The following is a 111798-nucleotide window of genomic DNA, read 5'->3' on the forward strand; positions in this document are numbered from 1 at the left end:
GGGTTGCCGGCCAGGTCCCGGATGCCGCTGGTCCCGCCCATGAGGGTCACGGTGTACCGCGTCTTGGCGGCGAGGGTCTCCTGGGGGTCAAGGATCCACTGGTTGGTGGTGCCGTTGCGGTAGGCCGTTGCTGCCACCACGGCGCCGGTGGCCGGGTTCTTCAGGGTGAACGTGGTGGTGTTAACGCCCTGGACCGCCTCGCTGAAGGTGGCGCTGATGCTGCTGCTCCTGCGGACCAGGAGGGCGTTGCTGCCCGGCGAGTAGCTGGTGACGGTGGGCGCGGGGCCAGTTGTGAACGTCCAGCTGGTGGACGCCAGCGGGGTGCCTGCGGCATCGCGGATGGCCGAGGCTCCTCCTGTCAGGATTGCGGTGTAGCTGGCATCGGGGGCAAGGCTTGCTGCCGGGTCAAGGGTGGCGGCCAGGGTGGTGGCGTTGTACGTGACGGTGGCCGCGATGCTGTTGCCGGCTGCATTCCTGAGCACGAACGTCCCGGCGCTCACGCCCTGAACAGCGGTGCTGAAGGTGGCCGTGACGTTCGTTCCAGCCGCCACGGCGGTGGCCTTGGCGGCCGGTGAAACAGACGTGACAGCGGGTGCAGGGGCAGGCGCAGGTGCAGGTGCCGTTGCGCCGGTGTACAGCAGGCGGTTCGGGGTTCCCGCGGAGGCGCCGGCGATGACGCCGGACGTGGCATTGGCTACCAGTGCCGCTGCTACGTCGGCCGGTGCCAGGGCAGGGTTCTGCGACAGCAGGACGGCGGCTGCTCCGGCGGTGTGCGGCGCGGCCATGGAGGTTCCGGACATGGATGCGGTGGCGGTGGTGGAGGTGTAGTAGTCGGAGGTGATGCCGACGCCGGGCGCATACAGGTCCACGCAGGACCCGAAGTTGGAGAACGAGGCCTGCTTGTCGGCGGAGTCGCTGGCTGCCACCGTGACAGCCCCGGGGACGCGGGCGGGCGAAGCGGTGCAGGCATCCACGGCGGAGTTTCCTGCGGCAACCACTGTGGTGACGCCGTCGTCAAGAACTGCCTGGATGGCGGCGTCCACGGTGCTGCTGGCCGCTCCGCCCAGGCTGAGGTTTGCCACGGCGGGGGTTCCGGCCGCATGGTTGGCGGCGATCCAGTCCAGGCCGGCCACCACGTCCGAGTTGTAGCCGGACCCGCTGCAGTCGAGCACCCTCACGGGCACCAGCGTGGCGCTCTTGGCGACGCCATACGTGGCTCCGGCCACGGTTCCGGCCACGTGGGTGCCGTGGCCGTTGCAGTCGGTGGTGCCGTTGCCGTCCGCCACCGCTGTCCAGCCTGCCGCAACCCGGCCACCGAAGTCGGTGTGCGATGCCAGGATGCCGGTGTCCACCACGTAGGCGGTCACCCCGGCGCCCGCCGCGGTCCACGAGTACGAACCGGAGAGCGGAAGGGTCCGCTGGTCTGCGCGGTCCAGGCCCCAGGGGGCGGGCTGCTCGGTCCCGGAAACCTTGACGGGGGCGTCGGGCTCCACGGACAGCACCTTCCCGGACCTGGCAAGGGCTGCCGCCTGCGCGGGGTTGGCCGTGACGACGGCGCCGCGGACTGCATGCTCGAAGGTACGGCCGACGGCGAGGCCCTGGCCGCGCAGCCCGGACACCTCGGCTGCGAGGTCGGCAGTGGCGGCGTACTGCACGATGTAACGGCCGGTTGCGGCGGCGGGGGCAGGAGCAGCAGCCGCCGGCAGGGACACGGTGGAAAGGCCGACGGCGGAGAGCAGCGCCGTGAGGGCCGGCAGCACGAAGAATCGGGTACGAATTTTGGGGTCCTTGTGGTGGCGGGGCAAGGGGGGATACCAAAAGGATAGGAGCCGGAAGCACACGGCTTCCGGCTCCTTGGATGATCCTTCGCGAACCCTCGGCGATTCCTGCGGACCGGTGGTTATCGCTGGCTTTCCACCGTGTTGGAGCCGGCCGCCACGTGGTTACGCCAACTGTGCTCGGGTTCGAAACCCAGCAGGCGCCGCGCCTTGTCTATGGACAGCATCGTTTCGTGCTCTCCCAGGTCCTTGGTGACCTTGACGCCGGGAAAGACCTCTTCCGCCAGGCTGGCGCTTGACCGGCTCATCACCGTGTCAGCGTTGGCGATGATGAAGGCTTCGAACCCTGGTTTGGCGTTCTCCAGCGCACGTACCACGGCCTGCGCGCCGTCCCTGCCGTCGATATAGCCCCACAGGTTCCACTTCCGCAGCGTCGCGTCGGCGTCGAAGGAGGGGAATTTGGCGTAGTCGGCCTCGTCCATGACGTTGGAGAACCGCAGGCCGGTGATGCTCAGTTCGGGGTCCCACCGCGTCATCTCCACAGCCATCTGCTCCTCCAGCGTCTTCACCAGCGAGTAGGTGCTTTCCGGCCGCGGCGGGTACTCCTCATCCACCGGGATGTAGGGCGGGTCGATGTCGAACGGCAGCCCCAGGACCGTCTCGCTGGAAGCGTACACCACCTTCTTGATGCCGGCGCGCCGCGCCGCCTGGAAGACGTTGTAGGTGGACAGCATGTTGTTTTCGAAGGTGGCTGCGTCCGGAAGGATGCCCGGGGCGGGAATGGCACCCAGGTGCACCACGGCGTCGAACCCGTCATGCCGGTCATCAACGCCCAGCAGCGCGTCCACCACCTGGCCGTAGTTGCGCAGGTCAACCACCAGCAGTTCCGGGCTGCGGGCACCCGCACGGTCCAGGGTGAGGACCTGGTGGCCGTCGCCTGTCAGCCGGCGCACCACGTGCCGCCCCAGTTTTCCGCTTCCGCCTGTAACGGCAATTCTCATCACTGTTTCCTTTTGCTCGAGTGCGTTCACCGTGCGGTGTTTTCGGTCAGGACGGGGGTTGCGGGGCTGCAAGGAACTTTTCGACGGCGGCGATTGCCAGTGCAGTTATCCCGCCCGGGTCCCCGCTGCCGTTGACGGACACAAGAATGCCCCGGCCCGCGTACACCGAGACTACTTCATGCGTCTGGCGGTGGTAGAGGTCCAGCCGGCGCCTGAAGACGTCGATGGTGTCATCCGTGCGCCCCTGCTCCAGGGCGCGGCGGTGCATCCGCTGCTCCAGTTCCTCGTCGGGCGCCTGCAGTTCGATCACGGCGTCCAGCGCATGCCCCTGTGCCTCAAGCATGCGGTCGAGCTCCAGTACCTGTTGAGCTGTCCGCGGATAGCCGTCCAGCAGGAACCCGTGCATCGCGTCGCTTTCGAGGAGACGGTTCTTGACCAGCGCGTTGGTGAGGTGGTCCGGTACGAAATGGCCGTCATCCAGGTACCGGGCGGCCTGGTTCCCCAGGTCGGTCTGTTGGCTGACGTTGCTCCGGAAAATATCCCCGGTGGAAACGGCAGGGACCCGGAAGTGCCGCGCGAGGTGTTCGGCCTGGGTTCCCTTGCCGGACCCTGGTGGTCCAATGATGAGCAGCCTGGTCATGTTCCTGTCCCTCCGCCGCTGAGCAGCCCTTGGTCCCGCGGCCAGCCCGCAGCAGCACCGGCGCCTGCTTCATTGTGCCGGTATGCCCGGCCCCGCGCCAGCCTTTTGCCCGCTCCGGGGCAGCCATATATGACGCTTTGGGCGGCACGGGGATGTATATACTTCTGGTTATCGGTTTAGCAGCAGGCCGTTGGAAAGTTCGTCGATCCAGCGACCATCACCGGCTCCCCGCCCAGTTGCGGGGCGTTGGCGTGTTGCCGGCTCGTTTTGACCTGAGCGAATGGCACCAGAAAATCGTGGCCAGCGAGTCAACAGCAAAAACCGATACATCCATCACTGAGCACCTGCATGAACTTGTCCTCAACAGCTCCGACGTTGAGGACTTCCTTAATGAACTGGCACAGGTCTCCGCACGCAATCTCTCCGAGCCCGGCGACGAAATGCTGTGCGCCATCACCCTCCTCCGGCAACGCAAGGCCGCCACGGTCGCCAGCAGCAGCCCGGATGCAAAGTCCATCGGACGGCTTGAACACAGGTACAGCGACACCCCGGGCCTCACGGCTTCCACGGCCCAGGAGATCGTGCACGCTCCGGACCTCACCGCGGATGGCCGCTGGCCTGAGTACGCCGCCGCCTCGACTGCCGACGGGATCCGCTCCGTGGCGGCGGTTCCGTTCCGGCTTGAGGGGGAAACCAAGGCATCGCTGCTGCTGTACTCCCGCCGCCCGCACCGGTTCGAGGGCCGCGTGCTGAAGTTTGCCGAGGATTTCGTCAGCCAGACCTCGCTGGCGCTCCGCCTTGCGGTGCGGTTCGCGCACTACAGCGAAACGGCCGCGAACCTTCGGGCCACCCTTGAGTCCCGCACGGTCATTGACATGGCTGTCGGCATCATCATGGCCCAGAACCGGTGCAGCCAGCAGGAAGCCTTCGACATCCTGAAGACCGCTTCCAGCACCCGGAACACCAAGTTGCATGATGTGGCCGCCGCGGTCGTCAACGCCCTGGGCCAGGGCCCGGCGCGCACGCATTACGACGGCTAGTGGCCATCTTTTGCTTCGGTCATGCCGGCAGCGTTCCCGCAGGTAGACTGGTGCCAACTTTTCGCCGGGGGGCTTGATGGAACAGCAGCGTGTTTGCCTTGTCGTGGAGGATGACGACGATATCCGCGGACTGATCGAAGTGGTCCTGTCGCGCGCGGGCTTTGAGGTCAGGATGGTGGGCACGGGGGCCGAGGCCATTGCCGCCGCGGCTGATCCCGCCATCGCCCTGGTGACCCTGGACGTTGGGCTGCCGGATATGGACGGGTACGTGGTGGCCCGCGCCATCCGCGCCCTTACCAGCGCGCCCCTGCTGTTCCTCACGGCCCGTTCCGAGCAGGACGACGTGCTGGCCGGCATGGCATCGGGGGCCGCGGGGTACCTCACCAAGCCTTTCCGTCCGCAGGAGCTCAGGGAGCTCGCCGTACAACTGGTGACACCGCCGCCGGTTTCCCAGGAGCCGCACATAACGGGCAAACCCGCCTGCTAAGTTCGCCTCCTGGAAATGAGGCATGACACCTCAGCGGACCGCGGTGGTGAGCAAACGGCGACGGCGGCATACCGTCGTCGCCGTTTGTCCGCTTGACCCCTACTTCGAAAGGAAGGCCAGCAGCGCTTCGTTGACCTCCGCGGCGTGCGTCCAGAGCAGGCCGTGCGGTGCACCCTCGATCTCCACGTACTCGGCACTCGGCAGGGCCTTGGCGAACAGCCGGCCGGTGGAATCGATGGGCAGGATGTTGTCAGCGGTGCCGTGCAGGATCAGCGCCGGAACATCGATCTTGGGGATGTCCTGGCGGAAATCCGTAAGCCAGGTGGGCTGCGCTGCAACAGAAGCATGCGCTCCGGCGCCGGCAGCCAGGTTCCAGCTGGCGTTGACGGCTTCCTGGCTGAGCCGCGGGGTGCCCAGGAAGGTGTCGGAGTTGTAGAAGTTCTTGAAGAATTCGGTGAAGAAGGCGTAGCGGTCGGCGGTGACCGCTTCCTTGAGGCCGTCAAACACGTCCTGCGGGACGCCGTCGGGGTTGTCATCGGTCTTGAGCAGGAAGGGCTCCAGGGACCCGAGGAACGCCGCGCGGGCCACGCGGGCCGAGCCGTACGTACCGAGGTAGCGGCCCACCTCTCCCGTGCCCATGGAGAAGCCCACCAGCACCACGTTGTTCAGGTCCAGGGTGTTGAGCAGGGTGTTGAGGTCCGCTGCGAAGGTGTCGTAGTCGTAGCCCTCGGTGGGCTTGCTGGATTTTCCGAAGCCTCGGCGGTCATAGGTGATGACACGGTACCCGGCATCCAGGAGGGCGGCGGTCTGCTTTTCCCAGGATGATCCGTCCAGCGGGTAGCCATGGATCAGCACGACGGGCTGGCCGGAGCCGTGGTCCTCGTAGTAGAGCTCGATGTCAGTGCTGTTCTCGGTACCTACGGTAATGAAAGCCATGGAGGCAAGTTCCTTTCGAGACTGATCTGATCGGAGCGGTCCGGCGGAACGCCGGGCCCTGCACCTCCTACTCTAGGGGGCGGCCCCCGCTCCAGCAGCCTCGATTCGTCGCGCCGTTCGGTGCCCGCGGCGGCCTGGATGCGCTGCTGTGAAGTAGCGTGACACTATATGCGCATGAATGCAGATAGTAATGCTTGCTCACTGAAGGCGGACAGCCAGTACGTGGAATTGGCCGTGGAGGTCTTTGCCATGCTGGCGGACGCCACCAGGGTGCGGATCATTTTGGCCCTCCGTGACGGCGAGATGGCGGTGGGTGCCCTGGCGGACGTGGTGGGCAAGTCCCCCGCCGCCGTGTCCCAGCACCTGGCCAAGATGCGGCTGGCAAGAATGGTTTCCACGCGGCAGGACGGGACCCGGGTGCTCTACCGGCTGGAAAATGAACACGCGCGGCAGTTGGTGGCGGACGCCATCTTCCAGGCCGAGCATGCACTCGGCGGCGAACCTGCCCACCACCGCGCTCCCCACAAGCAGGTCCCCCACGACCAGGGCTTCGTCCACACCGGACAGGGGAACGCGTCGTGACCGGCCCGCACCGCGGGTCAACGCACGCCCACGGCCACCCGCACGGGACGGACCACGGCGACCACGACCACGACCACGACCACGAGCATCATCACCACACCGGCTTCAAGGGCTGGCTGATGGAGCTCTTCGTTCCGCACACGCATGACGCCGCAGATTCCATTGACGATGCCATGGAGGCCAGCACCGAGGGCATCAGGGCGCTGAAGATCAGCATGTTCGTCCTGCTGGCCACGACGGCGCTGCAGTTCCTGGTGGTCCTGTTGAGCAGTTCGGTGGCCCTGCTCGCGGACACCATCCACAACTTCTCGGACGCCCTGACCGCGGTGCCCCTGTGGGTGGCCTTCATCCTGGGACGCAGGGCCGCCACCCGCCGCTACACGTATGGCTACGGCAGGGCTGAGGATTTGGCCGGACTGTTCATCGTGGCCGTGGTGGCCCTCTCCGCAGTGGTGGCCGGCTGGCAGTCCGTGGACCGGCTGATCCATCCCCAGCCGCTGCAAAACCTCGGCTGGGTCATCGCCGCCGGCCTGATCGGCTTCGCCGGGAATGAGGCCGTGGCAATCTACCGCATCCGGGTTGGCCGCAGGATCGGTTCCGCGGCGCTCGTGGCGGACGGTGTGCATGCCAGGACGGATGGCTTCACCTCGCTCGCCGTGGTCATCGGAGCGGTGGGGGTCATGCTGGGTTTCCCGCTGGCTGATCCGATCGTCGGGTTGATCATCTCCGCTGCCATCATGGTCCTGCTGTGGGGAACGGTCCGCAGCATTGGGCGCCGGCTCATGGATGGCATCGAGCCGGACCTGGTGTCGCGTGCCGAAGCCGCGCTGGAGGCTACGCCGGGCGTCCTGGCAGTCCGGCACCTGCAGCTGCGGTGGTCCGGGCACCGGTTGCAGGGCTCGGCACGGATTGATGTGGCGGACACGGAATTGTCCCGGGCGGAAGCGGTCCTTGAAAGCGCCGAACACCGACTGCGTCATGCACTGCCCAAGCTGGACCACGTGCTCCTGGTTCCAGGCACCCGGCGCTAAAGGCCGCCAACGCAGAAGTGACCCGGCCGGGCAGCGCCGGCCGGGTCACTTCCCGGGTTTTGCTTTGAGGCTTCTAGGCCCGCGCAGCCTTGCCGGGCAGGGCCAGCTTGAAGACCTTGGCCCAGGACGAACCCACCTGCTTCAGCAGCGGGCCGGTGGTGTACTTCAGGCCATAGCGCTGGCAGATCTCGCGGACCTTGGGCGCCACCTCGGCGTACCGGTTGGAGGGCAGGTCGGGGAAAAGGTGGTGCTCGATCTGGTGCGAGAGGTTGCCGGTCATGAGGTGCATGAACTTGGAGCCCGAGATGTTCGCCGAGCCGATCATCTGCCGCACGTACCAGTCACCGCGGGTTTCGCCGTCAACCATCTCTTCGGTGAAGGTGTCGGTTCCTTCCGGGAAATGGCCGCAGAAGATAACCGCGTGGGCCCACACATTGCGGACGGCGTTGGCAGTGATCGTGCCGAACAGCGCCTGCTTGCCGGATCCGGTCAGCATGGCGACGGCAGGAGTGGCCGCGTAGTCCTTGGTGAACTGGGTAACGACTTTCTTGCCCAGCGCCTTGAGGTCCTTGAGCAGGGCTTCCTTGGACTTGGTGCCTTCCTTGTACTCGGTCAGCTCGAGGTCGTAGATGGCGATGCCCCACTCGAAAACCGGCGCCAGGATGGCATTGAACAGCGGGTTGGCCAGGTTGATGGGCTTCCACGGCTGGTTCTCGTCCATGCGCAGAAGGTTGTATCCGACGTCGTTGTCCTTGCCCACCACGTTGGTCCAGCGGTGGTGCAGGTCATTGTGGGTGTGCTGCCAGGACCGCGAGGGCGTGACGAAGTCCCATTCCCAGGTGGTGGAGTGGATGTCCGGGTCCCGCATCCAGTCCCACTGGCCGTGCAGGATGTTGTGGCCCAGCTCCATGTTTTCCAGGATCTTGGCCAGGCTCAGCAGGGTGGTGCCGGTAACCCAGGCGGCTTTGTTCTTGCTGACCAGGAGGGCGGCGCGGCCGGAAATCTCCAGGCCGCGCTGGATCTTGATCATCCGGCGGATGTAGGCAGCATCCTCGGCCCCGCGCTTGGCCAGGACCTCGTCCCGGATGGCGTCCAGTTCGCGGCCGAGTTCAGCTACCTGCTCGTCGCTGAGGTGTGCGGCGGCCGGCGGGCGGACGGTGGGGCTGCCGGATTCGGCGAGTTTGCCCGGGCGCGTCCGTGAGGTGCCGGCGCTGGCTCCTCCGGCGGCCGTGGTCTTTGTGGGTGAGATGACAGTCATACGGTACTGCTCCTCAGAGTTCGAGGTTGACGGGTCCGGCGGCTGCCGAGACACACGTTTGGATAAGTTGGCCTGGTTCGCCATGGATTTCCCCGGTCCGCAGGTCGCGGACCTGGCCGGCCAGGAGCGGTGTGAGGCAGCTGTGGCAGATGCCCATCCGGCAGCCGCTGGGCATCAGCACCCCGGCGTCCTCGCCGATGTCCAGGATGGGGGTGTCGCCGTCGGCCTCCACCTCCCGGTCCGAGGCTTCGAAGGTGACCAAGCCGCCGTCGTGCCCTACACCGGCGTTGAAGGTGGTGTTGAAGCGCTCGATCATGAGGTTGCCGGCGTCTCCGGCAACGGCGACGTCGGTCCCCGGCGACCGGGTGGTCAGCGCAGCGCGCTTCCAGAGGGCCTCGGCGTCGTCCAGGAAGCTGTCCGGACCGCAGGCGTAGGCAGCCCGGTCCTTCCAGTCGGGGCAGATTTCGTCCAGCTCCTTGGTGCTGGAGAAGTCCATCCGCCCCTGTTCACCGGTGTACCAGTGGGCCAGGCGGAAGTTGGGGAACTGGTCCGCGAGTTCGGCCAGCTCTTCACGGAACAGGCTGTCCCCGGGCGTGCGGGCCGAGTGGACCAGCACGACGTCGGCATCCGGACGCCGCGGAACAAGGGTGCGGATCATGGACATCACCGGAGTGATGCCGCTGCCCGCCGTGACCATCAGCAGGGGCCGGGGGTGCTCGGGAAGCACGAAGTCGCCCTGCGGCGGGGCAAGGAACAGGACGTCGCCCGGCCGGGTGGTGCGCACCAGCGTGCCGGAGACTGCGCCGACGTCCGTGACGGTGATAGCCGGGTCCTTGCCTGCAGGGGCGCTCAGGGAGTAGGACCGCCAGTGGCGGACGCCATCGAGTTCGACGCCGATGCGCGCCCACTGACCGGCAAGGTGCGCCTTCCAGCCGCGGCCGGGGCGGAAGAAGATGGTGGCCGACTGGGCCGTCTCCTGGACCACGCGGGTGACCACGCCGCGCAGTTGCCTGGCTGAGTAGACAGGGTTGAATAGTGCCAGAATGTCTTCCGGCGCCAAAGGGGTGGTAAGCACTGAGGCCGCCTGGGCCAGCTGACGTAGCCGGATCATACGGTTAAGCCTAGAGCGGTGCGAGCCATATATCTCTCTCTCCGTCATATGACCGTTCCGCAGTCACACACTAGTTAAGGGCGCGAAGCCCCCACGCCGCACTATAAGAGTAACGGTTCGGTCTCACAAATTGTTCCCGCACCTGGTTTCCGCACCTTATTGGCGGCTCCAGCCCAGGGCCGGGGCGACGTGCCCGGCGATGTTTCCCAGCAGCTTGGCGTTGAAGTCCACGCCCAGTTGGTTGGGAACGGTCAGCAGCAGGGTGTCCGCTGCCTGCACTGCCGCATCGGCTGCGAGTTGTTCCGCCAGGAGGTCCGGCGCGCCCACGTAGCTCTTGCCGAACCTGGCAGTCAGTCCGTCGATAACGCCCACCTGGTCGCGGCCGTCACGAAGGGCGCTGCCGGCGAAGTAGTAGTTGTCCTCCTCATCCACGATGGGAAGGACGCTGCGGCTGACCGAAACACGCGGGGCATGGGTATGTCCTGCTGCCGCCCACGCGTCCCTGAACAGCTGGATCTGTTCGGCCTGGAGTTCATGGAAGGGGACACCGGTGTCCTCGGTGAGCAGTGTGGAGCTCATCAGGTTCATGCCCAGTTCCGCGGCCCAGACGGCGGTCTTCCTGCTGCCGGCGCCCCACCAGATCCGTTCCGCGAGGCCCGGGGACTGGGGCTGGACGGGGAGGAGGCCGGTGGCGCCGCCGGCGTACCTGGGGTCCGCCTCAGCCATGCCGGCACCCGTAATGGCCTTGCGGAAGACGGCGGTGTGGCGCCGGGCCATGTCGGCGTCGGTCTCCCCCGGCTGCGGCCGGTAGCCGAATGCCGACGCGCCTTCCCGGGCCGGCTCGGGTGACCCGCGGCTGATGCCCAACTGCAGCCTGCCACCGCTGATCAGGTCTGCCGCTGCAGCCTCCTCCGCCATGTACAGGGGATTTTCGTAGCGCATGTCGATGACGCCGGTGCCAATTTCGATCCGGCGGGTGCGGGCTGCGATGGCTGACAGGAGCGGGAAAGGTGATGCCTGCTGCCTGGCGAAGTGGTGGACCCGGAAGAATGCCCCGTCCACGCCGAGTTCTTCAGCGGCAACCGCCAGTTCGATCCCCTGGAGCAGGGCGTCCGCCGCCGTCCTGGTGCGCGAGCCCTGGCCGGGGCCCCAGTGGCCGAATGAAAGGAATCCTATGCGCTGCATACCTTGCCCAACTGTCCGGATACCGGTGGCATTCCCGGCTGGAAAGATGGCTCCGTGGGCATACCGGAGGAAACCGTCAGTATTTTCAAGGCCATTGTGTTGTTCGTGCTGGCCGCGGCAGCGGAGATCGGCGGCGCCTGGCTGGTGTGGCAGTCCGTCCGCGAAGGCAGGGACTGGTGGTGGGCCGGACTTGGCGTGGCCGCGCTCGGCGCCTACGGCTTCGTGGCCACCCTGCAGCCGGACGCGCACTTCGGCCGGATCCTGGCGGCCTATGGCGGGGTGTTTGTGGCAGGTTCCCTGGCATGGGGCATGGTCTTTGACGGCTTCCGCCCCGACAGGTGGGATATCACAGGCTCCCTGTTTTGCCTGCTGGGTGTTGCCGTGATCATGTTTGCCCCGCGGAGCGGCGGCTAAACTGGCCCGGTGACCAACAGTGAGCAGCCGCCCGGCCCGCCCCCGCGCGGAAAAATGGCCGAACGGCTGCTCCCCGGCGGCGAGGAACCGGACCCCCGCTTCACGCTTGCCAACGAGCGCACCTTCCTCGCCTGGATCCGCACGTCGCTGGCGCTGCTGGCAGGCGGCATTGCCGTTGAGGCGTTCACGTCCGGACTTTTTGTTGAGCCTGTCCGTAAAGGCCTTGCGGTCCTCCTGTTGCTGCTGGGCATGATGCTCAGCGGTGGTGCCGCGGTGCGGTGGCTTCGGGTGGAGCGGAGCATGCGCACCAGGGCCCCGCTGCCCCTGCCGTTTTTTGTGCCCCTGTTGGCCGGGGCAGGCGCGTTGGCTGCCGCCGTCGTCCTGGTCTTTATCCTCTGGCGCTGAGCCTGTGGCAGCCCATGCTCCCAGCCCCCACGGCGATCCCGGCCTCCAGCCCGAGCGGACCGCCCTGGCATGGGGCCGCACCATGCTGGCGCTGGTGACGGCGAGCGCCTTCTTCCTGCGCTGGCTACCCGGCTACGGGTTACCCATCCTGATGCTGCCGGCGATTTCCGGCGGCGCCGCCCTTGCCATCTACCTCACGCAGCGCCGCCGGTACCGGGCCAGGTCCCATGGCCTGGCAGGCGAAAGCATCGAAGCGGACCTGCCTGCCGTGCTCTGGACCGCTCTCGCCGGAGTGGTCCTTGGCGGACTTGGCATTGTTGTGGTCCTGATCAGTCCGTAGAACACAGCCAGCCCCTGGAACACAGCCGGTTCCTAGAACATCGGCAGGACGAAGCCGGCCAGGAGCGCTACCGAGCCGATCGCCGTCAGGCAGCGGCCCAGGACCGAGGCTGTCCTGCCGGCTTCCTCCGGCGCGGTGGTCTGCCACTGCGTTGGGCGCTTGGGGTGGTAATAGATGGGGAGGGTGTCTCCCGCCGCCATGTCCCTGATGTCGTAGGGAGACATGGGGGCGTTGTGGACCTGGTGCTTCCGGTCGAACCAGCGGAACCCCACGCCGGTGGAATCGGAGTACACCACGGCCTCGGCCACGTCCCAGGGGTGCACAAAGCGGCGGAGGAAGCCGGTGTAGAAAAGCAGTCCCAGCCCGGCGGGCAGGCACAACCAGGTGAGCACTTCCAGGATGGGACCTGCCATATCGAGCGCAGTGGGCATGAAGTTGATGGTACCGCGCGGGGACTGGTGGCTTCAGCACCTGATCCGTACGCTGAAGGTGACCGGTCCGGAGTTAGGGGAAGCCATGAATGATCAGGACATTTTGACGCACATCCAGGCCCTGGTGGAGGAGGAGCACTCGCTGCGCGAGGGATCGGGCAGCGGGCAGGCCCCGGACCCGGCGCGGTTGAAGTACGTGGAAGAAAGCCTGGACCAGTGCTGGGACCTGCTGCGCCAGCGCCGGGCCAAGAAGGATTCCGGGGAGAACCCGAACGACGCCGAGGCCCGCCCCATCAGCGAGGTTGAGGGCTACCGGCAGTAATGCGTATTGCAGTAGCGCAGATCATCAGCGGCGCAGACACCGCCGCCAACCTTGAACTGATGTGGGACTACGCCGCGCAGGCCAGTAATGCGGACGCGCAGTTGGTTGTGTTTCCCGAAGCGACGATGCGCGCGTTCGGGCACTCCCTCAGGGACATAGCCGAGCCCCTCGACGGCCCGTGGGCCAGCGAGGTCCGCAGGATGGCCCGGGAGCTGGAGATCACGATTGTGGCCGGCATGTTCACGCCGGGGAAGGACGGCCGCGTCCGCAACACGCTGCTGGTCACCGGACCCGGTGTGGATGCTTCCTACGACAAGATCCACCTCTTCGATGCCTTTGGGTTCACGGAGTCCAAGACAGTGGACGCAGGGGAAGGGCCGGTTACGTTCGAACTCGACCGGACCGTCTTCGGCCTTGCCACCTGCTACGACGTGCGCTTTCCCGGCCTGTTCACGGCAAACGCGAACGCGGGGGCGCAGGTGAACATCGTGTGCGCTTCCTGGGGCGCCGGGGAGGGCAAGGCCGAGCAGTGGGACCTGCTGGTTCGCGCACGGGCGCTGGACAGCACCGCGTTCGTGATTGCCTGCGGCCAAGGGGATCCCGAAACCGTCGGCGCTGGTCCCGCCGGAACAGCACCCACGGGAATCGGCCACAGCGCGGTTGTGACCCCACTCGGCAAACCGCTGGTGACCCTTGGCGGAAAACCCGAACTCGCCGTCGTCGATATTGACCCCGCCACGGTGGCCGACGTACGGGCCAACCTGCCGGTCCTGGCCAACGCGCGCAGGTTCTGACCCTGTGAGCTGCCGTTTATAGCTCTGAAACAGAAGGCCAAGCAGGGTACGACGGCGTTTCTCACCTTAGGTGCGCTGCGTCGCCCGTGCCGGCGGGGAAGTTTTGGGAAGGTGCCAGCGTGGGTGGCTCCGGCCAGAGAAGCCGTTTACATTCCCGAAACATACCGGATACGTGAACTTCACGCGGGAGCGATTTGTGTAACGTGCCTGCAACTTTAAGCGGCATTGACTGAAACACGCGACGCCAAAAATGGATCCCGGGGGAAATGCTTGGGGCCAAAACGGGCCCCGGACCAAGATCACGTTGCGAAGGGACCCACCGGTGGAAATCACTGCCCAACACGTCTGGCTGATGATTTCGGCCGCCATGGTACTGCTGATGACCCCTGGGCTCGGCCTCTTCTACGGCGGCATGACCCGCGCCAAGGCCGCGCTGAACATGATCATGATGAGCTTCATCTCCGCCGGGATCGTGGGCGTGGTGTGGGTTCTCTGGGGTTACTCCATGACTACCGGAGACGGCATCCTGGGGCTCTTCGGCAATCCCTTCACGAGTTTCGGCCTGCAGAACCTGATGGGCTCGCCGGACCTCCTCAAGGCCGGTTACAGCGCCACCTTCGCCATCATCACCGTGGCCCTGATCAGCGGCGCCATCGCCGACCGCGCGAAGTTCAGCGCATGGGCACTGTTCGTTCCCGTGTGGATCACCCTGATCTACTGCCCTCTCGCCTACATGATCTGGGGTGGCGGGCTGATGAGTGCAGGCGGGGCCGTCTCCGCAATCTTCGGCCAGGTCATCGATTTCGCCGGTGGCGCCGTGGTGGAAATCAGTTCAGGAACTGCCGCGCTGGTGCTGGCCATCATCGTGGGCCAGCGCCACGGCTTCGCTAAGGACCCCAATCACCGCCCCCACAACCTGCCCTTCATCATGCTGGGCGCGGCCATCCTGTGGTTCGGCTGGTTTGGCTTCAATGGCGGCGCCGCAACCAGCGCTGAACAGGCCGGCCTCATCTGGATCAACACGCTGGTGGCCCCCGCCGCGGCCATGCTCACCTGGCTCATCACCGAAAAGATCCGCCACGGGCACCCCACCTCCCTGGGCGCCGCCTCCGGCGTTGTGGCCGGCCTTGTGGCCATCACCCCTTCCTGCGCCAACGTCAGCCCGGTGGCAGCAATCGGCCTGGGCTTGGTGGCGGGAGCGGCATGCTGCGTATTCGTGGACCTCAAGTACCGGTTCGGCCTTGATGACTCCCTGGACGTGGTGGGCGTCCACCTGGGGGCGGGCCTCATTGGCACCCTGTCCCTGGGATTCATCGCCCTCCCCGTGAACGGCCAGGGCGGCGGCCTCTTCTACGGCGGCGGTGTCCAGCAGCTCATCGCCCAGACAGCCGCCGTCGTCATCACCCTGCTGCTGTCCGGACTTGGCACGGCGGTCATTGCGCGGGTCATCAACAAGGCGGTGGGCTTCCGCGTCAGCCACGAGGCCGAGACCGCCGGCGTGGACCTGTCCGAGCACGCCGAGACCGCCTACGCGTTCGGCGAGATCGGAGCAGGCTTCAACCCCCTGCGCCAGGCAGCTGCGCACATCCCAACCGCTGCTGCTCCCGCGGAGCGGCACGCCCGGGAAGACTCCTTCGCGTAGCTTCCGCAGCCGCGGCCTAAGGATCTAGTCCGCAAGGATTTTGTAAAGCGCCCGGCGGGTTTCGTCCATCTTCTCGATCGCAGCAGCACGCTGTTCCTGGGTCACGCCGGTGCGGAACTGATGGATGGCGCCCAGGAGCTTGCCGATGCTTTGGTGGAAGTCCCTGTCGGCGCTGTCCGGTTCGGCGTTCCAGGCGTTCTCCATCTCCTCGGCATGCTCTGCCACATAGGCCCTGCCTGCGTCCGTGAGTGCGAACTCGGTGCCGCGGCCTTCACTGAGCGCCTCGATCAGGCCCTCATCCACCAACTGCTGGAGCGTGGGGTAAATGGATCCCGGGCTTGGCCGCCACATTCCGCCGGTCTTTGCGGCGATGGTCTTGATCAGTCCGTAACCATTGGATGGCGCCTCCGCAAGGAGCGAGAGGATGGCTGCACGGACATCGCCCCGGCTGGCCCGCCGGCCGCCCCGCCCGAAACCCGGGCCAAAGCCCGGCCCGAATCCGGGTCCGAAACCAGGTCCAAAACCAGGTCCGAAACCGGGACCAAAGCCCGGACCCCGGTGCCCGTGCGGTCCCCTGTGGCCCCTCCCCCGTTCGAAGCGGCCCTTGCCGAATTCCGGGCCGGGATTCCTGTCATCAAATATGCCTTTCATGGTGGCATGGTCCTTTCGTTTTCAGAAGCTCGCTGTTTTGTTCAGCGATAGTTAACGATATGTCGGTAACTATCGCTTGGTCAATGGTTTGGTGTGACCAAATCCTGACCTTCCGCCACTGTTTCGGCCCTTGGCAGGGGCGTATCCTGTTCCCACCTCACAGGACGAGGGCTGAGGAATGGTGAAGAAGCGGAAGCGCAGGGGCGGTTTTGGCGCGGCCCTGGGACGGGTCCTGGGGTTCCTTGCAGCGAGCGTCATGTGCGGCGTGCTGGCAGCCAGCTTGGTGGTTCCGGCTGTGGCAGCCGCCGGGATGGGCGTCAGTTCCTCCATTGGCTTCTTCGAAAGCCTGCCGGCGGAATTGACGGTGCAGCCGCCGTCGCAGGCTACGAAGGTCCTGACCGCCGATGGGCAACCGATCGCCACGTTTTACGCGGAGAACCGTGTGCGGGTACCGCTGGACCAGATGTCGCCCTTCATCAAGACCGGCATTGTCGCCATCGAGGACAGCAGGTTTTACGACCATGCGGGTGTTGACCCGCAGGGGATCCTGCGGGCGATGGTGTCCAACCTGACCAAGGGCGGCGAGCAGGGCGCCTCGACCATCACCCAGCAGTACGTCACCAACGTCCTGAACGAGGCACAGCTCTCACAGGACAGGCCGGACGCGGTGGTGCTGAACGGGCAGAAGACCCTTGGCGACAAACTGCGGGAAATGAAGCTCGCCATCACGCTGGAGAAGAAGTACACCAAGGACCAGATCCTTGAGGGTTACCTCAACATCGTGTTCTTCAGCAGCAACGCCTACGGAATTGAAGCCGCGGCACGCTACTTCTTCAGCACCAGCGCGAAAGACCTCACCCTTCCCCAGGCAGCCTTGCTGGCCGGGCTGGTCAACAGCCCAACCCTGTACAACCCGGCCACCAACCCGGACAAGTCCATTGTGCGCCGCAACCAGGTCCTGTCCGAGATGCTGCGCCTGCGCAAGATCACCCAGGCCCAGCATGACGAGGCCGTGGCCGCTCCGATTGAATTGAAGATCACGCCCCAGCAGCAGGGTTGCGCCAATGCGGCCATCGCGCCGTACTTCTGCGATTACATCTCGCACCTGATCCTCAACAATCCTGCCTACGGCCCGACGGAACCTGAGCGGGAACGAAGGCTGTACCGGGGTGGGCTCACTATCGTCACCACCCTGGACAGCAGGCTTCAGGCCGCCGCACAGGCCCAGGTTGACGGAACCGCAGGCGCAAATCCTGACCGGTGGGCAGCTTCGCTGCTAACCATCCAGCCCGGCAGCGGCAAGATCCTGGCGATGGCCCAAAACACGGTGTTCCTTCCGCAACCCGGCAAGTTCGACACCAACCTCAACTTCAACGTGGATGCCAAGGACGCCCAGGGCAACGACCTGAACGGCGCCGGAGGTTTCCAGCCCGGGTCCACCATGAAGCCCTTCACCTTTGCGGAGTGGCTGAACGAGGGAAAGTCGATCACCGCCGAAGTGGACGCCTCACGCCGCGTCTATCCCCTGGGGTTCCCGTGGAAGGACAGCTGCGGAAAGGTGCTGGGAGCCTACAGCACCGCGCAGGCAAACCCCGCCCTTGGTGCTGCCGACGACCTGCAGAATGCCGAGGACGGCTTCTACCGGCCGATGCCCGTCAACTACGGCCTGTACAACTCGATCAATACCGCCACCTTCGCCGCGGCGGCACAGCTGGACTTCTGCGGCATCCAGAAAATGGTGGATGCCGTCGGGCTGCACAGTGGCCTCGACAGCACCCCGGTCAACATGCACCAGCTGGGCAACCTGCTGGGCGGAACCGGCGTTGCCCCCCTTACCCTTGCCAATGCCTTTGCCACTTTCGCCACGGACGGCCGCTTCTGCGCACCCATTGGACTGGTTGATGTCACGGATGCAGCCGGGGCGAAGCTGCCCGCCCAGGCCCCGGACTGCCACGATGCCGTCAAACCGGACGTAGCCCGCGGCGTCAACTCGGTACTGCAGGATGTCCTGAAGAAGGGCTCCGGTGTCTGGATCAACCCGAAGGTCCATGACAAGGTCCCCACCGCAGCCAAGACCGGGACCTCGAACAACAACGGTTCCACCTGGGTGGTGGGATACACCACCGGCATGGTCACCGCTTCCTTCTTCGGGGATGCCCTGGAAGGCCAAAAGCGGCCAGGACAAAACGTGACCATCAACGGCACCTTCTACCCCCGGCTGGACGGATACATGATCGCCGGTCCACAGTGGGCCAACTACATGCTCAAGGTGGCGCCGCTTTATCCCGCAACCCCGTTCGCGCCGCCTCCCGCTTCGATGATTGGTCCCAGCCCTACCCCGAAGCCGTAGGCCCTGGCTTCAGCGGAGCGGCAGACCTCAGGGGTCCGACAGCGACAGCCACCCAAAAGCCCTATGTGGAAAACCAGCTGACCGCCGTTAACTGTCCCCCCATCTGCCAGTCGGCTCCATGAGCAGTGGAACCCTTATTCCTGGCCCGTCCCCTTCCATAACCGCTTCCACCAGGAACGCTGGGGCTCCGGTTCGGCGGGAACTTCCACACTCCGCGCCGCACGCCGGCTGCGCCAGCGCTCCACCTCCTCCTCCACGTCACGGGTCTTGGTGACCACCGGCGGCCCGCCCTGCAGCTGGCGGCGGGCATCGATCACGCGCCGGTTGAAATCCTGAAGGAGGTCCCGGACCTGCTGCTCGGTGTACTGGGTATCCAGCTTGGCTTCGAGCTCAGCGTCCTCGCCGCGGAGCAGGATGGCAGCCGGGCCCAGGCCGCTGATATGTTCCCGCTGGATCAGCCCCTTGACCCACCAGTCGGGATCGTACGAGTCCCCCAGGCCGGGGATCGGTTTGCCCGCGTACTTGAGGTTGTCGAACTTGCCCTGTGCCATGGCGTCCCGGACCAGGTACTCGGCGCGGGCGGCATCACTGACTTTCCTCCGCTTCTCACGCTCCCTCTCGTCGAGGGCGTCCAGCGCGGCTTCCTCCTCGGCACTGATGCCGGCGCCGCGGAATGAACGGAGCTCCACTGCCCTCTCCAGGCGCTTCCGGAAATCCCCTGTCCCGCCGCTCATTGCTGCCACCGCCTTCCCTCGGCCTGAACCACCTTCCAGTATTTCAACGGGCGGCTTCCTTGTTCAACGGCAAAGGTGGGCGGACGACGGCGGGACGTCCCGCCGTCGTCCGCCCACCAGATGCTGTGGCGGGAGTTCGTCGTGGCAACCGTGCAGTCAGGCGTGGGCGTGCTCGGCGAGGATGCCGTCGATCTGGCCCACGGCTCCCTTCAGGCCCTCCTCCATGCCCATGGCCACCATCTGCTCCAACTGCTCCTCGGATTCAAAGGACGATTGGATGGTCATGCGGGTACGCTCCCCCAGCGGCTCCAACGTGACCGTGGCGTGGGTGACGCCCAGGTCGCCGGTGGGATTGCCGTCGTCGTCCGCGAACCCGTCGTCGAACTGCAGCGTCCGCGGGGCATCAATCGCTGTGAATTCCCACCAGCCGTGGGCCTTCTCCCCCTCCGGGCCGGTCATGTAGTAGTTGGCACGGCCGCCGGGGACGAATTCCAGTTTGTGGAATGTGGCCGGCCAGGTGGGTGGGCCCCACCAGCGCTCCAGCTGGCGGGGGTCCTCCCACAGCTGCCACACACGATCGACGCCGGCGTCGAACTCTGCGACCAGGGTGAGGGTCAGCGCCTCCGGGTTCTTGTCCATAGTGATGACTGCCATGGCAATGCCTTCCTAACCTTCAGCGAGAATGTCTGCCATCCTGGCGGCGCGCTGCCGCCAGATTTGTTCATATTCGTCGAGCAGCTGCCGGGCTTTCCGCAGTCCTTCATGATTGCCCCGCACGATCTGCTCCCTTCCGCGTTTTTCCTTGGCGACCAGGGATGCCCGCTCCAACACCGCCACATGCTTCTGGACGGCCGCAAAACTCATGGCATAAAGCGCTGCCAGGCCGGAAACGGAGTACTCGCCGACAGTCACCCGGCGGACGATGTCCCGCCTGGTGGAATCGGCGAACGCCTGGAAGAGGCGGTCCAGTTCAGTCTCAGTCAGCGTATCTACAACCATTTGGTTGTAGATTAGCCCTCAGTTGGAAGTGCGTCAATGGTCCTGCCGTGGGCACCCCGGCCGTGCCGGTATCTTGAAGGCCATGAGCATCTTCCTCGCCGGGGCGGGCCCGGATCCGCTGGCATTCCAGGAGGTCTTCGACCGGTTCGCACTCGACGTCCGGGAACATGCCGGCCGCCGGACTCCCCGCATCGCCGTAGCCGTGGACCAACGCGGCGGCAACCTGCAGGAACTCGTGGCCGCCTGCGCCGAACCCCTCCAGGCCAGGATCGAGTGCGACATTGCTGCCGTACCGCTTCCAGACGGCAAGCCTGCCGACCCCGGCGCTTTCGCGAAAGTCAATGCGGTGGTGGTGGGCGGCGGTCTCACACCGGCCTATTGGGAGGCCCTGCACCCCGCGGCCGCAACGATACGGCGCCTGGTTGCCGGCGGCGCACCCTATCTGGGGTTTTCCGCCGGCGCCATGGTGGCACCCCGGCGGGCGTTGGTTGGCGGATACAAGGTCAACGGAGTGGAAGTTTGCGGCGAAGAGTGCTCGGAGGGCCTGGACTCAGTGGATATCCGCGAGGGTCTGGGGCTGGCCGGGTTTTCCGTGGATGTCCATGCCGCCCAGGCCGGGACCCTGAGCCGTGCCGTGGGCGCCGTGGCAGCTGGCCTGGTGGAAAGGGCGGTGGCCATTGACGAGCAAACAGCCGTGGTTTTAGCGGCCTTGGGCGACGGGGACTACGACGTCATCGGCAGCGGCCACTGCTGGGACGTTCACCGAAGCGGAGGGACCGCCGTCGTATCCGTAAGATCTGCACACTGACCGGACCGGAATCAGGTTGGCAACCTGCCGGCTACGAGTCGAAGTGCGTGCGGACGCTGGTGCCGGACAACTGCTCAATCAGTTCCTTGGCAACATCCCGGAGCTTACGGTTGCGGTTGCTTGAGACCTTGGTGAGGATCTCCATCGCCTCTTCCTGCGAGCATCGGTTCTGCGCCATGATCACGCCGCAGGCCAGATTGATGGCGGTCCTGCTCTCAAGGGCGGCTTCCAGGTCCTCGGCCCGGTTTTCGCTCGTGTTGATGCGCACGGAGAGCTGCATGGTGTTGTGGGCGGCACCAGCGAAACCAACTGCCTTATCGTATACATCAGCGGTGAACGCGTGGGGTTTGGCGGCGAAAAAGTTCAACGCCGCCCTTGCATCACCGGTTATCACCAACGGCACGCCAAGGCTGCTGCGCACGCTGTGCTCGGCCAGCTTCTTGTTGAAGTCCGGCCATCTCGGGTCTTCTGCGACGTCGTCAATCATGATCGGAGTCATCTCCCGGAGGGCACGGACGCAAGGCCCGTCGCCCAACAGCTGCTCTATGTGGTCGAGCTCCAGCGCACGGTCGCTGCTGCCGGCTGCAGTGGCAGGACGCCGCCGGACTTTGAGGGTGACAGCACACTCGATCGTGTCGTTCGCAGCTTCGGAGACCGCTGCGGCAGCCATGCCCGACAGCCCGGACAGGAAATCCACAATGCCCTCCGCGCCCACCAGGATTTCCTGCAGCTGACGGACCGACTCGTTATCTGCTGATGTCGACATGCTGCAATCCTACTGTTGCAGCCAAGCGGCGCGTGGAGACGCCAAGTGGTTAACATATGCTGGAGAGATGCCCCAGCACCTGCCCATTGACGAGCTCAGCATTGTGATTGCTCGGATTCAGGGATTGTTGCTGACAGAGGAAAAGGTGGGCACCGCGGTCAGCCTCCTGGCGCGGGCCGCCAAGGAGTCAGTCCCGGGCACCATCGGTGCTGGCGTGTCCCTGCTTGACTCCCGGGGCCGGCGGACCAGCAGCGGCTACACCGACGGGGTGGTGGAACAGGCTGACGCCGAACAGTACCGCCATGGCGAAGGTCCCTGCCTGACAGCCTGGGCGGCAGAGATTCCCGTCCTGGTCCAGGACCTCCACGACGACATGCGGTGGCCGCTATGGCGGGACTCGGTGCGGGAACTGCCCATCCGGTCAGTGGTGAGTGCACCGTTGATGGCCGGCAAGGAAGCGATCGGCGCCCTCAAACTGTATGCCGCCACACCGTCCGGCTACGACGAAACCAGCGTGCGGCTGATTCAACTGTTCGCCGGGCCGGCCGCGACCCTTCTGTCGCACGTCCAAGGAAGCGAAGCTCCGCGCAAAATGACGGAAGGGCTGCAGACTTCGCTCCACAGCAGGGATGTCATCAACCGCGCCTGCGGTGTGGTGATGGAACGCCTGGGCACGACGCACAAGGCGGCGCTGCAACAGCTGATGAACCAGGCGCGGAACGAGCGCACCACCCTGCTGAACATCAGCGAATCCATTCTGGCCGGGACGCCGGCGTCCGGGATTTAGGCAGCGCGGATGGGTTTCGATCCACACGAACCGGAACAAAGGCGCCGGCTCCGTGCAGCCCTCAGGGCAGCGGATATCTCCGTGTCGGAGCTGTGGTTGAAGTACTTTGGCATGTCCGGAGACGCAGGCGAATATGAGGTGGAGGCCTACCTGCAGGGCCTTCTCTCGCTGCCGCCGATCCAGCGCGACCTGCTGGCGCTTGCGGCGAACGAGTTGATTGACGAGCGGCCGCGGCCGCGTGCGCCCTACTCCAATGACTTCACATCCAGGCCGGAGGCCGCGGAAGAGGATGCGGATGGGGATGCGGAAGGGGATGACGACGGCGGCAGCGAACCAGGCGCCGCCGCGCCAAGCTCCTGAAGCAGCATCAGTGAGACGGGCATCAAACCCTGTTCGGAATCCCCTTTACAGGCGTAGTGTCGAATAAAGGATCACTGGCGCAACTAGGGATTGAGGCCTTATGGCCAACAACGATGCAGTCACCACCGCAGACCAGTATCAGGATTTATTGCTCAACACCCCGGAATTTTCGCAGTTCCTCCTGGGCCTTGCGACCATATCCGCGTCGCAGCTGGGGGGAGACGGGACGCCGGTGGCATGTACGGTCACCGTGGAGCGCGACGGCGCCCTGTCCACGTTTGCCTACAGCAGCGAAGAGGGCCGCCGGCTGGACGAGACCCAGTACGCCTTTGGCATAGGCCCATGCCTCGCCGCGCTCAGGGAGCAGCGCAGCGTATTGATCGACGACCTGCAGCTTGACCAGAGGTGGGCACCGTACACCTATGCCGTTGCAAAGCTGGGTGTGCGCTCGGTTTTGGCGGTACCCATCCGCACGGAGCCCCTTTCCCAAGCGGCCCTCAATTGCTACGCGCATGCTGTCCATGCCTTCGCCGCCGAGACCGTCAAGCTGGTGGAGGACCAGGCGGCGTCGATGTCCCGCATCCTTCGGCTCGCCCTGCGGCTCCACGCCCCCGAGGTCTTTTCCGAGGACCTGCGGGCCGCACTGAAGTCGCGCGCGGTGGTTGACGCGGCCATTGCGCTGGTTATGCTCCAGGCCCGCGGCGGCCGGGACGGCGCACTGGACCTCCTCCAGGCCGCTGCCGCATCCGGCAACCGCCGGATCCAGGAGATTGCGCGGGAGATCGTGGCGAGGGGCAGCCTTAATGCCGATCCGGGTGGGGGTAAAAGATGAATGCCGAATGGACCGGCGGCCGGACCAGCTGATCGAAGCCGACGAGCAACGGCGTGGAGCAGCACTGCGCTTCCGTAACGCCGGAGTGGACTGTGCGCCCGCTCACAAGTGATGAGAATCACTCGCAATAATAGGGCATTTTGGTTGAGCAGGCACTTTCGTCATGGGCACTATGGAAGGGCAGGGCCGGACACATCGGCCCTTGACATCCTGGTGACGCAACGAGGCCCACCGGTGAGCACCGGCCACCGATCCTCTGAGCGCGGACAGGCCAATTGACCGGACGCAGCGCCGGCTTGATACAGGAAAGTCTGAACAATGACGTTTAATACTGCCGAATCCGTGACCCTGAAGATCTGGGACCGTACCTCACTCCACGAGACCCTCGATTCCGCGGTCAGCGACCTGTCGTCGCGCCACAACACCACCACCTGCCGCATCGATGTCACGTGCAGCGGGCCCAACACCTTCACCCTGAGTGTGCGCGGCGACGAGGCGGCACTGGCCCTCTAGGCACTCCCACCACCAAGGGGCGCGGACGACGCCGGGGAACCACCCGCCGTCGTCCGCGCTTTTTTTGCTGCCCCGCGGGGACGGGGGCCCTGACCGCACAACCTGGCGCAGCTCGCCGCCGCGGAACGGCGTAGCATTCGTGAGGTACGCGCAGCAGGACGGGGAGGAAACATGGATACCCAGCAAAAGCCCGGCCGGTTCAACCTCGGGTCCCTGGCAGTGCCGATCATCCAGGCACCGATGGCAGGCGGGCCCTCCACACCTCAGCTCGCGGCGGCTGCCACTGCCGCCGGCGGCCTCGGCTTCCTCGCGGCCGGATACAAGACCGCCGCGGCGATGCGCTCCGAGATTGAGACGGTGCGCTCACTCACCAGCCGGGCGTTCGGGGTCAACCTGTTCGTTCCCCAGCCGTCGGTCATCAGCCCGGCGTCCCTTCAGCAGTACGCGGCGTCCCTGGCACCTGACGCCGAGCGCTTCGGTGTCAGCCTGGGCGAGCCACGGCATGACCATGACGACTGGGACAAAAAGCTCGAGGTCCTGCTGGAGCTCGCGCCGGCCGTTGTGTCCTTCACCTTCGACGTTCCCGCTACCGGCGTGGTCCAGGCCCTCCAAAAGCAGGGTGTGTATGTGGTCGCCACGGTGACGGACCGCGGCGAAGCGCTTCAGGCGCTTGAGGCAGGCGCCGACGCCCTGTGCGTCCAGGGCCCGGAAGCCGGCGGCCACCGCGGGACGTTCAAGGCGGATGTTCCGCCTCCCGAGGTGCCCCTGCATGGCATCCTCGAAGAGCTCTCCGACCTTGAGGTGCCGCTCATCGCGGCCGGCGGGATTGCCACGCCCGATGACACGCGGGCTGCCCTCGCCGTGGGTGCCGCGGCGGTCCAGGCCGGAACCGCCTTCCTCCGCGCGGATGAAGCGGGAACCAAGGCGGCGCACCGGGCCGCGTTGTCGTCATCGGAGCGGTTCACCACCACCGCCGTCACCCGCGCCTTCTCGGGCCGCAACGCCCGCGGCCTCTACAACGAATTCATGCGCCGCCACGACCCCGATGCCCCCTACGGCTACCCGGAGATCCACCACCTGACCACTCCCCTGCGGGCAGCGGCTGCAGCCGCCGGCGAGCCGGACTGGCTGAACCTGTGGGCCGGCATCAACTACCGGCATGCCGTGGACGGCCCCGCGGCGGCGATCCTCAAGAGCCTCGCCCCGTAGCGGGTTGATGCTTCTGCCACGGCTGCTGCTTCTGCCACGGACGACGGCGGGCCGGCCCCTTTCGGAGCCGGCCCGCCGCGCGGGGGTGGTGCTTTAGAGGGTGGCGGTGTCGATCACGAAGCGGTAGCGGACGTCCGAGGCAAGGACGCGCTCGTAGGCTTCGTTGATCTTCTCAGCCGGGATGACCTCGACCTCGGCGCCCAGGCCGTGCTCGGCGCAGAAGTTGAGCATCTCCTGGGTCTCGCGGATGCCGCCGATCATGGAACCGGCGAAGGAGCGGCGGCCGCCGATCAGTGCGAACGCATTGACGGGAAGCGGCTCGGCAGGAGCACCAACGTTGACCAGTGCGCCGTCAAGCTTCAGCAGGCCGAGGTAGGAGCTGATGTCGATTGAAGCGCTGACCGTGTTGATGATGAGGTCGAAGGAGCCGGCGAGCACCTCAAACGTGGCGGGATCGCTGGTGGCGAAGTAGCTGTCAGCGCCCAGGCGCAGGCCGTCTTCCTGCTTCTTCAGCGACTGGGACAGGACAGTCACGTCGGCGCCCATGGCGTGGGCGAGCTTGACGGCCATGTGGCCCAGGCCGCCGAGGCCGACGACGGCGACCTTCTTGCCGGGACCGGCGCCCCAGTGCCGCAGCGGTGAGTAGGTGGTGATGCCGGCGCACAGCAGCGGTGCGGCGACATCGAGTTCGATGCCCTCGGGGATGGTCACCACGAAGTCCTCGGTCACCACAACGTGGGTGGAGTAGCCGCCCTGGGTGATGGTGCCGTCGCGGTCAACGGTGCCGTACGTGCCAACGTTGCCCTTGAGGCAGTACTGTTCCTCGCCCTTCTGGCAGTTGGCGCACTCCTTGCAGGAGTTGACCATGCAGCCAACACCAACACGGTCGCCAACGGCATGCTTGGTCACCGCGGAGCCCACCTCTGTAACGATGCCCGCGATTTCGTGGCCGGGAACCAGCGGGTACTGCTGCCGGCCCCAGTCGCCGCGGACAGTGTGGATGTCCGAGTGGCAGATGCCGGCGAACTTGATGTCGATCATGACGTCGTGGGGACCCACCTCGCGGCGCTCAATGGTGGTTGCCACCAGGTCCTCCGTGGCGGACGGGGATGCATAAGCCTTGACGGTAGTCATGGTTCTCCTGTGATCTGTTGGGGGATAACTGAAATGCTACCGGGGTTGTTCGGATCAAACCCCGGAAAAGGTGGGGCCAGCGTGGCCCTGTTGTACCTGGTCTTGGCAGTCCTACCCTCTGCAGCCTGGCCAAGCCGGGTGAAACGTCAGGGCCGGAGGAGCACCTTGATGGCGCGGCGTTCGTCCATGGCCTTGTACGCCTCTGCTGCCTGGTCCAAGGGGAGTTCGAGGTCGAACACCTTTCCGGGGTTGATGTCGCCACGGAGGATCAGGTCGATCAGCTCGGGAAGGTACTGCCGGACCGGAGCGGGACCGCCGTGCAGGTGGACGTGCGAGTAGAACAGGTCCCGGCCTGGCAGCGCCACGTCATGGGAGACACCGACGAAGCCCACATGGCCGCCGGCACGGGTGGCGTGGATTGCCTGCAGCATGGATTCCTGCGTGCCAACGGCCTCGATGACCGAGTGTGCGCCGAGCCCGCCCGTGAGTTCCTTGATCTTCTTCACGCCTGCGTCCCCGCGCTCCTCGACGATGTCGGTGGCGCCGAATTCGCGGGCCAGGGCCTGCCGGTCGGCGTGGCGGGACATGGCAATGATGCGTTCGGCGCCCATCTGCTGTGCGGCCAGGATCCCCAAAAGCCCCACGGCGCCGTCGCCCACCACCGCCACGGTTTTGCCTGGTCCCGCTTCGGCCGCCTTGGCGGCAAACCATCCCGTGCCCAGGACATCGGAGGCGGCAAGCAGCGACGGAACCATGCCGGCGTCGGGCATCTCCGGCGTGGCCACCAGGGTGCCGTCCGCCAGCGGGACGCGCAGGTACTCAGCCTGCGCACCGCCCACGCCCTGCCGGTGGACGCAGCCGCTTTGGTAGCCGGAGCGGCAGATCTCACAGGTGTTGTCCGAGGCGAAGAAGGAGCCAACCACGAATTGGCCGGGGCGGACATTCTTCACGTCGGCGCCCACTTCTTCGACGATTCCCACGTATTCGTGGCCCATCGGCATGGGTTTGGCCAGTTTGTCTGCGCCCCGGTAGGGCCAGAGGTCGGACCCGCAGACACAGGCGGCAACGAGTTTGATGACCGCGTCGCTGGGCTGCCTGATGGCGGGTTTGTCACGGTCCTCGACGCGCACGTCTCCGGGGGCGTGCATGATGGCTGCGCGCATGCTGGGTCCTCCAAGGGGTGGAAAGCTGAAAACGGACAATCCCATCAAACCCGGCCCGGTGAACGTTAGCGAGGGCCCTGCTGTAACTGGTTCTGGCAGAACCTCCTTAGGGCGATGCCGATGGTCGTAACGTGGTCCCCATGGATAACCGAGCCGAGGTCCGACAGTTCCTGTCCTCCCGCCGTGGGCGCATCACCCCTGAGCAGGCCGGCATTGAACCGTACGGCGGCCGGCGGCGCGTACCGGGGCTGCGCCGCGAGGAGGTGGCCCGGCTGGCGGGCGTCAGCGTGGACTATTACACCCGGCTGGAACGCGGGAACCTCAGCGGCGTTTCGGACAGTGTCCTGGATGCCATTGCCGGTGCCCTGGAACTGGACCGCGCGGAACACGACCACCTCTACGACCTGGCCCGGGCGGCCAACACGTCGGGCCGGAAGAGGGCTGCGGGCGCAGGCGGGTCCTCGCCCTCGAAAGTGCGGCCCGAGCTGCAGTACCTCCTGGACACCATCACCGGGGCACCTGCGTTCATCGGCAACAACCGGATGGACATCGTGGCCGCCAACACCCTGGGCTACGCCCTCTACTCGGACATGTACCGTGCCCCGTCACGGCCGGCCAACCACTCCCGGTTCATCTTCCTTGACCCCCGGGCCCACAACTTCTACACCGACTGGGACCGGGCCGCCAACACCAATGTGGCCATCCTCCGCCGCGAGGCGGGCCGCAACCCGCATGACAAGGGCATCGCCGAACTCATCGGTGAGCTGTCCATGCGGAGTGACGAGTTCCGCACGCTCTGGGCAGCGCACAACGTCCGCCGCCACTACGCGGGGACCAAGTTCTTCCAGCACCCCGTGGTGGGCCTCCTGGAACTGAACTACCAGGTCCTGGGCCTGGAAGAGGACCCCGGGCACACGCTCACCGTGTATCCCGCCACTCCCGGCAGCCCTTCCGAGGAGGCCCTCAAGCTCCTGGCCTCCTGGGCGGCCACCGAAAAGATCGCGGACATGGCCCAGGGCCAAGTCCGCGCCTAGGCCACAGGGCTTCACCGGCCGCCGGCCTTCGCCCGCGCCTTGCCGTCCAGTCACATTAACCTCCGTTGCGGTTCGTGGCTCCGCGTTGCCTGGCTTGTCCCCATTGGTCCGCGTTTGTCGGCCGGATGGCGCCATAAGTAGCGCCGTTTCGCAGCGTTTAGCCTCCATTGCGTGCTGCTGGCCAACGCCCTGCGGACCGTGCTTGAGTGTTTTCACGGCACCGGCCAGGCCGTAAGCACCAGCCCAAAGCGCGGGCACGCCGCCGCGCCGACGGCCCCACCCACCTCACACGTCCACCCGGGCACACACCCCGGGGGCCGTCGTCGTACCCGGAATCTTTCCCCGAAAGGAACACCATGTCCTTCCCAGCACCCCCGCCCCACTCCAGCCCCGGCTCCCCGGCATTCACCCGCCGCCGTGCGCTGGGCGCACTTCTGGCGATTCCCGCCGTCGGCCTGCTGTCCGCCTGCGGCGGGACCGCCACCGCAGGCGGCGCCCGCATCAGCCAGGGCGCCCTGGAACCGCTGGCTGCCTCGGTGCCCGCCGGGACCACCATCAAGGTGGGCGATCCCAGCATCAAAGTGGCGCTGGAACTGTCCGGCCTGATCAAGGACCTGGACGGCTTCACGGTGGAGTTCGCCAACATCTCCGGCGGCCCGCAGACAACCGAGGCGTTCCGGGCGAACGCCCTGGACGTGGGGTCCGTGGCGGACATCCCGCCCATCCACGCCACCTGGACCGGCCTCGACGTCCGCATCATCGCCGCGGGCTACCGCCAGGATGCCGTGAACCATCCCATTTATGAGCTGGGCGTCGCCCCGGGAGCGGGCATCAGCCGCCTGGAAGACCTGCGCGGCAAGAAAGTGGCCTACAGCCCGGGCCAGGCGCAGGGTGCGCTGGTGCTGCGGATCCTGGACAAGGCCGGGCTCAGGCAGGAGGACGTCAAGCTGGTGGAGCTGCCCAGCACCGGGGACGCCTACGCCACGGCACTCGCCAGCAAACAGGTGGACGCCGCTCCCCTGGGCGGGGTCCAGATCAAGCGCTACCTGGCCAAGTACAAGGCCGACGGCGCCACCACCATCCGCCACGGGCTGCGCGATGATCCCAGCCTCCTCTACTCCCCCGCCAAGGTCCTGGCCGATCCGGCCAAGGCCGCCGCCCTGGCCGCCTACGTGAAGGTCTGGGGCAAGGCGCAGCGCTGGATCGAAGACCACCCGGCGCAGTGGCTTGACGGCTACTACGTCAAGGACCAGGGGCTGTCCCGCGAGGACGGCCAATACCTGATCGATGCCACCGGCAAGCGCGACCTGCCCACCGCCTGGACCGAAGCGATCGCCAGGCACCAGGAAACCATCGACCTCCTGGCCCGCGAGCAGAAGAAGCCGCAGCTGACGGCGGCCGACCTGTACGACAGCAGGTTTGAAGCCCTCGCCGGCACGGCATTTGCGCCCGCCGGAAAGGCAGGTGCCGCATGAGCGCCGTACTGGACCGGCCCGTGGTGGCAGCCCACCAGGATCCGGCACCGGCAGGGCGGCCGGATGTGCGGCCCGCAGGGAAGCGGCTGGGGCCCGGACGACGCCGGCAGCTCGCCTGGGTGGGCCCGTCCGCCTTGCTGCTGCTGTGGACAGTCTCTTCCGCAACAGGGCTCCTGGACCCGCGCATCCTTTCCGAACCCTGGACCGTGGTGGCCACCGCCGGTGAGCTCATCGCGGACGGCCGGCTCCAGGAGAACCTGGCCATTTCCGCCCAGCGCGCCGGCCTGGGGCTCTTCTTCGGCATCCTGGTGGGCGCCGTCCTGGCGCTCCTGTCCGGGCTGAGCCGGGTGGGTGAGGCCCTCATCGACGGGCCCGTGCAGATCAAGCGCGCCATCCCCGGCCTGGCCCTGATCCCGCTGCTGATCCTGTGGTTCGGCATCGACGAGACCATGAAGGTCCTCACCATCACCCTGGGCGTCTTTGTCCCGGTGTACCTGCAGACGCATGCGGGCCTGCGCGGCATCGACCTGCGCTTCGTGGAGCTCGCACAGACCGTGGGGCTCAGCCGGGCCGGCTTCATCCGCAAGGTGGTCCTCCCCGGTGCCCTGCCCGGGTTCTTCCTGGGCCTGCGCTTCGCCGTGACCGGCGCCTGGGTGTCCCTGGTGGTGGTGGAGCAGATCAACGCCACCAGCGGCATCGGCTACATGATGGAGCTCGCCCGCACCTACGGCCAGACCAACATCATCGTCCTGGGCTTGGCCGTCTACGGCATCCTTGGCCTCCTCTCCGACGGCATTGTCCGCTTCATCGAACGAAAGGCCCTCTCATGGCAGCGCACCCTGGCGGGCTGACCGCCATCGGCCCCGCACGTCCCGTACGTTCCGCCGTTTCCGTCCGGGACCTGGTCCGGGGATTCGGCCCGAAGGGAGTCCTGAACGGCGTTGACCTGGACATCGCCCCCGGCGAGTTCGTGGCCCTGCTGGGACCCAGCGGCTGCGGCAAAAGCACCCTGCTGCGCGCCCTGGCCGGCCTGGACCACGACGTCCGGGGCAGCGGCGTGATCAGCGTCCCGGACCGCGTCTCCGTGGTTTTCCAGGACTCGCGGCTCCTGCCCTGGGACAGCGTGCTGGGCAATGTCACCCTGGGCGTCCGGGAGCACGACGCCGAAGCCCGCGCCCGCAAGGCCCTCGCCGAAGTGGGGCTCGCCGGACGTGAAAAAGCATGGCCGCACCAGCTGTCCGGCGGCGAACAGCAGCGCGTGGCGCTGGCCCGTTCACTGGTCCGCGAACCCCAGCTGCTGCTGGCCGACGAGCCGTTCGGCGCCCTGGATGCGCTGACCCGGATCAGGATGCACGGGCTGCTCCAGGACCTGGTGGCCGCGCACCGCCCAGCCGTCCTGCTGGTCACGCACGACGTGGACGAGGCCATCGCGCTTGCAGACCGGATCGTGGTCCTGGACCACGGCCGCATCGCCACCGTCCGCCCGGTAACGCCGGAGATCCGCTCCTCCGCCGATGCGGCCGGGCATGAAGCCCTCCGCCGCGGCCTCCTCACCGATCTTGGCGTCGTCGGCGCCACCCACTGAACCACCAGACCCGAAGGACTACCCATGACTTCCAATAACCCTCCCCGGCGCCGGCTCCACCTGAACGCGTTCCTGATGAGCACCGGCCACCACGAGGCCTCATGGCGGCTGCCGGAAAGCGATCCGCAGGCCAGCACGGATATTGGGCACTACAAGTTGCTCGCCCAGACTGCCGAGCGCGGCAAGCTGGACTCCATCTTCTTTGCCGACTCCCCCGTCCTGTTCGGCGAGGTGGGCCGCCGTCCTGCCGGCAAGCTCGAGCCCACGGTGCTGCTGACGGCGATCGCCGGCGCCACCGAACGGATCGGGCTGATCGCCACCGCGTCCACCACCTACAACGAGCCCTTCAACCTGGCCCGCCGCTTCGCGTCCGTGGACTGGGCCAGCGGCGGACGGGCAGGGTGGAACGTGGTGACCACGGCCGGCCCGGACGCCGCCCGCAACTTCGGCGTGGACGACCAGCCCGCCCACGCTGTCCGGTACGAGCGCGCCGCAGAGTTCATCGAGGTGGCGCAGAAGCTGTGGGACAGCTGGCAGGACGACGCCGTGCTGGCCGACAAGGCCGAAGGCGTGTGGGGTGACGCGGACAAGATCCGGGCCATCGACCACGAGGGCAGGCACTTCAAGGTCCGCGGTCCCCTGAACGTTCCCCGCTCACCGCAGGGGCACCCGCTGATCGTCCAGGCGGGCTCGTCCGAGGACGGCAAGGACCTCGCTGCCCGGTACGCGGATGCCGTCTTTACCGCCCACCAGACCCTTGCCGATGCGCAGGAGTTCTACCGCGACCTGAAGGCCCGCACCGCGGCCGCCGGCCGTGATCCGGAGGCCATCAAGATCCTGCCGGGCATCGTGCCGGTCATTGGTGCCACAGCGGAGGAAGCCCAGGAGCTGGAGCGCGAGCTGGACCGGCTGATCAAACCCGAATACGCCCGGATCCAGCTGGCCAAGACCCTGCGCGTGGACCCGGAGGACCTCCCGCTGGACCGGCAGCTGCCGGACAACCTGCCCAGCGAGGATGAGATCGAGGGCGCCAAGAGCCGCTACACCCTGATCGTCCAGCTGGCGCGCCGGGAGCAGCTCACCGTGCGGCAGCTGATCGGCCGCCTGGGCGGCGGCCGCGGGCACCGCACCTTCACCGGCACCCCGGTGCAGGTGGCGGACGCCATCCAGGAATGGTTCGACGGCGGAGCGGCGGACGGCTTCAACATCATGCCGCCGGTGCTCCCGTCCGGGCTGGAAACCTTCGTGGACCAGGTGGTGCCCATCCTGCAGGAGCGCGGCCTGTTCCGCACCGAATACACAGGCCGGACCCTGCGGGAGCACTACGGCCTGCCACGGCCGGCCAACCGGTACGCGGGGGCGTCCGCCGCCGGCCTTGCCTCGATTGGATCCGCGTTCTGACTGCCGGGATCCATGAGACGGTGCCCCAGGCCGTGTGATACGAGGGCCCGGGAGGGGTAGTCCCTAGACTGGCAGTGAACATTAAGGCCAGGACTGGACGAAGGAGCAGGACATGAGCGGTGTAATCGTTGTAGGTGTGGACGCCAGCCCGTCCGCACGGAAGGCTGCGGAAGTGGCGCTGGGGCTGGCGGAGTCGCTGGGAGCGACACTCCATGTGGTGACCGCCTTTGAAATGGAGAACGCCGAAACCTTCGGGGTGGGCTCGGACAAGGTGCGCATCTCCAACGCGGACAGCTCGGAGATGGTGGCAAAGTCGCTCGGCGCCTCGCGGCCGGGAGTGGAGATTACCCACTTCGCTGCCCGCGGCAAGCCGGCCGATTCCCTCATCAAAGAAGCCATCCGCCTGGATGCCCGGCTGATCGTGGTGGGCAACCGCAGGATGCGCGGCATCGGCCGGCTCCTGGGCAGCGTCGCCAACAGTGTGGCGCACAATGCCCCCTGCGATGTCTACATCGCGAACACGTACGAGGACTGACCTGCCCCACACACAAGGAGGGCGGACGACGGCGGGAACTCCCGGCGTCGTCCGCCCTCCTTCTGCGCAACGGTGAGTTACGCCCCGTACTCCTCATCGGTCACGTGGCGGAGCCAGGTGACAACCTGTCCGTTCCCGTCGGCTTCCTGCATGGCGAGGTGTGCCATGAACCGCTCAGGGGTGGCCCCGTGCCAGTGCTCCTCGCCGGGTTCGATGTAGACCACATCGCCGGGGCGGATTTCCTGGACCTCGCCGCCGCGGCGGGCCACCAGGCCGATGCCGTCCGTCACGTAAAGGGTCTGGCCCATGGGGTGGTGGTGCCAGGCGGTCCGGGCGCCGGGCGCGAACCGGACGTGCGCGCAGCCAATGGCTGACTGTTCATCCGGATTCCGGATCCCGTCGATCTGGACCGTACCCGTGAACCATTCCTTGGGCCCGGCCGCCGTCTGGCCGCCGCTCTGGGTGTACTTCATGTTCTCCTCCTGGTGGTTCGGGTAGATGGGAAGGTGTGCGTTGGTCATGCTGTCTGCCCGGGGCCGGCAGGCGTGGCCCGGGACGTCACGAAGGCCAGGACGGACGCCGCCGCAAGGACCGCTGCGGCCACCAGGAAGGTGACGCGGTAGCCGGCCCAGTCGAACAGCACTCCGCCCAGCGTGGATCCGATGGCGATTGATGTTTGGATGACGGCCACCATCAGGCCGCCGCCCGCCTCCGCGTTGTGGGGCATCGCCTTCGCAATCCAGCTCCACCAGCCCACCGGCGCGGACGTGGACATCAGGCCCCACAGGCCCAGGAGAACCACGACGGCGGCGATCCACCCGCCGGAGGGAACGAGCGCTGCGGCAAGGACCGCCATGAGCGCCGGAATAAAGACCAGCGTCCGGTACAGTCCGGTGCCGAGAAACCGGCCGATCAGCAGGGTGCCTGCAAATCCCGCCGCACCGATGACCAGCAACACCAGGGACACCATGCCCGCATCGACGCGGGTCACCGTTTCCAGGAACGGGCGGACGTAGGTGAACAGGACGAACTGCCCCATGAAGAAGGCGCCGCAGGCGGCCATGCCCCAGGCAATCGGCCGGCTCTTGAACGCGGCGAAGATCCCGAAGATGTTTCCCGCTGCACGCGCGTGCCTTTGGACGTTCATGGACGGCAGGCTGATCCACTGCCAGAGAAGCGCGAGCACGGCCACCGGCACCAGGCAGAAGAACGCCCCGCGCCAGCCGATGACGGAGCCAAGGTAGCTTCCCAGCGGTGCAGCCAGCACGGTTGCGAGGGCGTTGCCGCCGTTGAAGATGGCCAGGGCCCGCGCCACCTGGTGGGCCGGCACCAGCCGCATGGCGGTGGCTGCCGACATGGACCAGAACCCCCCGATCACCACGCCGATGAGGGCGCGGCCGATCATGAAGAGCAGGTACCCCGGGGCCGTGGCCACCAGCGCCGCGGAGGCGGCCATCAGCGCCGTCAGGCCCAGCAGCAGGGTCTTGCGGTTCATGCCGCCGGCCAGAGTGGACACGGACAGGCTGGTCAGGACGGCCAGCACGCCGGAGACCGCGATGCCCTGTCCCACCATGCCCTCGGAAACCTGCAGTTCCGAGGCCATCGGCGTGAGCAGGCTGACCGGCATGAACTCGGAGGCGATCAGCGCGAAGACGCACAGCGACATCGCGAAGACGCCTCCCCAGTGGGCCTGCTGGTGCCCGGGGATGCCTGGTCGCTGCTGCCCGCTGGTGTTGATGACGGTTGTTTCGGAGGCCATAGCCTCCATCAAAGCGCGCTTCCGAAGCCCTAGCGAGGGCCCTGCTGAAACGGGTCTTGGCAGACCCCCCTTACCGCAGCACAGCTGACGACGGGGCCTCCCGCCGCCCTCCCGTGGCCGCCACCGGGGGCTGCGGCTTGTACACCCAGGCCACCAGCACCACAGAGATGATCATTAGCAGGAACCAAGCCACGAGTTTTTCAAGGCCCACCGGGTGCCAGCCGTCCACCTGGCTGGGGTAGAGCCAGGCGCCGGACCAGGTGGCGATGTTCTCGGCGAGCCAGATGAACAGCGCCACCAGCAGGAAAGAGACCGGCAGCGGCATGTGGAACTCCCGGCGGAACACGCGGAAGTGCATGACGCACCGGCCGTAGATGAGCACGACGGCGGCGAGCAGCACCCAGCGCAGGTCCCAGATGTAGTGGTGGGTGAAGAAGTTGGCGTAGATCGCGGCGGCGAGGACGGCGGTGATCCAGCGCCGGGGGTAGGCGGCGAACTTCAGGTCGAACAGCCGGTAGACGCGCACCATGTACGAGCCCACGGCGGCATACATGAACCCGCTGAAGAGCGGCACGGCCCCGATGCGCAGGAAGCCTTGGGCATCGTAGGACCACGAACCCACGTCCGTCTTGAACAGTTCCATGACGGTCCCCACCAGATGGAACAGGACGATGACCCGCAGTTCCCGCAGGGTTTCCAGCTTGAACGCCACCATCAGGATTTGGATGACGACGGCGGCGATCGTCAGGAAGTCGTTGCGCGCCAGGCCGGCAGTGTCCGGATACCAGATCCTGGCGGCCATGAGCACTGCCAGGAGCGCCGCGCCGAAGATGCAGGCCCAGCCCTGCTTGAGGCCAAAGACCACGAACTCAGTGAGTCTTGTTTTGCCGCCGCCGGCCGGAGCAGTTGCCAGGAACCTCCTGGCCCGTTCGTCGATCCGCTGCTCCACCGGTGGTGAACCGCGTCTGGGGCTAGGCACTGATCCCCTGGCGCTGGCTTGGCCGGGTGTTCCTCTTCAGGTCCCTGTCGAGTTCGCGCAGGCAGTAGTTCTTGAACCAGTACCTGATGCCCCGCGGCAGCCGCGGGTAGGCAACGGCCAGGATGCGAAAGGTGCGGTTGAAGCGCCGTTCGTGCCGGTCGCTCCAGCCGAGGCCGAAGTCTTTCCGCAACTGGTGGGGAAGGAGTCCGGCGGTGAGGAACCTGGCAGGGGGGATGATGGCCCGGTACCACAGGGCTGTGTGCTTGGGAAACAGCAGGCCGCGTCCAACGCGGACCCCGGGGGCCTCCGCGTGCAGGGTGGAGACGTGTTCGGCCCAGTAGCGGCCGAACTCCGTCCTGTCCTTGGGCCACATGCCCGGCGGAAGCTGCAGCGCGGTGCCGATCCGCGCGTAGTCCAGGTACATGGCGTCGGCAGCTGCATCGTCCAGCGGGCCGTAGATCTTCTCGATGATGGTCAGAGCGGTGTCGTAGAGTGTGGCTACCACCCAGAGCTGCAGTTCCGGATCATAGGCGTTGTACCCGGCGGACGTTTTGTCCGCAGTGCCGTGCACCGGAACATGAGCCCGGTTAACCCTGCGGCGGACCTCGTTAACCTGGGCGTCGTTTCCATAGACGACCGCGTAGACATACGTCAGTGTGCCTTTGAGCCTGTTGACGGGGCGCTCAGTGAACGTGCTGTGTTCCGCCACGCCCCGGCCAATGGCCGGATTGGCAAGCTGCAGCAGTATGGCCCGCCCTGCCCCAGCAAGCAGGATGCCTTCCGCCCGGTAGTCGGAAAATTCCTGCACCATGTCAACAGGGTACCGTCACGGCAGGACGGCAGGACCGGTCCTTTGGCCCGTTGACAAGGGGCCAGGCCCACGTATCGTCCGGTCAGCGGTTTACCGGCCGCAGCGAGGTGATCATTCTCTTGATGTCCGCGTACTCGGCCGTGTCCCGGTATTTCCGCGCCAGCTCAAGGTACGGCAGTGACTGGTCGCCGGGTGTCGCGTTGATTTCCGGGTCGTAGGAGGCGCCGAACATGGCAGCGTTGGGCGGCCACCGGAAAAACTGGAAGATGGGGCAGGCGTCGGGACCACTCGGCGGAGGGCCGGACGTAATGCCGTAGCCGGCCGCCGGGGTGCGGTACATGCCCGGCGCCGCGGCGTTTGCGCGGGTCTCGAACACGAACTGCGGCACCACTCCGCCCTGGACCAGTACCGGGATGTCCGCGCTGTCCAGGACTTCATACGGGTACCTCTCGGTACACGTGGAGCCGGTGGCCATGTTGGTCCGCAGCGTGGCCATCACCTTTCCGGCCTGGTTCCGCACCTCCGCAAAGGCCCCTCCGCCCTCCGCCAACTCCCCTGCCGGATCCTTGACGCTCCAGGCGGCAGGTAAGTCGAACGCCATGGCGCCATCCGCCGTCGTGAACGTGGTCCAGGCAGCCGCGGCAGAACCGGCCGCAGAAGTGCCGGGCGCGGCTGTTGGTGTGGAAGGGACGCTCGACGGCGTCGGCCCGGCGGCCGTACCGGTGGCCGTTGCTGACGTGGCGGCAGAGCCCGCCGTGGATGGCGAGGGCTGTGGACTTCCCGGCTGCGGTGAGCAGCCGGCCAGGAACAGCATTGCCAGGGCCGCTGCCGAAAACGCCGTGATGAGCCTGCGCACCACACCCTCCTTTGGGCCTGCCGATGACCCTTCAAGTGTGGCGCGCCGGCCCCGGGCGGGGGAGGGCCGGAGGACCTGCTTCTCCCCTCTCCCGCCGCGGACGCCTTACCGCTCTACCAGCGACACATCCCGTACTGCGCCCTTGTCCGCGGACAGGGCCATGGCGGCGTAGGCGCGCAGTGCAGCGGAGACCTGGCGGTCCCGGTCCTTGGGCTTGTAGCCGCCGTTGACCTCCAGCTTCTCGCGGCGTTCGGCCAGGATCTCGTCCGAGACCTCAAGCTGCATGGAACGCTGCGAGATGTTGATGCTGATGATGTCACCGTCCTCCACCAGGGCGATGGCGCCGCCGGAGGCAGCCTCCGGCGAGATGTGCCCGATCGACAGGCCGGACGTGCCGCCGGAGAAACGGCCATCAGTGATGAGGGCGCACTTCTTGCCCAGGCCGCGGCCCTTGAGGAACGACGTCGGGTAGAGCATTTCCTGCATGCCGGGACCGCCGCGGGGGCCTTCGTAACGGATGACCACCACGTCGCCTTCCTTGACGGTCTTGTTCAGGATCTTCTCCACGGCTTCATCCTGGGACTCGCACACCACGGCCGGGCCCGAGAAGGTCCAGATGGACTCGTCCACGCCGGCGGTCTTCACCACGGCGCCGTCCACTGCGACGTTGCCACGGAGCACGGCCAGGCCGCCGTCCTTGGAGTAGGCGTGCTCCACCGAGCGGATGCAGCCTTCTGCGGCGTCGGTGTCCAGGGAGGTCCACTCGTTCGACTGGGAGAACGCGGTGGAGGAACGGACGCCGCCGGGAGCGGCGTGCCACAGGGCCTTTGCTTCCTCGGTGGCTTTGCCGCCCCGGATGTCCCAGTCATCCAGCCAGCCGTCCAGGTTATCGGAGTGCACGGAGTGGACGTCCTTGTGCAGGAGGCCGCCTCGGTTCAGCTCGCCCAGCAGGGCGGGGATGCCGCCGGCGCGGTGCACGTCCTCCATGTAGTAGGTCTTGTCCTTGGCCACGTTCGGAGCCACCTTGGCCAGGCAGGGCACCTGGCGGGACTTGGCATCCATCTCGGCCAGGCCGTAGTCCACGCCGGCCTCCTGGGCGGCGGCCAGCAGGTGCAGGATGGTGTTGGTGGAGCCGCCCATGGAGATGTCCAGGGCCATGGCGTTATCGAAGGCCTTCGCGGTGGCGATGGAGCGCGGCAGCACGGAGTCGTCGTCGCCGTCGTAGTAGCGCTTCACCAGCTCGACGACGGTGGCACCGGCCTTCTCGTACAGGGCCTTGCGTGCGGTATGGGTGGCGAGCACGGACCCGTTGCCCGGCAGGGACAGGCCGATGGCCTCGGTGAGGCAGTTCATTGAGTTGGCGGTGAACATGCCGGAGCAGGAGCCGCAGGTGGGGCAGGCGTTCTCTTCGATGAGGTTGATGTCGGCATCGGAGATGGACTCGTCCACGGCATCGGCAATCGCGTTCACCAGGTCCAGGGAGCGGACGGAGCCGTCGGACAGGGTCACGCGCCCTGCTTCCATGGGGCCGCCGGAGACGAAGACCACGGGGATGTTCAGGCGCAGCGCGGCCATGAGCATGCCGGGGGTGATCTTGTCGCAGTTGGAGATGCATACCAGGGCGTCGGCGCAGTGTGCGTTGACCATGTACTCCACGGAGTCGGCGATCAGGTCGCGGGACGGCAGCGAGTAGAGCATGCCGCTGTGGCCCATGGCGATGCCGTCGTCCACGGCGATGGTGTTGAACTCGCGCGGCACGGCGCCGGCGGCGAGGATCGCGTCGGAGACGATCCGGCCCACGGGGGCGAGGTGGGTGTGGCCGGGGACGAACTCGGTGAAGGAGTTGGCCACGGCGATGATCGGCTTTCCGATGTCCGAGTTGGCGACGCCGGAAGCGCGCAGCAGTGCGCGGGCGCCGGCCATGTTGCGGCCATGGGTGACTGTTTTAGAGCGAAGTGCAGGCATGCCTACCATCCTGCGGGCTCATGGGCCGGGGTGGAAGACGCTCTTGATACTAGTAGTAGGAGTACCAGAGTAATAGTATTTCCGGGTGAGTGATCCCGGACGGCGCAAGGAACTTGGCCTCTTCCTGCGCGCCCGCCGCGACCAGGCGCTGCGGGCCGACTATGGCCTGCCGCCGATCGGCCGCTCGCGCGACCGGGGATTGCGCCGCGAGGAGGTGGCTTTCCTCTCCGGTGTCAGCGTCACCTGGTACACCTGGCTGGAGCAGGGCAGGGACATCAGCCCCTCCCGCCAGGTCCTGGAGGCCGTCAGCCGTGCGCTGCATCTTTCCACCACCGGCCTTGGCTATGTCCTGTCCCTGGGCGGGTATGCGTCCGCGGCGCCCTCGGGCCCCGCCGCCGATACTGCTCCGCCCCACATCCAGCGGCTGCTGGATGCACTTGATCCCAATCCGTCCTTTGCCCTGTTCCCGGACTGGGGCGTAGCCGGCTGGAACAAGGCCTATGCCGCGCTGTACCCCAACATCGCCACCGTGCCCCCGGCGGACCGGAACCTGCTGTGGCTGGTGTTCACCGACCCCTACGTCCGGGACCTGCTCCCGGACTGGGACACCACCAGCAAGCGTTTCCTTGCCGAATTCCGCGCCGAAACCGGACAGCGGCTGGGTGATCCGGACATCCAGTACCAGGTGGAACGGCTCAAGGAGGCAAGCCCCGAGTTCCGCCAGGGCTGGGACCTGTACGACATCCTGGGCTTCGAATCCCGCGAGCGGCTCTTCCACCACCCCGCCGTCGGAGTCCTCCAGCTGGAACACCACCAGGTGTCGCCTTCGGACCGGCCGGACCTGCACATCGTTGTCTACACGCCCGCCCCGGGCAGCGGCGCCGCAGCCCAGATGCAGTCCCTGATGACCACGGCTGACCAGTCGTAAACAACCGAAAGCGGCCGGCGGCGGGAACTCCCGCCGTCGGCCGCTTTCCTCGCCCGGGACGCTTGCCCCGGGCGCTACCCCAGGACGCTAGGCCAGCACCCCCTGCCGCACCAAGGCGGGCTGGAACTGTGCACCCGCGCCCGGGAATACCGGCACGTCGATCCGAGCGTGGGTGTGGACCTCCGTCACGGTTTCCTTGGTGTGCCGGGCAATCTGTTCCAGGGTGGTTACCCACATGCCGTCCATCGCCTTAACCCGCTCGATCAGCTGCTCCAGCGCCACCGCCTTGGACGGCCGGCCGGAGATGAACGGGTGGTTGGTCAGCACGAAACAGCTGCCCTGGGAGTGGTGGGCCTCGGCTTCAAGGGTCCACATCTCCAGGACCTTGGCCGGGCTCTCGATCACCCCGCTGCCCGTCACGCCGGGATAGAAAGCGTACTGCTCCCAGTCGTCAAGGGTCCAGTCCACCGGAATCTCCACAATGTCCCGGGGATCATCGGCGGCGACGGCGAAGCGGTAGGGGGCGTCGCCGTCGAGCAGGCTGGAATCGTAGAGGAAGCCGCGGTCGGCCAGCAGACCCGGCGAGTGCCAGTTCAGCTCCCACCACGGTGCCCGGTAGCCCACCGGCCGGACTCCGGCCACCGTGGCCAGGGCCTCAAGGCCCCGGTCGATGTAGCTTGCCTCGGTGGCGGCGTCGATGCCCTGCATGGGTTCGTGCAGGTAGCCGTGGTGCGCCACTTCATGGCCGCCGTCCACGATCTGCCGCACCACGTCCGGGTAGGACTCGGCGGTGAAGCCCGGGATGAAGAAGGTGGCCTGGATGTCCTGGCGCGCCAGGATGGCCAGGAGCCGCGGCACCGCGATTTTGGGGCCGTAGGACTGGTGGCTCATCAGGGACATGCGCCGGGTGCTGGTGGGGTTGTGGGCGATGGTGCAGGACTCTGCGTCCACGTCGAAGGTGAAGGATGCGGCGGCCTTGGCGCCGTCGGGCCAGGTGATGGGGTGCAGCGGGTCTGCGATGGCGGGCTGGTTCATGGGGAATCCTTTCGGCGGGCGCAGTGCGCGCCAGGTGCTGGGGAAGAAGGGCAGGGCCGTTTAGAGGGCGGGAAGGGCGGGCGCGCTGTCAGCTGCCTTGCCGTCTGCTCCAGGGGCGCTGTCCGCCGCCTCCTTGATGCGGGGCTGCAGGGCAAGGTAGCGGATGTGCTGCCGCGGCCCGAGGATGGCGTACACCCCGGCGCTGGTCAGTCCACCGGCCAGCCAGGACAGGTCCCAGCCGCCCAGCGCCACCGCGATGGGGCCCTGCATGATGGGGATCAGGCCGTACATGAAGAGCCACGTTGCGAAAATCCCGGCCACCAGGGAGATGACACCGGCCCAGTTGACGCCGGGCAGCCGCTTGGTGCCCACGGCGTCGAACAGCCGCTCCGGCTCGCCCGGCCAGCGCTTGTCCAGCCAGAAGTAGTGCACCAGCATGATGCCGCCCCAGGCGGCCACCCAGGCCACCAGGCCAATCAGCCAGGCGTCGAGTACCGCGGCGAAGTCCTCCTGGAAGATGAAGAAGACGACGGCGGCCAGCGAGAAGACGCCGACGAACAGGTTGAGCTTGCGGCGGCTGATGGAGATATCCAGTGCCTGGGTTGCGACGGAGAACGTATAGATGTTGAGGATGTTGGTGGCGATGGGGCCGTGGAGCACCATGAGCAGCACCGGCAGCGCCATGGCGCCGAAGTTGAGGACGATCAGCTTGCCGGGGTCGATCTCCCCGGAGTTGGTGGCCAGGCTGGCGCCCAGGACACCCAGCCAGACCACCGGGATGAACTGGCCAAGGACCGAGGCGAGGTAGACCTTCTTCTTGGGGACGCTGGTGCTGACGAACCGGGAGTAGTCCGCGGCGTAGGTGAACCAGGTGATGCCCCAGCCGATGCCGATGGCGGTCATGACGGCGCTCATGGCGGCGATCCGCTCCGAGCCTTCCAGGATGGCGCCGGCCGGTCCGGCGTAGCCCCAGTCGATGTCCATGCCGAACCAGGCGACGGCCGACATAACGGCCAGGATGAGGATGGTGGGCGGTACGGTCCATTTTTCGAAGGCCGCGATGGCCTTGTAGCCGAACCAGGCGATGGCTACCTGCAGGGCCATGATGAAGGTGGCGACGCCGATCTTCCAGGCGTAGTTGGGGGCTTCCGGGTCAACCCACCCAAGGGTTCCGAAGAGCGCCATGACCAGGTCCAGGATGATCCAGGTGTTCACCGCGCACCAGCCGATGACCAGGAGGGCCTGGATGGCGGCCGGGAGGTAATTGCCGCGCCGTCCGAATGCGGCGCGGGCCAGGACCATGCCGGTGGCGCCGGTCTTCTGGCCCAGGAGGACGAAGCAGCCAAAGAGCAGCATGCCGATCAGGTTGCCCAGGACCAGGACGGTGACGGTGTCCGCCAACCCGAGTCCCAGCTGGATCCCGAGTGCCCCCAGCACCCAGTTGATGGGTGCCAGGTTGGCGCCCGCCCAGATCCAGAACTGGCCGGAAACCTTGCGTGTGCGTGCTGATTCGGGGATGGGCTGGAGCCAGGCTTCGTGGTCCACGGCGTTGTGGTCCTGCGTGGCCTGGCCGGGCTGGCCGTGCGTGGCTGGTGAAAGCTTTTCTTGCATGGGGGCCTCCGTGAGGTGGATAAGTACCAAAAGGCTATGTGGCCCCCATCACAAGGAACAAGATACGATGTGTCGAACAGATTCCCCTACAACGTTACGGACTGTCGTGTCAGTGTTTCTTGGCGAAATACTCGCCCACCCCGCCCTCGCCGCCGCCGATCCCGTGGTCCATCCCCTGGGTGTGGCGGCCGACGCGCAACCGGTCCGCTGGGTCCACTCCAGCGAAGTGCTTGACATTGCACCCCTGCTCCGGGGCGGCGAACTGCTGCTGTGCGGCGGGATCACCCTGGCCACGGCCACGCCTGCCAAGCGGGAGGACTACGTGCGCGAACTGGCCCAGCGCGGGATTGCAGCGCTCGCCATCGAGACCGGTGGCGCCCTGCCGGAGATCCCGGCCAACATGCTCGAAAAGGCCGAGGAATATGGCCTTCCGGTGGTGGAGCTGCGCAAGGTGGTGCCGTTCGTGGGCGTCATGCAGGCCATCAATTCCCTGCTTGTGAGCGAGTCCGTGGGACACCTGCAGCAGGCTGACGCTGCCACCCGGGCCATGGCGGCGGAGCTGGCCCACGGCGCTTCACTCGACAAGATCCTGGGCGTACTGGCCGGCATCACCAGCTCCGCGGTGAAGCTCACCTCCCCCTGGGGAGTCACCATGGGCAGCGCCATGCCCGAGGGCTGGAACGGTGACATTGGCGCGGAAGCCGGGGCGGCGGCAGCTGGCGATACAGCGGACGACGGCGGCTCCGGGCCGGGCGGGCACGGCGGCTTTCACGGCAGGGCCGGCGGAACGATGATCACCGTGGACATTCCCGTGCGGGGTGTCCTCATGGGCCGCCTGGAGGTGCGGGTTCCGGATGCCGCGGACGTGGCCCTGGCGCAGGTGGCGGGGGAACGCGCCGTGGACATCCTGGGCCTGGCCCTGCTGCAGCACACGCCTCCCGGACTGCATGCCCTGGCTGGCGCCGAACTGATGCGGGCAGTCCTGAACGCAGCTCCGGAGTGGCGCCTTGAGCAGCTGGCTCCGGGTGCCGGCTTCCCCACGGACTCCCCCTCCGTGGTGGCGGCAATCCACGCCGCGTCACCGCAGGAGCTGCGTGGCGCCGTCGAAAGCTTCCTCAGCTCACGGCGCATTCCGTGCGCCGCCTATCTGGATGATGCCGAACTGGTGGTGATGATCGGCCTGCCCTGCGCTGACACTGTCGGTGAACGGCGGCAGCTTGTGGAATCGCTGAGGGGGCTGGAAGGGGACCATGATGCGGTGATCGCCGTCGGTCCCCTGGCCGGCGGCGTGGCGGAAGCCGCCTGGTCCCTGGCCGAAGCCCGCCGCACCCTGGAGGTGCGCCAGATCCGGCGCAGGAACGCGTCGGCGCGCAGGCGCTATCCGGCCCGCGGCCTGGTGGTGGTGGATGCGGAGGACGCTGCCGTGGAGAGCCTGTCCCTGACCTGCCTTGATGCCTCATCACGGGAGGCGTTCGTCAACCGGCAACTGCGGGCGGTCCTTGAGCATGATGCGCAGCGGCAGTCCCAGCTGCTGGAGACCCTGCAGGTGTGGCTGGACTCAGGCTGCAACACAGCGCAGTCTGCACGGGAACTGCACTTGGAGCGCCAGTCGATGCACCACAGGTTGCAGCGCATTTTCGAGCTGTGCGGCGGTGATCCGCGCGGCACGGGCCGGCTGGCGGCACTGCACCTGGCGGCCCGGATGGCCGGACTGCCCTGACCTGGCAGTACAAAGGGGAAGCCCCACCAGCAATGCTGAAGGGGCTTCGACTGTTTTGATTCCGTTATGACGAACATCATCTCCCGAACTTGCGGGAATCCTGGTGCTTCCTGCCTCGTCACCGGCAGACCACCTGGATCAGATCCACGGTGTGTTCCAGGGTTCCCTGTTGTCCGTTCCCGCCCTTCTTTCGAAGAACGTATTAACAGTGTTACGCCTGGTTTTGCGGGGACGCAAGAGCCAAATTCCAGCGGAGAAAAGTGTTTAAACGCAGAACCTGCAGGTACCTTCGCGATCTCGCTAAGAGACGGCTCGGACATTCTCATGTCCTGAACAACCCGGCGTCATCTGATGGTTACCTGCAGGCACTTCCACTTTACGACCGGCCCCGGCACTCCACCAGAGGTAGAGCGCATTCCGCTTGAACTTTTGGTGTGCGTCCCCTCCACGCGCCCAGCTGCAGCGGCTGACAGGGCCCAGCTGAGCAGGCTCCAGGGGCATTACGCCTTGGATTGGACCACCAGGACAGCACAGGGGGCGTGGTTGACCACCTGGGTGGATACGGAGCCCATGTGCAGCCCTGGAAATCCCCCATGGCCCCGGGAGCCGACGACAATGAGATCCGCGTCCTTGGCGGCGTCAAGAATCGCCGAAGCAGGTGAATGGGTGTCTACGAGTTGCCCCGAAGCGGTCACGCCGCCATCTGCGGCGGCCTTCAGCGCCTCACCCTGGAGCGTCCGGGCGATGTGAACTGCTCCCCGGAAGTTGGACTGAGAAATTCAGTTCCGACTTCCGGGGAGCAGTTTTATGCATGCACGTAGTTCGTTGTCTGAGGTTCAGCGTGAGGCCGCTGTAGCGTGGTTTGAGAAGGGCATCGCGGATAGTGCGGCGGCGACGTTGCTAGGGGTGTCCCGCCCGCCGATAAGGGTTCTCTATCGGCGGTGGAAGATCCATGGTCGAGGAGCGCTGGTGGCCAAGCCGACGAAACAGGTGTACTCGTTCGAATTCAAGCTCGCGCTGGTTGAACGGTTTATCGCCGGTGAGACTGCCCCGGATCTCGCGGCGGAGGTGGGTTTGTCCTCGCCCACGCTACTGAAGACGTGGGCCCGGGCGTATCGCCGCGAGGGCCCGGACGCATTACGTCCCAAGTCCAAGGGCAGGCCTAAGGCACCTGATGCCCCGCAGCCGGCCGAGGTATCGGAACTGGAGCGGTTACGGCGGGAGAACGAACGGTTGCGGGCGGAAGTGGCTTACCTGGGAAAATTGCGGGCCTTGAGGGCGCAGGAACGACGGTGAAGGTCCAAGCCCTCATCGCTCTCAAGGCTGACTTCCCGCTTCCGGTCCTGCTGCAGGCAGCATCTCTTGCCAGATCGACGTTCTTCTATCATCAGGCACGCATCCAAGGCCCTGATCCGCAGGAGTTCATCAAGGCCGCTGTCAGGGAAATTTTCGAGAAGAACCATGGCCGGTACGGGCACCGGCGGGTCCACACCGAGATGGTCAAGCAAGGGTGGACGGTCGCGAAAAAGACCGTTCTGAAGCTCATGCGGTCCCTGAATCTGGTGTGCAAGGTCCGGCGGAAGAAGCGTTATAACTCCTACCAGGGCGGGCAGGGCCGGGTTGCTCCGAACGTGTTGAACCGGGAGTTCGAGGCTGATGCCCCGAACCGGAAGTGGGTAACGGATGTGACGGAGTTCAGCGTCGGCGACCGTAAGCTCTACCTTTCGCCGGTTATGGATCTTTTCGACCGGCAGATCATCTCCTACTCGATCAGCCCGTCTCCGAATCTGGAGCTCACCAATAATTCGCTGCGCCAGGCCCTTGCCTGCCTTGAGGATAACCAGCAGCCACTCGTGCATTCGGACCAGGGCTTCCAGTACCAGCACGTCTCGTGGCGAAAACTCTTACAGGAAGCCGGCGCGAGCCAGTCGATGTCACGCAAGGGCAACTGCTACGACAACGCCGTGATGGAAAACTTCTTCGGCCACCTTAAGGAAGAGCTCTTCCACCACGTGCGATACCTCAGCACCGACGCCTTGGCAGGGGCACTGCACGAATACATCCGCTGGTACAACACCGAAAGAATCTCGACAAAGCTCAAGGGCCTGAGCCCGGTGCAATACCGGACCCAGACCCTCGCGGCTTAGGCTCTTATTTAGTCAGTCCAACTTCCGGGGAGCAGTTCAATGTGCTCCGGAGACTCTTCGGCGGCAATTTCACCTGCGGCCGTTTCCAGGACAGCCGGATACCACGCCATTGGCGGCTTGTTCCAGGCGGTGACGAAGCGGAGTTGGCCATTGCGTTGGCGGGCCTCATCCATCGCCCAGTCCAGTGCTGCCTGGGAGGGTTCGGAACCGTCAAAGCCGACAACAATCAGGAATGGACCAGTGCTGGTCATTCGTCTTTCCTTTCACTGCCCCGAGCCGTACTGGGTCAGAGGGATCAGGGTGCTTTCGCCGGGCCGGTTCCGCGGCCAAGCACAATCCCCACTGCGAGCATGACGACTCCCAGCACCACGTGGAGCCAGTTATCTGAGGTGTTCACCGGGATGAAGTTGGCCGAGGATGCCTGGTCAATCAGGAGTCCGTAGAGCCAAATAAGCAGGTAGAGGGCGCCGCCGCCGATGAGATAGTACTTCGACTGGGACGCGGTCCTGCCCATGAGCAGGCCGGCTGCTCCAAAGAGGAGGTGAACAATGTTGTGCAGGATGGATACCTGGAAGACACCCAGGAGCATCGCGCCGGAGTCGGGGCCGGCGAAACTCAGTTCCGAATAGTTCGTGGTGACTCCAGGGATGAAACCGAGAACGCCCACCAGGGCGAAAACTGCTCCCGCCGCCAGGGCAGTGATTTCGATGGCCGTGCGGTGGTGACGTGCGCCTACGCCCGGATGTGCTGATGATGCAGACATGGCTTGCTTCCTTGTACGCAGGGAGGGAAATTGTTGTGTTTAAGTTCGGCTGCCGGGGTGGGGCAAGCCTCCCTATGGTTCCAGCTTCGAGCCGGGCGCGTCTTGCCTTCAGAGGCTTTAGTCCTCAGGTATCCATGAATTTCAGGGCTGTGCGTGAGGGCTCCGGGCGGGCGGGTCTTTTGCCCCTGCCAGCCCCGGCTGCACGGGTATTTACTGGATTGATACGGCCCCTTCCGGGCGTCCTCCGCACCGAATCTGGAGAGTTTTTGTCATGTCTGATCTGCTCAAATGGTCCCCCTTCGCAGCCTCCCGGTGGCCCTCCCCCTTCACGTCTGCCCTGCGCTCCCCGGCGGAGTTGCTGGACTCCATAGAGCGCATGTTTGAGTCACCGGCCAGCCCTGCCCCGATCAGGGTCGAAGAGTTCGTCGACGACAAGACCCTTGTGGTGCGTGCCGAGATGCCCGGCGTCGATCCTGACAAAGACATTGAAGTGACAATGGATGACGGGTTCCTGCGGATCCGCGCTGAACGCCAGGAAAAGGAAGAACACAAGGACAAAGGCAGCTATCGGTCAGAGTTCCGCTACGGGTCCTTCAGCCGGAACATCCCGCTCCCTGACGGGGTCAAGGAAGAAGACATCAAAGCCACTTACACCAACGGGGTCCTGGAAGTCCGCACCCCGTTGCCCGAGCAGGCCCAACCCACCGAACCGAAAAAACTTCCCATCACCCGCGGGTAACGGGCAGTGCCCCAGCCAAGGGACCAGCATCCCCCGACGTTGCAGTTCCTCGGTGCAACCGACACTGTGACGGGTTCCAGGTACCTGATCCGTTCACGCGGCCACCGGGTCCTGATCGAGTGCGGTCTGTTCCAAGGCTATAAACACCTCCGCGACCGTAACCGGGTAGCGTTCCAGGTCAGCCCCGCGAACATCGACGCCGTTGTCCTCACACATGCCCACCTGGACCACACCGGGTATGTTCCTGCCCTGGTCCGCGACGGTTTCAACGGCCCTGTCTATGCGACCCCTGGTACGGCAGAACTGTGTTCACTGCTGCTTCCCGACAGCGGTTACCTCCAGGAAGAGGAAGCCCGGTATGCGGACCGCACAGCATCATCAACACATCATCCGCCAGTGCCCCTCTACACTGCAGAAGACGCCGTCCGATCGCTCAACAGTTTCAGGACCCAGGGCTTCGACTCCCCGTTTTCCCTGCCCGGGGGCATCGAAGCGACATTCCTTCCCGCCGGCCACATCCTGGGCGCCGCACAGGTGCACCTCAAACTCGGCGGCAGGACGATCCATTTCACCGGGGATCTGGGCCGCACCCACGACCCACTGATGTACCCGCCCCGTGACCTTGAGCCCGTGGACGTACTGGTCACCGAATCCACCTACGGCAACAGGGCACATCCCGCGGGGAACCCTGAAACCGAACTGGGCGAGATCATCAGCCGGGTGGCCAAACGACGCGGCGTCATCATGATCGCTGCGTTCGCCGTCGGCCGGGCCGAAACAGTCCTGCTGCACCTCTCACGCCTTCTGGCCAGGAATGCCATCCCCTCCATCCCGATCTACCTCAACAGCCCGATGGCCATTGACGCCTCCGGTATGTACCAGCGCCACCGCGAGGAACACAGGCTCAAACAGCACGAATTCGAAAGCATGTACAAAGTGGCTACGCCCGTCCGAAGCGCTGACGAATCCAAGCTGCTCAACCTTCGCGGCGGACCCATGATCATCATCTCCGCCAGCGGCATGCTCACTGGCGGCAGGATCCTGCACCACCTCGCGGCCTACGGGCCGGACCGGCGCAACGCCATCATCCTCAGCGGATACCAGGCCGGAGGCACGCGCGGAGCATCGCTCGCCGCGGGTGAAAAACACCTCCGCATCTACGGACAGGACGTTGAAATCGGAGCAGAAGTCATCCAAATGGAAGGACTGTCAGCCCATGCGGATTCCGACGAGCTGATCCAATGGATGAAGACCGCTTCCCAGGCGCCGGCCATGACCTACGTCACGCATGGTGAACCGGACGCCGCAGACACCCTCCGGGCCCGCATCAAGCGCCAACTTGGCTGGAAAGCCCGCGTCCCCGAGCACCTGGAAACCATCTCGCTCGAACACCCCAGCTAAAAGACGCAGAACACCGCCACGCCGCTTCAGGTTGTGGGGCGCCCGCCCAGGCGGGTGGTGACTTTGGCGGCGGCGGCCACGCAGGCCTCCCCCAGGCTTTCGAACTGTTCCTTCGATACCCGGAAGCGGGGGGCTGGGATGAGGACGGCGGCCACTATGTCGCCGCGGTGGTCCCGGACGGGGGCGGCGACGCCAACCTCGTCCATGGACGATTCGCCGTAGTTTCCCGCCCATCCCCGCTCCGCCACATCCTGGAGCCTGGCTTCGTAAGCTGCCAGTCCGGCGTCGTCCAGTCCTGGAAAGGTGATGGTTCCGCTGCGCAGCAGCTCCCGTACCCGCTCGGCCGGGAGGGTGGAGAGGAATACCTGGACGGAGGCGCTCATGGCGTCCCGGTAGCGCGCCCCCAAAGGGGTGGTGTGCTTGATCTGATGGTGGCTGGCGATCTGCTCCACGCAGATGGCCTCATCCCCGTTCCAGAGCATCAGCGCACTGGTTTCCCCGGTCTGCTCGGTCAATTGCCGCAGGACCGGATACGCCACGCGCCGTTCCTCCATCTCGGCCAGCAGCGGCCCGGCGACGGCGATGAGTCCCAGCCCCAGCCGGAACCGCTTGGTTTCGGGGTCCCGTTCCACCAGGTTTTCCTGCTCGAAGGTGGCCAGGATCCGGGAGACGCTGCTCTTGTGCATGCCTACGCGGTTGGCGATTTCGGTGACGCCCAGCAGGGGTTCGTCAGCCGTGAAGGTGCGCAGGACGGCGATGGCATTGACGACGACGGAGGCGCCTTTCGCGTCCGTCCCGCCGTTGGTGCCGGTCCCGTTGCCGTTGCTGTCGGAGGTTTTTGCAGGAGTCATGGTGGACACCATCTTTCCTCATGGACGGCAGAGGCGGCGCCACGTGTCCGTGGCGCCGCCTCCCAGTGTGATGGTTATGCCTGGATGATGTTGTGTTCCGGGCCGAACGGGAACTTGGTGATGTTCTCCACCGTGTTGTCCTCGCCGATGACCAGGATGTCGTGCTCGCGGTAGCCGCCGGCGCCCGGCAGGCCGTCCGCCACCGTGATCATGGGTTCCATGGAGACCACCATGCCGGGTTCCAGGACGGTGTCGATGTCCTCGCGCAGTTCCAGGCCGGCTTCGCGGCCGTAGTAGTGGCTGAGGACGCCGAAGGAGTGTCCGTAGCCGAAGGTGCGGTTGGCCAGCAGGCCGTGGCTGATGTAGATCTCGTTGAGCTCGGCGGCGATGTCCTTGCAGACGGCGCCGGGCTTGATGAGTTCCAGGCCGCGGCGGTGTACCTCCACGTTGATGTTCCACAGTTCCAGGGAGCGTTCGTCCGGCTGGCCCAGGAAGAGGGTGCGCTCCAGGGCGGTGTAGTAGCCGGAGGTCATCGGGAAGCAGTTGAGCGAGAGGATGTCGCCCTGCTGCAGTTTCCGGGTGGTGGCCCAGTTGTGGGCGCCGTCGGTGTTGATGCCGGACTGGAACCACACCCAGGTGTCGCGGACCTCGCGGTGCGGGAACGTGCGGGCGATTTCGTGCACCATGGCCTCGGTGCCGATCAGGGCCACCTCGTACTCGGTGATGCCCTCGCGGATGGCGTTGCGGATGGCTTCGCCGCCCAGGTCGCCGATGCGGGCGCCGTGCTTGATGACCTCGATCTCCTCGGCGGACTTGATCATGCGCTGGCGCATGGCGTCCTGCGAAACGTCCAGGAGTTCCGCTCCGGGGAAGGCGGCGGCGATCTTCTCGCGGGTCAGGCCGGGGAGGAAGTCGTCCTCGACGCCCAGGCGGGAGGCCTTGACGCCGCGCTGGCGCAGTGCCTCCTGCAGGCCGAAGTAGAAGTTGTCGCGGCGCCAGTCGGTGTAGACGATGTTCTCGCCGTAGGAGGTGCGCCAGGGCATGCCGGCGTCGATGTTGGCCGTGACGGTGACGGAGTCGTCAGCGGTGACCACCAGGGCGTAGTTGCGGCCGAACGTGGTGTACAGGAAGTCGGAGTAGTACTTGATGCCGTGGTAGCTGGTGAGGATGACAGCGTCCAGGTCCTTGGCGGCCATGATCCGGCGGAGCCCGCCCAGGCGGCGCTCGAACTCTGCGTCGGAGAACGTGAGCTTGCCCTTGGTGCCGTTGTGCAGGACCTTGAGGCGCTCCAGCTCGGCGATGGATGAGGCGTTCTCAGCAGTAGTGCTGGTCATATTGATGATGCCTTTCTAATGGATGCAGCTGCTGCCGGGGCATGCCGCGGCAGGTGATTGCGCTGCAGTTGGTGTTGTTTGTGCGAGGGGTTGGTTGAGGGGCCTCTGGTCGCTCAGAGGTGTTTAAGGGGCTTCCGCGACGTTTCGGCGGCGAACAGCACGGCCACCAGGGATACGACAGAGGCCGCCACCAGGTACCAGCCGGGGGCCAGCTTGCTCTGCGTCAGGCCGATCAGCAGTGTGGCCATGAAGGGTGCGGTGCCGCCGAACAATGCATTGGACAGGTTGAAGCTGACGGCGAATCCGCTGTACCGGACCTTGGTGGGGAACAGTTCGGCAAGGAAGCTGGGCAGGGTGCCGTCGTTCAGGGTGAGCATGCCGCCCAGCAGGATCTGGACCAGCACGATGACCAGGAAGTTGCCGGTGTCCAGGAGCATGAAGGCGGGGACGGTCAGGAGGATGAACAGCACGGAGGCGGTGATTAGCATTTTCTTGCGGCCGAACCGGTCCGACGCGATGCCGGTCAGGAAGATGAATCCGATGTAGCTGGCCAGGGCGATGGTAGTGGCCAGGAAGGATTCGGTGGGCCCGAAGCCCAGTTCCTCGGAAAGGTACGTGGGCATGTAGCTGAGGATGACGTAGAAGCCGACGGCGTTGAGCAGCACTGCCCCGCAGGCAATGATCAGCTGCTTGCGGTAGGTCCGGAACATGTCCAGCGCAGGAGCCTTAGGCGCTGATTCGGCTTGGTCGGCCAGGGCGCGGAAGGCGGGTGTGTCCTCCAGCTTGGTGCGGATGTAGCGGCCGATCAGGCCCATGGGGGCCGCCAGGAGGAACGGCAGCCGCCAGCCCCACTCGTGCAGCTGTTCGGTGCTGAGCACAGAGCTGAGGAGCGCAGCGATCAGGGAACCCAGGAGCAGGCCCGCTGCGGTGCTGGCCGGGACCACCGCGGCGTAGAGTCCGCGGCGGTTGGCCGGGGCGTATTCCACCAGGAAGGCTGAGGCGCCTGCGTATTCGCCGGCTGCCGAGAAGCCCTGCACCACGCGGACCAGGAGCAGCAGGACCGGAGCCAGCATGCCGATGGTTGAGTATCCCGGAATGAGGGCGATGCAGAAGGTGGAGACGGACATGATGACGATGGAGAGCGACAGGGCTTTGCGCCTGCCCAGCTTGTCGCCGATGTGGCCCCAGAAGAAGCCGCCCAGGGGCCGGACGAAGAAGGAAATGGCAAAGACGCCGAAGGTTGCCAGCAGCGCGGTCTGCCGGTCGGCTTCGGGAAAGAATACCGAGGAAATCACGGCCGCGAGATAGCCGTACACGGCGTAGTCGAACCACTCGACGAAGTTGCCGATGAAGCTCGCCGTGACCACCCGGCGTCGAACGTCCTTGCTGGCCACCGGGTTGTCCGCGCCGAGGCCTGCCGCGGAGGGAGCATCAACGTCATTGGCAATGACTCCTGCGACGGGTGAGTTTGATTCGTTACTCATGGAACCACCAGTAAAAGTAGGAGTTGCAGCTGTTGCAACATGGTTGTTTCAAGATAGGCCGTGACGCGTGCCACAGTCAATAGCCGCCGATAAAGTTTCTTAGCCCATTCCACGGAGTGGCAACGCCGTCGCAGGACGAACGCAATCGGCCAGCAATGCCCGATTACGTTGCGTTAGGCGCAACGTTGTTGAGTTTTCGAGTGGCGGCGGAAAATCAGGTCCTAAGACACGGGCGAAAGCCGCCGACCTGCCGCATACTTGCGCCATGGATGACGCAGCGCGAAAACCGGACCGGATCCTGCTCGCGCTGGCGGGCGTTGTGGTGGTGCTGGTGGTGGTTGCGCTGGCCGTGGTATTTACCCGGGGTGAGCCGGCACCGCTGGATAAGGCGAGCCCCGCCGGAGTGGTCCAGCAGTACAGCAAAGCCGTGATCGACGGCGACATCCCCACCGCGCAGTCCTTCCTCACCGAGGGTGCCCGGAGCAGGTGCAGTGGGTCCTATCCGGGCGAACCGCGCCCTGCCCGGGTGGTGTTGATTTCGACGACGGAGCGCACCGATTCAGCCACCGTCAAAGTTTCGATCGTGCGGTCAGCCCAGGGCGGACCGTTCGGCCCCTCAGAGTATGAGATGGAGGACGCCTTCTCGCTCCTCAGGGTGAACGGGACATGGATGATCGACCAGCCGCCGTACCCCCTGATGGCCTGCACCGTGACGCCGGTGAAGCAATGACGGCGCCGGCAGCACCATTGGCTCCCGCTCCCGCCAGCGGCCTGGCCACACTTCGCCGCCTGATCCTGTACGTTCTGCTGTTTGCCTTGGTGGTTATCACGGCGTCAGGCCTCAGCGGACTGCTGGAACGGCTGTTCCGAACGGCGTCCGTCCTGGCGGCGGGCGACGTGGCCGGGCTGGCCCTGTCGCTGGCCTTCACCCTGATCGGCGGACCGCTGGCACTGCTTCTCTGGTGGTTCGTGTGGCGGAGGCTCGACGACGAATCGGAGCGGACTGCGCCCGGGTGGGGCCTCTACCTGACCGGTATGTACGCGGTCTCGCTCATCATCGGCACCACATCGCTGCTGGACCTCGCCTCATCTTTTGTTGATGCGAAGGAAAGCCAGTGGCAGTCCCCGTTGGCCAACGCCCTTGTGTGGGCAGCTATCTGGTGGTGGCACCGGTGGATGTGGAAGCACCCCCGCAAACCGTCATCGCACCTTGAGGACGTGCGCGCCGTCGTCGGCTTCGTCTTTGGCCTGTTGCTGGCCGCCGGCGCTTCGATTGCCGCGCTCAGTACGCTGCTGGATGTCGCCATCCGCGGTTTCACGGCCACCGCCACCTTTGAGCCGTGGTGGGTCGACGTCCTCCGGTCCCTCATTTGGGCCGCCGGCGGAGCAGTGGTGTGGTGGTGGCACTGGTTCCGGGAGGGTGGCCGGCGCTACCAAACAGGGCTGGTGGACGTCACCATCATCGTTGTCGGCATCTTCGTCGCCGGGATCTCCGCTTTGGGCGGGCTGGGTGTCATCCTGTTTGTCCTCCTGCGGCTGGCGTTTGACCGGAACGACCCGCTGAACGACCTGCTCGAACCGCTCGCCCCGGCCATTGCGGCCGCCGTCATCGGCGCCCTGGTGTGGCGGTACCACCGCACCACGTCCGTCCACCGATCACCCCGGACCCGCCGCGCCAGTCTCCTGGTGACGTCGGCCGTGGCGCTTGCCGCGGCCGCGTCCGGCATCGGAGTGGTGGTGAACGCGTTGCTGGCCGCTGCGGTATCGCCACTGGCCGGTGGTGCCACGCGCACCCTGCTCCTGGGCGGCATCAGTTCCCTCGCCGTCGGCGGCCCGGTCTGGTGGCAGGCCTGGAAGCCGAGGCACCAGCCGCGGACGGCAGCCGATATCCCTCCCGGCCGGCGCGTCTACCTGGTGGCGTTTTTCGGTGTCAGTGCGGTGGTGGCGCTCATTACGCTGCTGGTCATTGGCTACCGGCTCTTCGAATTCCTGCTGGGTGACGTTTCGGGCGGCAGCCTTTTGGACCGGATCCGGGCCCCGCTGGGCCTCCTGGTGGCGGCCGGGCTGGTGGCGGGTTACCACTTTGCGCTGTGGCGGCATGACCGGGCCCTCTACGCCGCCGCACCCATCCATAAACGGGTGATTGAGCGGGTGACGCTCATCAGCGGCTACGCGCCGGGTGCCGTGGACCCGGAGGCGTTGGCTCGTGGCATCGCTGATGCCACCGGCGGCGCCAAGATGACCACGTGGCTGAGGGCGGACGACGGCGGCGCCGGACTTCCGCCGTCGTCCGTCCTTCCTGCCGGGGTGGAGGACATCGTCCCGCAGGTGGCTGCCGCCCTGGAGGGCGTGGCAGCCCAGCATGTCCTGGTGCTGGCAGGGCCGGGAACCCGGCTGGAAGTCACGCCGCTGGTTGCCGCCAGGGGTTCTGCCGTCCCTGGTGGCACGGCGCCGGGCCGGGTCCTACGGCCCTAGCTGGCGTCCGGGTGGCGGCCTAGCGTGGGTGCTGGCAAAGGAGGCCGGCCATGGCAGTTCGTGGAGCCGCGAAGCGCAGCGTTGCTGCTCCACGAAGGAACGGCAGGTGGTGGTTCAGTTGCATGGCGGCCGTCCTGCTCGCCGTGGCCGGCTGTTCCTCCGGTAGCACCACCCAGGGCAGCAGCCCTTCCAACACCTCCGGGCCTGCCCCGCAAACCCCCCTGGCGCCCAGCAGCCCCGGCGCAACGGCATCCCTGTCAAAGCCCTTCTCGGATGCTGAACTTGTGGCCATCATCAACGGCGTGGGCCAGACCCGCAACCTGCCCTTCCCCGCCGCCCATGATTCGGCTTCGCTTCGAAGCGGCGCCGTCAGCGGGTCCTTTCCCTCCACGAAAATGGAAACGACACCCGGGGATTGCCTCGCCTTCGTCCCGCAGGATCCCTTCGCCCGCTGGGCTGACAAGGACATCGGTTTTGCGGAAGGCGGCATGCCGCCGGCCGGTGGTGAGTCCGGCCCCACCACCACCATCATGATCATCCTGCGGAGCGCGGACAAGGACACCATTGCAAAGGCTGATTTCGGCTACGCGGATGATCTCGTGTCCCGCTGCCGCCAGTTCGACCTGGCCTACACCGAGGCCGGCCGGACCTCCACATCCGCCTTCCAACTGCTTGCCGCTCCCCAAGTCGGGGAAAAGCAGCACGGCTTCATGCAGGTCGCCAAGCCGACGGGCCATGGGGATATAGGCACCGTGGGGCTTCGGGTCCTGGATGGCACCCTGTCCATCACCCTCAGTCTTGGGGTTGCCAGTCTCAACTCTGAGTCTGATGCGAAGCCCGCCCTTGAGGCCATGGCAGGACTTGCCAAGGAGCTTATTGACCAGGCAGGGAAGGGCGGTTCATCAGTGGCAGCGCCGCCGCCAAACTCCCTGACCCCGGACCGGCTGGTGGCACTGTTCAAGGGCATCACCGGCCCGAACGGGGAACCGGTCAGCCTGCCGCAGGCCACGGTACTTGGGCCGCCTCCCGGCTTCACCCCTGGCGCCTCATCCCAGCTGCCTGATTCCCCTTGCACCATCAGCGACGAGACCTACACCGCCTCGCTGCTTGGGTCCGTCTACGGGCAGGGACAGATTACGGGGGCCAGCAAGAACGACTACACCGACTTCACCGTCATCAGCATGCCCTCGACCATGGGGCCACCCTATCCGTTTGACTCCAGGGCGGAGCGCCTCCGGGGCTGCACGAACGTTAACGAAAGCCTGTTCGGTGGGGGCAGCCGGGCGTGGACCTCGGTGTCCCCCTTGAACCTTGGGGTGGCTGCCGACTCGGGTTACGCCGTGGCCTATCAGCTCTCCGACGGGACGGGTGCCTGGCATATCCGGGCCGGCGCGCGCAAGGGGGCGCTGTCGGTGGAGGCAAACAGCAACACGGCATCACAGTCCGCAACGCAGGCCAAAGCAGACGCGCTGGCCGCCTTCTTCAGCACTGTTTTCTCGCATGCCGGGATGTGAGCTGCGGTGCCGGATGCGGGAACAATCGCGCTGATACTCAAGATTTGCGCAGTTTATCCCGCTGGTGGATTAACCCTCTTCCTTTGGCATTCCGGGGTGCCTAGGGTGGGCACACACGCTTGCCAAGGGGGATAAATGAAAAGCATCGCCGATGGTCCTCAAGACGCTGCAAACCAGGACGTGCAGCAGGTCGCAGCGCCCAATGCACAGGACTCACAAGGCAGGGTCGCCGAGTGGACATCCGATTGCCTTCTCACACTGCGGAGCCCCATACGCTTCACCCGGGCCGATTGGCCCTAAGCCGCAACCACCCTGTTGAGGGGCGGGCCACCTGGACCACCGGTATGACTCCTTGGAGCCATGCGCCCAACACGGCCAGCGCACTGGACCAGGTTGTTACCTGCCGTTTCAGGCCCGTCCTGCTCGGTGAAGCACCTGCTCCTTGGCGTCGACGCCAGGGGTTCAGCTTGATGCGTCCCGCTCGATTTCTTCGGCGAGGTCATCCACTTCCTCAGGGCGGGCCTCAATGCCTGCTTCCTCGAACCGCTCCTCAAGGACGTGGGTAACATCGTCCTGGACGTGGCCCAGTTGGATGTCGTGGCGGACATCCTCGGCGATGCTTTCAGGCGTCTCAAGGTGCTCGGTTCCGGCCACGATCCCGTCGCTGCCGTCAAAGGGGTCGTTGGCGCCGCCCGCTCCTGAATCAGTCATACTCCATCGTTACCCTTCTCTTTCGGGCGGTAAACCCGCGGAAGGCGCCGAAGGGAGCGGACGACGGCGGGCGCATCCCGCCGTCGTCCGCTCCCCCAAGGCGTCAGGAGACTTCGGCGAGGATCCCGTCAATGCGGGCCAGCAGGCCCGGCCAGCCGTTGCCCATGCCTTCTATGGCATGGCGGCCCATAGGGGTATCGACTTGGAAGCCCGCGTGTTCGAAGTGGAGGACGGTACCGCCGTCGACCGGTTCGAGCCGCCAGGTGATGGTGGTGTCCAGCTGGCCTTCGGAGAAGAGGAAGCTGATGGAGCTGCCCTCCTCCACGGCCAGGACCTCGCACTGCTGCCGGCCCCAGGCGTCCATGTCCATGGTGAAACGATGTCCCGCCACGGGCGCAATATCGCCGGGCGCCCACCAGCGCGCCAGCAGTTCCGGTGTGGTCAGTGCAGCCCACACCGCCGGGGCAGGGTGCGGGTAGTGGCGTTCCAGCCGGATGGCATTCTCGGTCATGACGGATTCTCCTCGTCCAGAAGGTCTGCCAGCGCGTCCAGCCGCTGGTTCCAGTAGTGCTCAAAGTTCTTTACCCAGCCGCCGACCTCGGCGAGGGCGGCAGGCTGGAGGTGGTACACCCGGTTCCGGCCCTGCCGCTCCTCGCGGACCAGCCCCACCTCGCGAAGCACGGCCAGGTGTTCGGACGCGGCGGGGCGGCTGAGGTCCAGCAGGCCGGTAAGCTCACCGGCCGTCCGCGGTCCCTGCCGAAGCTCGTCCAGGATGGTGCGCCGTGCCGGGTTGGCTACGGCGGCAAAGACATCGGGAAGCACACCCACAGTATATGTCGGAATTTTCCGACGTATCAAGGCGGGTTCCGCTGGGCGGCTCCGCTGGCTCGGGTCTGGCGGCGCCTTAGCGTCCGGGGTTCGCCCGCCGTCCCAACCGGTAGCCAGCCCAGAATGCGAGCACCAGCAGCCCGGCGGCCATGATGGCCAGGCCTATCTGGGTCCCCTGGGTGACGAAGGCCGCGCCGTTGGCGCTGAAGGGCGTCTTGCTCAGCGGCGCATAGGCAAACCAGCCGGTGAAGTTGCGGTTCAGGTACGCGATCAGGCAGCCAAGCAGCACCGCCGCAGCACCGAGCACTGGCACGACGGCGGCTGGAAGCTTGCCGCGTTTGGACGGTTGGCGCTCGTCAGGCATGTTGTTTTCCCCCATGCAGGCGAGTCTAGCCGGAGTAGAACTATTGCCGAGAAACCGTTTTCTGGATATGGTCCTTGTCAGCGCTCACAAATGTCGGCGGCATAGTGGCCCCGGTCCTGGGCGCAGTTCATTCCAATGACGGAAGAGAGAACATGCGAAAAAGCAGTACGCACTTATCCATGTCTGCAGCCATTGCCATTGCAGGAGCACTCCTCGTTGCCGGACCGGCAGGAGCTTCCCCAGTTCCAGTGGCGGATCCCACGGCCCAGACCGCCCAGACGCCGCTTGAGCGCCAGATTCTTCCCACTGGAAACGGCTGGGCATCCGAAGGTACTGGAACCACCGGCGGCTCGGCAGCAGAGGCCGCCAATGTTTACGACGTCTCCACAAAGGCGGAACTGTTGGCTGCATTCGCCACCGGCGGCAACCAGCCCAAGATTGTCCGTGTCCACGGCAGCATCGACGCCAACACTGCCGCGGATGGTTCGCCACTCACCTGCGAAAGCTACGCGGACGGCACGAACTACAGCCTGGCGCAGTACCTCGAGGATTTTGATCCGGCAACCTACGGCCGGGACCGCAAGCCGGAGGGCCCGCAGGAGGACGCGAGGCGCCTGGCCGCCGCAAAGCAGGCGAAGACCATCCGGTGGGACATCCCAGGCAACACCACCATCGTCGGTGCCACTCCCGGCAGCAGCATCACCGGCGCAGCCCTCCGCATCAACGGAGCCAGCAATGTCATCGTCCGTAACCTCACCCTGCGGGACGCTGCCGACTGCTTTCCCGCGTGGGATCCCACAGATGGCACTGAGGGGAACTGGAACAGCGAATACGACCTGCTGCAAGTCATCAACAAGGCCACGCACGTCTGGATCGACCACTCTGCTTTCACGGACGCCCCCAATCTCGACAGCTCCCAGCCGCTCTACTTCGGCCGCCCCTACCAGGTGCATGATGGCGCCGTCGATGTCACCAACGGATCGGACCTGGTAACCATGTCCTACAACCGGTTCTCCGACCACGACAAGCTGCTGCTGATCGGCTCCACCGATTCGCCCACGCGCGGGGACCCCGGCAAACTGCGGGTCACCATCCACCACAACGTCTTTGAAAATGTGGGCCAGCGCGCGCCACGCGTCCGGTTCGGCCACGTGGACGTGTACAACAACCACTACAAGGTGACCGAAGACAGCGCCATCCCCTACGAATACAGCCTGGGTGCCGGGTTCAGCTCACACCTCTACGCGGAGGCGAACGCCTTCACGCTTCCAGCCGGCGTTGATGCGGCGGAGATCATCGGCCGCTACAAGGGAACGGCCATTACCACCACCGCCAATGCAGTCAATGGCAAGATCACCGACATTCGCGCCGAGTACAACGCCGCCGCGGCGCCCGCAGACCAGCTGGCCGAGGACACGTCCTGGATACCTGCCCTGCGCACCCAGGTCCACCCGGCCCAGGCCGTGCCGGCACTGCTCAAGGACTCCACGGGCCCGGTCTTCACGGCCGGAGGCGACCTCTGATGGCTGCCATCCTGCCCAGCCGCCGCAGCGTCCTGACAGCGCTGGCACTCACCGCCGGCGCCGCAGCCTTCCCTGGCACGGGCATGGCGGCGGCCTTCGCCCAAGCTGGCCCCGACCCCACGAAACCCCGCAACAGGCCGGTCATCTTCGTGGTCGGGGACTCGACGTCGTCGGCCTACCAGCAGTCCGAGCGCCCCCGCGCCGGTTGGGGCCAGGCCCTGCCACTCCTGTTGGGGTCGCAGGCAACCGTCTTTGATTACGCATGGTCCGGCGCCTCCTCGAAGAGCTTTGCCGACACCGGGCTGCTGGACCAGGTGCTGACCTTGATGCAGGCGGGCGATTACCTGCTGGTCTCTTTCGGCCACAATGACGAAAAGGTGGCGGACCCAGCGCGCGGAACGCTCCCGGACACCACGTTCAAGGAGTACCTGGGCAGGTACATCGACGGGGCCAGGGCACGCGGGGGAAAACCTGTGCTGGTCACCCCGGTGGAACGCCGCCGCTTCGACTCGTTCGGCAATGCGAAGGACTCCCACGGCGCGTATCCGCAGGCTGTCCGGGAGCTTGCCGCCGCGTCCGGCACTCCTTTGGTGGACCTCACCGCGTCCTCGAAGCAGCTCTGGCAGCAGCTGGGGCCGGAAGGAACCAAGTCGCAGTTCCTTTTCCTGGCTCCCGGCGAGCACCCGCAGTACCCTCAGGGTTCGGAGGACAACACGCATTTCCAAGCCGCCGGCGCGGTGGCGGTGGCCCGCCTCGTGGCACGTGAACTGCAGTCCAAGGAGATCGTCCCGCCGGGCTATTTCCAGAACATCGATGCCGTCACGGAACCCCTGCTCGACATGTACTGGCCGGCCGAGCGGCCCATCGACGTCCCGATGACGCTCGACGTCGGACCCGGCAGGACGTTCGCTACCGTACAGGCCGCCGTGGATTCCGCGCCTGCGGGGAGCCTCCAGCGGGCCGTCATCAGGATCCAGCCCGGCACCTACCGCGAAGCCGTGCGGGTTCCGGCCGACAAGCCGCGGATCTCCTTCATCGGCCAGGGCGGACGTCCCGAGGATGTGGTGCTGGTCTTCAACAACGCGTCCGGCACCCCCAAGCCGGGTGGCAGCGGGAACTTTGGCACCTCCGGCAGCGCGTCCGTCCGGATCGACGGGCCGGACTTTGTGGCCCGGAACCTGACCATCAGCAACGATTTCGACGAGGCAGCCAACACGGGGATGAAGGACCGCCAGGCCGTGGCGCTGCACATCACGGCGGACCGGTCGGTGCTGTCCAACATCAGGCTGTTGGGCAACCAGGACACCCTGCTGGTCAACTCACCGGCTGCAGGCGTCCAGGCCCGTTTCTACTTTGACGGCTGCTATGTGGAAGGCGACGTGGACTTCATCTTCGGCCGCGGAACGGCCGTCTTCAGAGGCTGCGAAATCAAATCCCTGGATCGGGGTTCCACCACCAACAACGGTTACGTGACGGCGGGCAGCCAGGACCTGTCCATCCCGCACGGTTACCTCTTCGACCAGTGCCGGCTGGTGTCGGACGCGGCGAGGGACACCGTCCATCTCGGCAGGCCGTGGCATCCCAGCGGCGACCCGAAAGCCGTTGCCCAGGTCCTGGTGCGGGACTCCTGGCTTGGCGCCCACATCTCCGGCACGCCGTGGACGGACATGAGCGGCTTCTCCTGGCGCGAGGCGCGGTTCCATGAGTACAACAACCACGGCCCCGGCGCGCAGGTTACCCCCGACCGTCCGCAGTTGCCCGCGGCTGAGGCGGCCAAGTACACGACCAGGACCTACCTGCAGGGAAGTGACGGGTGGGCGCCGCAGCTCGCTGGTTCAAGGGCGGATTGCAGCGTGGTGCCTGCCGTTTAGTCCCGGGACGGGAAAGCCCGGTTCCGGCAGGGGAGCCGGGCTCTCGCAGCTTGCACGTCTCTCAGCCTGGATGAACTTGGCTCCCCTGTACTCCCGGTTCGAGGGTGTTGTCGTCTTCATACTCCGTAGCGTCCGCGAGGCGGCGCCCCGCAATGTACCCAAAGGTCAGCGCGGGGCCCAGGTTGATTCCGCCAGCCGGGTAGTGCCCACCCATGACCGAGGCCTGGTCGTTGCCCGCAACGTAAAGGCCGCTGATGGGCTGGCCCTGCGTATCCAGGACCCGTGCGTGATGATCGGCTGCGAGTCCGGCAAAGGTACCGAAGGATCCGGGGACAATTTTCACTGCGTAGAAGGGGCCCTTCTCCAGGGGACGCAGTGAAGGGTTGGGGGTGTTCCCGGGGTCGCCGCCGTACCTGTTGAACTCGGTCTCACCGCGGTTGAAGTCGGGGTCAATGCCCAGGCGGGCATTGGCGTTGAAGGCTGCCACTGTGGCCGTGAGCCCCTGTGGATCAATCCCGCATGCTGCCGCCAGTTCCTCAAGGGTGTTGCCCTTCTTGAGGTAGCCGGACCGTATGTACGGGAAGAGAGGCACCGGCAGGGGTTTCGCCATGCCCAGGGGGAACTTCCGCACGAACGCGGCATCGGCGATTTGCCACGCCTCTACGGGCTCACCCTCGGGGGTCGCATTGAGCAGGCCTTCAACGTAGTCGTAGTAGCCGTTTGCCTCGTTGACGAACCGCTTGCCATCCCGGCGGACTCCGATGCTGCCCGGCTTGGCACGGTCCATGATGTGCGGAAACGTACCGGTCCGTCCGTTCCGGTACGGGACCAGCGACACCGGGCACCATGCAGCGGGCGACGCGACATCGGTCTCGAAGCGTGCCCCAATGGCCTGGGCCATGGTGATGCCGTCCCCGGTGGTTTCCTTCGGTGCCAGTGTCCAATGCTCCCGGCCCGTGGGGTTCCCGGGGAACAGCGCCTTGCGCCGGGAGATGTCATTGGGGAAGCCGCCTGCGGCCAGGACGACGCCGCGGGAGGCATCGATCTGCAGCTCACCTTGCGGGGAACTTACGACGGCGCCCGTCACCGTGCCGGAACCGTCGGTAAGCAGGTGCTTGGCTGGGGTGGAGACGCGGATTTCCACCCCCAGGTCATCTGCCGACTTCAGCAGGCGCCCGGTGAGGGCCGTGCCGTTGACAAGCTGCATGTTCCGGCGGTGTGTGAGGAGGTCCAGGAGGTGGAAGCCCACCCGCCAACCTGCATGGACGATGCCCCTGATGTTGCCACGGGAGGCGGAGAGGAATTTGGTCAGGTCAGGACCCGCCATGATCCCCATTCCAAGGAACGAGGTTTCGTAGAGCTGGTGGCGCATCTTGGCGCGCAGCTCTGGCTTGATCCGGCGGGCGTTCATTGGCTTGGGCCCCACTGAGCGGTGGCCGGCGCCCGCGCCCGGGGTGTTGCCGTAGATGTCCTTGATCTTGGTTCCCGGCACGAACTGGAGGCTTGTCTTGTTCTGGAAGAAGCCAACCATGTGCGGGGCCGCTTCCAGAAAGGCCTCTACCCGCTCCTCCTGATAGTTCCGGCCGAGACAGTGGCGCAGGTATGTACGGAACAGTTCCCGGTCCTCGGCGACGCCGTCGGCCTTGGCCAATGGATTTCCGGGCGTCCAGGCCCACCCCCCGGACCATGATGTGGCCCCGCCGCAGACCTCGGCTTTTTCCACCACAATGACCTTTAAGCCGTGGTAGGCAGCCGTGACGGCGGCGGACAGGCCGCCGGCCCCGGAGCCGACTACCAGGACGTCGCAGTCTATCGTCGGCAGGGCAGATGAAGGTGTTGTTGATGATGCAGTCATTTCGGTGCTTTCTTAATGGAAGAAGGTATCGGAGTCCAGGCGCGGCGGCGCGCCGGTCTCCAGGGCGTCGATGGCCTCAAGCTGTTCCGGTGCCAGGGCAAAGCCGAAAACGTCCAGGTTCTCGCGCTGGCGTTGGCCGTCCGCGGACTTCGGCACCGCCACCCGGCCGTGCTGGACATGCCAGCGCAGGACAATTTGGGCGGGGGTTTTGCCGAGCTGCCGCGCCGGTCCGGTCACCGCAGGATGGCCGAGGAACTTACCGTTGCGGCCCAACGGGCTGTAGGCGGCAGTGACTATCCCGTGCCGACGGTGCCAGGCCAGTTGCGCCGGCTGGCCGTGCTCGGGGTCCACCTGGACCTGGTTCAGCGGGACGGCAAGGCCTGCGTCCTGAACGAGCCGTAGATGCGCCGGCTTGAAGTTGGAGACGCCCCAGGCCCTGATGGAGCCGTCATTGACAAGTTCCTGCAGTCCTTCGCAGGCTTCGACGAACCTCCCCTGGGTTGGGTTGGGCCAGTGAACCAGGAACAAGTCCAGGTAGTCGACGCGGAGCCGCTTTACAGCCTCGCCGAAGGCATCACGCACTCCGCTGCGGCTGTGCCACCGGCTGTTGAATTTGCTGGTGAGGAAAAGGTCTCCGCGCCCGATACCGCTGCGGCGGATCCCCTCCCCCACCGCTTCTTCGTTGCCGTAGTTCTCGGCCGTATCGATATGCCGGTAGCCGTTGCCGATGGCCTGCTGCACCGCCGCTGCGGCGCCCTCACCAGTCAAGGGCCATGTTCCCAGGCCGACGAGCGGAATGCGCACACCCGGCGTAAGCTCCGCCGTCGTGATCTCGCTTGTGGTGGCGCTCATGTCGCGGCCACCGCGCGGACAGAGCTGTTCGGCTGCCTGCTGCCGGCCTGCGCCAGCACAGTGTCAACGCCTGCCTTGAGCCGGCGTGCCCAGCCGAGCTCGCCGAATTCCGCCACGCGCCGGTCCGAGGGCACCTCCGCACTGACCGGAAGTCCGGGCGGCACCGCGGCAACCGCCTCCGCAAGGCCGAACCCGCCCTCGCCGGGAATCCCGCGCTCAGACCGCGACTCTACGACCAGCGCCTCACGGCTGACCGGCCGTGCTGCCGGCCCGTCGCACAACTGCAGGAGCGGCACGAGGTCCGCGTTGGCGCGCAGCTCCTTCCACTGGGCGGCCGCGCCCGGACCGCTGCAGCGGTTGAAATGGAGGGTATCCACCACGATCCCGCAGCCCGCCTGTCGTGCGATGCCCGCTGCATGGGCGATGGAGGCGACCGGCTGGTAGGAGATCGCCTCCAGGGTGGGTGTGATGCCGAAACTTCGACCGTCCTCGGTCATCCGCGCCAGTGTGTCCGTCAGGCGGGTGCTGTCCGGATCGCCGCCGGCCACCGTCAGGGAACTGGCACCGAGTGCCTGGCCGGCTTCCATCATCCGCAGCCACGCGTCGCGCTGGTCGCTTCCGTCAAGAAGCAGGAATTCGATGTCCCGTACGCCGACGCCCGTGTCCTGGATCCGGGCCAGCGTTTCGCGCAGCATCGGTGAACCGGGCTGCAGCTCGTAACGCCGTTCGGACGGCGTTACGGGCCGGACCCGGACGCCGACGAAATCAAAGCCCGCCCGGGCTGCCACGCCAACAAGTTCAGGCGGGGCCGTGTTCAGCAGGGACAGCTGGGCCAGGCCGATGGGCCTGTGCGCATTTCCGGTCATGACGATGCTCCGTTCAGGCTCAATTCGGTGTTTGCGGCGGCGCTGGACGCCAGCAGCCCGGCGATCCTCTGCGCTGCGTCATAGCCGCTCTTGACGGCGTTGGAGGCAATGGCCGGGGCCTGGTCCGCCACGGTCCCGGCCAGCGTCACCGGCACGGTGGCCTGGCGGCCCAGCTCTCCGTCCCGGATCCGCGCCGGGACGGACCCGTCAAGCGGAACCACGGAGCGCGAAACCAGGAGCGGTCCCGGCGCGTCCAGCCACTCCCCCTCGGGAGCCAGGCCCGGACCGCTGATCAGGACCCGGCCGCCGTCGTACTCTTCAATCGTCGAGCCAAGCCGGATCCGTACCCGTGGGTTGGCCTCAAGCCGGGGCACGGCCAGGATCTTGGCCCTCCGCCCGGATTCCGGCGCGATGGCCTCCTGCGGGCCCACCAGCAGGACAGCCGTCCCCCTGTGGGCCAAAGTGTCAGCGACGCTCATGGCGACGGAGTCCGCTCCCCAGATGGTCACGGCATCAGGGACTTCACTGTCTGACGGACCGGCGCCGAGAACCTCCGGGTGCTTGGCGAGCCACTCGCGGACATCCAGAACGTTGGCGGAGTCTGCCCCGGTGAATCCTGCCGCGGGTCGGAGACCCCCCGTTGCCAGCACGACGGCGTCTGCTTCCATGCCGCGGACAAGGTCGTCCAGGCGGCCGGTATTCACGTGGACCCCCAGCCGGACATCGATGCCCAGCCGTGTATTCTCCTCCGCGGACCATTCGGCAAAACGGTGGAAGTCCGGCGTGGACTTCATCCGCTCGGCGAGGGCGAACTGACCGCCCGCGCGGGCGCCGTCGTCGAGGACGGTCACCTGCGCTCCCGCTTCAGCAAGTTCCCGGGCTGCCGTAAGGCCCGCAGGGCCGGCACCCACCACGACAACGCGGGATCCTTCGCGAACGGCAGGTGTGGGAACGGGAACGCGGGAACGTCCCACGGCCGGGTTAACGGTGCAGGTCACCTGGCCGAGCCCCAGGTTGTCGATGCAGACGTTGCAGGCGATGCAGGGACGGTAGCGGCCGCCCTGGAGGACGCCGCCGACGAAAGCCGGGTCGGCGTGGATGGCGCGGGCAAGGCTGACGAAATCGCAGGTTTCCTCCCGGAGTACTTCTTCGATGATGGCCGGGGAGTTCAGGCGCCCCGCCATCCCAAGGGGCAGGCCGAACTGTCGGTACGCCTTGGCGTAGTCAGCGAGGATTCCAGGTTTCCATTCGCCGGATTGCACAATCCATTCGCCGGCTTCGTAGCTGCCGGCGGAGAGGTCCAGGAAGTCCAGGTGCTCCAGGTGGGCCCTGGCGATGATGGCCACCTGCTGCTCGGCGGTGATGCCGTCCGCTGGACCTTCAACAACTGACACCCTCATGCCCACAATGGTGTCCGGGACAGCCGCCCGCACTGCATCGATGACCAGGTTCATGAAACGTTCCGGGGCGGCGAATTCATCCGTGCGGTGGTTGGAAATGGGCGACATGAACTGATGGATCAGGTAGCCGTGGGCGCCGTGGATGTTGATGACGTCGAACCCTGCTTGGACCGCCCGGCGGGCGGCGTGGGCGTAGGCTTCCGCCAGTTCGTGGCACTCTTCCACGGTGAGTTCACGCGGAACCTCGCCGCCGGCCACCTCGCACGCCACCGGTGAGGGCGCCACGTTCCGGAGACCGGACACGGCGGCCTGGGCGGTGCGCCCACCATGGTTGAGTTCGACGGCGGCCAGCGCGCCTTCCGCGTGCAGGGCGTCCGTGAGTCTGCGCAAACCCGGGATCATGGCATCACTGTGCAGGCCCAGCTGGTGGGTGCGGCCCTTGCCGTCGGCGCGGACATACGTGGCCTCGGTGGTGACCATCCCCAGCCCGGCCTTGGCGCGGGTCACCAGATAGTCGATGTACTGCTCGGTGATCCGGCCGTCGGCGGTTCCGTAATTGCGTTCCATGGGAGCGGAGGCGAGGCGGTTACGGAGAGTTTTTGGGGTGCGGCCGTTGCGGCCCAGGGTGAGCGGACGGGCGGCGTGGCGTGTGTTGGATTCCATGACGTTCCTTAGCCTGCAACCCGAACACGGGGCAGGGTATCTGACGGCAGTTGGGTGAAGTGGACGGGTTTGCCGGTACGGGACGATTCGTAAACCGCCAGCAGGATCCGCAGGGCCTTCGTGGCGTCCCGGCCTGTGATGGCCGGTTCGCCTCCTTCACGGACGGCCTGGACAAAATCCTTGACCTGGGAGGTGTGGTGGGGGATGAGTTGGCCATTGATCCTTTCCAGGGGAACGTTCCCCTGCATTCCTTCCGGGTAGGCAGGCTCGGTGCTGACCGTCCCGGATACTGCCCACAGGTCCACCCGCCCGTCGCTGCCTTCCGGGAATTCGGTGAGGGACGCGGAGGCACCGGCCTCCCCCGTGATCCTGACCTGCACGCCAAGGCTCGGGGACACCGCCGTCGACGCTTCAAGGGTGGCCATGGCACCGGAGGTGAAGGTAATGACGGCCGTCGCTGAGTCCTCCACTTCGATGTGCCCGCCGTGCTTGTAGGTGGTGATCTTCCCGTAGACCTCTGCCACATCTCCCATGAACCACTGCAGCAGGTCGATGTAATGGATGGCCTGGGTCATCAGGACGCCGCCGCCGTCGTTGGCCCACGTTCCGCGCCAGGCATCCCGGGAGTAGTACTCCGGTTCGCGGTACAACATCACCGAGCATTGGCCCATGATGGGCCGGCCCAGCGTGCCGTCGTCAATCGCTGCACGGATGCGCTGCGCGGCAGGCCAGAACCGGCGTTGGAAGAGGACGCCCAACTTCACACCGGCATCCCCGCAGGCCTTCACCATCCGCTCAGCCGATGCCAGCTCAATGGCGATGGGCTTTTCGCAAAGAACATGGACCCCTGCCGCAGCGGCCTGCAACACCACATCCTCATGGGTGGGGTGCGGCGTGCAGACGGAGATGATATCCAGGCCCAGGTCCAGGAGCTCCCGGACGGTGTTCACTGCCGCCGGGATCCCCCACGCCCCGGCAGTGCCACGCGCACGGTCCAGGTCGATGTCGCAGACCCCGGCGATGGTGACGTGGTCAAGGGCGCGGAAGGCCTCCAGGTGGTTGCGGGAGATTGCGCCGCATCCTGCGATTCCAATCCGGAGAGGGCGGGCGGTGGGAGGTGGTGCGGTGTTCATCGACTGGTGCCGTCTTTCTGGTGCGGTGGGAAAGTGTGTGGGTCCGGGCGGCCGGCTGGTTCCGGCCTAGTAGGCGGCGCGGCCGCCGGACAGGTCGAAAACGAAGCCAGTGGTGTAGGAGGCCGCCGGCGAAATGATGAATTGGATGAGCGAGGCCGCCTCGGCGGGCGTGCCGAACCTGCCCATCGGGATTTTGGCGGCCTGGGCTGCCTGTTGTTCCTGCGGAACTTCGGCGAAGAGCGGGGTTACAACATTGCCCGGGGCGAGGGCGTTGACGGTGACCCCTGACAGCGCAAACTCCTTGGCGAGGGACTTGACCAGGCCCAGGATCCCGGCTTTGCTGGCAGAGTAGGCGGCCATGTTGGCCACGCCTTCCTTGCCGGCTGTCGAGGAAATGTGGAGCAGCCGGCCGTAGCCTGCTTCTGCCATTCGCGGCAGGACGGCCCGGGAGACGATGAACGCCCCGGTCAGGTTGATCCTGATGATGCGTTCGAAGTCTTCCACGGACATGTCCGCCGCAGGGGACACGGGACCCAGGATGCCGGCGCAGTTCACCACCGCGTCGAGCCCTCCCATGTCCTCCGTTGCGGCGGACACGGCCGCAGCAACGGACTTCGGGTTGGTGACGTCCATGGCCAGTGACGAGGTCCCGGCTTCTCCGGGCCAGGTTGCCGAGGGCAGGTCGGCGCCGACCACCGCCGCCCCGGACGCCCGAAGGCATGACGCCGTCGCACGCCCGATGCCGCTGGCTGCCCCGACCACCAGGCAGCGGGACCCGGTGATGGTGGCCGGTGCCTGGCGTGTCATCGGCTAACCGCCCGTCGGAAGTTGGCAAGCATGCGGTCAGCGTCTGCGGGAATCCCGGTGAAGAGTTCGAAGGCGGCGGCTGCCTGGCCAACCACCATGCGGCCGCCGTCAAGTACAGCGCAGCCCTTGCCACGCGCTGCCCTGATCAATTGGGTTTCGAGCGGCCGGTAGACCACGTCCGCCACCCACAGGCCGGGGTGGATGAGGTCCGGATCCACCGGTGTACCGGGGTGGCCTGTCATGCCGATGGGCGTGGAGTTCACCAGCCCGTCGGCCTCCCGGAGGCTTCCGGCGATGGCATCCGTCCCGCTCACTGACAGCTGGCTGCCCGGGAAGTGCCGGGCGAGCCTGGCGGCGAGATCTTCGGCCCTTGCCGGTTCAATATCAGCAATGACCAGGTTCCTGGTTCCGGCGCTGAGCAGCCCGAAGGCCACTGCCGCACCGGCTCCCCCGGCACCGATCTGAACCACCGAGCCGGTCGTTGCGGTCGGAAGGCCGGCCCGGAGACCGCCGATGAAGCCAACGTGGTCCGTGTTGTGGCCCACCGCCCTTCCGTTGTGGAAAGTGACGGTGTTGACGGCACCGAGGATCCGGGCTTCGGGTGAGAGTTCGTCGAGGCCGTCCTGCACCAGTTGTTTGCTCGGATGGGTGATGTTCAGGCCGTCGAATCCGAGGTCTGCTGCGCGCCGCACCAGTGCCGCGGACCGCTCTGCGGGTTCTCCGATGACGTCCAGATCGATGACTCGGTACGTGTAGGAAAGGCCCAGGCTATCGGCTTCCGCTTCATGTAGGGCCGGGGTCAGTGAGCCGCCGATCCCCGATCCGAGCAGTCCGACGACAAACCGGTGGCCGGTATCGGCTTCACGTGGTTGGAATGACCACAGGCCAGGCAGCGCGAGCTGGCTCATGCCTGCACCTTGGCGGTGGCTGCCGCAGGAATGGCGGACGACGCCGGGTGGCGCGCCAGGTCAGACTTCTTCAGTCCCAGCTGGGCAGTTGGAGTCTTGAAGGTCTCGGGTGCCATCAGCGCAGCGACCGCGGAGATGGCACAGGCCACCGCGGCGAAGGTTGCGACCGGCACCCAGTTGGCTTTGTCCCCACCGATCAGCAGCTCGGAAATGACCGGGGCGAATCCGGCCAGGAGCAGTCCGAACATGAGGCTGATGGCCATGCCCGAGTACCGGACCCTGACCGGGAACTGCTCCGGGAAGTAGGCGGGGTAGATGGAGTTGGTGGACGTGTAGGCGACACCGATCAGCAGGATGCCGGTGAGGAAGATCAGCGGGACGTTCGCGGCGGAGAGGGCCATGAAGAACACGTAGATCATGCCGATCTGCAGCAGCAGCCCGGAGACGAAGACGGGTTTGCGGCCGATCCGGTCCGACAGCATGCCTGCCAGCGGACCCATGGCGACGGCGGCAAGGTTCGCGACGGCGATCACCGTCAGCATGAGTCCCTTTTCCACGCCGACCACCGAGGTGGCGTAGGAGAGGGCGAAGACGTTGATGATGGTGTTGATGATGGTGAACAGCGACATTGCCGTGACGCGGATGACGGTTGCCCAGTGATGCCGGAACAGCGTAACAAGCGGTACCTTGACCACTGCGTCGTGCTCTTTGACTTCCTCGAAGACGGCAGGCTCTTCGAGGAGGCGGCGGAGGATAAAGGCGATGACTGTGACTACTGCGCTGGCGAGGAAGGGGATGCGCCAGCCCCAGGAGAACAGCTGGTCTTCGGGCATGGATGCCACCGGAATAAAGACGAGGGTGGAAAGCACGATGCCGAACATGATGCCGCTCATCGTCCAGCTGGTGTAGAAGGCGCGCTTCCCGTCAGGGGCGTGCTCAAGGGTCAGCGAGCTTGATCCGGGTGATTCGCCGCCCGCCGAAAGTCCCTGCACAAGGCGAAGAACCACGATGAGGATGGGCGCTGCCATCCCGATTTGGCTATAGGTAGGCAGGCAGCCGATGAGGAAGGTCGAGGTACCCATTAGCAGCAGGGTCAGGAGCAGGACCCGCTTGCGGCCGAACCTGTCGCCGAGGTGCCCGCAAACCACTGCTCCGAGCGGGCGGGCGATGTAGGCGACGCCCACCGTTGCAAAGGACAGCAGCATGGCGGAGGGACCGGGCGCGAAGAACAGCTTGCCGAAGATCAGCGCTGCCGCGGAGCCGAAGATGAAAAAGTCGTAGTACTCAAGTGCGCTGCCCACGAAGCCGGATACGGCCGCGATTTTCGCGTTGTTTTTGGGGCGTGCTGGAGCCGATGTCGACACTGACATGGAGTTCCCTTTCTTGTGGTTCGCCGCTTGATGCGGCTGCTCCATCCAGTGTGGCTGTCATCACTTAGCTAGTCCACGACTAAAATGATCTATCACTATGCTGCTATTCCACTAAGTGAAGTTAGGTGCCGTCAGCGGGGAATCTCCGGAAAGATCTCCTCGACAACTCCGAGCACAGCGGCCAGGACGGCTGAATCGTTCTCCGCCGACCACGCGATGGCATGGTTCATGAAATGCGGCGGGTCATCCAGGGCCACGTATGTGGCTCCGGAGGGAATGATGCCCGCTATCCCGCTGCTCATCAGGGTGACCCCCACACCGGCGGCGACGAAGGTCAACACCATGTAGGGGTCTGACAACTCCTGGACGATGCGGGGACGGAATCCCGCCGCCTGGCAGGCCGCGAGCATCACGTCGGTCATTGACGATGAGCCATCCAGCGGCGGGGAAATGAAGTCGTCGGTTGCCAGTGACTTCAATGGGATGGACTGTTCCTGGGCCAGCGGATGGTCCAAAGGAAGTACTGCGCCGACTTCCTCACTGGCAACCAGCCTGGTCATCACCGACGCTGGCGGGGATTCTGGAAGGCCAACGAAAGCAAGGTCGAGAGCGCCCTTCGCGACGCTGGCCAGTCCATCAGCCGTTCGGACCCGGCTGGTGAGGTCCATCTTGATGTCGGGATAGCGACGCCGGACGGCGCGGGTGAGCGGCGGAAGAGTGAGATGGTTTACAGCACCTGAGAATCCAATCCTGATGTTGCCACGGACGCCCGCCTCCTCGGTCTGGGCCGCCTCCCGGGCAAGGCGCATCTCATGGAGCACACGGTACGCCCGCGGCAGCAGGGCATACCCTGCCGGTGTGAGGGCTACGCTTCTGGTGTTGCGTTCAAAGAGACGCGTCCCCAGGTCCGCCTCCAGCTTCCGGATGGTCTGGCTCAGCGGCGACTGCGAAGTGTGCAGGCGCTGTGCGGCACGGCCGAAATGCAGTTCTTCGGCAACCGCAACAAATGCTTCCAGCCAGCGGATCTCTGTCATATCTTCAGAATTTACTCTTTCGTGCCTATTACCGTGGGCGCGCAGCTTTCGCAGACACCGGCGCTCCCCCATGCGCAGGAACCTGGCCGGTCCCCAAGGACCGGGTTTAGGCTGGGCGGATGTTGACCATCGGAACCATCGTCCTCGGCGTCAACGACGTTGCCGCCGCCACCAACTTCTGGAACGCCGCCATCGGCTACGTCCCGCGGGAACCTGGCGACGACACGTGGGTGACCCTCGTGCCGGCGTCGGGCCCTGGCGCGGAACTGTCCCTCCAGCTCAGCGAAACGCCCGTCCAGGACCACCCGCGGATCCACCTGGACCTCTACGCGGATGACCAGGCTGCGGAGGTTGACCGGTTGGTCTCGCTGGGCGCCCAGCGGGTGGACTGGGACCTGTACCCGGATGACCCGGACTTCGTGGTCCTGGAGGATCCGGACGGGAACCGGTTCTGCGTCATCGACAAAAGCCCGCGATAGCGCCGTCACCGGAAACAAGCCCGCCGCCGGCACCACTACTTCCCGCGCGACACTGTCAACGCCGGCTACCTGCGGGAGAGCGGCAAAAACACCTTCTGGGGCGGCGTCACCATCGGAGGACTGGCAGTCAGGCAGGAAGGACGACGGCGGGTGGGCACCCGCCGTCGCCCTTCCTGCTTTGATCCCGGCCGTCAGCAGCGGGCGGCCGGGCTAGGAGTTCCGGCCGCCCGCGCGCCTGTCAGCGCTGGTTCTTGCGCGGCTTCACGATGTTGAGTATGCCGCTTTCATGTTTCGCTTTTTTGTCGGCCCGTTTTTCAAGAATCGACTTGCCGACCTTTTTGGCAGCGGAGCCCCTGGGAGATTTTCCGGACATCGGAATCACGCCTTTCCTTGCTTGCGATACCCGCCACCCTACGCCGTTTTATTTATTTATCCAGCCCTCCCAAAATCGCCCCACGCAGCCGCCTCCACCTGCCCTGCGGCGGGGTCTGGTCATTTTCGGAGCGGAGTACAAAAACATTAAATTGATGATTCTGCTGATTTGGGCATGGCGCCGAAATTTCCGAAATTGCCGCAGGAAAACCACCCACTCAACGCCAGAATTCAGTGAGCTGCGGGGCCAGCTTTTCACCGTGGCTGAACCCAGCCCGGGCCGCGGCCGGACGAAGTGACAGATCCATGGCGTTGGCGCCAAACATGTGCTCGGAACCGCTGTCCGGGAAGACCGTTTCCACCCTGCTCCCACCTGCAGTCAGCTCCGCCATCTGCGCGGTGAGCTGCATGCCCCATTCGAGCGGCATCCGGGTCCTGCCGCCAAAGGGCGAAAGCACCAGGACGCGCCCGTGCCCCGCGGCAAGGTCGGCGTTCTCGTTGCGCCGGTAGCCGCCGTCGATATAGCGCCTGTCCCCGATCCCGTAGGCGAACCCGCTGGCACAGCTGGCGGCGACGGCGTCCACCAGGTCCACGCCGCTGTTGCGGTCGAAGACGGCCGGTTCGCCGGTGCGGGCATCGACCGCCGTAATGAGCAGCCTGTGCTGCGGCCACTCCCGGATTGGCAGCCGGCTGGCGACGGTTTCGCGCCACCGCCCGGTGGCGTCATGCGCGGAAGCGAGGTCCAGCGCCAGCGCGCCCATCCTGCGGCGCATGTCGGCTGGATCTGCAGCTGAGGCGATGATCCGGTCAGTCCGCTCGAGGTGGTCGGACACCGGCCTGGCGGGACTCACCCCAGCAGCTGCTCCGGCCGGAGCCGTTCGTTGCTGCGGCGCAGCGTCAAGGACGGCCGCATAGAGTTCGGCGGGAGGGGCGCCGGCGATCTGGGCTGCAGCTGTTGACCCGGCGGAGGTGCCGATGACCAGCTCGGCGCCGGCCACGTCCAAACCGGCATCGGCCAGCCCGGCGAGGACGCCGATCAGCCATGCATTTCCTGTTGAGCCGCCGCCGCCAAGGACCAGTGCGCGCCCGGAAGACACCGCGGAGGTGCCGTGCGGGGTTAAAGAAGGTGTTGAGTTCATGGGAGTCGCCCTTTGCGAATTGCCTGATTCGGCGCTCCCGGTGGCGACTAGTTCAGCCGCTCGATCGTGGACTGCGGGGAGCACCCATTGCGGATACAGCATTCATGGGTCTCACCTCCTGCGGCCTGGTCACGATCATGGGAATCTTGGCACACCTGCGGGGCCGGGCGCAACGGGTAAATTTGTAGCGATGATTTTGATTGAGCGGGACAGCCCCGCGCGTGATGACGTCCGTCTGCTCCTGAGCGAGCACCTGGCGGACATGTTCGCCACCTCGCCCGCCGAAAGCGTCCACGCCCTGGACCATTCCGCGCTGTCCGCGCCGTCCATCTCGTTCTGGACCGCACGCGAGGACGGCGCGCTGCTGGGGTGCGGCGCCCTCAAACTTTTGCCCTCCCCCGCCGGCACCGCAAGGCACGGCGAGATCAAGTCGATGCGCACCACGGCAACGGCGCGGGGACGGGGTGTGGCCACCCTCATGATTCGGCATATCCTTGAGGACGCCCGTGCCCGGAACCTTGGGCACGTCTTCCTGGAGACCGGAACAGAGGATTACTTCGCGCCCGCACGGCGTCTCTACGCCCGGCACGGTTTCACCGAGTGCCCGCCCTTCGCCGACTACGTCCTGGACCCCAACAGCGTGTTCATGGAGCTGAGGCTCCAGGCGTAGACGCCCCCTTACCGCGGAAAGTGTTTGGGGGCGCCGCTGGATTCGCGGGGAATGAGCGTTGGAAGGGATTTCCGTATGCGCGGTTCCTTTCCGGGATTCATAATGAGGTCGATCGCGGTGGCGGCGATCTGGTCCAGGGGTACCCGCACGGACGTCAGGGGCGTGGAGAGCCTGGCAGCCAGGGGGATGTCGTTATAGCCCACGAGGGCCAGGTCTTTCCCTATCTCGATCCGGTGATGGTGCGCAGCGGCAATGACCCCCATGGCAATGTTGTCATTGGCTGCGAATATGGCTGTGGGTCGGTTTCCCGCAGTGTGTCCAAGCAGGGTTTCACCTGCCGAATATCCGTTCTCGATGCCGTATCCGGCCGCGATCAGCCATTCTTCGCGCGGCTGTATCCCTGCTTCGCTCAGTGCTTTCCGGGCTCCTGCCAGGCGTGCGGTTCCGGTTGATGTGAAGGCGGGACCGGTAACAACAGCAATGTCACGGTGACCGAGGTCGATGAGGTGGCGTACGGCGAGGTAGCCACCAATCTCGTCGTCTCCGAGCGCGGAGGGGCTGATACCGTCGGTGCGCAGCACCAGCGCATGGGCTACCCGGCGCTCACGCAGCCGCCGGGGGAGTTCGTCATCGAGGCGTGCCGTGGCGAGAATCAACCCGTCGACGTTTCTGTCCAGGAGTGTTTCGGCTGCGCGTCGTTCATCCTCAGGGTCATCCCCACTGGTAGCGACCATGGCGAAGTAGCCGCGGGAAGAGGCGGCCTTTTCGAGTTCTTCGAACATCAGGGCCATGACGGTGTCGCTCAGGCGGGGGACCAAGACACCCAACGTCCGGGTCTCGCCGCGGCGAAGACTTGAGGCGAAGGAGTTCCGCCGATAGCCGAGCTCCTCAGCGATTTTCCGGACGTGTATTGCGGCCGCTGAACGGGACGGGGTGCGTTCATCCAGGGCCCGGCTGGCCGTGGAGATGCTGACGCCACTGGCAGCTGCGACGTCCTTCAGGGTAACGATCTCAGCCGGTAAGGCCCGTTCCATCGCGGTTCTCCTCTTCAGCAAGGGTGTAACAGACACTCTATTCCTCCAACTTGCAAACGTTCCCTTGACAGTGAGCTGCGACACGTGCAAACTTGAAAACGTTCCTGCAAACGTTCCCATACTAGCGGAACTGCCAACTATCAAAGAAGAGAAGAAGGTAGCTGTAATGACACTCGATCTCCGCGGACTCAGCCCCGCACCTGTCACCCCGTTCACCGAAGATGGCGCTGTCGACTTCGCTGCGATCCAGCGTCTGGGTTCGTGGCTCGGATCGATTGAGGGCGTGAAGAGTCTCGTCGTCTTGGGCCACGCCGGCGAAGGCACGTTCCTTACCGAAGAGGAGCAGCTGGACGTCATCCGCGCGTTCGTGGCGTCCACCGACGGCCGCATTCCGGTCGTGGCGGGCATCACGAAGGAGGGCAACAAGACCGCGGCCCTCGAGGCCAGGAAGGCCGTCGAGGCCGGCGCGTCAGCTGGTCTCGTCTACCCCTCGCACGGGTGGCTGCGCTTCGGATACCAGAAGGGTGCCCCGCAGTCGCGCTACCAGGAGATCTACGAAGAGTCCGGCCTGCCGCTGATCCTCTTCCAGTACCCCGACAACACCAAGGCGACCTACGACCTCGACACCCAGCTGGAGATCGCCGGCCAGGAGGGCGTCTTTGCCACGAAGAACGGTGTCCGCAACATGCGCCGGTGGTACACCGAGATTCCCGCACTGCGCGCCGCGTACCCCGAGCTGCAGGTGCTGTCCTGCCATGACGAGTACCTGCTCCCGACAATGTTCGATGTCGACGGTCTGCTCGTCGGCTACGGCAACATCGCCCCCGAACTGCTCGTCGAACTGATCGAGGCCGGCAAGGCGCAGGACTACAAGCGTGCCCACGCCATTCATGAGCGGCTGCTGCCAGTGACCAAGAACGTTTACCACCGCGGCTCCCACATGGAGGGCACCGTCGCCTTGAAGTGGGGCCTGGTGAACCGCGGTATCCTCGAGCACGCAACAGTGCGCACCCCGCTCCTGCCCCTGCCGGAAGGCGCCGAGACCGAAATTGCGGAAGCCTTCGCCGCCGCAAACATCGGCAAGGTCACCGCCACTGTCTGATCCACGGATCCTGAGGATGGCGGGGACAACTCCCGCCATCCTCCCCTAGGCTTTTGCCATCTCCACTCTTGGTCAATGAGGACCCCAGCACCGCGCTGGAGAAGGAGGACTCGCAATGCGCGAGCCGAACAACACCACCACCATGGCTGGCGGCCCCAACGCCGCCCGGATAAATGCAGAGCTCGTAGCCCGTCTCGAAAGGCTTCCGCTCACCCGGCGTCTGACCCTGATCCGCGTGATCATCGGGTCCGCCACGTTCTTCGACGCCTACACCGTCCTGGCCATCGCCTTCGCCATGCCGCAGCTGTCCACGGAATGGCACCTGACGGCCGGGGAGATCGGGATGATCCTGTCAGCCGGATACGTCGGCCAGATCTTCGGCTCACTCTTCTTTGGCCAGCTGGCCGAAAGGATCGGCAGGCTTCCCGTCCTGCTCATCACCATCCTGCTCTTCGTCTCCATGGACGTCGCCTGCCTGTTCGCGTGGGGCGCCGCGTCGATGATCGTCTTCCGCTTCATCCAGGGCATTGGAACCGGTGGTGAGGTCCCGGTGGCCAGCGCCTACATCAACGAATTCGTTGGAGCGAAAAAGCGCGGCAGGTTCTTCCTCCTCTACGAGGTCATCTTCCCCGTGGGCCTCATGTTCGCCGGCATCGCCGGGTACTTCCTTGTCCCGGTGGTGGGCTGGAAGGCGATGTTTATCGTCGGCATCGTCCCCGCCCTGCTCACCATTCCCATGCGCTGGCTGATGCCCGAATCCCCCCGCTGGCTCGCCTCCCGGGGACACGTCAACAAGGCAGACATGGTTGTCACCATGCTGGAAAATGAAGCCCGAAAAGCAGGCCACGCCCTTTCCGAGCCCGTTGTGCGCCCCGTGGACCCGAAAGCGACCGCCCGGACCGACTGGCGCGAACTCTTCTCAGGCATCTACCGCAAACGCACGCTCATGATCTGGATGCTTTGGATCTGCGTCTACATGGTCAACAACGGCCTTATCACCTGGCTCCCAACGCTCTATAAGCAGACCTTCAACCTCCCGCTTCAGGCCAGCCTTGCCTACGGCTGGGTGACATCGGCAGTCGGCGTCGTGGCGTCCATCCTGTGCGCGCTCCTCATCGACCGCGTGGGCCGCAAGCGCTGGTACTCATGGGCATTCCTCGCCGCTACGGTCCCGCTGGTAGTCCTCACCGCCCTCGGCGCCGTCTCCGCCACGCAGGTTGTGGTGTTCGCCAGCATCGCCTACGCCATCCTCCAGACCATCTCGTTTTCCCTCTACCTCTACTCGGCCGAGCTCTACCCGACGCGTCTCCGCGCCATCGGCACCGGATTCGGAAGTGCCTGGCTTCGGGCAGGCTCCGCGATCGGGCCCATCCTGGTCGGCTGGATCGTGGACAACTACGGGGTCAGCTACGTCTTCACGGTCTTCGCCGCAGTCGCGCTCATCGGTGGACTGGTCACCATCTTCTTTGCCATCGAAACCAAGGGCCAGGTCCTCGAGGAACTCTCGCCCTGACCCGCACCACAACCACAAAAACAAGGAAACGTACGACGCCGGGTGGGCACCCGCCGTCGTACGTTTCTGTTTGCCAGGTCTACAACTGGCCGGTGGGGCCGCTGTCCTTGACTTCGCCACGCCAGCCTCCGGTTTCGGTGCCGCGCGATTCAACGAAGTCCTTGAACTTGCGCATGTCCGCCTTGACCTGCATCTTGTCGATCTTCAGCGCCGCGCCTGCCTTTTCGGTGACGGTTTCCGGGGCCCATTCGAAATGGACTTTGACCTTGGTGTGAGTAGCGTCCAGCGGCGTGAACCTGACGATACCGGCATGCGACTTGCCGTCGACGCTGCGCCAGGCGATCCGGTCATCGGGCTCCTGGTCGACAATTTCAGTGTCGAACTCCCGCCTGACGCCACCCACCTTGGTAACCCAGTGGTTGGTGGTGTCCGTCAGCTGGGTTATCGATTCCACTCCGGACATGAACCGCGGAAAGGATTCGAACTGGGTCCACTGGTTGTAAGCGGTACCCACCGGGACGGCGACTTCAACGGTCTCTTCAACCTCTTCGAAGTGTTCCATCTGCTTCCTCCTTATGACGGACGGCCGCAGCGACAGACCGGCAGCACTGGCCTTCCTGCCAGTCAGGCAGCCGCCACCCCAGCACGATAAGTCCGGCAGCTATCTGTGTCCAGAGCCTTGGAATTCCCAAGCGGACGACGGCGGGTGGGCGCCCGACGTCGTCCGCTTCCGGTTGGTGCCTACCCGCTGAAGGCGACCTTTTCCCAACTCAGGACGTCCTCACCCGTGGCGCTGTTGCCGGCCACAGTGAAGCGCACATAGTCCACGGCGTTGTTGGCGCCGTCCACGGTGATGCGCCGCAGGTTGTCCGCTGGGGCCGAGCCGTAGATGCCCAGCCACGGCGATCCCGCGGCGAGGGGCTGGTTCTCCGCGAAGACGTGGCTGTCACCGTTGATGAGGTAGACCGGTGCGTCGAAGTGGTTGGTTTCCTCGACGATCGCCTGCACGATCCCGCGGAAGCCGGAGACGGTTTCGGGATTGGCGGTGGCGTCGGCCAGGAGGGAAGGGTCGAACATGTCGGCCTGCTGCATGAGCACCACCGCGCGCTCATTGCTGCGCCTGGCGTCGGCGAAGGTCTGGTGGATCTGGGTGATGACGGCGTCCGTCCGGTGCTCCACCTCCGCCAGCTGCTCCGGGGTGGGTTCTGTCTTGCCCAGGCCCGTCCACGGCAGGAGGGAGTTGTTGCTGCCCTGGACGCTCAGGACGGAGAAGGCCACCCGGTTCTTGGTGAAGCGGACGTCCTCGGGCAGGCCCAGGTTCGCCTGGGACTTCACCGGCATGGTGGCGCCGAGTGTCTTGCCGGGCTGGTTGAAGAAGACCTCCCGCAGTTTGTCCAGACGTTCCAGCGGGTTGTAGGCGCCGTTGTTGGCGCGGTGGCAGTCCACCCATTCGTTGTCGCCAGGCGTGTAGACCAGCGGGTGGGTGAAGGTGTCGAACTGGGAGCGGATGTAGGAGAAGTACCCGTCGGAGCAGACGGAGGAGCCGTTCTTGATGTCGCCCACGTGTGCTACAAACTTCAGGTCCTTGTCGGCGTTGAGGTCCTGGATGCGGGACGGGAACTTGGCGATCTCGGTTGCGCCGTAGGGGATGTCGCCGATCGCGGCGAAGGTGAAGGCCTGGTTGTTGTCGCTGCTGCTGTCCGCAGCCTGTGTTCCGGCGAATGCGGGCTGGGACGCAAGGAGGCCAAGCGCCAGGGTGAGTGCCGCCGTCGTTATTTTCAAAGTCTTTGTGGGCATGTGATTGCTCCTGTTTCTGCTAAATGCCTAGGCGCCGCGGGCGGTGAGGAACTGCTGGAGGCCGGCGAGGTCGTCGGTGTTGATGTGGTCCACGCCGGCGTCGGCCAGTTCGGTCCAGACGGCGTCGCGGGCGGCGCCGGGGTGGTCCGGGGTGGCCCAGAAGCGGACGCGGTAGCCGTTGGCGTGGGCCGTGGCAACGAAGGCGCGCAGCTTGGTCCGCTCGGATTCGGGCATGGGGCCCACGCCCTGCCAGGTGAAGAGCTTGGTCCAGTTGTCGCTGACCAGGGGCATCAGGGCGGCGGGGAGACCTGAGGCGAGGTCCGTAGAGCGGCCGTCGTAGAAGCTGAAGCGCTGGGTCTGTGCCTGCATGGTGGCCAGTGGGCGGTTGCCGCTGATGACGGCGGTCACCGGGCCGGTCTTGACGTTGCCGTTGGTGTAGCGGCTCATGATGCCGCGGTGCTCGGACAGTTCCTGTTCGACGGCGGCGTAGGTGGCCTCGCCTTCGCTCTTGATGTCGATCAGGAGTTGGAGGCTGCCGTCCCACTGGGGGTAGACGCTGTGGCCGGGCTGGCTGCGGACCAGGTCCTGGAGCGGGTCGAGGTAGAGGCTCTCGAGCGTGACGCCCTGCTTGGCGTCGGCGAGGTCGTGGGCCACCCGCAGTTCGCCGTCCACAAGCCACACGTCCGCCTCGACGCTGGTGAAGCCGTGCTCCAGGGCGTCGAACAGGGGCTGGTCATGCTCGTAATCATTGTGGGCGTGTGTCCCGGCAAGCGGCTGGCCGACGACGACGGGAGCCGGCCTGGGTGCCTCAGCCGGGGCTTGAGTCTGCGCCTGGGCGGGGGCTACGGCTGTCCCGGCAAGGGAAGCGAGGATGGCGACGGTGGCGAGGGTGCTTTTCACGAACACGGAGTACTCCTGGTGCGTCGGGGATGTCTGCCCGGCCGGGGTGTGACGGGCGGAAGGGTGCCCGAACAGCTTGCTGTGCCTGCTGGAACGGTTTGGAGCGCTTTGGTTGATGGTGGGTAAACGGAAGGGAACAACAGGCCGGTCCCTACAGGACCGGCAGGCTGCTTCCAAGACCGGCACGGATGTCTACTTCACTTCCAGGACCGGCACGGATGATTGCTCCACGTGGCGCCGTGGTTGGACGCGGTCCCGGCTGTGCCGGGGCGCACACCAACGGAGCACGCCGACGGAGAGCATGAATACCCCGGCTATGACGCAGCCAGATAATCCACGCATACTGCTTCCAAGAGGCTTCCTTCTCCGGGCAGGAAGCCCGGCGGCCACAGTGGCGGTTCCCGGTCCGGTTGTTCGGCGTTGTATTGGCGCCCGGTGGGAGAGATCCAGCCGGGTGGTTCGTTCCTGGCGGCTGGTCCGGGGCTCCAGCCCGTTCGGTGCTTGAGCCTGTGGTGCTTGGGGCACAGCTGACCCAAGTTGCTGATTCCGGTAGTTCCGCCATGTTCCCAGGCTGTGAGGTGGTCTGATTCATTATCCAGGCTGGCGTTGCTGCAGCCGGGAAAAGTGCATTTTCCATCGCGCATCCGCAACCACCGCTTCAGTGATTCCGGGAGGCGGTAGCTGGTCCGGCTGATTTCCAGCGGTGCCCCGTCCCGGGGATCCACGAGGACCCGGTAGAACGAGCCGGCACCTTCCGTGACGAGCCTTCGGGCCATCGACGCCGGGATGGGTCCGTAGCCGTCAAGCTCGGCGGCCTCGTCCGCGGTTCCGAGGAGTGAAAACACCGGCACCGTGACCAGCACGTCGGCTTTAAGGGAGGGCGCCGCGCCAACTTCCTGGGCTGGATTGCCCAACAGCAACCCCGCAGCCACATCCGCCCTGAGCTGGGCAAGCGTCCGCGGTTCATCCGGGCCCTGCAGGCCGCGGGCCATGGCGGACATCCTGTTCCAGACCGCGCATGCCGTGTCCGCGGGCATGTACAGCGACACCCATGCCATTCCGTCCCGGTCCAGGGAGTACTCCATCCGCCGGTCCCCTGCGCACTTCGCGTGCCTCGAATCCAGGGACTCCGGGTGATGCCGTTCCCGCCAGGAACGGACTTTCCGACGAAACCGGGCCGGCACCAATTCGCCAGCAGCGGCTCCCCTGGCCGCGTTCGGTGCCTCCGGGTCAAGGAAGTGAGCTTCCAATGAAGCGGCCGCAGCGTGGTTGAGGCCAGAGGTTTCGTCCACAAGGATCCGTGCGTGCTGCCAGGAAATGCTTCCGTCCTGGAGCGCATCCAGCGTCGACGGCAAAGAGCTGGTCAGCGCCTGGGCTTCCCCCAAAAGTGCAGACGCGGCACGTTCACCGATGGTGAGGACGCAGGCAACCTCTGCCACCAGGCTCATTTCCCGCGCCGACGATTCATAGGCACTTTGCGCCGGCCCTTCCAACGCATCTGATGCCTCTGCGTAACCGGCCAGCAATTGGACCTTCGCCGCGGCTGTGGCAGCTTCGATCCGGGCCACCACCGCCAGGCCGTCCAGGCAGGACTCGGAAAGTTCCCGCAGAGGATCATGGCCAACCAGGCCGTCTCCACGAGCCGACGCTTCCGAGGAACGGGCAAGGACTCCGGCCAACTCGTTCACCAGTCCGGCCAGGGAGGTGACGGCAGCCGGCAACCCGGCCCTGCGTCCCGCGTCCACAACCGCTCCGGTTTCCATACCCAGATGCTGTCACTGGGGTCTGACAATTCGAGTTCCGATTCAACCTGTCCACCGTGCTGAGGCAAGCGATTGTGTTCATCAGGACATCGGCGCCCACATCTCCAGCCATGGTTCTTCGGGGCCCATGCGCTGAACGGGGCGGCCAGGACTGTGCATCCGCGCCACCTGGCCTTGCCATCATCGGGAGGCAGACATGGGAGGTATCCGTCAGTTGCCCGGGAGCAAACACTTGGGAAACTGCAGGCGAACTCCCGGACGGAAAGCCCAATCCGCTACTGGCGAGTAGGAATACTCGAATTATGAACACTTACACTCGTCGTCAAATGCTAAGGTCCGCAGCGGTGGTTGCGGCAGCGGGTGGCAGTGGCTCGCTTTGGGCCGGGACCGCCGCGGCCAGCGCGGCCGCAGCTGGTACGGGGATTTTCGCCTACGGTGTTGCCTCGGGCGACCCGTTTCCTGACAGCGTGCTGCTCTGGACACGGGTCACGCCGTCACCTGAGGCCCTGCCCGGGAGCGGGCTGGGCCCGGAGGTCACGGTGGGGTGGGAAGTCGCGGCTGATGCAGACTTTAGAAAAATAGTTGCCCGCGGCATCGCCAACGCCAGCCCGGCCAGGGACCACACGGTCAAGGTTGTTGCGCCCCGGCTCTCCCCAGGCACCAGTTACTGGTTCAGGTTTACCTTGGGGCAATCAGTTTCCCCCGTGGGCAGGACCCGAACAGCACCCGCCGCCGGTACCCCCGTGGACCGGCTGAAGTTTGGCGTGGTGTCATGCGCCAACCTGCAGGCCGGCTATTTTTCCTCTTACCGCCACCTCGCCGCCCGCGGAGACCTCGACGCCGTGCTTCACCTCGGCGATTACCTCTACGAATACGGGCCTGGCGAATACCAGGCACGTGACGTGGTGGTCCGTCCCCACGAGCCTGCCCACGAAATGACGCAGTTGGCCCACTACCGCCGCCGGCACGCACAATATAAGACCGACCCGGACCTGCAGTCGCTGCACGCCGCCGCGCCGTTCATCGTGACCTGGGACGACCACGAATCGGCCAACGACGCCTGGAAGGGCGGCGCGGAAAACCACACTGAGGGAGCCGAGGGAGCGTGGGATGAGCGTTTTGCCGCGGCACATCAGGCCTACGCCGAATGGATGCCAGTGCGGTACGAACCTGGCGGCCAACTTTACCGGCGGTTGGACTTCGGTTCCCTGGCCAGCTTGTCCATGCTGGATTTGCGCTCCTACCGCGATCATCAGGCCGCCAACGCAGCCGACCCCACAGTCGACAGCCCTGACCGCAGCATCACTGGCGCCGCACAGATGGACTGGCTCCTTGGCAACCTGAAGTCCACTGGCCCGCAATGGAAGCTGGTCGGCAACCCGGTCATGATCACGCCAGTGCGCGTCCCGTCATCGCTGAGCACGGCCGAACTGGGCGGGGTGCAGAAACTTATGGGCGGCACCACCATCGACGGGGCGCAGATCAACGTCGACCAGTGGGACGGCTACGAGGCGGACCAGCACCGCGTCATCAGCCACCTGCGGGACAACGCGGTCAAGGACACTGTGTTCCTGACCGGCGACATCCACTCCGGCTGGGCATGCGACATCCCGGCCGATCCCGCCACCTACCCCGTCACGGGCGATTCCGTGGCGGCCGAACTTGTCTGTACTTCGGTGACGAGTGACAACCTGGACGACATCATCAACGTGCCACCCCGTACGGCCTCCGTCGGCGTCGAGAGCGCCATCAAGGGGGCAAACCCGCACGTGAAGTACCTCGATTTCGACTCGCACGGCTATTCCGTCCTGGACGTCACGCCCGGCGGCGTGCGGATGGATTGGTATGTCCTCGCCGAGCGAACTTCCGCCGGCTCAGGATCCACCCTGTCCACCTCGTTTAATATCGCAGCCAACACCGGCAAAGTAACGCCGGCACAAGGAGGCCTCTCTTGAGCTCATCAACCCATCAGAACCCAGGACGCCGGCAGTTCCTGAAACTCGCCGCCGCAGGAGGTTCCGCCGTCGTGCTTTCCGCCGCCCATGGGGCGGCATGGGCAGCACCCGCCGCCGAACGTGTGCGAAGCTACGTGCTGGTGGTGGACGGCTGCCGCCCAGACGAAATCTCCACCACGCTGACCCCGCGGCTGGCCGCGCTCCGGGCCGCTGGCACCAACTTCCCGGCAGCCCGGTCGCTCCCCGTCATGGAAACCATTCCAAACCACGTGATGATGATGACGGGTGTCCGTCCGGACCGCTCCGGGGTCCCTGCCAACTCCATCTTCGACAGCACGGAAAGTGTGGTCCGCGACCTCGACCGGCCCACCGACCTGCACTTTCCAACTATTTTGGAGCGTTTGCAGGAGCGCGGACTTACCACGGGGTCTGTACTCAGCAAGAAGTACCTTTACGGCATTTTCGGAACCCGAGCCAGCTACCGCTGGGAACCCCAGCCGCTTCTCCCGGTAACCGGCCACGCACCCGATCTGGCCACGATGGACGCCCTGCTGGCCATGGTCAGCGGGCCGGACCCCGACTTCGTGTTCACCAACCTGGGCGACATCGACCGGGTGGGGCACTCCGACCTCACCGGCACCACGCTGCGGGCGGCACGCGAGGCCGCGCTGATGAACACTGACCAGCAGGTGGGACGTTTCATCGATCACCTCAAGGGCACGGGCAAATGGGAATCGAGCGTGATCATGGTGCTTGCTGACCACTCCATGGACTGGTCCATTCCCACCAATGTGGTTTCCGTCGACCTGATCCTGCAGGCACGCCCTGACCTCCAGGCCAACATCAGGATCGCCCAAAATGGCGGGGCGGACCTGCTGTACTGGACCGGTTCCGAAGCGGACCGCCTTGCGGGATTGGCCGCCGTCGAACAGCTTGTGGACGCGCATGAGGGAGTGCTGTCAGTACATAAGCCCGGCGAACTCCGGCTCGGGGCCGAGGCGGGAGACCTGGTGGCCTATTGCCGGGCGGGCTGGCGCTTCTCCGACCCGTACGTGATCTCAAATCCGATTCCCGGTAATCACGGACATCCCGCCACGGAACCTATCCCCTTCTTCATTACCGGCGGCAGCCCCAAGGTAGTCGCGGGGGTTTCTTCGGATCCGGCCAGGACGGCCGACGTGGCGCCGACCATTGGCGCGATCTACGGACTCAACCCACCGGCCGGCGGCTATGACGGGGCTTCCCGGGCAGGAGCACTTGGGCTTTAAGCGGCCGGCATGGCACGCGGCCGCACAGCCGCGTGCCATGCCGTCACTCCTGCCGGAACGCCGGGATGCCCGTGATCCGCTGACCCAGGATTAGGGTATGGACCTCGTCCGTACCTTCATACGTTCGCACTGATTCAAGGTTGTTAGCGTGCCGCAGCGGCGAGTAGTCCAGGGTAATTCCGTTTCCCCCAAGGATGGTGCGGGCTTCGCGGCAGATGGCAATGGCCTCCCTGACGTTGTTCAGCTTTCCCACGGAGATCTGAACTGGCTCCAGCGTCCCGGAGTCCTTCAGGCGTCCGGTATGAAGCGCCAGCAGGGTCCCCTTTTGGATTTCCAGCAGCATATTGACCAGTTTTTCCTGCGTAAGCTGGTAGCCGGCGAGGGGCTTGCCAAACTGGAGGCGGTCGCTGGAATACGCCAAGGCCGTTTCGTAGGAGTCCCGCGCGGCACCCATAGCCCCCCAAATGATTCCGTAACGGGCCTCATTAAGGCAGGAAAACGGGCCGCTGAGCCCGCGGGCACCGGGCAGGAGCGCAGTGGACGGCAGCCGTACTTCATCGAGGCTGATGTCACATTGAATGGAGGCCCGCATGGACAGCTTCGAGTTGATGGGCGTCGCAGTGAAGCCGGGGGTGTCCGTCGGGACGATGAACCCGCGGATACCTTCGGTAGTGTTAGCCCAGATGACCGCAATCTGGGCGACTGAGGCGAGCCCGATCCAGCGCTTTGCGCCGTTGATGACCCAACCGCCGTCTCCGTCGGGTGCCGCGAAAGTTGCCATGCTGGAAGGATCGGAGCCGGCCGTGGGCTCGGTGAGTCCGAAGCAGCCGATCTTCTCGCCCCGCGCCATCGCCGGCAGGTGCTCGTTCCGCTGCTCCTCGGACCCCCACTTGTGGATGGCACTCATGGCCAGGGAACCCTGGACGCTGACGAAGGTCCGAAGCCCGGAGTCGCCGGCTTCCAACTCCATGGCGGCGAGGCCATACTCGACGGCGCTGCGGCCCGGGCATCCGTAGCCCTTGAGGTGCATCCCGAGGACCCCCAACTCCCCAAGCTCGGGAACAAGCTCGAGCGGGAAGTGGGCGTCCTCATACCACTCGGCGATGTTGGGCCGGATCCGTTCATCCACAAAGGCACGGACAGTGCTGCGCAGCTCCAGTTCCCTGGAGGTCAGGAGGGTGTCAAGGTTTAGCACGTCGTCGAAGACCAGGGCAGGTGCGGTTACGGTCACGGTGATTCTCCTGGCAGGTCAAGGGAAGGGTTGGCGTCAGCACGGGCGTACTTGCACCCGGTGACCCGAACCACTGTGCCAGCCTGATTGCCGTCAGATCCAATACCTAATAGTGATTCCGGTTATGCCCCATGCGCATCAATGGACGGTTCAGTCCGGCGATGGAAGGACCTCTTCCGACAGCCGAAGGACCTCGCGCAGCGCCGGGCTGGTGTTGTCCTTCCGCCAGACCAGCCGCAGTTGGATGGGGTCAACCGGATCATCAAGGGGAATGAACACGACACCCGGGTGGCTGAAGTTTTCCGGCACGGAGGACACTGTCAGGGCGACACCGATCTCGGCTGCCACCAGCGCCATAAGAGTCTGGGAATCCGGCGCCACCTGGGCAATCTCCACGACGTAACCTGCGGCACTGGAGAGCCTTCGAAGGTGGTCATGGAGGATGGCGCCCGGGTGCTCCGGCAACGTGACGAAAGGCTGCCCCGCGAGGTCTGCCATACGCAGCGAAGCCTGCCCGCCCAGGGGGTGGCTTTCATACAGGGCAACGACGAGCCGCTCGTTGGCCACGATCCGCGAGTCAAGGACAGCAGGAATGAAATTCCAGCGGCCCAGGCCGACTTCCATGGACCCGCTCATAACCTTGTCCATGGCCGGAAGGGCGAAATTGGAGCTGGACAGCTCAAAGTCGATTCCCGGGTGCACCTCCCGGACACGCTTGGCGAGCCTGCCAACCATGACATGCGAGGAAACCCCGGCAAAGGCGACCCGCACGCGCCCGGTTTCGCCGCGGCCCACCGAGGCGACCGCGAGACGGCCCCGCCGGCACCCCTCGAGTATCTCGCGTGCCGGGCCGAGAAGGGCCTCACCCGCGGCGGTCAGCTGCACCGTGCGCGTGCTGCGGATAAACAGCGGCGCCTTCAGTTCGTGCTCAAGCCGCTGGATGGACCGGCTCAGCGGCGGCTGGGCCATATGGAGCCGACGCGCGGCCCGGCCGAAGTGCAGTTCCTCTGCCACGGCGAGAAAGGCCCGGATCTGGTGTATCTCCACTTCCGCTCAGCTCCTGACCAGGTAAACGTCGTTGTTCATACGCCCAACATACCGAAGGCAGACCCAGCTGACATTGATGGCGCTGAGGTATCAGTCCGGCACCCAATGTGTATTGGACGCGAATCAGTCCGCTTGGGAAGGTAGGTGATGCACACCACAAAGCGGAGGAAGCAGATGACACAACCGATCAAAAAACCGGTTTCCAGCGGACATAGTCGTCCCGCTGGCAGTGACGACAATCCTGAAGGTGACGTCCTGGGCCGGGCCAGCGCGGGTCCCCTCGCCGGCGTTGTGGTGGCAGATTTCAGCAGGGTGCTGGCAGGCCCGTACGCCACCATGCTCCTGGCTGACATGGGCGCCACGGTGATCAAGGTGGAGGGACCTGAGGGTGACGACACCCGCACGTATATGCCCCCCGTACGGGACGGCGAGGCCACGTTCTTCCTCGCGGTTAACCGCAACAAACATTCCATTGCCCTGGACCTGAAAGACCCGGAGGACCTCAACGTTGCGCGTTCCCTGATCGCCAGCGCTGATGTCATGATCGAGAATTTCAAGCCCGGCAACATGGCGCGGCTGGGCTTGGATTACGCGTCCGCGGCCGAACTGAACCCGAACATTATCTATGCTTCCATCACTGGGTTCGGTACTGGAGCGGGCGCACATATTCCGGGGTATGACCTGTTGGTACAGGCCGCATCGGGGATGATGAGCCTTACCGGGGACCAGGACTCCCAACCGTACCGGGCAGGCATCGCGCTGTTCGATGTCATCACGGGCCTGCACGCTGCCATCGGCATCCTGGGGGCACTACACCACAAGGACCGGACCGGCGAGGGTCAGCTGGTGGAACTGAACCTGCTGACCTCGGCCCTGTCCGGAATGGTGAACCAGTCTGCGGCCTATGTAACGGGCGGTGTGGTACCGACCAGGATGGGGAACGAACACCCCAGCATGTATCCATACGCTCCGATGCAGACCGGGGACGGCACTATCATCATCGCGACGGGAAATGATGCCCAGTTCGTCCGGCTGTGCGAGGCGCTGGGGATTCCCGGAGTCGCCCGTGATCCAAAGTTCGTCACAACTCTGCAGCGCAACGCCAACCGTAACGAGCTGCGCGGCATCCTCCACGCCCAACTGGCCGGCCAGTCAGCCGACGAATGGTTCCGTGAGCTCTCCTCGGCAGGGCTGCCCTGCGCTCCGATCCAGGATGTCCGCGGCGGTGTGGAGCTCGCTGAACAGCTGGGGCTGAACCCGGTGGTGATGGCTGGCGACGGGCCCCGGAAGATACCCACGGTCCGCCATCCTGTCGAGTATTCCCTTACGCCGGTGGACTATTCGCTCGCACCCCCGGGATTGAACGAAAGCTCCCGCTTGGTGCGGGAATGGCTACTCCATCGGAAAGCCCTGGTCGATGCCTGAAACCTACCGGACCCGAGTCTGCCCACGATGGTCCGACCAGGACCTCAACGGGCACGTCAACCACGCCGCCGTCGTCACGCTCCTGGAGGAGTCAAGAATCAAATGGCGGTCTTCGATGCCGGGCATACGCCGAGCCGAAGCGACCCCCACGGTGGTAGCCAGCCTCGAAGTGAACTATCGGCGGCCAGTCCACCACGGCGAAGACCTGGAGGTTGAACTCGCGGTGACCAGGATCGGCACGAGTTCGTTCAGCCTGGAATTCAGGGGCAGCCAATTCGGGGCGGTCGCCGTAGATGGCCGTACCGTGCTGGTTTCAGTCCAGCCGGACACTGGCAAGTCCCGGCCCCTGGCGGAACACGAGCGCCACTGGCTCACCCTTTTCCAGCCTTCACATGGAACTACAGACCCGCAGGGCAAATGGGTCCCCGATCACACACCACTGGAGCTCACTCAATGACACCCGAAACGGCCGCGAACGGCACCGATTTTTACCTCATGGACGATTTCCTCAGCGCTGAGGACCGGGCGCTCCGGCTGAAAGTCCGCGCCTTCGTCGACAAAGACCTGCTGCCGGTCATCAACGGCTATTGGGAACGTGCCGAGTTCCCCTTCGAACTTGTACCCAAACTTGCCGGGCTCGGCATCGTCGGAACAACCATTCAGGGCTACGGATGCCCTGGGCTAAGCCGGCTTGCCGCGGGGATTGTCGCCGCCGAGGTCTCCCGCGGCGACGGTTCCGTCAACACCTTCCTCGGCGTCCAGTCCGGACTGGCGATGGGAACCATCAACATGCTCGGCAGCGAGGAGCAAAAGCAGCGCTGGCTCCCTGCCATGGCCGCCCTCGGCAAGATCGGCGCCTTCGCCCTGACCGAACCCGAGCACGGGTCTGACTCCGTGGCGCTCGAAACCAGCGCACGGCGCGAGGGGGACAGCTACATCATCAACGGGCGCAAACGCTGGATCGGCAACGCCAGCATGGCCGACGTCGTCATCATCTTTGCCCGCGACGAAGCGGATGCCAAGGTCAAGGCGTTCGTGATGGAGCGTAACGAGGACGGCAGCTTTCCAGAGGGGTATTCCACCGAAGTCATCACCGGCAAGATTGGCAAGCGGGCGATCCTCCAACCGGACATCACCCTTGAGAACCTCCGGGTCCCGGCGGCCAACCGGCTCACAGAATGCCATTCGTTCAAGGACGTCACCAAGGTACTCACTTCCACACGCAGCGGCGCCTCCTGGGAGTCCTACGGCCACGCAATGGCCGCTTACGAGATCGCAGTGGACTATGCCAAGACCCGCCAGCAGTTCGGCAAACCAATCGGCAGTTTCCAGCTGGTACAAAACAAGCTGGCCAACATGCTTGCAGAACTGACAGCCATGCAGCTGATCTGCTTTCGCCTTGCCGTGCTGGCCGAGGACGGCCGGATGACCGGGCCCATGGCCTCCATGGCCAAGATGCACACGGCCCGGAAAGCCCGCTGGATCTGTTCAGAGGCACGGGACATGCTCGGCGGCAACGGAATGCTGCTGGAGAACCACGTGGCGAGGCACATGACCGACATGGAGGTCGTCTCCACCTATGAGGGCACGGACTCGATCCAATCCCTTCTCGTTGGCCGCGAGATCACCGGCTTCTCCGCCTTCAGCTAGCTCCCGGGCGGGCCCGACCCGGGCTTGCCAAAGCACGCTCCAAACACCAGCAAAGGAAATGTCATGAGCAATTTCACCAACCGGGTGGCAGTAGTCACTGGAGGGGCGCAGGGAATCGGCGCAGCCACCGCGCTGAGACTGGCCAATGGCGGCGCCACTGTCGCCGTCCTGGACCTCAACGAGGACCGCGCCAAGGACACCGCGCAGCGTATCTCGGACCACCCGGACGTCGTGGCGGCGGGCGGAAAGGCCCTTGCCGCCTGCTGCGACGTCACGGATGAGGCAGCAGTAGACCGGGTATTCGATGACATCCACCGGGAGTTCGGCCGGCTGGACATCCTGGTAAACAACGCCGGGATCACCCGCGACAACATGTTCTTCAAGATGGAGCGGCAGGATTGGGATTCGGTCCTGGCCACGAACCTCACCAGCGCCTACCTCTGCACGCGCGCTGCCCAGCGCTACATGGTTCCGGCCAAGTACGGCAAGATCGTCTCGCTCAGCAGCCGCAGCGCGCTGGGCAACCGCGGCCAGGCCAACTACGCGGCTGCAAAGGCCGGTATCCAGGGCCTGACCGCGACGCTCGCCATCGAACTTGGTCCGTTCAACATCACGGTCAATGCGGTGGCGCCGGGTTACATCGCCACCTCAATGACTGCCGCAACGGCAGAGCGGGTGGGGGCCAGCCCGGCCGAGCACCAGCAGGCGGTGGCGGAGCGAACCCCACTGGGACGTGTAGGCCAGCCGGAGGAAGTGGCAGCGGCCGTGGCTTTCTTCGCCGGTGACGACTCCTCTTACATCTCCGGCCAGACCCTTTACATCAACGGCGGGGCCCGCTGATGCCCGAGGCATTCCTCGTCGGGGGCGTCCGTACCCCGGTGGGCCGTCACGGCGGCGTGCTCGCCACTGTCCGTCCCGACGACATGGCCGCGCTTGTGCTCCAGGCCGCAGTAGACAGGGCCGGCGTCGATCCTGCCACCGTTGACGAGGTCATCTTTGGCTGTGTTAATCAGGCCGGTGAGGACAACCGTAACGTTGCCCGGATGGCCGCACTGCTGGCCGGGTTCCCGCACGCCGTACCGGCCGTGACCGTCAACCGGCTCTGTGCCTCCGGGCTAACAGCCATCAGCATGGCGGCGCAGTCGGTGCGCAACGGTGACGCCGACCTTGTGGTGGCCGGCGGCGTAGAGTCCATGACCCGCGCGCCGTGGGTGATGGCAAAGCCGGAGAAGCCCTACTCCAAACCGGGTGAACTCGCGGACACCTCAATCGGTGCGCGGTTTGTTAACCCGCGGATGGAGTCGGGGGCACTGTTTTCCATGCCCGAAACGGCAGAAGAGGTAGCGAAGCGGGAGGGGATTTCCCGTGCCGACGCGGACAGCTTTGCACTGCGCTCCCACAACCTGGCAGTGGCGGCGATCGACGCCGGCCGCTTCAGCGACGAGATAGTCCCTGTTCCGGTCACGGGCAGGCGGGGGGAAGTCTCGCTGGTAGTCACCGATGAGGGACCCAGACGCGGGTCAACCGCTGATGCCCTGGCCGCCCTCCGGCCGATCGTGGCGCCCCGCGGAGTGGTCACCGCTGGCAACTCCAGTTCCCTCAACGACGGCGCATCAGCTGTATTGGTCGCCAGCGGCGAGGCCGTGGAGCGCTACGGGCTCACGCCCCGGGCCCGCATCGTGACCAGCCAAGCGGCCGGTGTGGCGCCGGATGTAATGGGCATCGGCCCGGTGCCTGCGACACAAAAGGCCCTGGCCAAGGCGCGCTGGGACCTGGCCGAGGTGGGGGCCGTCGAACTCAACGAGGCGTTCGCAGCGCAGGCTCTGGCCTGCATTCGGCTGCTCGGAATGGATGAGGGAACCGTCAACAACGACGGCGGTGCGATCGCCCTGGGCCATCCCCTGGGCTCCTCCGGATCACGGATCGTCGTCACGCTACTGGGCCGGATGGAACGCGAAGACGCAAATCGCGGCCTGGCCACCATGTGCGTGGGCCTGGGCCAGGGCGTCGCCATGCTGCTGGAGAGGGTCTAAATGAAACTGTTCAAGGACGCCGCCGAGCTCGCCACCATGGCTGGCCAGGAAATCGGGGTGAGTGGATGGCATACCCTGGACCAATCCCAGATCCAGGCTTTCGCCGATGCCACCCTGGACCAACAGTGGATACACACGGACCCGGAGCGGGCAGCAGGCGGGCCCTTCGGGGCCACTGTCGCCCACGGCTACCTCAGCTTGTCGCTGCTGCCATACCTGGCCGGCCAGGTATACCGGGTCGACGGGGCCGCGATGATCATCAACTACGGCCTGAATAAGGTAAGGTTCCCGGCGCCGGCCAGGGTCAACTCACGCATCAGGGACCGGCTGACGCTGGCCTCGGTGAGCGAGACGGCCAATGGGCGGCAGCTGCAGTTCAATCACCTGATCGAACTGGAAGGCTCGCAAAAGCCTGCCTGCATAGCGGAGACTGTCTCCCTGCTCCCGAACTGAACTGCCCTTGAAGACCTTGCACCACCATCCGAACAATGACGTTTGCCTCCGGGCCTGCCGACAGGCTCTACACAAGGGAGAAACCCCATGGTCACAGAAAACCCAAACCTGAAATATGCCGCCGCTGAGCCGCAGGGCCTGGTATCGGAGCTGGAGGTGGCGCCGGCTGAACTGCGCCGCACCTCCATTTCGTCGTTCCTTGGTTCCGCCTTGGAATACATGGACTTTACGCTCTACACCCTGGCGGCAGCGCTGGTCTTCGGGCCGCTCTTCTTCCCCAACACGGACCCGGCGATGGCATTGATGGCGAGCTTTGCCGCCTTCGGTTCAGGGTTTCTCGTCCGGCCCCTGGGCGGGATCTACTTTGGCTACCTCGGCGACAAGTATGGGCGGAAATCCGTCCTGGTCATCACCGTGGGGATGATGGGTATCGCCACTTTGGGAATGGGTCTGTTGCCCACATTTGCCCAGATCGGGGTCGCGGCCCCAATCCTCCTTGTGCTCCTGCGGCTTATCCAGGGCTTCGGCGCGGGCGCGGAGCTATCCGGGGCCTCGCTGCTGCTGGTGGAATCCGCTCCTTCCGGTAAGCGCGGCTTTTACGGCGCCGTGGTGGCACTGGGAACTGCGACCGGTGTGCTGTTGGCCAGCGGACTGTGGCTGCTGCTCTCGCAGATGCCCAAGGACGATTTCCTTGCCTGGGGATGGCGTATTCCCTTCCTGCTCAGCGTCGGTACCACCCTAGTAGCGCTCTACCTTCGTCGCAGCGTGAGCGAATCACCGGTCTTCGAGGCGGTCAAGGCGCGGCGTGCCGCAGCACGTCTGGAAGCCAGGCAGCAAAGCATCTGGCGTGACGCCGCGGATGCCAAAAAGGCCTTCCTCGTCTCACTGGGTATCAAACTCGGCGAAAACGGTTCGGTCTACCTCGTCAAGGGCTTCCTTATCGGCTGGACGGTATCGGTGGTGAAAATGGACGCAAACCTCGTCACCACCGGTGTAACACTCGGCTCCGTCCTGGGCGTGGCCACAGTCTTGCTGACCGGGAAGCTCACTGACCGATTCGGCCGCCGCAGGGTCTGGCTCTGGCTCTCCGGATTCCAGTTTGCCTTTACGATTCCCGCGATGCTGATGATCGAAACGCGTAACCCTGTGCTGGTGGCCCTGGTCTTCGTCATCTTCGTTGGCGGTCCACTGCCGAATCTGTACGGCGTGGAGTCAACCTGGCTGGTGGAAATGTTCGGGTCCAAACGCCGCTTTTCCTTCATGACCACGGTCAAGGAAATCGGCGCCGTCCTGTCCGGCGGTCTCGGCCCCATCATTGCAGCCAGCGTCGTTGCTGCGACCGGGCCGGGGTGGATCCCGGTAGCCGGAATCCTCATGGCCTACGCTGCGATCGGTATTGTGGCAGGGTTTTTTGCGCCGGAAACCAGGGGCCGGGACCTCAATGCGGAGGCCGACGCTTTCTAAGCCCAGGAGCCGGGCCAGCGTGAACCTGGCCTTCTTCCGTTGGGGAAGGCGGACGACGACGGGACGGGACTTCCCGTCGTCGCCCGCCTGTGAGGCCTGCGGTGACCCCAGGTCCTAAACCTCCGCAACCGGCGCAGCGAACTGGGCCTCGTACAGCCGTGCGTAAGCCCCGCCGGCGGCCAGCAGTGATGAGTGGGTCCCCTGCTCCACGATCTGGCCGGCCTCCATCACCAGGATGAGGTCGGCGTCGCGGATCGTGGACAGGCGGTGGGCGATCACAAAGGACGTCCGGTCTGACCGCAGGGCGCTCATGGCCTTCTGCACCAGCACCTCGGTCCGGGTGTCCACCGAAGACGTCGCCTCGTCCAGGATCAAAACAGAGGGCCGCGCCAGGAAGGCCCGCGCGATGGTCAGCAGCTGCTTCTCACCCGCTGACACGTTGGAGCCTTCGTCGTCCAGCACGGTGTCGTACCCTTCGGGCAGCGACTTCACGAACCGGTCCACATACGTCGCCCGCGCCGCCTCCAGAATTTCGTCCGAAGACGCAGCGGGCCGGCCGTAGGCAATGTTGTCCCGGATGGTCCCGCCGAACAGCCACGTGTCCTGCAGCACCATCCCCATCCGCGAGCGCAGGTCGTTCCGGGTCATGGTGGTGATGTCCACGCCGTCCAACGTGATCCGGCCGGCATCCAGCTCGTAGAACCGCATCATCAGGTTCACCAGCGTGGTCTTGCCCGCCCCCGTCGGCCCCACAATGGCCACCGTCTGCCCCGGCTCCGCCACCAAAGACAACCCGGAAATCAGAGGCTTGTCCGGCGAATACGAGAAGGACACGTCCTCGAACACCAGCCGCCCGCGCCCGGCACCATCAGGACTCTGCAAAGAAGCACCCACAGGATCGGCAGACTGTTCCTCCGTATCCAACAACTCGAACACCCGCTCAGCCGACGCAACGCCGGACTGCAGCAGGTTGGCCATCGAGCCGAGCTGCGCCAGAGGCTGGGTAAACTGCCGCGAGTACTGGATGAACGCCTGCACGTCACCCAACTGCATGGCCCCGGACGCAACCTGCAGGCCGCCCACCACGGCGATCCCCACGTACACCAGGTTCCCGATGAACGTCATGGCCGGCATGATCAGCCCGGAAATGAACTGCGCCCCGAAACTCGCCTCATACAGCTCCACGTTCTTCTGCCGGAACCGCTCCCCCACCTCGCGCTGCCGGCCGAACACCTTTACCAGTCCATGCCCGGTGTAGGTCTCCTCAATCTGCCCATTCAGCTCACCGGTGTTCTTCCACTGCTGCACAAACAGCTTCTGCGAGCGCTTGGCAATCAGCGCCGTGATCCCCAGCGTCAGCGGAATGGTCACCAGCGCGATCAGCGCCAGCGTCGGGGACAGGATGAACATCATCACCAACACGCCCACCACCGTCAGCAACGACGTCACCGCCTGGCTGATGGACTGCTGCAGGCTCTGCGAAATGTTGTCCACGTCGTTGGTCACCCGGCTGAGCAGCTCACCGCGCTGGATCGAGTCGAAATACCGCAGCGGCAGCCGGTTGATCTTCGCCTCGATCTTCTCGCGCAGCCCAAACACCGTCCGCTGCACCACGCCGTTCAGAACATACGCCTGCCCCCACATGAACGCCGACCCCAGCACGTACAGCACCAGCGCCCACGTCAGCACGCTGGCCAGCGCCGCAAAGTCGATCCCCGCACCCGGCGTCAGCGTCATGGCGCCGAGCATGTCCGCCTTCTGGTTCTCCCCCGCCGCCCGCAGCTGCGCAATCAGTTGCGCCTGCGTCATCCCCGGCGGCAGCTGCTTGGACACCACACCGGCGAAAATCAGGTTGGTGCCCTCGCCGAGCAGCCGCGGCCCAATCACCTGCAGCACTACGCCCGCCACGGCCATGACCAGCACCAGCACCAGCCAGAGCCGTTCCGGCCGCAGGGTGCCCAGCAGCCGTTTGGCCGAACCGCTGAAGTTCATCGCCTTCTCTGCCGGGACGTTCATCCCGGCAAACGGTCCGCCGTGCCCTGGGCCGCCGCGCGGCCGGGGAATGCGTACGACGTCGGCCTGGCCGGCTCCGGAGCCGGCCCCGCCTTTGGTGCCGCGAGCGGGACGGGTCCCCGGGTGTTGGGTGCTCATACCGTTTCCTCCGCTGCCAGCTGGGACGAAACAATCTCACGGTACGTCTCGGATGTCTCCAATAACTCATGGTGCGTGCCGTGCGCAGCGATCCTGCCGTCGTCGAGCACCATAATCTGGTCCGCGTCAACGATGCTGGACACGCGCTGGGCGATGATCACCATGGTGGCACCGGCAGTGCTGCGCTTGAGCGCCTGGCGCAGCCGGGCGTCGGTGCCGGTGTCCAGGGACGAGAACGAGTCGTCAAAGATGTAGAGCTCGGGCCGCTTCACCAGGGCCCGGGCGATGGCCAGCCGCTGCCGCTGCCCGCCGGAGACGTTGGTGCCGCCCTGCGAGATCGCCGCGTCCAGCCCATCCTCCATCTGCTCCACGAAGTCCCGGGCCTGGGCGATCTCCAGCGCGGTCCACAGCTCGTCCTCGGTGGCGTCCGGGTTGCCGTACAGGAGGTTGCTGCGCACGGTGCCGGAAAACAGGTATGGCCGCTGTGGCACCAGGCCGATGTGCCCCCAGAGCAGGTCCGGGTCCAGGTCCCTGACGTCCACTCCGTCCATCAGCACCGCGCCGGAGGTGACGTCGAAGAGCCTCGGCATCAAGTTCACCAGGGTGGTCTTGCCGGAGCCCGTGCTGCCGATGATCGCGGTCGTCTGCCCAGCGCGGGCGGTGAAGCTGATGCCTGACAGAACCGGCTGGTCGGCACCCGGGTAGGCGAATCCGACGTCGCGCATCTCCAACTCGCCGCGCCGCTGCCTGCCGGCGAACGCCGCGCTGGTGACCGGGTTCTCCGGCGGCAGGACGCTGGAACTGGTGCCCAGCACCTCGCCGATCCGGTCCGCGGACACCGACGCGCGCGGGATCATCACCGCCATGAACGTGGCCATCATGACGGACATGAGGATCTGCATCAGGTAGCTCAGGAACGCGATCAGGGTGCCCACCTGCATGGACCCGTCCTCGATCCGGAAGGCGCCGAACCAGATAACCGCCACGCTGGATACGTTCAGGATCAGCATGACGGTGGGGAACATCAGCGCCATCAGGCGTCCGGCGCGGAGGGCAACGTCCGTGACGTCCGTGTTGGCCTGGGCGAACCGCGCCGTTTCCATGTCCTCCCGCACGAATGCCCGCACCACGCGGATGCCCGCGAGCTGCTCGCGCAATACGCGGTTCACGGTGTCGATCCGGGCCTGCATCTTGCGGAACAGCGGCACCATCCGCGTGACAATGAGCCCGACGGCGATCAGCAGCACCGGGACACACACGGCAATGAGCCAGGACAGCTGGGCGTCCTGCCGGATGGCCATGATCACGCCGCCGATGCTGAGCATGGGCGCGGCCACCATAAGCGTGGCGGACATCAGCACCAGCTGCTGGACCTGCTGGACGTCATTGGTGGACCTGGTGATCAGGCTCGGGGCGCCGAAGCGGGTGACCTCCTGCTCGGAAAACTCGCCCACGCGGTCAAAGATGGCGCCGCGCAGGTCCCGGCCCAGGCCCATCGCGGCCTTGGCACCGAAGTACACGGCCACCACGGCGCAGGCGATCTGCGCGAGGGTGATGAGCAGCATGACGCTGCCCGTGGACATGATGTAGGCGGTGTCGCCCCGGGCCACGCCCTGGTCAATGATGTCCGCGTTCAGCGTTGGCAGGTACAGCGACGCGATGGACTGCGCCAGCTGGAAAACCACGACGGCGACCAGCAGCGGCCGGTGCGGCCGCAGGTATTCGACAAGCAACTTCCAGAGCATACGTACAAGCCCTCACCTGACGGAGTGTCCACAAACGTGGTGCGAAGGTCAGTGTACGTCCGGAGGCTGGGACTTAACCGGGGGTTCGAGCCAGAACTTTCAGGGTTCACTGACGGCGTACGCGGGCCCTCCGAACAGCTCTTTGGGCCTCCTTGATCAGGGAATCAGGCTATCGGCGCGGTAGCGGTCGAACAGGGCCGTGAAGGAATCCAGCGTCCGCCGGTATCCCATGAAGCCGGCGTCCCGGCTCTTGCCCATGTCCGTCACCACCTCGATGCCGCGTCCCAGGTCGCCGTCCGTGTGCCACCAGGATGCCACCCGGTCCAGCTCCGGCTCGCTGAGGTTGTGGTGGGCGGCGAGCTGCCGCCACTGGTCCCCGCGCCCCGCCATGGACTGCTCCAGGGGACGGGGCTCTCCCTGGTACCCCTCCCACTCCACGCCGAAGTAGGCGGCGAGTTTCGGCCACATCCACCGCCAGCGGAACACGTCACCGTTGACGATATTGAAAGCCTGGTTCGCGGCTTCCGGGGTGGTGGAGGCCCAGAGCATGTGCTCGGCCAGCAGGCCAGCATCCGTCATGTCAGTGAGGCCGTTCCATTGCGTCTCGGATCCCGGGAACACGAACGGCTCCCCGCTGTCCCGGCACAGGGTGGCCTGCGCAGCAAGCGTAAGGCCCATGTTCATCGCGTTGCCCACCGCGTGGCCAATCACGGTGTGTGCGCGGTGCACGGACCAGGTAAAGCCCTGCCCGGCCGCTGCCGCCCAGAGTTCATCCTCCTGGGCGTAGTAGAAGTTGGGTACTGGAAGGCGCGGCTCCTCCTCATGGAAGGGCGTGTCCGGCATCTCCCCGGCCGCGTACGCCTCGAACGGTCCCAGGTAGTGCTTAAGGCCTGTTATCAGGGCGACGTGGGACACGTCCTTCCCCTGCAGTGCTCCGAGGAGATCACGCACCATGCCGGCATTGACGGCGATGTTCTCTTCCTCGGTGGCCCGGCGCGACCACGCGGTGAAGTAGACATGGGAGGGGTTCTCCGGACCAAGCACAGCCGCCAGGGAGGAAGCTGAGGTCAGGTCCGCCGAGAGCCACCGGACGCCAGGGCGCTCAGCTCCGGGCCTGCGGGACAAGGCAAGGACAGCCCAGCCTTCGCCAACCAAAGTATCCACCAGCGCGGACCCCGCGATGCCGGTGGCACCCACCACCAGGGCAGTCCGCCCGTTCCCCGCTGCTGATCCTGCACCCGCTGCTGTTCCTGAACCGATGGTCATAGTGCTCCTTCTGCTGCAGGGTTGTCCGACGACGCCCCCTTGCGACAAGCCCCAGCGTCAGGCAGATATTCCGCCGCTATGTCGAGGTGGAGGCGGAGGGGGCTAGAAGCTGCCCTCCGTGTCAGGCTCAATCGCCCACGCAAGGCGGTGCAGCACACTTGCCGTCCGGCCCCGCAGGATTGACCAGGGTGACAGGCCGGGCTTCTTTACCCGAACCCTCTTGGGCGCACGCGGCAGCGCGCTGGTGGCAGTGTCGTCGCTCCTCGCAAGGAAGAGGGCTACAAGGCTTGAACCGTCCATGAAGTTGTTTCCTGAAATTTCGAAAGTCCCACGCAAAAGGGTGGGAAGAAATGGAGAGTGCGGACTGACTGAGAGAGGACCCGCACTTTGATTATGGCTGGGGGCAGCGGCAGCCTCCCAACCGGTTGACCAACTGTTACGTTCCCTCACTTGGAGAACGGATCCCTCCTGGAAAAGAGGGGTTTCCCTCCCCCGCGTCTATGTTCCAATAGGAGGGTTGCACCGGCTGCCCGAGTCCAACCGCGGCCTCGGCCCAACGGAAGGAAGAAGCACATGACCGAACCCCAAGACCATCCCCCGGTCCCCACGCCCGGGAGCGCACAGGGCCTGGACCAGAAGGTTGGGGGTGGGTGCCCCGTAGCCCATGGCAGCGCCACGGCCCAGGGCAGCGAAAGTGAAAACCCGGCGATTGACACGCCGCAGCCCAAGGGGCACCGGCCACGGACCAACCAGGACTGGTGGCCCAACCAGCTGGACCTTTCCGTGCTTCATGCGCACAGCCAGGCGAGCAACCCGCTGGGCCCGTCATTCAGCTACCGCGAGGAATTCCAGAAGCTGGACGTGGAGGCACTCAAGCGTGACATCACCGAGGTCCTGACCACCTCGCAGGATTGGTGGCCGGCGGACTTCGGCCACTACGGCGGCCTCATGATTCGGCTGAGCTGGCACGCCGCAGGCACCTACCGCGTCCAGGACGGCCGCGGCGGAGCAGGTGACGGCAGCCAGCGGTTTGCCCCGCTGAACAGCTGGCCGGACAACGCCAACCTGGACAAGGCCCGGCGCCTGCTGTGGCCGGTCAAGCAGAAGTACGGCCAGAAGCTCTCCTGGGCCGACCTGCTGGTCCTGGCCGGAAACGTTGCCCTGGAATCGATGGGCTTCAAGACCTTCGGCTTTGCCTTTGGCCGGGAGGACGTGTGGGAGCCCGAGCAGATCTTCTGGGGCCCGGAGGATGCCTGGCTCGGCGACGAGCGCTACGTCGGCGAAGGGCAGATGTCCGAAGAGGTCGGCTCCACCGAAATGGGCCTGATTTACGTCAACCCCGAAGGCCCCAAGGGCAACCCGGACCCGGTGGCCGCTGCCGCGTTCATCCGCGAGACCTTCAAGCGGATGGCAATGAACGACGAAGAAACCTTCGCGCTGATCGCCGGCGGCCACACCTTCGGCAAGACCCATGGCGCCGGCCCCGCCGATGCTCATGTGGGTCCCGAACCGGAAGCCGCCAACCTTGAGGCACAGGGCCTGGGCTGGCTCAGCACCTACGGCAGCGGCAAGGGTGGCGACACCATCACCTCGGGCCTTGAGGTCACCTGGACGGACAGGCCTACGCAATGGAGCAACCGCTTCCTGGAGATCCTGTTCGAGTACGAGTGGGAACTGGTCAAGAGCCCGGGTGGCGCCCACCAGTGGGTGGCCAAGGACGCCCCCGAGATCATCCCGGACGCCCACGATCCCGCTAAGAAGCACCGGCCCACCATGCTGACAACGGACCTGTCGCTGCGCTTCGACCCCGTCTATGAGGCGATCGGACGGCGCTTCCTCAAGAACCCGGACGAGTTCGCCCTGGCGTTCGCCAAGGCCTGGTACAAGCTGCTGCACCGCGACATGGGCCCGGTGGGGCCCCACATGCTGGGCCCGTGGGTCCCGGAGCCGCAACTGTGGCAGGACCCTGTTCCCGCCGTCGACCATGAACTGATTGACGACCAGGACGTCGCCTCCCTGAAGGCCAAGCTGCTGGATTCCGGCCTGACCATCCCGCAACTGGCCGGCACGGCCTGGGCCTCGGCTGCCACCTACCGCAAGACGGACCGCCGTGGCGGCGCCAACGGTGCCCGGATCCGGCTGGAGCCGCAGCGCAGCTGGGACGTCTCCGAACCGGAGCAGCTGTCCACCGTGCTCCAGGCCCTTGAGCGTGTCCAGGATGTGTTCAATTCAGCCCAGGCAGGCGGCAAGAAGGTGTCCCTCGCCGACCTGATCGTCCTGGGCGGCGCGGCTGCGGTGGAAAAGGCCGCTGCCGACGCAGGGTTCCCCGTGACTGTGCCGTTCCGGCCCGGCCGCACGGACGCCACGCAGGAGCAGACCGACGTCGAATCCTTCCAGTACCTGGAACCGCGGGCCGACGGTTTCCGCAATTACCTGCGCCCCGGTGCGAAGGTCCAGCCGGAGACCCTCCTCCTGGACAAGGCGTACATGCTGGACCTCTCCGCGCCGGAAATGACGGCGCTGGTGGGCGGCATGCGTGCCTTGGGCACCAACGTGGGCGGCGCCGGCCATGGCGTGCTGACGGACAGGCCGCAGGTCCTGACGAACGATTTCTTCGTCAACCTTCTCTCACCAGGCACCAAATGGAAGGCGTCCGAGTCGGAGGAAAATGTCTACGAAATTACCGATGCCGCCACCGGTGAGCTGAAGTGGACGGCCACCCCCGTGGACCTGGTCTTCGGCTCCAACTCGCAACTGCGCGCCCTCGCCGAGGTCTACGCCAGCGACGACGCCCGGGAGAAGTTCGTCAACGACTTCGTGGCCGCCTGGACCAATGTCATGGAGCTGGACCGCTTCGACCTGAACTAGACCCCTAAGTCAGGGCCGGCTGCATACCGCAGCCGGCCCTGACTCCTTTGAAGCGATTGTCAGGGTCCGGCGGGAAAGCTGATCACCGCGGTGGTGCCGCCGCCCGGCGTCTCTTTCAGGCTCAGCTCTCCACCGTGGGCTTCCACAACGCGCCGGGCGATTGCCAGGCCCAGACCCGAGCCGTGTCCGTCACCGTCCCTGTGGAGCCGGACGAGGGGTTCCAGGACGCGCTGCCGGTCCTCCGGGGCGATCCCCTTGCCGTTGTCCGCCACAAACACCGTGGTTCCGTGGTAGTTGGAAATACCGCTGATGCGGACCTTGAGGTCCCGGTCCGGGCTCCGGTAATTCACGGCGTTGGCCACCAGGTTCTGCAGCAGCGTGCGCAGCTGGCCGGGATCCACATGGAGCTTCATAGCCTCGGCGTCCAGGACGGCGCCACTGCCGAAGGACTGGCCCAGATCCTTGGCGACCTCTGCTGCCACCGTCTGGAGGGAGACCCGTTGCCGCTGGAGGGCACCGCCCATCCGGGAGTAGGTCAGGACGTCTTCAAGCATGGCGAGCATCCGGTGCCCGCTGGCATCGATGATCTGCAGGTACTCGGCCGCAGGGTGGTCGCCGTCCACCTCGTCCCCGGCCATCTCCACGTAGCCCAGCATGGTGGTGAGTGGTCCGCGCAGGTCGTGGCTGACACGTCCCGCGAACTCCGCCAGTTTGGCATTGCTTTCGCGCACTTCGCTGAGGGCGCTGTTCAGCTGGAGGGTTCGCCGCTGGAGTTCCAGGAGCTGGACGGCCTGGCGGGCCAGGATCTCCAGCATGCCTAGCTGGTCCTTCCCAGGGGTGCCCGGGGTATTGGCGAAGACGCAGAGGGAGCCCAGCACGAACCCGGACGCGGTCTCCAGGGGCACCGACGCGTAGAACCGCACGGAGGCGATCTCCCCTGTCACAAACGGATTCGATGCGAGGCGGGGGTCCAGGGGTGCGTCGGGGACAACGGTTGGCTTCCCCGAAAGGAAGACTTGTGAACACATGGAATCTTCGCGGGCGCAGACGGCGGCCTCAAAGCCGACGGCCGCCACCTGCTGTTGCTGATCGGAGGTGACAACATTGATCACGCCGAAGGGGACGCCGCAAAGTTTGGCGGCCAACTGAACCAGGTTCTTCAGGGGTTCCGTAGACAGCTCGTCAGGGGTGTGCGTGGATCCTTCGTCAGCGGCAAAGGCGAACCCGTATTCCTGCAGCAGTTCGTCCCGCCCGGCCGGATCCGCGGGAGCTGCAGTTACCGTCTGAGTGCGCGCCATGAATTGTCCCCTTTCAGACCGCAAATTTGGGTCCGGGGCCGATAGTACAGGCCAGCAGCGATTTCCCGGGAACGCGCTCACCGTGCACGGCCGGAACGCAGGCACACCCGCAGCATAGGATCTTCTCATGGCCCAGCTCATCGCACCAGACGTCAGCCTCCACTCATCCTGGCTTGAGGCAGCGGCAGAGTTTGCCGGTGCCCGGCAGGACGGTGCGGGCGCAGACAGCTGGTCCCCGGACGATCTCATCGGTGCACAGGCGTTCAGCCGGTTCGTTGACGTCCTCATCAAAGACGCCAGGCCGGAAACGGTGCGGAAGCCCGGCTACGTGCCCTGCACCTACCTGTGGATTGTCGACGGCGGCACGTTCCTCGGCTCGCTGGCCATCAGGCACAGCTTGAATGACTACCTCCTCAACGAAGGCGGGCACATCGGCTACAGCGTCAGGCCCTCCGCGAGGCGGCGCGGCCATGCAGCGAAAGCGTTGGCAGACGCGCTTCCCGTGGCGCGGGCGTTGGGGATCGAACGGGTGCTCCTGACCTGCGACGAGGCCAATGCCGGCTCGAGGGCCACCATTGAAAAGAATGGCGGGCAGTACGAAGACACGCGCAACGGCAAGCGCCGCTATTGGATAGAGAACGCCTAGCCCATGGGGGGAAGCCCCCGCGCGAGTCTAGCTCCAGCGCAGGGGCCTCCAATGCTTCCTGCCGGGGAACTGACGTGGAAGCAGTTAAGAAATTACCGGTCGGTAGCCTGCCTAAATGCCCAAAACCGGCACCTTCGGCCAATCTTGAGCCAACCTTGAGCGGAGCTCGCTGCGCGATCCCATCGGAACTCAGTCCGTTGGCCCCGCCGCGGCATCCGGATCCTCTTCCGGTTCAAAGGTGTTGGGCTCGGCGCCGTCGGAAATCCCGACGCCGTCCTTACCACCGGGGATCCCGCCGTCGGCATTGCCTTTGCCGGCCGCCGAGCCTTCCTGCGGCTCATCCTCGGGCAGTGAATCAGGTGAATTGATGGACATCGCTCCTCCTTCTGTGGCTGGGCCTCCACGCTAACAGCCCCCGACCCAAAAGGCGCCGGAAGGCGGCCATCTCCTGAAGTCAGCGGCCCAGTTCCGCGGCCCGCTGCTGCCTCAGGATGTAGCGCTGCAGCTTGCCCGACGGCGTCTTTGGCAGGTCCTCAACGAAGTGGATGCGGCGCGGGTAGGCGTGTGCGGCGAACTGCGTCTTGACCATGGTCTGCAGTTCGGCCACCAGGGCATCACTGCCGGTGGTCCCTTCCGCCAGGACTACATAAGCCTCCAGGACTTCTCCGCGCAGTTCGTCGGGAGCGCCCACCACGGCAGTTTCCAGGACCGCCGGATGGGTGGCCAGGACGCTCTCCACATCGAAAGGGCCAATCCGGTAGCCGGCCATGATGATCACGTCGTCATCACGGGAGGAGAAGAAATAGTAGCCGTCCGCGTCCACCGTGCCCGCGTCGCCGGTCAGGTACCACTTGGCGTCCGCGCTGAATCTTTCCGCCGTCTTTTCCGGTGCGTCCTGGTACCCCTTGAACCACATCATGGGGCTGTCTGCCACATTGACGGCAACCCGGCCCAGTTCACCCGGCGCGGCCGGCTCGTCGGCGTTGTCCTTGAGGACCGCACAGCTCCACCCCGGCAGGGGCCGGCCCATGGAACCCGGCCTGAGTTCCGTCCGCACGTCGTCATGCCAGGCATTGATGATCATCATCCCGTGTTCGGTCTGTCCGTAATGGTCCCTTACCGGAACCCCCAGCACCTCCCGGGCCCAGCTGATCACCTCCGGGGTCAGCGGTTCGCCGGCGGACGAGGCGCGCCGAAGGTGGAAAGGACTGATTCCGGCGCCGGCTTTCGCGCGCATGGTGCGGTACACGGTGGGGGCAGCCGCGAAGTTGGTGACGGAAAACGCCTCCAGCACTTTGAAGCTGAGTTCCGGCGAGAAACCCGGGCGCAGCAGGAGGTTCCGCCGCCCTGCCGCCATGGGACCGAGGATCCCGTAGTACAGGCCGTAGGCCCAGCCGGGATCTGCGGCATTCCAAAAAACATCCTCGTCACTGACGTCCAGGCCCAGCTCGACGTACTGGCGGAACGCGGCCAACGCCCGGACGGGCACCGGTACGCCCTTGGGTGCACCGGTGGTTCCGGACGTGAAGATCAGCACCAAATCACCGTCACCTCCCACAGCTTCGGCCGCGATCCCCGGTTGCTGCCTGGCAAGGAGCGGCGTGAGCGCCAGGTCCGGCAGGGATGCTTCTGCGCCGGCAACCACGACGGCGGCCTCGGTTTCGTGGATCTTCGCCCGCTGGTCGGCGTCGGTGATCACAGCCCTTGCGCCGGAGGCTGTGAGGCGAAGCTCGATGGCCGGCCACGCGAAGGCGGTGAACAGCGGCACGTGGACGGCACCGCGGCGCCAAATAGCCAGGAGCATGACCACCAGGTCCGCCGACTTTCCCATCAGGGTGGCCACCGCATCTCCCGGACCTATTCCCAACTCCGCCAAGGCGGCGGCTCCCCGTTCCGAGCGTTCCCGGAGCTCGCCGTAGGTGATGTCCTCGGCGGAGAGGTCGGCAGCAACCACCGTAAAGGCAACGGCGTTGGGATCGTGGTTGTCACACAGGAGTTCGGCCGCGCAGGCGTCGGCCGCACCGTAGGTGGAAAGAAGGGCATCAACGGCTGGGACCGGACGGGACATTCATTCTCCTTTGAACAATGTGACCTGGAACAGCGGCACCTGGAAACAGCGGCCTCTGTAACGCAGTGGAATAAACGTACTGCAGGTCAGCCCCTGGCGCCCGGCGGCCTGATGATGCGCCGCTGGGCAGCGGCCGCGATGGCGGCGGTGCGGTTGTCCACGCCGAGCTTGCCGTAGATGTGCACCAGGTGGGTCTTCACCGTCGCCTCGGAAATGAAGACCTGCCTGGCGATGGCGCGGTTGGACAGGCCCGTGGCCAGCAGCTCCAACAGCTGCACCTCCCGGGGGGTCAGCGAAGTGCCGGGGTTGCTGATCCGGTCCATCAGCAGCGCAGCCGCCCGCGGCGCCAGGGCCGTCCCGCCAGCAGCCGCCTGCAAAACCGCCTGCCGGAGCTGGTCCGGCGGCGCGTCCTTCAGCATGTACCCGCTGGCTCCCGCCTCGACGGCCGCCAGGATGTCCGCGTCGGTGTCGTACGTGGTGAGGATGAGTACCGGCGGAGCGGCGTGAAGTTTGCGGATCTCGGCAGTGGCCGTGACACCGTCCATCCCCTCGCCCATTTGCAGGTCCATGAGGACCACATCCGGCGCCTCGCCCAGCGCCGTCAGCCGGGCCAGTTCCTTCAGCGCAGCGGCCCCGTCAGCGGCCTCGGCGGCGATGGAGATGCCCTCGATTCCGGTGAGCATGGCACGCAGCCCGGCACGGACCACGGGGTGGTCGTCCACCAGCAGGACGCGCACCTCACCCACGGGGACCGCCGTCCAGCGGCAGCCGGATGGCCACCACGGTGCCCTCGCCGGGCGCGGACTCCAGTGCCAGCGTCCCGTTCAATCCGGTGACCCGCTCCCGCAGCGAGCGCAGCCCGAACCCGCTACCGTCCGCTGGGTCCGCGGCACCGGCCGCAGCGGCGGGATCAAAGCCCGTGCCGTCGTCGTAAATGTCCATGGTCACCTCGGTGCCCAGGAAGGCAAGGGTGACGACGGCGTTCGCGGCCCGGGAGTGTTCGCGGACATTCGCGAGGCTCGCCTGCGCCGCCCTGAGCAGGGTCACGCGGACCGGCTGGGGCAGATCCTGCGGCTCACCGTCCACCTCCAGCCGGCACCGCAGCGCCACCCCAGCGGCCGCAGCGCCCGCCTCCGTCTTGCCGCACAACCGGCGCAGGGCCTCCACCAAAGTGGTCCCCTCCAGCTGTGGCGAGGACAGGCCGCGGACGAAGCTGCGCGCCTCCGCAAGGTTGTCGGCGGCGGTCTGCTGCACCAGCGCCAGCCGTGAGGATGCGGTCGCGGCATCACCTTGGGCGAGGGACTGCTCCGCCGCCCGTCCCAGGAGCACGATGCTGGACAGCCCCTGGGCCAGGGTGTCGTGGATTTCCCGGGCCAGCCGCTCCCGCTCCGCCAGCATCCCCGCCTCATGCTGGGACCTGGCCAGTTCCTCCCGGGTGCGGCGCAGTTCGTCCGCCGCACGCCGCTGGTTCTCGGCCTCGCGGTACAGGGCCGCGTACGCCAGCCCGGTGATTACCGAGAAGACCGCACCCAGCACAGGGCCCACCACGGCCGCGGCGTGCGGCACCGGGGCGCCGCTGGCAGCCCACTGGGAGGCAACCACCGCCACCGTCATCAGCGCGATGGTCGGCAGCGCAGCCCGCCGGGGCAGCAGGTGCAGGTGCAGGAAGAAGATGGGGAACGCCAGCCACGCAAAGTCCGCACTCCCGGCAAGCAGCAACGCCCACAAGCCCGTGACCAGGGTCAGCCAGAGCAGGCCGTAACGGCGGGGGTTGAAGCCGATCCGGGCTTCCGCGTGGCGCTTTTCGAGGACCGTTCCGGCCAGGTACACAGCAGCGAGGACCACGGCGGCGCCCGCCCACAGCCAACGCAGGGAACCACCGGACATCAGCATCCGGACCAGGGCCACGGCCAGCAGCACCGCGAACCCCGTGTGCAGGGTGACACGCAGGACCCGAAGGATTGCCGCCGACGATGCGTTTTCCAGCGCATTCAACGGCCCCTTCGCGGGGATGCCGCCGGCCTTCTCCGGTGGTTGCGGCAGGGGCGTGGCAGGCATTTCCCCAGCTTATGCCGGGACCGCCTGCAGGGGATCAACCGAACGGTTGACTCCCGGCTCAACCCTTCCATCCCGGAGGATCAACCGTCCCCGCGATGCCGCCGGGGGCAGCC

Annotated in this window: 109 protein-coding genes (1 of these 109 running past the window's edge); 49 read left to right on the forward strand and 60 right to left on the reverse strand. The window is 65.8% G+C overall.

The genetic code is table 11. The features are described 5' to 3' along the window. The 3 genes from LDO14_RS17285 to LDO14_RS17295 all read right to left on the reverse strand — a co-directional run. Positions 1-1805, reverse strand: partial view of a S8 family serine peptidase gene (locus LDO14_RS17285; protein WP_223992670.1) — the 5' portion only. Its footprint begins 43 nt before the window's first position; only the first 1805 of its 1848 coding nucleotides appear in the window; the start codon lies at positions 1803-1805; the stop codon falls past the left edge of the window. Positions 1806-1900: 95 nt separating this feature from the next. Then, positions 1901-2779 (reverse strand): NAD(P)-dependent oxidoreductase, encoded by an 879-nt coding sequence (locus tag LDO14_RS17290; protein WP_018770582.1) that lies wholly within the window; start codon positions 2777-2779, stop codon positions 1901-1903. A 46-nt stretch (positions 2780-2825) separates the two neighbouring features. Beyond that, positions 2826-3419: an adenylate kinase gene (locus tag LDO14_RS17295; RefSeq protein WP_056391456.1), complete on the reverse strand. Its 594-nt coding sequence runs from the start codon at positions 3417-3419 to the stop codon at positions 2826-2828. 296 nt (positions 3420-3715) lie between these two features. Here LDO14_RS17295 and LDO14_RS17300 point away from each other — a divergent pair, with 296 nt between their 5' ends. Then, positions 3716-4459: a GAF and ANTAR domain-containing protein gene (locus tag LDO14_RS17300; protein WP_223995300.1), complete on the forward strand. Its 744-nt coding sequence runs from the start codon at positions 3716-3718 to the stop codon at positions 4457-4459. Positions 4460-4535: 76 nt separating this feature from the next. Further along, positions 4536-4946 (forward strand): response regulator, encoded by a 411-nt coding sequence (locus tag LDO14_RS17305; protein WP_134165453.1) that lies wholly within the window; start codon positions 4536-4538, stop codon positions 4944-4946. A gap of 99 nt (positions 4947-5045) precedes the next feature. On the opposite strand, the gene LDO14_RS17310 is transcribed toward LDO14_RS17305, so the two are convergent. Further along, positions 5046-5882, reverse strand: a complete 837-nt coding sequence (locus tag LDO14_RS17310; RefSeq protein ID WP_223992671.1) for an alpha/beta hydrolase — start codon at positions 5880-5882, stop codon at positions 5046-5048. Positions 5883-6056: 174 nt separating this feature from the next. Between LDO14_RS17310 and LDO14_RS17315 the strand changes: the two genes are divergently transcribed. Both LDO14_RS17315 and LDO14_RS17320 read left to right on the forward strand, forming a co-directional pair. Continuing rightward, entirely contained in the window at positions 6057-6464 is a 408-nt protein-coding gene (locus LDO14_RS17315; RefSeq protein ID WP_144600249.1) for a metalloregulator ArsR/SmtB family transcription factor, read from the forward strand. After that, entirely contained in the window at positions 6461-7495 is a 1035-nt protein-coding gene (locus LDO14_RS17320; protein ID WP_223992672.1) for a cation diffusion facilitator family transporter, read from the forward strand. Before LDO14_RS17315 ends, LDO14_RS17320 begins: the two co-directional genes overlap by 4 nt. Positions 7496-7568: 73 nt before the next feature. On the opposite strand, the gene LDO14_RS17325 is transcribed toward LDO14_RS17320, so the two are convergent. The 3 genes from LDO14_RS17325 to LDO14_RS17335 form a co-directional block, all read right to left on the reverse strand. Beyond that, complete coding sequence (locus tag LDO14_RS17325; protein ID WP_056391468.1) at positions 7569-8753, reverse strand: acyl-CoA desaturase; 1185 nt, start codon at positions 8751-8753, stop codon at positions 7569-7571. 13 nt (positions 8754-8766) lie between these two features. Continuing rightward, positions 8767-9864 carry a ferredoxin reductase gene (locus tag LDO14_RS17330; RefSeq protein WP_223992673.1) on the reverse strand — a complete coding sequence of 366 codons (1098 nt, stop codon included), beginning with the start codon at positions 9862-9864 and terminating at the stop codon, positions 8767-8769. A 156-nt stretch (positions 9865-10020) separates the two neighbouring features. Beyond that, positions 10021-11049 (reverse strand): LLM class flavin-dependent oxidoreductase, encoded by a 1029-nt coding sequence (locus LDO14_RS17335; RefSeq protein ID WP_223992675.1) that lies wholly within the window; start codon positions 11047-11049, stop codon positions 10021-10023. Positions 11050-11103: 54 nt separating this feature from the next. Here LDO14_RS17335 and LDO14_RS17340 point away from each other — a divergent pair, with 54 nt between their 5' ends. Genes LDO14_RS17340 through LDO14_RS17350 form a run of 3 tightly spaced genes read left to right on the forward strand, consistent with a single transcriptional unit; the run spans position 11104 to position 12208 of the window. Then, positions 11104-11463 carry a YnfA family protein gene (locus tag LDO14_RS17340; protein WP_223992677.1) on the forward strand — a complete coding sequence of 120 codons (360 nt, stop codon included), beginning with the start codon at positions 11104-11106 and terminating at the stop codon, positions 11461-11463. Positions 11464-11472: 9 nt separating this feature from the next. Further along, the gene (locus LDO14_RS17345) at positions 11473-11868 is read left to right on the forward strand and encodes a DUF202 domain-containing protein (protein ID WP_056391475.1); all 396 of its coding nucleotides are present in this window, start codon (positions 11473-11475) and stop codon (positions 11866-11868) included. Between the two features lie 4 nt (positions 11869-11872). Beyond that, complete coding sequence (locus LDO14_RS17350) at positions 11873-12208, forward strand: DUF202 domain-containing protein (RefSeq protein WP_223992679.1); 336 nt, start codon at positions 11873-11875, stop codon at positions 12206-12208. Between the two features lie 32 nt (positions 12209-12240). On the opposite strand, the gene LDO14_RS17355 is transcribed toward LDO14_RS17350, so the two are convergent. Then, positions 12241-12639 carry a hypothetical protein gene (locus LDO14_RS17355; protein WP_018770596.1) on the reverse strand — a complete coding sequence of 133 codons (399 nt, stop codon included), beginning with the start codon at positions 12637-12639 and terminating at the stop codon, positions 12241-12243. A gap of 85 nt (positions 12640-12724) precedes the next feature. Between LDO14_RS17355 and LDO14_RS17360 the strand changes: the two genes are divergently transcribed. From LDO14_RS17360 to LDO14_RS17370, 3 genes are all read left to right on the forward strand, one after another. Beyond that, on the forward strand, positions 12725-12961 hold the full coding sequence (locus LDO14_RS17360; protein WP_026265973.1) for a DUF2630 family protein: 237 nt from the start codon (positions 12725-12727) through the stop codon (positions 12959-12961). Then, positions 12961-13755 carry a carbon-nitrogen hydrolase family protein gene (locus LDO14_RS17365; RefSeq protein ID WP_223992687.1) on the forward strand — a complete coding sequence of 265 codons (795 nt, stop codon included), beginning with the start codon at positions 12961-12963 and terminating at the stop codon, positions 13753-13755. The genes LDO14_RS17360 and LDO14_RS17365 overlap by 1 nt, the downstream gene beginning before the upstream one ends. A 322-nt stretch (positions 13756-14077) precedes the next feature. Continuing rightward, positions 14078-15397: an ammonium transporter gene (locus LDO14_RS17370; RefSeq protein WP_144600245.1), complete on the forward strand. Its 1320-nt coding sequence runs from the start codon at positions 14078-14080 to the stop codon at positions 15395-15397. Positions 15398-15421: 24 nt separating this feature from the next. Here the strand turns inward: LDO14_RS17370 and LDO14_RS17375 are convergent, their stop codons facing one another. Next, a complete protein-coding gene (locus LDO14_RS17375; RefSeq protein WP_018770600.1) occupies positions 15422-16048 on the reverse strand; it encodes a PadR family transcriptional regulator in 627 nt (208 codons plus the stop codon). Between the two features lie 178 nt (positions 16049-16226). On the opposite strand from LDO14_RS17375, the gene LDO14_RS17380 reads away from it, so the two are divergent. Beyond that, positions 16227-18398: a transglycosylase domain-containing protein gene (locus LDO14_RS17380; RefSeq protein WP_223992688.1), complete on the forward strand. Its 2172-nt coding sequence runs from the start codon at positions 16227-16229 to the stop codon at positions 18396-18398. Positions 18399-18532: 134 nt separating this feature from the next. Here the strand turns inward: LDO14_RS17380 and LDO14_RS17385 are convergent, their stop codons facing one another. From LDO14_RS17385 to LDO14_RS17395, 3 genes are all read right to left on the reverse strand, one after another. Continuing rightward, the gene (locus LDO14_RS17385) at positions 18533-19132 is read right to left on the reverse strand and encodes a DUF1992 domain-containing protein (protein WP_223995302.1); all 600 of its coding nucleotides are present in this window, start codon (positions 19130-19132) and stop codon (positions 18533-18535) included. Positions 19133-19288: 156 nt separating this feature from the next. Continuing rightward, positions 19289-19786: an SRPBCC domain-containing protein gene (locus tag LDO14_RS17390; protein ID WP_223992689.1), complete on the reverse strand. Its 498-nt coding sequence runs from the start codon at positions 19784-19786 to the stop codon at positions 19289-19291. A gap of 12 nt (positions 19787-19798) precedes the next feature. Further along, positions 19799-20131: a metalloregulator ArsR/SmtB family transcription factor gene (locus LDO14_RS17395; protein WP_134165462.1), complete on the reverse strand. Its 333-nt coding sequence runs from the start codon at positions 20129-20131 to the stop codon at positions 19799-19801. Between the two features lie 82 nt (positions 20132-20213). Between LDO14_RS17395 and LDO14_RS17400 the strand changes: the two genes are divergently transcribed. Next, positions 20214-20939 carry a Type 1 glutamine amidotransferase-like domain-containing protein gene (locus LDO14_RS17400; protein WP_223992691.1) on the forward strand — a complete coding sequence of 242 codons (726 nt, stop codon included), beginning with the start codon at positions 20214-20216 and terminating at the stop codon, positions 20937-20939. 31 nt (positions 20940-20970) lie between these two features. On the opposite strand, the gene LDO14_RS17405 is transcribed toward LDO14_RS17400, so the two are convergent. Further along, positions 20971-21705, reverse strand: coding sequence for a GAF and ANTAR domain-containing protein (locus tag LDO14_RS17405; protein WP_223992693.1), 735 nt, complete (start codon positions 21703-21705; stop codon positions 20971-20973). A gap of 67 nt (positions 21706-21772) precedes the next feature. Here LDO14_RS17405 and LDO14_RS17410 point away from each other — a divergent pair, with 67 nt between their 5' ends. From LDO14_RS17410 to LDO14_RS17430, 5 genes are all read left to right on the forward strand, one after another. After that, the gene (locus LDO14_RS17410; protein WP_223992695.1) at positions 21773-22492 is read left to right on the forward strand and encodes a GAF and ANTAR domain-containing protein; all 720 of its coding nucleotides are present in this window, start codon (positions 21773-21775) and stop codon (positions 22490-22492) included. A 9-nt stretch (positions 22493-22501) separates the two neighbouring features. Beyond that, positions 22502-22852, forward strand: coding sequence for a hypothetical protein (locus LDO14_RS17415; RefSeq protein WP_134165464.1), 351 nt, complete (start codon positions 22502-22504; stop codon positions 22850-22852). Positions 22853-22952: 100 nt separating this feature from the next. Then, on the forward strand, positions 22953-23684 hold the full coding sequence (locus tag LDO14_RS17420; protein WP_223992697.1) for a GAF and ANTAR domain-containing protein: 732 nt from the start codon (positions 22953-22955) through the stop codon (positions 23682-23684). Between the two features lie 318 nt (positions 23685-24002). Beyond that, positions 24003-24197, forward strand: a complete 195-nt coding sequence (locus LDO14_RS17425; RefSeq protein ID WP_134165466.1) for a hypothetical protein — start codon at positions 24003-24005, stop codon at positions 24195-24197. A 171-nt stretch (positions 24198-24368) separates the two neighbouring features. Next, positions 24369-25406, forward strand: a complete 1038-nt coding sequence (locus LDO14_RS17430) for a nitronate monooxygenase (RefSeq protein WP_018770611.1) — start codon at positions 24369-24371, stop codon at positions 25404-25406. A gap of 93 nt (positions 25407-25499) precedes the next feature. Here LDO14_RS17430 and LDO14_RS17435 read toward each other — a convergent pair whose 3' ends face one another. After that, positions 25500-26540 (reverse strand): NAD(P)-dependent alcohol dehydrogenase, encoded by a 1041-nt coding sequence (locus LDO14_RS17435; RefSeq protein ID WP_223992700.1) that lies wholly within the window; start codon positions 26538-26540, stop codon positions 25500-25502. Positions 26541-26686: 146 nt separating this feature from the next. Then, on the reverse strand, positions 26687-27703 hold the full coding sequence (locus tag LDO14_RS17440; protein WP_018770613.1) for a zinc-dependent alcohol dehydrogenase family protein: 1017 nt from the start codon (positions 27701-27703) through the stop codon (positions 26687-26689). Positions 27704-27843: 140 nt separating this feature from the next. Between LDO14_RS17440 and LDO14_RS17445 the strand changes: the two genes are divergently transcribed. The 6 genes from LDO14_RS17445 (at position 27844) to LDO14_RS17470 (ending at position 33733) form a co-directional block, all read left to right on the forward strand. Next, entirely contained in the window at positions 27844-28737 is an 894-nt protein-coding gene (locus tag LDO14_RS17445) for a helix-turn-helix transcriptional regulator (protein ID WP_223992701.1), read from the forward strand. A gap of 356 nt (positions 28738-29093) precedes the next feature. Next, the gene (locus tag LDO14_RS17450; RefSeq protein ID WP_223992702.1) at positions 29094-30212 is read left to right on the forward strand and encodes an ABC transporter substrate-binding protein; all 1119 of its coding nucleotides are present in this window, start codon (positions 29094-29096) and stop codon (positions 30210-30212) included. Continuing rightward, complete coding sequence (locus LDO14_RS17455; protein WP_223992704.1) at positions 30209-31063, forward strand: ABC transporter permease; 855 nt, start codon at positions 30209-30211, stop codon at positions 31061-31063. The genes LDO14_RS17450 and LDO14_RS17455 overlap by 4 nt, the downstream gene beginning before the upstream one ends. Further along, positions 31039-31797 (forward strand): ABC transporter ATP-binding protein, encoded by a 759-nt coding sequence (locus tag LDO14_RS17460; protein WP_018770617.1) that lies wholly within the window; start codon positions 31039-31041, stop codon positions 31795-31797. The genes LDO14_RS17455 and LDO14_RS17460 overlap by 25 nt, the downstream gene beginning before the upstream one ends. Before the next feature lie 24 nt (positions 31798-31821). After that, positions 31822-33198, forward strand: a complete 1377-nt coding sequence (locus LDO14_RS17465) for an LLM class flavin-dependent oxidoreductase (protein WP_018770618.1) — start codon at positions 31822-31824, stop codon at positions 33196-33198. A gap of 112 nt (positions 33199-33310) precedes the next feature. Further along, on the forward strand, positions 33311-33733 hold the full coding sequence (locus tag LDO14_RS17470) for a universal stress protein (RefSeq protein ID WP_018770619.1): 423 nt from the start codon (positions 33311-33313) through the stop codon (positions 33731-33733). Between the two features lie 77 nt (positions 33734-33810). Here LDO14_RS17470 and LDO14_RS17475 read toward each other — a convergent pair whose 3' ends face one another. The 6 genes from LDO14_RS17475 to ilvD all read right to left on the reverse strand — a co-directional run bounded on the left by LDO14_RS17475 (position 33811) and on the right by ilvD (position 40103). Beyond that, complete coding sequence (locus LDO14_RS17475) at positions 33811-34206, reverse strand: cupin domain-containing protein (protein ID WP_026265976.1); 396 nt, start codon at positions 34204-34206, stop codon at positions 33811-33813. Between the two features lie 44 nt (positions 34207-34250). Beyond that, positions 34251-35492: an MFS transporter gene (locus LDO14_RS17480; protein WP_018770621.1), complete on the reverse strand. Its 1242-nt coding sequence runs from the start codon at positions 35490-35492 to the stop codon at positions 34251-34253. A 70-nt stretch (positions 35493-35562) separates the two neighbouring features. Further along, entirely contained in the window at positions 35563-36471 is a 909-nt protein-coding gene (locus tag LDO14_RS17485) for a DUF817 domain-containing protein (protein WP_134165480.1), read from the reverse strand. After that, a complete protein-coding gene (locus LDO14_RS17490) occupies positions 36464-37282 on the reverse strand; it encodes an oxygenase MpaB family protein (protein WP_018770623.1) in 819 nt (272 codons plus the stop codon). Before LDO14_RS17490 ends, LDO14_RS17485 begins: the two co-directional genes overlap by 8 nt. Positions 37283-37364: 82 nt before the next feature. Continuing rightward, the gene (locus LDO14_RS17495) at positions 37365-38138 is read right to left on the reverse strand and encodes a hypothetical protein (protein ID WP_018770624.1); all 774 of its coding nucleotides are present in this window, start codon (positions 38136-38138) and stop codon (positions 37365-37367) included. Between the two features lie 105 nt (positions 38139-38243). Then, positions 38244-40103 (reverse strand): dihydroxy-acid dehydratase, encoded by a 1860-nt coding sequence (gene ilvD, locus LDO14_RS17500; protein ID WP_026265977.1) that lies wholly within the window; start codon positions 40101-40103, stop codon positions 38244-38246. Positions 40104-40188: 85 nt separating this feature from the next. Between ilvD and LDO14_RS17505 the strand changes: the two genes are divergently transcribed. Then, the gene (locus LDO14_RS17505) at positions 40189-41031 is read left to right on the forward strand and encodes a helix-turn-helix transcriptional regulator (protein WP_018770626.1); all 843 of its coding nucleotides are present in this window, start codon (positions 40189-40191) and stop codon (positions 41029-41031) included. A gap of 87 nt (positions 41032-41118) precedes the next feature. Here the strand turns inward: LDO14_RS17505 and LDO14_RS17510 are convergent, their stop codons facing one another. Continuing rightward, entirely contained in the window at positions 41119-42066 is a 948-nt protein-coding gene (locus LDO14_RS17510; RefSeq protein WP_223992706.1) for a polysaccharide deacetylase, read from the reverse strand. Between the two features lie 60 nt (positions 42067-42126). Next, on the reverse strand, positions 42127-43677 hold the full coding sequence (locus LDO14_RS17515; RefSeq protein ID WP_144600233.1) for a cytosine permease: 1551 nt from the start codon (positions 43675-43677) through the stop codon (positions 42127-42129). A 106-nt stretch (positions 43678-43783) separates the two neighbouring features. On the opposite strand from LDO14_RS17515, the gene LDO14_RS17520 reads away from it, so the two are divergent. Continuing rightward, complete coding sequence (locus tag LDO14_RS17520; protein ID WP_223992709.1) at positions 43784-45397, forward strand: PucR family transcriptional regulator; 1614 nt, start codon at positions 43784-43786, stop codon at positions 45395-45397. 500 nt (positions 45398-45897) lie between these two features. Here the strand turns inward: LDO14_RS17520 and LDO14_RS17525 are convergent, their stop codons facing one another. Next, a complete protein-coding gene (locus tag LDO14_RS17525) occupies positions 45898-46092 on the reverse strand; it encodes a universal stress protein (RefSeq protein ID WP_263422485.1) in 195 nt (64 codons plus the stop codon). Between the two features lie 274 nt (positions 46093-46366). Between LDO14_RS17525 and LDO14_RS17530 the strand changes: the two genes are divergently transcribed. After that, positions 46367-46693, forward strand: a complete 327-nt coding sequence (locus LDO14_RS17530; RefSeq protein ID WP_018772270.1) for a transposase — start codon at positions 46367-46369, stop codon at positions 46691-46693. Continuing rightward, positions 46690-47544 (forward strand): IS3 family transposase, encoded by an 855-nt coding sequence (locus LDO14_RS17535; protein ID WP_018772269.1) that lies wholly within the window; start codon positions 46690-46692, stop codon positions 47542-47544. The genes LDO14_RS17530 and LDO14_RS17535 overlap by 4 nt, the downstream gene beginning before the upstream one ends. Before the next feature lie 8 nt (positions 47545-47552). Here LDO14_RS17535 and LDO14_RS17540 read toward each other — a convergent pair whose 3' ends face one another. Beyond that, complete coding sequence (locus LDO14_RS17540) at positions 47553-47795, reverse strand: universal stress protein (RefSeq protein ID WP_223992710.1); 243 nt, start codon at positions 47793-47795, stop codon at positions 47553-47555. Positions 47796-47839: 44 nt separating this feature from the next. Then, positions 47840-48307, reverse strand: a complete 468-nt coding sequence (locus tag LDO14_RS17545) for a DUF4383 domain-containing protein (RefSeq protein WP_223992712.1) — start codon at positions 48305-48307, stop codon at positions 47840-47842. 271 nt (positions 48308-48578) lie between these two features. On the opposite strand from LDO14_RS17545, the gene LDO14_RS17550 reads away from it, so the two are divergent. Both LDO14_RS17550 and LDO14_RS17555 read left to right on the forward strand, forming a co-directional pair. After that, positions 48579-49046 (forward strand): Hsp20/alpha crystallin family protein, encoded by a 468-nt coding sequence (locus LDO14_RS17550; RefSeq protein ID WP_018770632.1) that lies wholly within the window; start codon positions 48579-48581, stop codon positions 49044-49046. Between the two features lie 66 nt (positions 49047-49112). After that, a complete protein-coding gene (locus tag LDO14_RS17555; protein WP_223992714.1) occupies positions 49113-50447 on the forward strand; it encodes an MBL fold metallo-hydrolase in 1335 nt (444 codons plus the stop codon). Between the two features lie 26 nt (positions 50448-50473). On the opposite strand, the gene LDO14_RS17560 is transcribed toward LDO14_RS17555, so the two are convergent. From LDO14_RS17560 to LDO14_RS17570, 3 genes are all read right to left on the reverse strand, one after another. After that, on the reverse strand, positions 50474-51298 hold the full coding sequence (locus LDO14_RS17560) for an IclR family transcriptional regulator (RefSeq protein WP_223992716.1): 825 nt from the start codon (positions 51296-51298) through the stop codon (positions 50474-50476). Positions 51299-51372: 74 nt separating this feature from the next. Then, positions 51373-52632 (reverse strand): aminopeptidase P family protein, encoded by a 1260-nt coding sequence (locus tag LDO14_RS17565; RefSeq protein ID WP_223992718.1) that lies wholly within the window; start codon positions 52630-52632, stop codon positions 51373-51375. A gap of 113 nt (positions 52633-52745) precedes the next feature. Continuing rightward, complete coding sequence (locus LDO14_RS17570; RefSeq protein ID WP_223992720.1) at positions 52746-54116, reverse strand: MFS transporter; 1371 nt, start codon at positions 54114-54116, stop codon at positions 52746-52748. A gap of 265 nt (positions 54117-54381) precedes the next feature. On the opposite strand from LDO14_RS17570, the gene LDO14_RS17575 reads away from it, so the two are divergent. From LDO14_RS17575 to LDO14_RS17585, 3 genes are read left to right on the forward strand one after another with little or no spacing between them, the layout of a single operon-like run. Continuing rightward, positions 54382-54846, forward strand: a complete 465-nt coding sequence (locus LDO14_RS17575) for a hypothetical protein (protein ID WP_223992726.1) — start codon at positions 54382-54384, stop codon at positions 54844-54846. Further along, positions 54843-56591 carry a DUF5671 domain-containing protein gene (locus LDO14_RS17580; protein ID WP_223995306.1) on the forward strand — a complete coding sequence of 583 codons (1749 nt, stop codon included), beginning with the start codon at positions 54843-54845 and terminating at the stop codon, positions 56589-56591. The genes LDO14_RS17575 and LDO14_RS17580 overlap by 4 nt, the downstream gene beginning before the upstream one ends. A gap of 50 nt (positions 56592-56641) precedes the next feature. Then, on the forward strand, positions 56642-58105 hold the full coding sequence (locus LDO14_RS17585) for a hypothetical protein (RefSeq protein WP_223992728.1): 1464 nt from the start codon (positions 56642-56644) through the stop codon (positions 58103-58105). Between the two features lie 462 nt (positions 58106-58567). On the opposite strand, the gene LDO14_RS17590 is transcribed toward LDO14_RS17585, so the two are convergent. The 4 genes from LDO14_RS17590 to LDO14_RS17605 all read right to left on the reverse strand — a co-directional run bounded on the left by LDO14_RS17590 (position 58568) and on the right by LDO14_RS17605 (position 60023). After that, entirely contained in the window at positions 58568-58816 is a 249-nt protein-coding gene (locus LDO14_RS17590) for a hypothetical protein (RefSeq protein ID WP_018770639.1), read from the reverse strand. 103 nt (positions 58817-58919) lie between these two features. Continuing rightward, positions 58920-59327 (reverse strand): SRPBCC domain-containing protein, encoded by a 408-nt coding sequence (locus tag LDO14_RS17595; protein WP_018770640.1) that lies wholly within the window; start codon positions 59325-59327, stop codon positions 58920-58922. Further along, entirely contained in the window at positions 59324-59638 is a 315-nt protein-coding gene (locus tag LDO14_RS17600; RefSeq protein WP_018770641.1) for a metalloregulator ArsR/SmtB family transcription factor, read from the reverse strand. The genes LDO14_RS17595 and LDO14_RS17600 overlap by 4 nt, the downstream gene beginning before the upstream one ends. Before the next feature lie 82 nt (positions 59639-59720). Beyond that, a complete protein-coding gene (locus LDO14_RS17605) occupies positions 59721-60023 on the reverse strand; it encodes a hypothetical protein (RefSeq protein ID WP_134165488.1) in 303 nt (100 codons plus the stop codon). Between the two features lie 164 nt (positions 60024-60187). Here LDO14_RS17605 and LDO14_RS17610 point away from each other — a divergent pair, with 164 nt between their 5' ends. Together LDO14_RS17610 and LDO14_RS17615 are read left to right on the forward strand one after the other, a co-directional pair. Beyond that, complete coding sequence (locus LDO14_RS17610) at positions 60188-61531, forward strand: polysaccharide lyase family 1 protein (protein ID WP_223992729.1); 1344 nt, start codon at positions 60188-60190, stop codon at positions 61529-61531. Further along, complete coding sequence (locus tag LDO14_RS17615) at positions 61531-63402, forward strand: pectinesterase family protein (RefSeq protein WP_223992730.1); 1872 nt, start codon at positions 61531-61533, stop codon at positions 63400-63402. Before LDO14_RS17610 ends, LDO14_RS17615 begins: the two co-directional genes overlap by 1 nt. 61 nt (positions 63403-63463) lie before the next feature. On the opposite strand, the gene LDO14_RS17620 is transcribed toward LDO14_RS17615, so the two are convergent. The 9 genes from LDO14_RS17620 to LDO14_RS17660 all read right to left on the reverse strand — a co-directional run bounded on the left by LDO14_RS17620 (position 63464) and on the right by LDO14_RS17660 (position 74290). Continuing rightward, entirely contained in the window at positions 63464-65257 is a 1794-nt protein-coding gene (locus LDO14_RS17620) for an FAD-dependent oxidoreductase (protein WP_223992731.1), read from the reverse strand. Between the two features lie 12 nt (positions 65258-65269). After that, entirely contained in the window at positions 65270-66109 is an 840-nt protein-coding gene (locus tag LDO14_RS17625) for an aldo/keto reductase (protein WP_018770646.1), read from the reverse strand. Beyond that, a complete protein-coding gene (locus LDO14_RS17630) occupies positions 66106-66975 on the reverse strand; it encodes a TIM barrel protein (protein ID WP_134165491.1) in 870 nt (289 codons plus the stop codon). The genes LDO14_RS17625 and LDO14_RS17630 overlap by 4 nt, the downstream gene beginning before the upstream one ends. Next, positions 66972-69038, reverse strand: a complete 2067-nt coding sequence (locus LDO14_RS17635) for an FAD-dependent oxidoreductase (RefSeq protein ID WP_223992732.1) — start codon at positions 69036-69038, stop codon at positions 66972-66974. The genes LDO14_RS17630 and LDO14_RS17635 overlap by 4 nt, the downstream gene beginning before the upstream one ends. Positions 69039-69046: 8 nt before the next feature. Further along, positions 69047-70171 carry a Gfo/Idh/MocA family oxidoreductase gene (locus tag LDO14_RS17640; RefSeq protein ID WP_223992733.1) on the reverse strand — a complete coding sequence of 375 codons (1125 nt, stop codon included), beginning with the start codon at positions 70169-70171 and terminating at the stop codon, positions 69047-69049. Positions 70172-70237: 66 nt separating this feature from the next. Continuing rightward, positions 70238-70978 (reverse strand): SDR family NAD(P)-dependent oxidoreductase, encoded by a 741-nt coding sequence (locus tag LDO14_RS17645; protein ID WP_223992734.1) that lies wholly within the window; start codon positions 70976-70978, stop codon positions 70238-70240. Then, the gene (locus LDO14_RS17650) at positions 70975-71886 is read right to left on the reverse strand and encodes a shikimate dehydrogenase (RefSeq protein ID WP_018770651.1); all 912 of its coding nucleotides are present in this window, start codon (positions 71884-71886) and stop codon (positions 70975-70977) included. Before LDO14_RS17650 ends, LDO14_RS17645 begins: the two co-directional genes overlap by 4 nt. Continuing rightward, entirely contained in the window at positions 71883-73256 is a 1374-nt protein-coding gene (locus LDO14_RS17655) for an MFS transporter (RefSeq protein WP_223992736.1), read from the reverse strand. The genes LDO14_RS17650 and LDO14_RS17655 overlap by 4 nt, the downstream gene beginning before the upstream one ends. 131 nt (positions 73257-73387) lie before the next feature. Further along, the gene (locus LDO14_RS17660) at positions 73388-74290 is read right to left on the reverse strand and encodes a LysR family transcriptional regulator (RefSeq protein ID WP_018770653.1); all 903 of its coding nucleotides are present in this window, start codon (positions 74288-74290) and stop codon (positions 73388-73390) included. A 119-nt stretch (positions 74291-74409) separates the two neighbouring features. On the opposite strand from LDO14_RS17660, the gene LDO14_RS17665 reads away from it, so the two are divergent. Further along, the gene (locus LDO14_RS17665) at positions 74410-74769 is read left to right on the forward strand and encodes a VOC family protein (RefSeq protein WP_144600224.1); all 360 of its coding nucleotides are present in this window, start codon (positions 74410-74412) and stop codon (positions 74767-74769) included. A 238-nt stretch (positions 74770-75007) separates the two neighbouring features. On the opposite strand, the gene LDO14_RS17670 is transcribed toward LDO14_RS17665, so the two are convergent. Continuing rightward, the gene (locus LDO14_RS17670; RefSeq protein ID WP_155845608.1) at positions 75008-75151 is read right to left on the reverse strand and encodes a hypothetical protein; all 144 of its coding nucleotides are present in this window, start codon (positions 75149-75151) and stop codon (positions 75008-75010) included. 208 nt (positions 75152-75359) lie between these two features. Then, a complete protein-coding gene (locus LDO14_RS17675) occupies positions 75360-76280 on the reverse strand; it encodes a patatin-like phospholipase family protein (RefSeq protein ID WP_223992738.1) in 921 nt (306 codons plus the stop codon). A gap of 190 nt (positions 76281-76470) precedes the next feature. Between LDO14_RS17675 and LDO14_RS17680 the strand changes: the two genes are divergently transcribed. Next, positions 76471-76950 carry a GNAT family N-acetyltransferase gene (locus LDO14_RS17680; RefSeq protein ID WP_134165497.1) on the forward strand — a complete coding sequence of 160 codons (480 nt, stop codon included), beginning with the start codon at positions 76471-76473 and terminating at the stop codon, positions 76948-76950. Between the two features lie 8 nt (positions 76951-76958). On the opposite strand, the gene LDO14_RS17685 is transcribed toward LDO14_RS17680, so the two are convergent. Next, on the reverse strand, positions 76959-77984 hold the full coding sequence (locus LDO14_RS17685) for a LacI family DNA-binding transcriptional regulator (protein WP_018770658.1): 1026 nt from the start codon (positions 77982-77984) through the stop codon (positions 76959-76961). A 166-nt stretch (positions 77985-78150) separates the two neighbouring features. Between LDO14_RS17685 and LDO14_RS17690 the strand changes: the two genes are divergently transcribed. Together LDO14_RS17690 and LDO14_RS17695 are read left to right on the forward strand one after the other, a co-directional pair. Continuing rightward, complete coding sequence (locus LDO14_RS17690; protein ID WP_026265982.1) at positions 78151-79086, forward strand: dihydrodipicolinate synthase family protein; 936 nt, start codon at positions 78151-78153, stop codon at positions 79084-79086. A gap of 115 nt (positions 79087-79201) precedes the next feature. Then, entirely contained in the window at positions 79202-80599 is a 1398-nt protein-coding gene (locus tag LDO14_RS17695) for an MFS transporter (protein WP_223992741.1), read from the forward strand. A 79-nt stretch (positions 80600-80678) separates the two neighbouring features. On the opposite strand, the gene LDO14_RS17700 is transcribed toward LDO14_RS17695, so the two are convergent. The 4 genes from LDO14_RS17700 to LDO14_RS17715 all read right to left on the reverse strand — a co-directional run bounded on the left by LDO14_RS17700 (position 80679) and on the right by LDO14_RS17715 (position 85059). Beyond that, complete coding sequence (locus LDO14_RS17700; protein ID WP_018770662.1) at positions 80679-81161, reverse strand: SRPBCC family protein; 483 nt, start codon at positions 81159-81161, stop codon at positions 80679-80681. 179 nt (positions 81162-81340) lie between these two features. Then, entirely contained in the window at positions 81341-82396 is a 1056-nt protein-coding gene (locus LDO14_RS17705) for a hypothetical protein (RefSeq protein WP_223992743.1), read from the reverse strand. Between the two features lie 27 nt (positions 82397-82423). After that, a complete protein-coding gene (locus LDO14_RS17710) occupies positions 82424-83302 on the reverse strand; it encodes a phosphatidylinositol-specific phospholipase C/glycerophosphodiester phosphodiesterase family protein (RefSeq protein WP_223992745.1) in 879 nt (292 codons plus the stop codon). Positions 83303-83610: 308 nt separating this feature from the next. Continuing rightward, on the reverse strand, positions 83611-85059 hold the full coding sequence (locus tag LDO14_RS17715; protein ID WP_223992746.1) for an HNH endonuclease signature motif containing protein: 1449 nt from the start codon (positions 85057-85059) through the stop codon (positions 83611-83613). A gap of 302 nt (positions 85060-85361) precedes the next feature. Between LDO14_RS17715 and LDO14_RS17720 the strand changes: the two genes are divergently transcribed. Together LDO14_RS17720 and LDO14_RS17725 are read left to right on the forward strand one after the other, a co-directional pair. Continuing rightward, entirely contained in the window at positions 85362-87014 is a 1653-nt protein-coding gene (locus tag LDO14_RS17720) for an alkaline phosphatase D family protein (RefSeq protein ID WP_223992747.1), read from the forward strand. Beyond that, entirely contained in the window at positions 87011-88282 is a 1272-nt protein-coding gene (locus LDO14_RS17725) for an alkaline phosphatase family protein (RefSeq protein ID WP_223992748.1), read from the forward strand. Before LDO14_RS17720 ends, LDO14_RS17725 begins: the two co-directional genes overlap by 4 nt. 43 nt (positions 88283-88325) lie before the next feature. Here LDO14_RS17725 and LDO14_RS17730 read toward each other — a convergent pair whose 3' ends face one another. Further along, on the reverse strand, positions 88326-89513 hold the full coding sequence (locus tag LDO14_RS17730; protein ID WP_018770668.1) for an acyl-CoA dehydrogenase family protein: 1188 nt from the start codon (positions 89511-89513) through the stop codon (positions 88326-88328). 150 nt (positions 89514-89663) lie between these two features. Further along, entirely contained in the window at positions 89664-90560 is an 897-nt protein-coding gene (locus tag LDO14_RS17735; RefSeq protein WP_223992749.1) for a LysR substrate-binding domain-containing protein, read from the reverse strand. A gap of 174 nt (positions 90561-90734) precedes the next feature. Here LDO14_RS17735 and LDO14_RS17740 point away from each other — a divergent pair, with 174 nt between their 5' ends. The 7 genes from LDO14_RS17740 to LDO14_RS17770 all read left to right on the forward strand — a co-directional run bounded on the left by LDO14_RS17740 (position 90735) and on the right by LDO14_RS17770 (position 97585). After that, positions 90735-91985: a CoA transferase gene (locus tag LDO14_RS17740; RefSeq protein ID WP_223992750.1), complete on the forward strand. Its 1251-nt coding sequence runs from the start codon at positions 90735-90737 to the stop codon at positions 91983-91985. Beyond that, complete coding sequence (locus tag LDO14_RS17745) at positions 91978-92442, forward strand: thioesterase family protein (protein ID WP_223992752.1); 465 nt, start codon at positions 91978-91980, stop codon at positions 92440-92442. Before LDO14_RS17740 ends, LDO14_RS17745 begins: the two co-directional genes overlap by 8 nt. After that, positions 92439-93635 (forward strand): acyl-CoA dehydrogenase family protein, encoded by a 1197-nt coding sequence (locus LDO14_RS17750; protein ID WP_223992754.1) that lies wholly within the window; start codon positions 92439-92441, stop codon positions 93633-93635. The genes LDO14_RS17745 and LDO14_RS17750 overlap by 4 nt, the downstream gene beginning before the upstream one ends. A gap of 63 nt (positions 93636-93698) precedes the next feature. Then, on the forward strand, positions 93699-94475 hold the full coding sequence (fabG, locus tag LDO14_RS17755; RefSeq protein WP_223992756.1) for a 3-oxoacyl-ACP reductase FabG: 777 nt from the start codon (positions 93699-93701) through the stop codon (positions 94473-94475). Beyond that, entirely contained in the window at positions 94475-95668 is a 1194-nt protein-coding gene (locus tag LDO14_RS17760; protein WP_223992758.1) for a thiolase family protein, read from the forward strand. The genes fabG and LDO14_RS17760 overlap by 1 nt, the downstream gene beginning before the upstream one ends. After that, positions 95669-96121, forward strand: coding sequence for a MaoC family dehydratase (locus tag LDO14_RS17765; protein ID WP_018770675.1), 453 nt, complete (start codon positions 95669-95671; stop codon positions 96119-96121). 87 nt (positions 96122-96208) lie between these two features. Further along, complete coding sequence (locus LDO14_RS17770) at positions 96209-97585, forward strand: MFS transporter (protein WP_223992760.1); 1377 nt, start codon at positions 96209-96211, stop codon at positions 97583-97585. 114 nt (positions 97586-97699) lie between these two features. Here LDO14_RS17770 and LDO14_RS17775 read toward each other — a convergent pair whose 3' ends face one another. The 4 genes from LDO14_RS17775 to LDO14_RS17790 form a co-directional block, all read right to left on the reverse strand. Beyond that, the gene (locus LDO14_RS17775; RefSeq protein WP_276573323.1) at positions 97700-99736 is read right to left on the reverse strand and encodes an ABC transporter ATP-binding protein; all 2037 of its coding nucleotides are present in this window, start codon (positions 99734-99736) and stop codon (positions 97700-97702) included. Next, positions 99733-101481, reverse strand: a complete 1749-nt coding sequence (locus LDO14_RS17780; RefSeq protein ID WP_223992762.1) for an ABC transporter ATP-binding protein — start codon at positions 101479-101481, stop codon at positions 99733-99735. Before LDO14_RS17780 ends, LDO14_RS17775 begins: the two co-directional genes overlap by 4 nt. 156 nt (positions 101482-101637) lie before the next feature. After that, positions 101638-102747 carry an SDR family oxidoreductase gene (locus LDO14_RS17785; protein ID WP_223992764.1) on the reverse strand — a complete coding sequence of 370 codons (1110 nt, stop codon included), beginning with the start codon at positions 102745-102747 and terminating at the stop codon, positions 101638-101640. Positions 102748-102849: 102 nt separating this feature from the next. Beyond that, on the reverse strand, positions 102850-103047 hold the full coding sequence (locus tag LDO14_RS17790) for a hypothetical protein (RefSeq protein WP_134165503.1): 198 nt from the start codon (positions 103045-103047) through the stop codon (positions 102850-102852). A gap of 273 nt (positions 103048-103320) precedes the next feature. On the opposite strand from LDO14_RS17790, the gene katG reads away from it, so the two are divergent. Continuing rightward, complete coding sequence (katG, locus tag LDO14_RS17795; RefSeq protein ID WP_223992766.1) at positions 103321-105615, forward strand: catalase/peroxidase HPI; 2295 nt, start codon at positions 103321-103323, stop codon at positions 105613-105615. Positions 105616-105674: 59 nt separating this feature from the next. Here katG and LDO14_RS17800 read toward each other — a convergent pair whose 3' ends face one another. Beyond that, entirely contained in the window at positions 105675-106913 is a 1239-nt protein-coding gene (locus LDO14_RS17800) for a GAF domain-containing sensor histidine kinase (protein WP_223992768.1), read from the reverse strand. 127 nt (positions 106914-107040) lie between these two features. Here LDO14_RS17800 and LDO14_RS17805 point away from each other — a divergent pair, with 127 nt between their 5' ends. After that, positions 107041-107559, forward strand: a complete 519-nt coding sequence (locus tag LDO14_RS17805) for a GNAT family N-acetyltransferase (protein WP_223992769.1) — start codon at positions 107041-107043, stop codon at positions 107557-107559. 189 nt (positions 107560-107748) lie between these two features. On the opposite strand, the gene LDO14_RS17810 is transcribed toward LDO14_RS17805, so the two are convergent. The 4 genes from LDO14_RS17810 to LDO14_RS17825 form a co-directional block, all read right to left on the reverse strand. Beyond that, a complete protein-coding gene (locus LDO14_RS17810; protein ID WP_144600200.1) occupies positions 107749-107934 on the reverse strand; it encodes a hypothetical protein in 186 nt (61 codons plus the stop codon). 79 nt (positions 107935-108013) lie between these two features. Further along, entirely contained in the window at positions 108014-109627 is a 1614-nt protein-coding gene (locus LDO14_RS17815; RefSeq protein ID WP_223992771.1) for an AMP-binding protein, read from the reverse strand. An 86-nt stretch (positions 109628-109713) separates the two neighbouring features. Beyond that, on the reverse strand, positions 109714-110373 hold the full coding sequence (locus LDO14_RS17820; protein WP_056391624.1) for a response regulator transcription factor: 660 nt from the start codon (positions 110371-110373) through the stop codon (positions 109714-109716). Beyond that, positions 110366-111685, reverse strand: coding sequence for a sensor histidine kinase (locus LDO14_RS17825; protein WP_223992774.1), 1320 nt, complete (start codon positions 111683-111685; stop codon positions 110366-110368). The genes LDO14_RS17820 and LDO14_RS17825 overlap by 8 nt, the downstream gene beginning before the upstream one ends. Between the last annotated feature and the right edge of the window lie 113 nt (positions 111686-111798).

The organism is Arthrobacter sp. NicSoilB11 (assembly GCF_019977375.1).
In the GTDB taxonomy this organism is placed as follows: Bacteria; Actinomycetota; Actinomycetes; order Actinomycetales; family Micrococcaceae; genus Arthrobacter.

Coding starts and splice junctions, on each gene's coding strand:
- LDO14_RS17740 (WP_223992750.1), top strand. CDS start 90,735: ATGACACAACCGATCAAAAAACCGGTTTCCAGCGGACATAGTCGTCCC.
- LDO14_RS17430 (WP_018770611.1), top strand. CDS start 24,369: ATGGATACCCAGCAAAAGCCCGGCCGGTTCAACCTCGGGTCCCTGGCA.
- LDO14_RS17655 (WP_223992736.1), bottom strand. CDS start 73,256: ATGTCAGTGTCGACATCGGCTCCAGCACGCCCCAAAAACAACGCGAAA.
- LDO14_RS17395 (WP_134165462.1), bottom strand. CDS start 20,131: ATGGTTGTAGATACGCTGACTGAGACTGAACTGGACCGCCTCTTCCAG.
- LDO14_RS17570 (WP_223992720.1), bottom strand. CDS start 54,116: ATGAGTAACGAATCAAACTCACCCGTCGCAGGAGTCATTGCCAATGAC.
- LDO14_RS17465 (WP_018770618.1), top strand. CDS start 31,822: ATGACTTCCAATAACCCTCCCCGGCGCCGGCTCCACCTGAACGCGTTC.
- LDO14_RS17780 (WP_223992762.1), bottom strand. CDS start 101,481: ATGCTCTGGAAGTTGCTTGTCGAATACCTGCGGCCGCACCGGCCGCTG.
- LDO14_RS17550 (WP_018770632.1), top strand. CDS start 48,579: ATGTCTGATCTGCTCAAATGGTCCCCCTTCGCAGCCTCCCGGTGGCCC.
- fabG (WP_223992756.1), top strand. CDS start 93,699: ATGAGCAATTTCACCAACCGGGTGGCAGTAGTCACTGGAGGGGCGCAG.
- LDO14_RS17435 (WP_223992700.1), bottom strand. CDS start 26,540: ATGACTACCGTCAAGGCTTATGCATCCCCGTCCGCCACGGAGGACCTG.
- LDO14_RS17625 (WP_018770646.1), bottom strand. CDS start 66,109: ATGAGCGCCACCACAAGCGAGATCACGACGGCGGAGCTTACGCCGGGT.
- LDO14_RS17640 (WP_223992733.1), bottom strand. CDS start 70,171: ATGAACACCGCACCACCTCCCACCGCCCGCCCTCTCCGGATTGGAATC.
- katG (WP_223992766.1), top strand. CDS start 103,321: ATGACCGAACCCCAAGACCATCCCCCGGTCCCCACGCCCGGGAGCGCA.
- LDO14_RS17805 (WP_223992769.1), top strand. CDS start 107,041: ATGGCCCAGCTCATCGCACCAGACGTCAGCCTCCACTCATCCTGGCTT.
- LDO14_RS17290 (WP_018770582.1), bottom strand. CDS start 2,779: ATGAGAATTGCCGTTACAGGCGGAAGCGGAAAACTGGGGCGGCACGTG.
- LDO14_RS17560 (WP_223992716.1), bottom strand. CDS start 51,298: ATGACTCCTGCAAAAACCTCCGACAGCAACGGCAACGGGACCGGCACC.
- LDO14_RS17705 (WP_223992743.1), bottom strand. CDS start 82,396: ATGCCCACAAAGACTTTGAAAATAACGACGGCGGCACTCACCCTGGCG.
- LDO14_RS17815 (WP_223992771.1), bottom strand. CDS start 109,627: ATGTCCCGTCCGGTCCCAGCCGTTGATGCCCTTCTTTCCACCTACGGT.
- LDO14_RS17415 (WP_134165464.1), top strand. CDS start 22,502: ATGGGTTTCGATCCACACGAACCGGAACAAAGGCGCCGGCTCCGTGCA.
- LDO14_RS17515 (WP_144600233.1), bottom strand. CDS start 43,677: ATGCAAGAAAAGCTTTCACCAGCCACGCACGGCCAGCCCGGCCAGGCC.
- LDO14_RS17385 (WP_223995302.1), bottom strand. CDS start 19,132: ATGAGCGGCGGGACAGGGGATTTCCGGAAGCGCCTGGAGAGGGCAGTG.
- LDO14_RS17675 (WP_223992738.1), bottom strand. CDS start 76,280: ATGAACTCAACACCTTCTTTAACCCCGCACGGCACCTCCGCGGTGTCT.
- LDO14_RS17760 (WP_223992758.1), top strand. CDS start 94,475: ATGCCCGAGGCATTCCTCGTCGGGGGCGTCCGTACCCCGGTGGGCCGT.
- LDO14_RS17455 (WP_223992704.1), top strand. CDS start 30,209: ATGAGCGCCGTACTGGACCGGCCCGTGGTGGCAGCCCACCAGGATCCG.
- LDO14_RS17590 (WP_018770639.1), bottom strand. CDS start 58,816: ATGACTGATTCAGGAGCGGGCGGCGCCAACGACCCCTTTGACGGCAGC.
- LDO14_RS17305 (WP_134165453.1), top strand. CDS start 4,536: ATGGAACAGCAGCGTGTTTGCCTTGTCGTGGAGGATGACGACGATATC.
- LDO14_RS17420 (WP_223992697.1), top strand. CDS start 22,953: ATGGCCAACAACGATGCAGTCACCACCGCAGACCAGTATCAGGATTTA.
- LDO14_RS17770 (WP_223992760.1), top strand. CDS start 96,209: ATGGTCACAGAAAACCCAAACCTGAAATATGCCGCCGCTGAGCCGCAG.
- LDO14_RS17330 (WP_223992673.1), bottom strand. CDS start 9,864: ATGATCCGGCTACGTCAGCTGGCCCAGGCGGCCTCAGTGCTTACCACC.
- LDO14_RS17720 (WP_223992747.1), top strand. CDS start 85,362: ATGAACACTTACACTCGTCGTCAAATGCTAAGGTCCGCAGCGGTGGTT.
- LDO14_RS17490 (WP_018770623.1), bottom strand. CDS start 37,282: ATGGTGCAGGAATTTTCCGACTACCGGGCGGAAGGCATCCTGCTTGCT.
- LDO14_RS17785 (WP_223992764.1), bottom strand. CDS start 102,747: ATGACCATCGGTTCAGGAACAGCAGCGGGTGCAGGATCAGCAGCGGGG.
- LDO14_RS17585 (WP_223992728.1), top strand. CDS start 56,642: ATGGCAGTTCGTGGAGCCGCGAAGCGCAGCGTTGCTGCTCCACGAAGG.
- LDO14_RS17460 (WP_018770617.1), top strand. CDS start 31,039: ATGGCAGCGCACCCTGGCGGGCTGACCGCCATCGGCCCCGCACGTCCC.
- LDO14_RS17635 (WP_223992732.1), bottom strand. CDS start 69,038: ATGGAATCCAACACACGCCACGCCGCCCGTCCGCTCACCCTGGGCCGC.
- LDO14_RS17700 (WP_018770662.1), bottom strand. CDS start 81,161: ATGGAACACTTCGAAGAGGTTGAAGAGACCGTTGAAGTCGCCGTCCCG.
- LDO14_RS17410 (WP_223992695.1), top strand. CDS start 21,773: ATGCCCCAGCACCTGCCCATTGACGAGCTCAGCATTGTGATTGCTCGG.
- LDO14_RS17580 (WP_223995306.1), top strand. CDS start 54,843: ATGACGGCGCCGGCAGCACCATTGGCTCCCGCTCCCGCCAGCGGCCTG.
- LDO14_RS17620 (WP_223992731.1), bottom strand. CDS start 65,257: ATGACTGCATCATCAACAACACCTTCATCTGCCCTGCCGACGATAGAC.
- LDO14_RS17775 (WP_276573323.1), bottom strand. CDS start 99,736: ATGAGCACCCAACACCCGGGGACCCGTCCCGCTCGCGGCACCAAAGGC.
- LDO14_RS17800 (WP_223992768.1), bottom strand. CDS start 106,913: ATGGCGCGCACTCAGACGGTAACTGCAGCTCCCGCGGATCCGGCCGGG.
- LDO14_RS17645 (WP_223992734.1), bottom strand. CDS start 70,978: ATGACACGCCAGGCACCGGCCACCATCACCGGGTCCCGCTGCCTGGTG.
- LDO14_RS17745 (WP_223992752.1), top strand. CDS start 91,978: ATGCCTGAAACCTACCGGACCCGAGTCTGCCCACGATGGTCCGACCAG.
- LDO14_RS17380 (WP_223992688.1), top strand. CDS start 16,227: ATGGTGAAGAAGCGGAAGCGCAGGGGCGGTTTTGGCGCGGCCCTGGGA.
- LDO14_RS17295 (WP_056391456.1), bottom strand. CDS start 3,419: ATGACCAGGCTGCTCATCATTGGACCACCAGGGTCCGGCAAGGGAACC.
- LDO14_RS17335 (WP_223992675.1), bottom strand. CDS start 11,049: ATGCAGCGCATAGGATTCCTTTCATTCGGCCACTGGGGCCCCGGCCAG.
- LDO14_RS17470 (WP_018770619.1), top strand. CDS start 33,311: ATGAGCGGTGTAATCGTTGTAGGTGTGGACGCCAGCCCGTCCGCACGG.
- LDO14_RS17375 (WP_018770600.1), bottom strand. CDS start 16,048: ATGAAAGGCATATTTGATGACAGGAATCCCGGCCCGGAATTCGGCAAG.
- LDO14_RS17665 (WP_144600224.1), top strand. CDS start 74,410: ATGTTGACCATCGGAACCATCGTCCTCGGCGTCAACGACGTTGCCGCC.
- LDO14_RS17690 (WP_026265982.1), top strand. CDS start 78,151: ATGACACTCGATCTCCGCGGACTCAGCCCCGCACCTGTCACCCCGTTC.
- LDO14_RS17695 (WP_223992741.1), top strand. CDS start 79,202: ATGCGCGAGCCGAACAACACCACCACCATGGCTGGCGGCCCCAACGCC.
- LDO14_RS17355 (WP_018770596.1), bottom strand. CDS start 12,639: ATGCCCACTGCGCTCGATATGGCAGGTCCCATCCTGGAAGTGCTCACC.
- LDO14_RS17790 (WP_134165503.1), bottom strand. CDS start 103,047: ATGGACGGTTCAAGCCTTGTAGCCCTCTTCCTTGCGAGGAGCGACGAC.
- LDO14_RS17610 (WP_223992729.1), top strand. CDS start 60,188: ATGTCTGCAGCCATTGCCATTGCAGGAGCACTCCTCGTTGCCGGACCG.
- LDO14_RS17715 (WP_223992746.1), bottom strand. CDS start 85,059: ATGGAAACCGGAGCGGTTGTGGACGCGGGACGCAGGGCCGGGTTGCCG.
- LDO14_RS17810 (WP_144600200.1), bottom strand. CDS start 107,934: ATGTCCATCAATTCACCTGATTCACTGCCCGAGGATGAGCCGCAGGAA.
- LDO14_RS17660 (WP_018770653.1), bottom strand. CDS start 74,290: ATGACAGAGATCCGCTGGCTGGAAGCATTTGTTGCGGTTGCCGAAGAA.
- LDO14_RS17630 (WP_134165491.1), bottom strand. CDS start 66,975: ATGACCGGAAATGCGCACAGGCCCATCGGCCTGGCCCAGCTGTCCCTG.
- LDO14_RS17825 (WP_223992774.1), bottom strand. CDS start 111,685: ATGCCTGCCACGCCCCTGCCGCAACCACCGGAGAAGGCCGGCGGCATC.
- LDO14_RS17360 (WP_026265973.1), top strand. CDS start 12,725: ATGAATGATCAGGACATTTTGACGCACATCCAGGCCCTGGTGGAGGAG.
- LDO14_RS17565 (WP_223992718.1), bottom strand. CDS start 52,632: ATGACCAGCACTACTGCTGAGAACGCCTCATCCATCGCCGAGCTGGAG.
- LDO14_RS17605 (WP_134165488.1), bottom strand. CDS start 60,023: ATGGGGGAAAACAACATGCCTGACGAGCGCCAACCGTCCAAACGCGGC.
- LDO14_RS17325 (WP_056391468.1), bottom strand. CDS start 8,753: ATGACTGTCATCTCACCCACAAAGACCACGGCCGCCGGAGGAGCCAGC.
- LDO14_RS17390 (WP_223992689.1), bottom strand. CDS start 19,786: ATGGCAGTCATCACTATGGACAAGAACCCGGAGGCGCTGACCCTCACC.
- LDO14_RS17765 (WP_018770675.1), top strand. CDS start 95,669: ATGAAACTGTTCAAGGACGCCGCCGAGCTCGCCACCATGGCTGGCCAG.
- LDO14_RS17680 (WP_134165497.1), top strand. CDS start 76,471: ATGATTTTGATTGAGCGGGACAGCCCCGCGCGTGATGACGTCCGTCTG.
- LDO14_RS17425 (WP_134165466.1), top strand. CDS start 24,003: ATGACGTTTAATACTGCCGAATCCGTGACCCTGAAGATCTGGGACCGT.
- LDO14_RS17450 (WP_223992702.1), top strand. CDS start 29,094: ATGTCCTTCCCAGCACCCCCGCCCCACTCCAGCCCCGGCTCCCCGGCA.
- LDO14_RS17365 (WP_223992687.1), top strand. CDS start 12,961: ATGCGTATTGCAGTAGCGCAGATCATCAGCGGCGCAGACACCGCCGCC.
- LDO14_RS17615 (WP_223992730.1), top strand. CDS start 61,531: ATGGCTGCCATCCTGCCCAGCCGCCGCAGCGTCCTGACAGCGCTGGCA.
- LDO14_RS17650 (WP_018770651.1), bottom strand. CDS start 71,886: ATGAGCCAGCTCGCGCTGCCTGGCCTGTGGTCATTCCAACCACGTGAA.
- LDO14_RS17475 (WP_026265976.1), bottom strand. CDS start 34,206: ATGAAGTACACCCAGAGCGGCGGCCAGACGGCGGCCGGGCCCAAGGAA.
- ilvD (WP_026265977.1), bottom strand. CDS start 40,103: ATGCCTGCACTTCGCTCTAAAACAGTCACCCATGGCCGCAACATGGCC.
- LDO14_RS17540 (WP_223992710.1), bottom strand. CDS start 47,795: ATGACCAGCACTGGTCCATTCCTGATTGTTGTCGGCTTTGACGGTTCC.
- LDO14_RS17440 (WP_018770613.1), bottom strand. CDS start 27,703: ATGCGCGCAGCCATCATGCACGCCCCCGGAGACGTGCGCGTCGAGGAC.
- LDO14_RS17480 (WP_018770621.1), bottom strand. CDS start 35,492: ATGGCCTCCGAAACAACCGTCATCAACACCAGCGGGCAGCAGCGACCA.
- LDO14_RS17595 (WP_018770640.1), bottom strand. CDS start 59,327: ATGACCGAGAATGCCATCCGGCTGGAACGCCACTACCCGCACCCTGCC.
- LDO14_RS17400 (WP_223992691.1), top strand. CDS start 20,214: ATGAGCATCTTCCTCGCCGGGGCGGGCCCGGATCCGCTGGCATTCCAG.
- LDO14_RS17510 (WP_223992706.1), bottom strand. CDS start 42,066: ATGAACCAGCCCGCCATCGCAGACCCGCTGCACCCCATCACCTGGCCC.
- LDO14_RS17750 (WP_223992754.1), top strand. CDS start 92,439: ATGACACCCGAAACGGCCGCGAACGGCACCGATTTTTACCTCATGGAC.
- LDO14_RS17545 (WP_223992712.1), bottom strand. CDS start 48,307: ATGTCTGCATCATCAGCACATCCGGGCGTAGGCGCACGTCACCACCGC.
- LDO14_RS17685 (WP_018770658.1), bottom strand. CDS start 77,984: ATGGAACGGGCCTTACCGGCTGAGATCGTTACCCTGAAGGACGTCGCA.
- LDO14_RS17315 (WP_144600249.1), top strand. CDS start 6,057: ATGAATGCAGATAGTAATGCTTGCTCACTGAAGGCGGACAGCCAGTAC.
- LDO14_RS17405 (WP_223992693.1), bottom strand. CDS start 21,705: ATGTCGACATCAGCAGATAACGAGTCGGTCCGTCAGCTGCAGGAAATC.
- LDO14_RS17575 (WP_223992726.1), top strand. CDS start 54,382: ATGGATGACGCAGCGCGAAAACCGGACCGGATCCTGCTCGCGCTGGCG.
- LDO14_RS17310 (WP_223992671.1), bottom strand. CDS start 5,882: ATGGCTTTCATTACCGTAGGTACCGAGAACAGCACTGACATCGAGCTC.
- LDO14_RS17445 (WP_223992701.1), top strand. CDS start 27,844: ATGGATAACCGAGCCGAGGTCCGACAGTTCCTGTCCTCCCGCCGTGGG.